The following is a 115343-nucleotide window of genomic DNA, read 5'->3' on the forward strand; positions in this document are numbered from 1 at the left end:
GCGAAGATCACGCAGTCGGTCATCAGGTACAGCCAGAAACCGAACACCGAATGCGACGGCGGATGGTCGTCGTGCTCGAGCAGGGTTGCGCTCAAGGTTTTCTGCAACATCAGTTGGCCTCCAGTTCCACGTCGTCGACGCGCGCGGCCACGCGCTGCGTCGGCTGCTTGTCTTCGATCTTCCGCACCGTCGACGCGGGGATGTAATAGCCGTCGTTATCGCGCGAGCTGTAGATCACGAGCGTCGCGATGATCCCGACGAGCCCGCCGATCGCCATCCACCAGATGTGCCACACCAGCGCGAAGCCGAGCACCAGGCTGAAGATCGCGATCACGAGGCCCGCGCAGGTATTCGACGGCATGTGGATATCGCGGATCGTCGCCGGGTTCGGCCGGCCTTCGCCGCGCGCCTTCATGTCGGCGTACGCGTCGAGCGTGCGCACCTGCGGAATCACCGCAAAGTTGTAGTCGGCCGGCGGCGACGACGTCGCCCACTCCAGCGTGCGGCCGCCCCACGGATCGCCCGTCGTGTCGCGGTACTCGGGCAGGTGGCGGTTGCGGATGCTGACCACCAGCTGCAGCAGCTGGCATGCAATGCCGACCGCGATCAGCACGGCGCCGAACGCGGCGACCAGCAGCCACGGATGCCATGCCGGGTTGTCGTAGTGGTTCAGGCGGCGCGTCATGCCCATGAAGCCGAGCACGTAGAGCGGCACGAACGCGACATAGAAACCGATCTGCCAGAACCAGAACGCGGCCTTGCCGAGCTTCTCGTTCAGCTTGAAGCCGAACGCCTTCGGGAACCAGTAGTTGAAGCCCGCGAGATAGCCGAACAGCACGCCACCGATGATCACGTTGTGGAAGTGCGCGATCAGGAACAGGCTGTTGTGCAGCACGAAGTCGGCGCCGGGAATCGCCATCATCACGCCGGTCATGCCGCCGAGCGTGAACGTGACCATGAAGCCGATCGTCCACAGCACGGGCGTCGTGAATTCGATCCGGCCGCGATACATCGTGAACAGCCAGTTGAACACCTTCACGCCGGTCGGAATCGCGATGATCATCGTCATGATCCCGAAGAACGCGTTCACGTTCGCACCCGAGCCCATCGTGAAGAAGTGATGCAGCCACACGAGGAACGACAGCACCATGATCGCGCAGGTCGCGTACACCATCGTCTTGTAGCCGAACAGCGGCTTCTTCGCGAACGTCGCGATGACTTCCGAGAAGATCCCGAACGCCGGCAGGATCAGGATGTACACCTCCGGATGGCCCCACGCCCAGATCAGGTTCAGGTACAGCATCGCGTTGCCGCCGGCATCGTTCGTGAAGAAGTGCATGCCGAGGTAACGGTCGAGGCCGAGCAGCGCGAGCGTCGCGGTCAGGATCGGGAACGACGCCATGATCAGCACGTTCGTGCACAGCGCGGTCCACGTGAACACCGGCATCTTCATCAGCGTCATGCCCGGCGCGCGCATCTTGATGATCGTCACGAAGAAGTTCACGCCGGTCAGCAGCGTGCCGACGCCCGAGATCTGCAGCGCCCACAGATAGTAGTCGACCCCTACCCCCGGACTGAACTGCAGCTCCGACAGCGGCGGGTATGCGAGCCAGCCCGTCTGCGCGAATTCGCCGATCACGAGCGACACGTTGATCAGGATCGCGCTGGCGGCCGTCATCCAGAACGAGAGCGAGTTGATGAACGGGAACGCGACGTCGCGCGCGCCGATCTGCAGCGGCACGATCAGGTTCATCAGGCCGACCATGAACACCATCGCCATGAAGAAGATCATGATCACGCCGTGCGCCGTGAAGACCTGGTCATAGTGATGCGGCGGCAGGTAGCCGGGCCCGTTGTACGCGAGCGCGAGCTGCATGCGCATCATGATCGCGTCGGCGAAGCCGCGCAGCAGCATGATCAGCGCGACGATGATGTACATCACGCCGAGTCTCTTGTGGTCGACCGTGGTCAGCCATTCCGTCCACAGCCATTTCCACCGGCCGGTGATCGTCAGCGCGGCGAGAATGCCCAGCACGACCAGCCCCATGAAGGCGCCTGCCCCCATGATGATGGGCTGATCGAACGGGATCGCCGAGAGTGTGAGTTTGCCGAACATGCGTTACCCCTTCGTGCCGCAGGCGGCGTCCTTCAGGTCGAGGACGTGGCCATCGTTGTATTTCGCGATGATGTTGTGGAAGAGCCGCGGATCGACCGACGAGAAGTAGCGCACCGGCGCCTTCTCGCTCGGCTGCGCGACGTTGCCGTACACGGTCGCGTCGAGCCGGTCCGGCGACGCCTTCACCTTCTGCACCCATGCATCGAACTGTTCGCGCGGCTCGGCGAGCGTGCGGAATTTCATGTCGGAGAAGCCGCGGCCGCTGAAGTTGGCGGACGTGCCCGCGTAGTTGCCGGGTTCGTCGGCGATCAGGTGCAGGCGCGTCTGCATGCCGGCCATCGCGTAGACCTGGCCGCCGAGCTGCGGGATGAAGAACGAGTTCATCACCGAATCCGACGTGATGTGGAAGTTCACCGGCGTGCCCACCGGGATCGCGAGCTGGTTCACCGACGCGATGCCGAGTTCCGGATAGATGAACAGCCACTTCCAGTCGAGTGCGACCACCTCGACGTCGATCGGCTTCACCGACGACTCGAGCGGCTTGTACGGGTCGAGCTCGTGCGTGGTCTTCCACGTGAGCACGCCGAGGAACAGGATGATCAGCGTCGGCACCGTCCAGATCACGACCTCGATCGCGGTCGAGTGCGACCAGTTCGGCGCGTAGGTGGCGTTGCGGTTCGATGCGCGGTAACGCCACGCAAACCACAGCGTCAGCAGGATCACCGGCACGACGACGATCAGCATCGCCCAGGTGGACGTCGCGATCAGCGCCTTTTCGGCGGCACCCACGCTACCTTTCGGATTTAGTACATCTAAATTACAGCCTGACAGGCTCAAAGCCGCGCCGATTGACATCAGCGCCGACCAGCCTCTTGAAGCTCTTCTTTTCATCACACAGCCCGAGGGTCATTGAATCCGTTTGCGTATGCCCGATGCGCATTCGATCCACGAAAGTGGCCGAATCATACGTCGCGCGAGTGCGATGAAAAACCGGTGGATGCGGCAAATCATCATTGCAAAATCTGCCGTGAGTCACATTGTCGCGGGGCAATTTCACGCAGCCGGAAGCGGGCCCGGCACGCGCCGTGCCGGACCTCGATCGATGCGTGCGCAACGGGCCGCATCGCCGTGCGATGCAGCCCGCTTGCGCGGACCGGCGTGCCGCGATCAGTCGTGCGTCGACGCCATGTACGACGGCACCGGCCCGGCACCATCCCCTGCCGGCACCTTCGAATGGCTCGCTTCCTCGATCAGCTTGCCGACGGTCGGATCGATCGCGTCGGTGAACGGTTTCGGATCGATGCCGATTGCCAGCACGATCAGCGCAAGCGACGCGAACATCACGATCTCGCGACGATTCAGGTCGGCGAGCTTTGCGATCCGCTGGCTCGCGACCTTGCCGAACACGACGCGCTTGAGCATCCACAGCGTGTACGACGCGCTGAGGATCAGCGTGAGCGCCGCGATCGCGCCGATCCAGAAGTTGAAGCGGATCGCGCCCATGATGACCATGAACTCGCCGACGAAGCCCGACGTGCCCGGCAGGCCGACGTTGGCCATCGCGAACAGCACCGTGAAGGTCGCGAAGCGCGGCATCACGCCCGCCACACCGCCGTATGCGGCGATCTCGCGCTGCTTCGTGCGATCCGCGAGCACGTTTACGCACAGCAGCATCGCGCCCGCGACGAAGCCGTACGACACGAGCTGCACGATCGCGCCTTCGACGCCGATCCGGTTGAACAGGAACAGCCCGAGCGTGACGATCCCCATGTGCGCGACCGTCGAGTACGCGAGCAGCTTGCCGAGATCGGTCTGCGCGAGCGCGATCAGGCTCGCATAGACGATCGCGAACAGCGACAGCGCGATCACCGCCGGCGCGAAGAAGTGGCTTGCATCGGGCGTGACCGGCAGCGCGAAGCGCAGGAACCCGTAGCCGCCGAGCTTGAGCATCGCGAGCATCAGCGCGGCACCGGTCGGGCCGTCGGTGTAGACGTCGCTCAACCACGTATGGACCGGCCACATCGGCACCTTGACCGCGAACGCGGCGAAGAACCCGAGGAACACCAGCAGCTGCGGCGCGAAACCGAGCTGCAGCGTGCGCCACACGGCCATGTCGAACGTATGCGACTGCGCGTACAGGTACAGCATTGCCATCAGCAGCAACAGCGAGCCGGCGAACGAGATGAAAAAGAACTTCACGGCCGCATAAACGCGACGCTCGCGCCCCCACGTGCCGATCAGCAAGTACAGCGGGATCAGCGTCGCCTCGAAGAAGATGAAGAACAGCAGCCCGTCCTGCGCGACGAACACGCCGACCATCAGCCCCGACAGGATCAGGAACGACGCGTAGTACTGCGCGACGCGCACCGTGACCGACTCCCACGACGCGATCACCACCACGAGCGTCGTGAAGGCGGTCAGCACGACGAGCCACAGCGACGCACCGTCGATGCCGACCCGCCATCCGGAATTGAACGCCGCCAGCCAGTCGCGGCTTTCGACGAACTGCATCGCCGCCGAATGCGTGTCGAAGCCCGCAACCAGCGGAACGACGGCCGCGAGCCCCACGATCGCGCCCGCGAGCGCGATCAGCCGCGTCCGGCGCGGGTGATGGTCGGAACCGGCACGCAGCAGGCACGCGCCGAACAGGATCGGAGCCCAGATGGCCAGGCTCAGGAAGGGGAAATCATGCATGTCAACAAGGCCTTGAGGAGGTCGCGCACTGCATCGGTGACAGGCGAGACGAAAGGAACGAAATCAAATCGACAGGTAGATTTCGTGAATCGCCAGTGTTGGCAAAATGTAAAGCGACATCACGGAAAAACTTGATGCCGCTCAAACGCGATCGGGTTAACCAGCATAAGGCGATTGATTATTTTCTGCAGCGCAGCAGAGCGTCAATTTTCCACACCGACGCACAACACTGATTTTATTGAGTAATTTTTTGTATTGCGCGTCATGGCAAATCGCGAAAAACGACGCAATGCCGCATTTTTGGCGTCAACGCGTCATTCCGAAGGGCCGGAACAGGATTATCTGGATCGCGCAGGGCGTTGATCCTGCACCTCAGTTTTCCTTACAACAATACTTACATTTGTATTTCACATCGCCGATGCGATACAGGCCGGGTGAATGCCCCCTACCCGCCCGGCGTCGTAGCGGGCATCGCATCCTTCACGCTCCCGGCCGTCAGCGCTGATGACTCAGCCGGTCCCAGACGCGCATCGTCACCGCACGATAGTGATCGTGTTGGGCGGGGAAATGAACGAAGCGGCTGTCGCGCGTTGCATAAACCGGCGATGACGCGAGCGTCGTCGCATCGACGATATGGCGCGCATCGATCATGCCGGACTCGAGCAGCTCCACATAGATCGCCTGCTGGTCGCCGCCGCTCGCGTAGACCGACGAACGATCGTCGAAACGCTCGATGCGTGCGCAGATGCGCTCGACCAGTTCGCGCATCGGCGCCACGTTGCGCACGCCGATCATGCACGAGTTGATCGCCCAGGCCGTGTGATCGGTGCCGATCACGAAGTCGCGGCCGTCGATCGTACTGTCGACGGTCTGGCTCTGGTCGATTGCCAGGATGTCCGCATCGACCCAGAACACGAACGCATGATGCGGCAGATGTTCGCGAATCAGATGCAGCTTCGCCCAGTTCGCACCGATGCCGTCCGGCAGGAATGCAGGCGCCTCGCGATACGTGTGATACGCATAGCCATGCCGTGTGCAGTAGCGCACGAAGTTCTCTTCGTGCAGGTCGCCGTAGCCGGCAATATGCGGCGTATGCAGGCTCACGAACGCAATACGCGCCTGCGGATTCACATGCCGCTCCGGTTCGCGTGTTCGCTGCTGCGCGGCGCGCCACTCGTCCATGGCGTGCGGATGGTCGCCGCGCTGGTACCGTCCGGCATCGTCGACGAGCGCTGCCACGTAACGGAAGTCGTAATCGGCCGCCGGCGCCCAGGCCCCGTTCACCTCGCGCCACTCGGGCGCCTGGTGCGCGACGAGCGGCCGCGCACCGGCAATCGAATCGATCGAGATACCGTCGCTCCAGACCGTCTGGGCCGACGCGAAATGACCGTTCGCAAGCGGCGCATCGAACGGCAGCGGCGGAAAGAACGCCGCAAGCAGCGTCGCCTCGCACGCATGCTGCCGCTCCGGAAGGTGCATCGCCCACTTGCCCAGTTCGACCGCCAGCCTCCGCAAGCGCTCGCGCACGTCGGGCACGTTGCGGAAGATCATTCCGCTTGCGGCGGGCAGTGCCGATTTCGTCGCCTGCGTCGTGACGATGGCATCGTATCCGTGCGCGACATCCGGCAGCACGTGCGGATCGAACACGACGGAGAACGGATCGAGCACGAGCAGCAATGCCCCCTGCTCCATCGCGACGAGCTGCGCGATGATCGCGTGGTACTTGTACAGGATCTGCTGGCGCTCGCCGTACACGTGCATGCCGTCGACGATCGCGTGCCGATAGCCGTGCAGCTGTGCGTAACGCGCGTGGTTGTCGACGAGTCCGTCGACAGGCCGATGGGAGAGGAAGGTCAGAACGGCATGCGGGCTTGCCAAGAGCATCACCTTGAGTTGCGCCAGACGATACGCGATATGTAGCGCATGACAGGTGCTCAAGTCGAGCATTCATTGCCCGAGGGGGCACGACGAAGGCCGCACGAGGATGCGATCCGGCAGCATCGAACCTGTCGCGCGCGACACGGCGCGAAATGGGCCCGCAAAAGAAAAAGCCCCGCAAGTCCGAGAACTTGCGGGGCTTTGTCACCGCTTTTGGCGGAGACGGAGGGATTCGAACCCTCGATCCAGGTTTTGGCCCAGATGCTCCCTTAGCAGGGGAGTGCCTTCGACCTCTCGGCCACGTCTCCCAAACCTTCGCTCGCACCAGGGAGGCAGTGCGACGAGAACAAGATCATATAGGGTTTGGAGCCGTTGGTCAATTTCCTTGATGCATTTTCTTCAATGCATCACGAAAAATTCACGATGCCTGGTCGAGTTCGAATGCCTTGTGCAGCGCGCGGACGGCCAGCTCCATGTATTTCTCGTCGATCAGCACCGAAATCTTGATTTCGGACGTCGAGATCATCTGGATGTTGATGCCCTCTTCCGACAGCGTGCGGAACATCTTGCTCGCGACGCCCACGTGCGAACGCATGCCGACGCCGACGACCGATACCTTCGACACCTTCGGGTCGCCCTGCACGCGCTCGGCGCTCACATGGCCCTGCACCTGGTTCGTGAGGATGTCCATCGCACGCTGGTAGTCGCCGCGGCCGACCGTGAACGTGAAGTCGGTTTTGCCTTCGACGCTCTGGTTCTGGATGATCATGTCGACGTCGACGTTCGCGTCGGCGACCGGACCGAGGATCTGATATGCGATGCCCGGCTTGTCGGGCACGCCCATCACCGCAATGCGTGCTTCGTCGCGCTGGAACGCGATGCCGGAAATGACTGCCTTTTCCATGGTCTCGTCTTCTTCAAAAGTAATCAGGGTGCCCGAGCGCATTTCTTCGTCGAGCGGAATCAGCGGATCGGTCAGGCTCGACAGCACACGCGTCTTCACCTGGTATTTGCCGGCGAATTCGACCGAGCGGATCTGCAGGACCTTCGAGCCGAGGCTGGCCATTTCCAGCATCTCTTCGAACGTCACGCGATCGAGGCGGCGGGCCTCTTCGACGACGCGCGGATCGGTCGTGTAGACGCCGTCGACGTCCGTGTAGATCAGGCACTCTTCGGCATCCAGCGCAGCCGCGACCGCCACCGCCGACGTATCGGAGCCGCCACGGCCCAGCGTCGTGATGTGGCCATCCGGATCGACGCCCTGGAAGCCCGTGATGATCACGACCTTGCCGGCATCCAGATCGGCCTTCACGCGCTCGTCGTCGATCGAGTGAATGCGCGCCTTCGTGAAAGCGCTGTCGGTCTTGATCGGCACTTGCCAGCCGGCATAGCTCACGGCCTCGACGCCGATTTCCTGCAACGCGATCGACAGCAGGCCGACGCTGACCTGCTCGCCGGTCGACGCGATCATGTCGAGCTCACGCGGGCTCGGCTGGCTCGAAATCTCTTTCGCGAGACCGAGCAGACGGTTGGTTTCGCCGGACATCGCCGAAGGCACGACCACCATCTGGTGCCCGGCCTGATGCCATTTTGCGACGCGTTTCGCGACGTTCTTGATGCGCTCGACCGAGCCCATCGAAGTGCCGCCGTATTTGTGTACGATGAGTGCCATTGTCGTTCTGAACTGAAGGAGAAACCGCACGGGCGCGCTGGGCAGGCCGGGTAGCCGTTCGGTCACGCGGCTTGTGGCTGTGGACGGACGACGAGGGGGACGGCTGGGACGCAACACGCAAGCGTGACGGATTTTGCCCGGAAGGCCGATCAGGCCGCGCAAACCGGGTACGTCACGCGGAAAACCTGCACAAAACGCTCAAAAATCGAGCCGAGCAAACGACCGAGCGTACCCGATAGAAGCCCGCTTGACAAGCCGCTCGCCGTGTTGGCAGCCGTTCCGGCGCTGTTTACCAAATGGTGAAAATGGGCGCGCCATCGCGCCGCCGGAAGCCAGTCCGCCGCTATGCGATCAGCAGGTCGGGACGCCATTCGATCCGGCGCCATCCGGTGTCGCCCGGCGCGTCACTGTCCAGCGGGCCGACATCGCAATTGATGCCGAGCCGCGGCACGTAGATCAGCCGGTCGCCCGCGAACAAGAGCGGCACGTCGCGCTGCCAGGCCGGCACGCCGCGTTCCTGGAACAGATTCTTCAGCGTCCGGCCCGGCCCGCCCGGCGACGTACGCATCCGTTCGCCGCCGGCACGGGTGCGCGCCGCGAGCCGCGCCCCGCGCAGCAACGCCTCCGGCACCGCATCGGCGCCGTGCGCGTCGGCTGGCGCGAACACGAACGTGCCGCGCCAGCCCGGCAGGTGCCAGACTTCCTGTCCGCCCCACGCGAGCACCGCTTCCGGGTGCGGCGCGCCCGTGCCGTCGTCGGCCGGTTCGCTGCTGTCGCCCGCTTCCCAGTAGACGACATCGCGATAGAGCCGCAGGCACTGCCCCGCATGATCGACGCGCAGCGCGTGTGCGTCATGCGCGGCACGCAGCTGTCGCATCATATTGGCGAGCCGGGCGGCCGACGCGCCCGGCAAGCCCAGCCGGCGCATCCAGAAACGCAGCAGGTTCGCACCGCGCGTGTCGTCGAACGCGACCAGCGCGTCGCGCGACAGCGCATGCCCGTCATCGCGCGCGGCGGCGGCGAAATCCAGTTCGGCCAGATCGTCGAGCAGCCGCTGTGCGGCGGCCGCATGCTGGGCCGCGCGGCCGAGCGCGTCGCGAAAACCCGGGAAATGCACGGCCAGCGCGGGCAGCACGTCGATCCGCAGCGCATTGCGCGCATAACGCGTATCGCCGTTCGATTCGTCGTCGATCCACACGAGCGCGTGCTGCTCCGCATAGCGCTCAAGTTGTGCGCGCAACAATCGCAGCAACGGACGGACGCGCTCGACGCTCACGCCGTCGGGGCGATAGCGTGGCGCCATCGCGGCGAGTCCGGCGATGCCCGCCCCGCGCAGCAATTGAAGCAGCACGGTCTCGGCCTGATCGTCCGCGTGCTGCGCGAGCCACAGCGTGTTCGCGCCATGGCGTTCGCACATCGCATCGAGCGCCGCATAACGACGCTCGCGCGCGGTTGCCTCGATACCGAGACCGCTGTCGCGCGGCACGTCGACGCGCCTCGATTCGAATGCGACACCGAGCCGCGCCGCTTCCGCTTCGGCATGCGCGAGCCACGCGTCGGCGTTCGCGCTCAGGCCGTGATGCACGTGCAGCGCGACGCAACGCGCAGCGCCCGCGACACGCACGGCCGCATCGAGCAGCACCGTCGAATCGAGGCCGCCGCTGTAGGCAATCGCAATGCACGCATCCGGCGGCAGGCCGGAAAGCGCAACGCCGACCGCGTCGAGGACGACGCGGTCGGCGGAGAATTCGGTCGGCGGGATCACGAGAGGCACGCGCGCGCAGCGGCGCGCGAATTGAATACGCAGCCGGTCATGCGCCGGGCGTGGTTTCCTTGAACTTGCCGTAGGCCATCAAGCGCTCGAAGCGGCGCTCACGCACGGCATCGATGCTCATGCCCTGGAACTGGCGCAGCGAATCGGCGAGCGCACGGCGCAGCAGCGCGGCCATGCCCTTCGGATCGCGATGCGCGCCGCCGAGCGGCTCGTTGATGATCTTGTCGATCAGGCCGAGCGCCTTCAGGCGGTGCGCGGTCAGGCCCAGCGCTTCCGCGGCTTCCGGCGCCTTCGCCGCGCTCTTCCACAGGATCGACGCGCAGCCTTCCGGCGAGATCACCGAATAGGTCGAGAACTGCAGCATCATCACGGTGTCGGCCACGGCGATCGCCAGCGCGCCGCCCGAACCGCCCTCGCCGATCACGGTCGTGATGATCGGCGTCTTCAGCTCGGCCATCACGTACAGGTTGCGGCCGATCGCTTCCGACTGGCCGCGCTCTTCCGCGCCGATGCCCGGGTACGCGCCCGGCGTGTCGACGAACGTGAAGATCGGCAGCCCGAACTTCTCGGCGAGACGCATCAGGCGCTCGGCCTTGCGATAGCCTTCCGGACGCGGCATCCCGAAGTTGCGCGCGGCGCGCTCCTTCGTGTCGCGGCCCTTCTGGTGACCGATCACCATGCACGGATGACCGCCGAAGCGCGCGAGGCCGCCGACGATCGACAGGTCGTCCGCGAACGCGCGGTCGCCGTGCAGCTCGTGAAAATCGGTAAACAGTTCCGCGACGTAATCGAGCGTGTACGGACGCTGCGGGTGCCGCGCGATCTGCGAAACCTGCCACGGCGACAGGTTCGCGTAGAGGTCTTTCGTCAGTTGCTGGCTTTTCTTCGACAGCCGCTCGATTTCTTCCGAAATATCGACAGCCGAGTCGTCCTGCACGAATCGCAGCTCTTCGATCTTGGCCTCGAGTTCGGCGATCGGCTGTTCGAAATCCAGAAACGTGGTCTTCATGTGTTCGAATCCTTGGGTCTTGCGGCAGCGCGTATTCTACCCGCGCGAGCGACGCTCAAAACCAGCTCTCAACTATTGATGTTTAAAACCCGATAGCCGACGCTCAGGCGCCGGTGTCAGGCGCGTCGAGGCTGCGCCACATGTACCAGGTCGCGACGGTGCGCCACGGCTCCCAGTTGGCTGCGACTTCCCGCGCCTCGCTGCGCGTGACGGGTTCCCCGCTGAAATAATTGACGCTGATCGCGCGGATCAGGCCCGGATCGTCGAGCGGCAGCACGTCCGGCCGCGACAGGTTGAAGATCAGGAACATCTCGGCCGTCCAGCGGCTGATGCCGCGGATCTGCGTGAGTTCCGCGATCACGTCCTCGTCGTCCATCGACGTCCATTTGTCGACGTGCAGCGCCCCCGATACGAAATGCTGCGCAAGATCGAGGATGTATTCCGTCTTGCGTTTCGACAGCCCGCACGCGATCAGCTTGTCCGCGCCGAGCCGGATCACCGGCTGCGGTGCGAGCTTCGGACAGGCGTCCTCGATGCGCGCCCACAGCGACTGGGCGGACGGCACCGAAATCTGCTGGCCGACGACCGAGCGTGCCAGCGTGACGAACGGGTCGCCGCGCTTCACGAGATGCGCGGGACCGAACTTCGGAATCAGTTTCTTCAGGATGCGGTCGCGCTTGACGAGGTCGGCGCATGCCTTGTCCCAGTATGCAGGACGCACGACGACCTCCTCGCCGTCCGCTTCGGACGCACGTGTCTTGCGGGCCGCGTCGGCGGCCGGCAACGCAGCCGCCGGCTGCGCATGACCGTTCAGCGCGCCGTTCGGCACGGCGCGCGTCGCGTCCGCCTTCGCCGCCGGCACGCGCTTGGCTGCCGGACGCGCGGCGACCGGGGTCGCGCGCCTGACCGGCGCTTTTCTGGCCGTTGCCATCTTGCCTCCTACCTGACGGATCGGTCAGTGGAACGCACCGCGCTCATACGCGACGCCATTCGGTCGATCCGCCCGGTTTGTCTTCAAGTGCGATGCCGGCTTCGAGCAGTTCCGCCCGGATCCGGTCCGCTTCGGCATAGTCCTTCGCTTGCTTCGCCGCGACGCGCGCGGCGATCTTCGCTTCGATCTCGTCGGCAGCGAGCCCGCCCGCCTGCGCGGCGCCGGACGCCTGCTGCAGGAACGCGCGCGGTTCGCGGCCCAGCAGGCCGAGCAGGCCCGCCAGCTGTTTCAGCTGCCGTGCGAGCGACGCGTCGCGCGTGCGATTCACCTCGCCCGCGAGTTCGAACAGCGTCGCCACTGCAACCGGCGTGTTGAAGTCGTCGTTCATCGCGGCCGCGAAACGCTGCGCGTGCGGCTCGTTCCAGTCGAGCGCGAGCGTATCGGCTTCGACATCCTTCAGCGCCGTGTACAGACGCGTGAGCGAGGCACGTGCATCGTCGAGATGCACGTCGCTGTAATTGAGCGGCGACCGGTAGTGCGTGCGCACGATGAAGAAACGCATGACTTCCGCGTCGTAGCGCTCCAGCACTTCGCGGATCGTGAAGAAGTTGCCGAGCGATTTCGACATCTTCTCGTTGTCGACCTGCACGAAGCCGTTGTGCATCCAGTAATTGACGAACGTCTCGCCGGTCGCGCCTTCGCTCTGCGCGATCTCGTTCTCGTGGTGCGGGAATTGCAGATCCTGCCCGCCGCCGTGGATGTCGAAATGATTGCCGAGCAGCGAGCAGCCCATCGCCGAGCACTCGATGTGCCAGCCCGGGCGGCCCGTCCCGTACTTCGACGCCCACGACGCGCCCTCAGGATCTTCCGGCTTCGCACGCTTCCACAGCACGAAATCGAGCGGATCTTCCTTCGCGTCGTTCGCGGCGACGCGCTCGCCCGCGCGGAGATCGTCGAGCGACTTGCCCGACAGCTTCCCGTAGTTCGTGAACTTGCGCACCGAGTAATTGACGTCGCCGTCGGTCGCCTGGTACGCGTAGCCGTTCGTCTCGAGCGTCTCGATCATGCCGAGCATCTGCGGGATGAACTGTGTCGCGCGCGGCTCGATGTCGGGCCGCTGGATGCCGAGCGCACTTTCGTCCTCGTGCATCGCGCCGATGAACCGGTCGGTCAGCGACCGGATCGTCTCGCCGTTCTCGACCGCGCGGCGGATGATCTTGTCGTCGATGTCGGTGATGTTGCGCACATACGTGACCCGGTAGCCGATCGCACGCAACCAGCGCTGGACGAGGTCGAACACGACCAGCATGCGCGCGTGGCCCACGTGACAATAGTCGTAGACGGTGATCCCGCATACGTACATCCGCACTTCGCCGGACTGGCGCGGCACGAAAACTTGCTTGTCACGCGCGAGCGTGTTGTAGATGCGCAGTGATTCCATAGAGATGAACCGTGAGCCGAAGGAAACCGCCCTGGCGAAGCTCGCCCAGCATGCGACACGGACGGACCATCTGCTGCGGCGCCAGGCCGAGCGTCCTCGTATCACATGGGGCGGTCAGGCTGCAAGCACAGCGGTGACGGCCACAGAGGCTAAGAAAGACTGTCTGACGCTCGCCGGAACGCGCAGACGTTTTGTTAGAATGGCTCGGAGTATAACATTCCGATTTAGGCCTATGAAACCTCATCGCGGCCGCGCGCAGAGCGCTGCGACCCTCGTTGCGACCACCGTCATGGGCGTCGCGCTGACGCTTTTCGCGGCCCCCGCGGCGCATGCGCAGAAGGCCCCGCCCGTGGCCGACGGCACCCCCGAGGTCGATGCGTCGATCGCCGGCAAGCAGTGGAAACAGGCACTTGCGCAGCTCGACGCGCGCATCGCGTCGAACCCGCACGACGTGCAGGCGCAGTTCAAGCGCGGCACCGTGCTGGCCCGCCTGAACCGCGACGACGACGCGATCCAGCAGTTCGTCGCGATCACGCAGGCCTACCCCGAGCTGCCCGAGCCGTACAACAACCTTGCGGCGCTTTACGCGAAGCACGGCCGCTACGACGAAGCGCGCGCCGCGCTCGTCACCGCGACGCAATCGAACCCGGGCTACTCGCTCGCGTACGAGAACCTCGGCGATCTTTACCTCCGGCTCGCGGCCGAATCGTACAAGCGCGCGCAATCGCTCGGCCGCACGAGCGGCGCGACCGCGCAGCGTCTCGCCGATCTCCAGAAGATCGTGTCGCCGGCAAAGGCCGCGCCGAGCGCCCGCGCGGTGACGCCGGCCACGCGCGCCTACACCGACCGCGCAGCCGCGAACGTGGGCACCACCACGCTGCCGATGTCGCCGACGTTCCAGTTCAACGGTCCGTCGGGCGCACTGGCTGCGCCATACGTCGCGCCGTCGCAATAAGCGGCGCGGCCTTTCTTCCCTCCCAACCTGAGGATCGCAATGAAACGTCTGTTGCTGGCGCTTGGCGGCGCCGCCCTTCTCGCGACCGCGCCCGCATTCGCGCAATCGGCTACCGCGCACCCCGTCGTGCAGCTGAAGACCTCGCAGGGCGACATCCGCGTCGAGCTCTACCCGGAGAAGGCGCCGAAGTCGGTCGCCAACTTCCTCGATTACGTGAAGGCCGGCCAGTACAACGGCACGATCTTCCATCGCGTGATCAAGGGCTTCATGATCCAGGGCGGCGGCTACAAGACCAACTTCGAGGAGAAGCCGACCCGCGCGCCGATCCCGCTGGAGAGCCGCAATGGTCTGAAGAACCTGACGGGCACGATCGCGATGGCGCGCACGAGCGATCCGAATTCGGCCACCGCGCAGTTCTTCATCAACACGGTCGACAACGGCGGCCTCGACTACCCGAACCCGGACGGCAACGGCTATGCGGTGTTCGGCAAGGTCGTGTCGGGCCTCGACGTCGTGAAGAAGATCGAAGGCGTGGCGACGACCTCGCGCGGCCCGATGCAGGACGTGCCGGCGCAACCGATCGTGATCGAATCGGCCAGCATCGTCTCGAAGTAAGAACCTGCCGGCACGTCCGGCGCCACACGCGGCCGCGTCGCACGACCGGCCGCGTGCCATTTAAACCGCCTCACCGAAGGAATTCATCATGGTTGAACTGCATACGAACCACGGCGTGATCAAGCTCGAGCTCGACGCCGCGAAGGCACCGAAGACGGTCGAGAACTTCCTGAACTACGTGAAGAAGGGCCACTACGACGGCACCGTGTTCCACCGCGTGATCAACGGCTTCATGATCCAGGGCGGCGGCTTCGAGCCGGGCCTGAAGCAAAAGCCGACCGACGCGCCGATCGACAACGAGGCGAACAACGGCCTGAAGAACGACAACTACACGGTTGCGATGGCGCGCACGAACGATCCGCACTCGGCCACCGCCCAGTTCTTCATCAACGTGAACGACAACGACTTCCTGAACCACTCGTCGCCGACGCCGCAGGGCTGGGGCTACGCTGTGTTCGGCAAGGTCGTCGAAGGTCAGGACGTGGTCGACAAGATCAAGGGCGTCAAGACGGGCAACGCCGGCTTCCACCAGGACGTGCCGGCCGACGACGTCGTGATCGAAAAGGCCGTCGTGGTCTGACGCACGGTTACGGAGACACTTCGATGTTGCAGGAGAGTCCGCCGCGAAGCGTCTCCGCGGGCGTGCCCGGCGAGCGCGAGTACGCGCAAGCCGCACGCCCGTTCCTGTTTCTCTCCGATCTGCATCTGAGCGAAGCGATTCCGAAGACGGTCGCCGCGTTCGAGCATTTCGTGAAATACACCGCCGACAGCGCCGACTCGGTGTTCATTCTCGGCGACCTGTTCGAATACTGGATCGGCGACGACATCCTCGACGACGATCCGTTCGCCGCACGCATGGCCGCGTTGATGCACACGTTCTCCGAGCGCGGGATCGCGCTCTACGTGATGCACGGCAATCGCGATTTCCTGCTCGGCCGGCGCTTCATGAAGGCAGCCGGCGCGATGCTGCTGCACGACCCGTCGCTGATCATGGCGTTCGGCCAGCGCATCGTGCTCGCGCACGGCGACGCGCAATGCACGGCCGACCGCGGCTACCAGGTGTTCCGCCGCTTCGCGCGCAACCGGGTCGCGCAATGGCTGTTCCTCGCGTGGCCATTCCGCTGGCGCCGCGCGCTCGCGCAGCGCATGCGCTCGAACAGCGAAGCAGGCCGGATGCGCCCTGCTTCGGCCATCTACGATGTCACGCGTGAAGGTGTGGCCGCACTGTTCCGGAAGAGCCGGGCGAGCGTGATCATTCACGGCCATACGCACCGCCCCGCCCGCCACACGGAACCCGGCGGCATTCGCTGGGTGCTGCCCGACTGGGATCTCGATCACGGCACGCCGCGCGGCGGCTACCTGCGCGTCGACGCGGAAGGCATCCACCCGATGCCGCTCGACTGACGCCGCCGCGGCTGCCGCCGTACTTCGCACAACCGCCAGCCATCGGCGCCCGTCGCGTTACACCTGACGTTCGACCGTCTTTCCTTCCAGCACCGCCGACAGCCTGCGCAGGTCGAGACGCGCCGCATCGGCGCCCTGCAGCGTTTCCAGATGCGTGCCGAGCCGCTCGAGCGCGGCGACGATTTCGTCGACACGGCGGCTTTCCTTCGCCGCGTGATCGATCAGCCCGTGGATCGCGAGCGACATCGGATCGTCGGCGTTCGGCGTGATCCCGTACGCGCAGAATGCCGCGCGCTCGGGCTGCGGCTTCGGCTGCGCCGGCATCACGACGCGCGCCGGATTGCCGACCGCCGTGCCGCCTGCCGGCACCGGCTTCACGACCACCGCGTTCGAGCCGATCTTCGCCCCCGCCCCGACCGTGAAACCGCCAAGCACCTTCGCGCCCGCGCCGACGATCACGCCGGCTTCGAGCGTCGGGTGGCGCTTCGCGCCGCGCGTGAGCGACGTGCCGCCCAGCGTCACGCCCTGATAGATCGTGCAGTCGTCGCCGATGATCGCCGTCTCGCCGATCACGACACCCATGCCGTGATCGATGAACACGCGCCGGCCGATCGTCGCGCCGGGATGGATCTCGATACCCGTCATGAACCGGCCGGCCTGCGACGCGAACCGCGCGAGCCAGTAACGCTTCGCGCGCCAGCATGCGTGCGCGAAACGGTGCAGCACGAGCGCATGCAGCCCCGGATAACAGGTCAGCACTTCCCACGCACTGCGAGCGGCGGGATCCCGCTCGCGAATCGTTGCAACGTCTTCGCGCAGTCTCGTGAACATGATGTGGTCTGGGAAAAAGCCGGCGCGCATCGCCGGCAATGACCGGCCGTTATCGCGCCGGGTAATTTGCTTATGACGTCCGGCGATTGTAGGGCCAGTCGCGCACGGCCGCACGCGGTCGCATGTTCACCCCGCCGCCGGCACGGGTATTCGGGCGGGAGGCTGGCTGGAGCGGGCTTCCGGGGAGGATCGGCCGGGCGGATGAGCCGGCCCCGGCGGCTCCGGCCGGCCGTCGCCGGACCCGCCCGGCCCGAAGCGGCACGCGGGCTGCGACCGAACGCCCGGCAGCCGGTACGCCGGCCGCTTACGCGTCGCCGTCGGGCTTGCCCGACTTCAGCAGGATGTGCTTCGCGACGCCGCGCAGGATGTTGACCTCCTCGCGCTCGAGGCCCGTGCGCGCGAACAGGCGCCGCAGCCGCGGCATCAGCTTCTTCGGATTGCGTGGATCGAGGAAATCGAGCGCGATCAGCGCGTTCTCGAGGTGCACATACATCCGCTCGATCTCGTCGCTCTGCGCGAGCGTGCCGGCTTCGGCCGACGGTTGCGCCAACGGCCCGCTCGCCTGCTCGAGAAACGCGACGCGCAGCTCGTACGCGAGCACCTGCACGGCCTGCGCGAGATTCAGCGAACTGTAGGCCGGGTTCGCCGGGATGTGCGCGAGCGCGCTGCACTGCTCGACATGCTCGTTCGCGAGACCGGTACGCTCGTTGCCGAACACGAGTGCGATGTCGCCCGTGCCGACCTGCGCACACGCTTGCGTGGCAGCCGCGCGCGGCGCGAGGCGCGGCGGCCCGTACTCGCGCGTGCGCGCGGTCAGCGCGATCGACCAGTGGACGCCGGACAGCGCGTCGCCGAGCGTCGGCACGACATGCGCGGATGCGAGGACGTCGTCCGCGCCGCTGGCCATCGCGATCGCCTCGGGATCGCTCTGCACGTGCGGCACGCGCGGCGCGACCAGCACGAGACGCGAAAAGCCCATCGTCTTCAGCGCGCGGGCGGCCGCCCCGACATTGCCGGGATGGCTCGGCTCGACGAGCACGAAGCGGGTGGACGTGAAGCCGCCGGACGGCGGCCGGGACGAGGCCGCGCCCGGCTCGGACGGCGCGGCGGTGTTCTGCGGGGTTTCCACTACGTGACGACTCGGTTCATCAGAATGGCAGTATGGTATCGCCATCGCCGCGGCAAACCCACTCGTCCGGACGGACAGTGGGGGTTTCCCCGTATTCCGGCTGCCTGAAACTGCCGAAAATCGGGTAAAATCATGCCTTTACGCGTCGTGCACCTTGTACGGCGCGGGTCGTACCCCGCTCTTTGTCAATTCGCGTCTCATCTCGCCCGGCATGCTTGCGCCGTTCCGGGCGGTTGTTCCACTTCGTGGCGGCCCGTGCCGCCGGCTACAGGATCCAGGCTCATGCATCCCATGCTCAACATTGCTGTCAAGGCTGCGCGCCGCGCCGGACAGATCATCAATCGCGCGTCCCTCGATCTCGACCTGATCGAGATCCGCAAGAAGCAGCAGAACGACTTCGTCACCGAAGTGGACAAGGCCGCAGAAGACGCGATCATCGAGACGCTGAAGACCGCCTACCCCGACCACGCGATCCTCGCGGAAGAATCGGGCGAATCCGACAACGAATCCGAATTCAAGTGGATCATCGATCCGCTCGACGGCACGACCAACTTCATCCACGGCTTCCCGTACTACTGCGTGTCGATCGCGCTCGAGCACAAGGGTGTCGTCACGCAGGCCGTCGTCTACGATCCGAACAAGAACGACCTGTTCACGGCCACCCGCGGCCGCGGCGCGTACCTGAACGACCGCCGCATCCGCGTCGGCCGCCGCGACCGCCTGGCGGACGCACTGGTCGGCACGGGTTTCCCGTTCCGTGAAAAGGACGGCCTCGACGCGTACGCACGCCTCTTCACCGAAATGACGCAGGCCTGCACGGGCCTGCGCCGCCCGGGCGCGGCGGCACTCGACCTCGCGAACGTCGCGGCCGGCCGCCTCGACGCGTTCTTCGAGCAAGGCATCAACGTGTGGGACATGGCCGCGGGCAGCCTGCTGATCACCGAAGCCGGCGGCCTCGTCGGCAACTACACGGGCGACGCCGATTTCCTGCATCGCCATGAGATCGTCGCCGCGAACCCGAAGATCTACGCGCAGATGATCCCGATTCTGAACCGCTACAGCCGAGTGCACCCGGCAGCGGAGTAAGCCCGGGCCGCGCCCGCATGGCGCGGCTTTCGCGCAAACCGCTCGCAGGCATCGTCGTGACCGCGCGCCGCCCGTCGCCCGGGAGGCCGGAAATCTTCCGTGCGCAAGGGGCGCTTCGTGCGCCTATCCTGAAGGTGCCTGAGTCGTTCGGGCGGGTCGGCATATTGCCGCCGCCCATACCGGTTGGCCGGCAACGACAATGAATGGCTTGCGTCCGGCATGCCCGCGCGGCGAACGACGCCGCCCGTCTGCCGGCCCCCGCACGTATCAACACCGCCACGACGCCGTGGCAATCGCATCCGAGTCCCCATGTTACGGCTAAGCGAAATTAAACTCCCCCTCGACCACCCCGAAAGCGCGCTCGAGGCCGCGATTCGCGCGCGCCTCGACGAGCTTGGCGTGGCGGCGGACGAGCTCCTCCGTTACACCGTGTTCCGCCGCGCGCACGATGCGCGCAAGCGTTCGGACATCAAGCTCACGTATATCGTCGATCTCGAGATCAAGGACGAAGCGGCCGCGCTCAAGCGCATCGCCGGCAAGCCGCATTGCGGCGTGACGCCCGACATGGCGTACCACTTCGTCACGAAGGCGCCCGAGCACGCCGATTTCCTGCGGCCGGTCGTCATCGGCATGGGGCCGTGCGGCCTGTTTGCCGGGCTGATCCTTGCGCAGATGGGGTTCCGCCCCATCATCCTCGAGCGCGGCAAGGCCGTGCGCGAGCGCACCAAGGACACCTTCGGCCTGTGGCGCAAGAGCGTGCTCAACCCCGAATCCAACGTGCAGTTCGGCGAAGGCGGCGCCGGGACGTTTTCCGACGGCAAGCTGTACAGCCAGATCAAGGATCCCAACCACTATGGCCGCAAGGTGCTGGACGAATTCGTCAAGGCCGGCGCGCCCGAGGACATCCTGTATCTGAGCCGGCCGCACATCGGCACGTTCCGCCTCGTCAGCATGGTGGAGAAAATGCGCGCGTCGATTCACGAACTGGGTGGCGAAGTGCGCTTCGAAACCCGCGTCGACGACATCGAAATCGATCAGGGCAAGGTGCGCGCGCTCAAGCTGTCGAACGGGGAAACGCTGCGGTGCGACCGCGTGGTGCTGGCCGTCGGCCACAGCGCGCGCGACACGTTCCAGATGCTGCACGATCGCGGCGTCTTTATCGAAGCCAAGCCGTTCTCGCTGGGTTTCCGGATCGAACATCCGCAGGGGCTGATCGACCGCAGCCGCTTCGGCAAGTTTGCGGGCCACAAGCAGCTCGGCGCGGCCGACTACAAGGTGGTTCACCACAGCAGTAACGGACGGGCCGTCTACAGCTTCTGCATGTGCCCGGGCGGCACGGTGGTCGCGGCGACCTCCGAGCCCGGCCGCGTGGTCACCAACGGGATGAGCCAGTATTCGCGCGCCGAGCGCAATGCGAATGCGGGCATCGTGGTCGGCATCACGCCGGACGACTACCCCGGCGGCCCGCTCGCGGGCATCGCGTTCCAGCGCAAATGGGAAGAGCGTGCGTTCGAACTCGGCGGCGGCGATTACCGCGCGCCGGGCCAGCTGGTCGGCGACTTCATCGCAGGCCGGCCGTCGACGTCGCTCGGCTCCGTGGAGCCGTCGTACAAGCCCGGCGTGAACCCGACCGACCTCAGCACCGCGCTGCCGGACTACGTGATCGAAGCCATCCGCGAAGCCCTGCCCGAGATCGACAAGAAGATCTCCGGCTTCGCGATGCACGATGCGGTGCTGACCGGCGTGGAGACGCGCACGTCGTCGCCGATCCGGATTCGGCGCAAGGACGATTACCAGAGCATGAACGTCGAAGGGCTTTATCCCGCCGGCGAAGGTGCCGGTTATGCGGGCGGTATCTATTCGGCAGCCATTGACGGTATCGAGGTCGCGCAGGCGGTGGCGCTCAGCATGACGCCGGCGCACGCGTCCTGACGTGTTGTACGGAGCCGGCGCGTGCAGGTCCGTGACCTGAGCGACGCCGGCTTTCGTATGGTCACCCGGGAACGCGATCGGGCAACGGCATGAGGACGGCCGCTGCCCGATCGCGCAAGCTCCGGCAACCTGGCCAAACGGCGAACTTCGCACGTGCACGGCGTAGCCACTGGCAAACTCGGGTCTCGTCCCGCAGGGGCGCCATATGCGGATGCGGTGCCTGGCGATCTCCGAACCTTGATCAGACTTCCGAACGCTCCACCACCACTTCGCTGATTTGCAGCACGGGTTGGATATCCGTGTAATTGGCGATGTCGGCCATGATCTCCTGCGCGTGCGGGTCGCGCGCCGCCTGGAAAGCTTCGACGGAAGTGCAGACGAAGTCGCACTTGGCCACGTAAACAGGATCAACGCCCGGAGCACCGCCTGCGATGCCCTTGTCCACCGTGTAATACAGACATGCAGCGCCGAGCCGCTGTTTCACCATTGGCATATGCCTCTCGCGGTAGTACGCATGATCGAATCGCGCACCTGCGGCGTACGGGTACATGACACTGACTTTGATCATCGGGTTCTCCTGTTGCTGTACGGTAATCGGGGCGGCGCCGCCCGCGAGACGACGTCGAGGTCGCCGATATAGGGCGTGGCCAGGGCTTCTTCCAGAATCGGGATACTCATTCTTCCGATTGTAAGCACCGGTGACCCCGTCTTGCCAGTTTGGCGGCGCTGGGAGTCCAACGACGCGGGAGCCGTTCGGCGACATCGGACGCTTTGTGGGTCGGCAGTGGGATGAGTACGCCCCTCAGATAGCGGCAGATCGCCATCACCCACACCCGGCCAAACGGCCCACTTCGCGCGCCTGCATCGAAGCCATTGGCAAACCCGGGCAACCCAAGCAACAACTTCATGCCCGACCTGTGACCACGCTGTCGCCCGAAGCCATCGCCGGCCACCCCCAACGATGCAGCAGTCCCTGCGCCAAGCCAGACACGGCATGACAGCCGCATAAGTCAAACACACTCATGGCGTACGAATTGGCCATGAATCGACTGGAAACGTGGTGGATATAGGCGAATTTGCCCGACTGCCGGCGAGCATACTTGAAACCCCAATGCCCCTGCCGGACACATCCATGGCTTCCTCAAACCTGCAAGCGATCGTGTGCGGCAAGACTATCCAGGTTGTCTTGATGGCTGATGCTGGAACGGCCAGTATTTTTGTCGTGGACAATGATGACGGTTCCCATCAGTCAAAAATCATGAACGTCCGCCAGTACTTTGATGCCGGCATGGCTGATGAGGGTGTTGCCCGTCACGTACTCAATGTTGTCGTGGCGGCGATCGAGCGGCGTGGTCAGCGCTGGGCGCACTGAACTTCAGCTTGCTCGTTCGTCGGACCGTACAAGACTCACCCGCGCGTTGACGTCAGAGGGTCGTCAACAATCGCAACTGGTGCTCGGTTTCGGTTCCCTTAACCAGCGCATAGCACCGCGTCTCCCGTCGCTCGACGACAGAAAGGCCCTCCGCATCGGAGAAGGTGTTCCATACGACGCCGTCAATACTTGCAAATTCGCCGCGCGTTCGCGCAAAGGCACGCAACAGCGGACTTGCCTCACGACGAAGAACGACACGGTCCGCATTGAGCACATAGGTCGACCAGCCACCGCGGAGGATCAGGTAATAGGGTATCGAGCGGTGGTCAATTTTCATGAGCGGATCTGATTCTTTCATTGTCATCGCTACGCGGTCTGACCGTTCGCCTTGCCGATGACGTTACTGACTCGAGCAGTGCGCGACCGCGGCCGGATGGTGAAACTGGCCAGATCGCGGCGCTTCTCGATGGCGGACGCTTCTGCTTGCGCTGCCCCAACGGCCTCTGCGCTCGTGACAACCAAACAGGGAGGAGCAAATGCGCTTCAATACACCCCGATTCCGCATCGACCCGACGCCCCGCAGGGCCGACGGAGAGTACATCGCACACGCCGACACTGCTGGACGGAGGTGAGAGCGAAGTGCATTCCAGCGGCGATCTGGCGGGTAGCGACGCGCGCGACGATGCGATTGCGTACGCGACGCAATGGGCGCAAGGATGGCTGGCCGCTCAGCCCGGCTGAAGACACAAGGGAGATAGCGCAACTGCGGCTTGAGCTTCGGGCATCGTGGATGCGTTACCGCCTGGGGTGCTTCATTTCCTCGGCTTCCATCGCGGCGAGTCGCTCTTCACTTGCGGATACGGATTCCATGGCTTCGTTGATCGAAGCCAATGCATATTCGCAGGCCAGCTTCGCTTCTTCGACGGTAGCCTCCGGCTTGTCATCGTCGCTTGGCGGAGGGGAAAGCATGTCTCCGAGCATCATCGCCAACTCGAAGGTGTCCCATTGCTCACCCTTCTGCTCTTTCTTCTTTATGTAGTGCCGGATTTCCGCGTCTTGCTCGGGCGAGAGTGGAAGGTGTCGAAACGTGTTGCTTGGGTTAGCGTCAATCATGATGTTGCTCCGACGATCGAATGCGACTCCCTTGAACTGCGGCCTTCAATGCGAGCGCACCCGATAAAAAGATGAGCGTGATGGCGCAGGTTCCTATTTTCGGCCGCGCGAATGGTGAATGCGGTCGAGGCGACCCCAAAGCTCGTCCACTTGGAGTGCGAGGACCTTGTTTCGCACGGATTGTGTGCGGAGCCTGATGAGCTTGACTCGCCAATACGCTGGATCGCTCACGGACGATCTGTTGACGAACGCGTGTTGCGCTTGCTCAAGCATCCCGATCGATCGTCTGATATGGGCCAACTCGCGTTCCATGTCGCAGTACCAGCTCATGTTTGTCGCCTTCTGATTACGATCTTCATCTTGACGTGCCGCACGTCGAGCGCACATGCGCTCACTCGAAAGGCGATGCGCGAGTCAATTTCGAGCAGTGTCACTGCCGCACGGCGCGACGGGCGCGCCAATCATTCATCTTGCCGCTGCGAGGTGGCCGGCCGGCATGCCACCTGCGTCGTCCAGCCGCCTTACCTCAAGCTGGGGATCGAGATGGCGACGTGAGAAGGCCCCTCGGCCGGCACGTCGTGCACGATGTTCGTCTAGAACATCTTGCGGGGCGGCAGCATGCGCTTCGCCCGTAAGCGCTGCCTGGCAACGGCACTGGCTTTTTTCCGCTTGCGTTCCGTCGTGGGCTTTTCATAGCTCGTGCGACTGCGCAACTCCCGAATCAACCCGGTCTTCTCAATACCGCGCCGGAATCGCCGCAGCGCGACATCGATTGGTTCATTGACCTTCAGTGTGACGGTTGTCATGTAGCTCCTGTTTGAAAACGTTTGACTGGAAAACTAGCCGAGTCGTGTCATGACGGTGCTGGCTATCTCGTCAGATTCGAACTCCGAATACCCGGCTCCAATTGAAAATGCACGCACAGCCGCAAACATCTGCAGCTCTTGTTGATGGCACAGCGCAGAATGCGTCACTCCGGCGGGCAGTACAGCGCCGCTCCGAGCGACCTTGCACCGGCTGATCAGATCAAGAAGTTCGTCGACAATCATTTCGTCCTCCAAATTGCTCGCAGGTCACGTTGCCATAGCGAGTCGCGTTAGAGGGCGCTCGAAAAAAAGCCCTGTTTCTCGCGATTGTCGTCAATGACGCTCTCGGCATAGCGCAGCGACGCACGACGTGCGTCACCGGCGGTATCGAACGGGCCGTCGTCGAGAAGCCTGAACGTCTGGCTCTGCGTCAGCGTGTCGGTGGTGCCGCGAAGACAGATCTTGACCGCTGCATCGAAGCCGGCATCGTAGTTATGCGGGCAGCCATCCAACGCAGGCACGTGCGGGTAAATCAGTGGATAGATCTCGAATCCACGGTAGATATGCATGCTCACAATGAACTCCCAGCGATCGATTGCGGCGACTCGCAAGGACGAGCGTATGCAGCCAGCATCGCCTGATGCATGGCGCGACGGGTCGGGGTGAAAGGGACAAACGTTGCGAGCGAGGAAATGCGCGACGCAACACGGTGGCAGGTGGAGGGCGAGCGGTCAAACGGCAAACGGGTGCTCGAACGAAACCATCATACGCGCATCGTCGATTGGGCGTCCATCTTATTTCGACGGCGACCCGGCGGATGACGAAGTGCCTTGCCGCACCGCGCCAATGGGACACCACATGCCGTCGCGCCCTCGTTCACCGAGGCGCTTACGCCGTGGCCTGTTGACCGGATGAAGGCCACGCCGAGTGCAGCCGACGCGCTGAACATGTCGATCACTGTCGTCGATGAGGCTTGAGCCCGCGCTCGCCCTGCTCAACCCCGGGTTGCGGGCAATCCGTGCGGCCACCGCCAACGGTCGGTCGCAATCGCCTACAACTGACCGGGCGTCGAACTTCGAGCAGTGCCGTACGGGCCACTGATCAACTTGGGCAGCCCAAGCAACTTTTCGCGGTCACATGAGCACGCCTCTGCCGCAGTACCCGCTACCGCCACTCCCATGATGCAGCAGTACCTGCGCCTTATCTGATAAGGCCCTATCGCAAAAGCTACGCTTCAACCTACGCCGGGTCGTTCGATCTAACGGCATTCATTCGACCACCGCGTGCCGGTCGGGCATACCAAGGACATCGCGCTTCCCTTTCCAGGCGACCAACACGAACATGGCAGCCCCCCTGACCCGGTATCACGACTTCATCAGCTACGTTTTGTTGTCTGCCCCAGACGACTTCCCCGCAGAAGACTATTTGTCAGCGGACGAGCAAATGACGCTTGAGAAGGCTTTTGTCGAGTTGCAAAGCGCCCTGCCTGTTGTCGTGCCCAAGGTTTCCTCAGATTGCCTCCCTCTTCTGAGAACAATGCTTGAGATGTCGCTGGAGGCGTACCAATGCGGCGACCCCATCCGCGGCGCTCACATCCTCCAGGAATTCGAGGGGCTAATTTGGCCCAGCCGCGTACTTCCCGAGCGGTTCGCCATTGAAGCAAAAAACCGACTGAGTCGGTAGCCAACTGTCCCTCATCTTCGGGCATCAATCCTATTCTTGCGGCCTCGGTGGCTCCGGCGGATGTGGCGGATCGTGCGGACCATTTGATGCACCACCGTGATCCGGATCGGGTGTCGGCGTTTGAGGCCCACCAAGGCGTTCGCCATTGAGCAACCCCTTCTGCTGCGCGTGCATTTTTTTTGGCTTGACCACCGGATGGCCCAAAATTGGTCCGTGCCCCGAAGGTTGAGGCAGATCGACCAGGCCCGCTGACCACGCGAACGGCAATGCGACGACTAGCATTGCTCCAACGGCTAAACGTTTCGTCGCAGAACGACCCATATCGCCTCCTTACGTCTTCTATGCGATCAGCTTCAGGGGCATGCGCACGCGCGATAACGCGTCCATACAGACACAATCTAGACCGTCGACCGCAACCCGCCCCTCGGTGTTAGCACTACGTTGCGGGTTGCATTCGCGCTATGAAACGTGGGGCAGGGGTTCTGAAATTTGGGCGGAGGCACTGGAACATTCCGGCGCGCAAAGCAACTTTTTCCCGTCAAATGAGCACCAACCCTATCGCAGTCGCTGCAAACGTCACTCCAATGATGCAGCAGTACCTGCGGCTTATCTGACAAGACCATCTGCGCAAACCTACGCTAGATATTCAGACGGCAGGTCCTTGTCTCACGCGATCGCTTCTTCGCAAAAGTCTCCACTCAACATTCCGCACTGCTGTTGGATTGCGCCTGACTCGGCGCCGACTCATTTTTCTCCGGCACGTGCATCCAATCACCGACCTTGAACGTACATGAGCTGACTGGCTCGGAGCGGTCCTGGGATCGCGATACGATGGCAGGTGCAGACCATTGCTATCGTTCCCGACTTCGTGACACCTCAAAGGCCGCTACGGATTCAGACCACCCGGTGGAGCATACAGTGCACATGAGAAGCAATCTCGCGTCTGAAGGTGATAGGTCGACCGGCGATTCCGAGAATCGCCGGCGCGAAGAACTCAACCGGCTTCTCCTCGACGTGGGTACCGGCGATCAAGATGCGTTCAGCATCCTCTACCGCCGCACCTCTGCAAAAATGTTCGGAGTGTGCGTGACGATGCTGCGAGATCGCGGTGAAGCCGAGGAGGTGTTGCAGGAGGTCTATGTCACGGTATGGCATCGGGCCGGGACGTTCGATCCGGCACTGGCCAGCGCAATTACATGGCTGGGGGCCATCGCGCGCAATCGGGCGATCGACTGCCTTCGACGTCACCGCGAGGTGCGCGTCGACGAGTCGACGATGGAAGAAGCGGTCGACGAACGACCGTCACCCGTCACAGTGGCTGAAAGCAGCGAGGAACGGCGACGGCTGGAGCATTGCCTGGAAAATCTGCCGGTCACGCAGCGGAGCGTCGTGCGAGAGGCATTCTTTTCGGGCGCAACGTATGCGGAACTGGCTGACCGCCTTCGTGTTCCGCTCGGTACGTTGAAAAGCTGGATTAGGCGCAGTTTGCTCCAACTCAAAGCTTGCCTCGAACGATGAACACCCCACTTTCCGGCCCGAATGACATTCGTTGTGCCGAATACGTGTTGGGCGTGCTCGACGGGACGGAGCGCTGGCAGTTCGAACAGGCCATGCAGCGCGATCCCCAACTGGCCACGAGTGTTGTCAACTGGCAAAACTATTTGATGCCGCTAAACGACGATATTGTCGACATCGAGCCTCCGTCGTACGTGTGGGTACGCGTCCAGAAAGACTTGGGATTGGCACCCGCCAACCGGCCCCGACCACGAGCCGGTTTCTGGAACAATCTGCGTGGCTGGCGCTGGATCGGTATCGGTTCAAGCATCGCGGCTGTTGCACTAGCCGTCCTGCTCGTTCTACCGCCCCGCGCACCCACCGTTACGGAAACCGGTCACGATGGCTACAGGATTGCAAGCCTCATCCGTGAAGGTGGCACCGCCGGCTGGACCGCGATCGTCGATGTGGAGCACGCGCGCATGCTCGTTGCGCCAGCTGGCAATATCCCCTTCGTGGCCAATCGCTCTACCGAACTGTGGTTGATTGCACCAGGTGGGCAACCCGCTTCCCTCGGCTTGATCGCCGCAGACCGTCCGACCGTCGTGGCGATTTCGAAAGCGACGCTCGCCTCGCTTGATGCCCACGCAGTGCTGGCCGTGTCGCTTGAACCGCGCGGCGGCTCGTCGACCGGGCAACCGACTGGCCCAGTGCTCGCACAAGGTGCCATCGGCGGCGTATAGGCCAGGCACACGGGCCGTCCATCGCAGTCGCGGATTAGCAAGGACGCATGCATCCGTCTCCGGGTTCGTCTCGTATCTTCGATTGCTTCCAGCCGGAAGCATCGATCTTTCGGGAGAACCCAGATGGAATCCTGCAGCAAACTGAGAATGACCGCCATGATGCTCACGCTGGCGATCGCCCTGGGCGCTACACATGCCTCTAACGCGGGTTCGATGTCCATGGAAAAAACCGTGGAGGTGGGCGGCGCAGCGATGTATCCGTCGAAGAATATCGTCGAGAACGCTGTGAACTCGAACGACCACACGACGCTGGTTGCAGCCGTGAAGGCCGGCGGACTGGTCGATACCTTGTCGAGCAAGGGCCCGTTCACGGTTTTCGCGCCAACTAACGAGGCATTCGCCGCGCTACCGACCGGAACGGTGCAGACATTACTTAAGCCGGAAAACAAGGCGACGCTGGTCAAGATACTCACGTATCACGTCGTACCCGGACGCCTCACCGCACATGATCTGGCCGTGGCGGTTGACCAAGGCGGCGGAAAGGCAATGCTGAAGACGGTCGAGGGTGACTCGCTGATCGTCAGCCATGACGCAAAGGGATGGGCTATCACTGACGACAAGGGCAATGTCGCACATGTGACGATCGGCGACGTCATGCAGTCCAACGGAGTGATTCACGTGGTCGATACTGTACTGTTGCCGTGATACCCGTAAAGTGCCAAGGGAACGGGCCGCGATCGACTGATCTCCAATATGTCGCCCCGTTCCCGATACGAGCGTGCCCGACCCCATTAGCCGCTGGCAAACAGAAGCAGCCAAAGCAACTTTTCCCGGTCACATGAGCATGCAACCCACCGCAGCACATGCACCCGTCACCCCAATGATGCAGCAGTACCTGCGCCTTAACTGACAAGGCTCAACGCGCAAACCTACGCCAAGACCCACGCTGAAGTTTTTCCGAATCGGCGCTTATCGCACCCGGTAAATCTCGGCTTTCCAGTCGAGCAGGAATTCGGCAACTCGCGTGGAATGTCCCGGATTCCCGTTCAGACCCATCCTCTCAGTGGCAACGTTATCCAAGTATGCCGCGATGGATGAGACGTCCGCTCCCCCCTGCAACATTGAGAACACTTCCGGCAAATAACTTTGGTATTCGTCACGTGTAACAGCATTTGGTGCAACACCGATAGGGTCCCATACGTAGTACAGAACCTCATCGACTCGTCGGTAAAGCTCCAACTCAGTACCGCCCAGCTTCTGTCCCATACCGCCTCAATTCGCTTTCCGCGATCGCCCCTCAGCGAAGGGGCACGCCAATTGTCAACGATCTAGACCTCGATGCCGGCTGACCGCTCCTGGCTGGTAGCGGCGTCGGCCGACGGGAAGTGAGTGGGTTGCATCTCATGGCCAACCTCGTTCACTCGGAAGCCCCCTCGATAGCCTTTAAAATCATTTGTTGGTCGTCGATTACACTCTCATCTCCGGAAAAGCGGGACATCTCCATATGCCCATCGTCGAACACGTCGATCTCGATACGCTCACCTGGCACAGTTATCGAGATCAGAATGGTGTCCGGGCGATGTCGGCCCAATGTATAAAAGAGGCGGCGTTCGTCGAGGTTACTAAGCAATTCGTACAAGGGATGCGTCATATGTCCTCCGTCACGGTCAGCAGATCACGACAAAGCCGAAAATGACACAGTAGGTCGATTCGTTCACGTAGCGGTCTCCGGTCGACATATCGAGGAAATGGACAGAACGTCCGATGTTCGATCAGCGAATCCGTACAGTCACAATCTAGACTGCCGACCGCAACTGGTGTGCCGGGGTTAGCACTACGTGGCGGGTAGCGCCCGCAGCGCAAAGCCCACGAGCTGGGGCAGGAACACGGGTCGCTGCCGATTCCCAACGTCTGCAACTGGCCGAACGGCGAACTTCGCGCAGTCGTGTCCGGCCCGCTGGTAAACTCGGGCAACCAAAGCAACAACCTCATGCCTGACCTATGACCACGCTGTCGCCCGAAGCCTTCGCCGGCCACACCCCCATGATGCAGCAGTACCTGCGCATCAAGGCAGATCACCCCGACACGCTCGTCTTCTACCGGATGGGCGACTTCTACGAGCTGTTCTTCGAAGACGCGGAAAAGGCCTCGCGCCTGCTCGACCTGACCCTCACGCAGCGCGGTGCATCGGCCGGCACGCCGATCAAGATGGCCGGCGTGCCGCATCACGCGGTCGAACAGTATCTGGCGAAGCTCGTGAAGATGGGCGAATCGGTCGCGATCTGCGAGCAGATCGGCGATCCGGCCACGTCGAAGGGCCCCGTCGAGCGCAAGGTCGTGCGCGTCGTCACGCCCGGCACGCTGACCGATGCCGCGCTGCTGTCCGACAAGAACGACGTGTATCTGCTCGCGATGTGCACGGGCCACAACAAGCGCGGTGTCGCGGTCAATGTCGGCCTCGCGTGGCTGAACCTCGCCAGCGGCGCACTGCGGCTCGCCGAAATCGAACCTGAACAGCTCGCCGCCGCACTCGAGCGCATCCGGCCGGCCGAAATCCTGACGCCGGACGGCGCGACCGACGCCGTGCCCGCGGGCGCGGGCGCGAGCAAGCGCGTGCCGGCCTGGCATTTCGACATCGCATCCGGCACACAGCGCCTGTGCGACCAGCTCGATGTCGCGAGCCTCGACGGCTTCGGCGCACACTCGCTGACGAGCGCGTGCGGCGCGGCCGGCGCGCTGCTGCTCTATGCCGCGGCGACGCAAGGTCAACAACTGCGGCACGTGCGCAGCCTGAAGGTCGAGAACGAAACCGAGTACATCGGGCTCGACCCGGCCACGCGCCGCAACCTCGAACTGACCGAGACGCTGCGCGGCACCGAGTCGCCAACGCTGTATTCGCTGCTCGACACCTGCTGCACGACGATGGGCAGCCGCCTGCTGCGTCACTGGCTGCATCACCCGCCGCGCGCGTCGGTCGCCGCGCAGTCGCGCCAGCAAGCGATCGGCGCCCTGCTCGACGCGCCGGCAAACGCGAGCCTCGATGCGCTGCGCAGCGCGCTGCGCCAGATCGCCGACGTCGAACGGATCACCGGACGTCTCGCGCTGCTGTCCGCGCGGCCGCGCGACCTGTCGAGCCTGCGCGATACGTTCGCCGCGCTGCCAGCGCTGCGCGAGCGCATCAGCGCGATCGTCGCGAACGCGGATGCGCTCACGCGCGTCGACGCGGCGCTCGCACCGCCCGCCGAATGCCTCGACCTGCTCACCAGCGCGATTGCGCCCGAGCCGGCCGCGATGGTGCGCGACGGTGGCGTAATCGCACGCGGCTACGACGCCGAGCTCGACGAACTGCGCGACATTTCGGAGAACTGCGGGCAGTTCCTGATCGATCTCGAAGCGCGCGAGCGCACGCGCACCGGTATCGCGAACCTGCGCGTCGAATACAACAAGGTGCATGGCTTCTACATCGAGGTCACGCGCGGCCAGACGGACAAGGTGCCCGACGATTACCGCCGCCGCCAGACGCTGAAGAACGCCGAGCGCTACATCACGCCCGAGCTGAAGACCTTCGAGGACAAGGCACTGTCCGCGCAGGAGCGCGCGCTCGCGCGCGAGCGCGCGCTGTACGACTCGGTGCTGCAGGCGTTGCTGCCGTTCATCCCCGAGTGCCAGCGCGTCGCGTCCGCACTCGCCGAGCTCGACCTGCTCGCCGCCTTCGCCGAACGCGCACGCGCGCTCGACTGGGTGGCGCCGACTTTCACCGACGAGATCGGCATCGACATCGAACAGGGCCGCCACCCGGTCGTCGAAGCGCAGGTCGAGCAGTTCATCGCGAACGACTGCCGGTTCGGCACCGAGCGCAAGCTGCTGCTGATCACCGGTCCGAACATGGGCGGTAAGTCGACGTTCATGCGGCAGACCGCACTGATCGCGCTGATGGCGTACGTCGGCAGCTACGTGCCGGCGAAGTCGGCCTGCTTCGGGCCGATCGACCGGATCTTCACGCGCATCGGCGCAGCCGACGATCTCGCGGGCGGCCGCTCGACGTTCATGGTCGAAATGACCGAAGCCGCTGCGATCCTCAACGACGCGACGCCGCAAAGCCTGGTGCTGATGGACGAGATCGGCCGCGGCACGTCGACGTTCGACGGCCTCGCGCTCGCGTGGGCGATCGCGCGCCACCTGCTGGCGCACAACACGTGCTACACGCTGTTCGCAACGCACTACTTCGAGCTGACGCAACTGCCGGCCGAATTCCCGCAAGCGGCCAACGTCCACCTGTCGGCCGTCGAGCACGGCCATGGCATCGTGTTCCTGCACGCGGTCAACGAAGGCCCGGCGAACCAGAGCTACGGCCTCCAGGTCGCGCAGCTCGCGGGCGTCCCGGCGCCGGTGATCCGCGCCGCGCGCAAGCACCTCGCGTATCTCGAACAGCAGTCGGCGTCGCAGCACACGCCGCAACTCGACCTGTTCAGCGCGCCGCCGGCCGCTGTCGACGGTCTCGAATGCGCGGACGCGCCGGCCCTGCCCGACACGCCGCATCCGGCGCTCGAAAAACTGCGCGACATCGATCCCGACGATCTCAAGCCGCGCGAGGCGCTCGACCTGTTGTACGAACTGCGCACGCTGGTCCGGTCGCATGATGCCGACGGGCACGCGTAAGCGCATTGCGCGGGGCCTGCCGGCTCGCGCCGTCGCCGCGCTCGTCGCGGCGGTACTCGCGCTCGCGCAGGCCGGTGCGCAGGCTGCACCGCCGAAGCGCACCACCGCGCCCTACTCGTTCGCGGTCGTGTCGGGCGTCATCAACGCCCCGGCAGACGAGCCGTCGGCCCAGCGGCTGCTCGATTCGATCGCGCGCGAGCGCAACCTCGCTTTCGTCGTCTATGCGGGCGATCTCAAGGGTTCGAAGGAAGCGTGCCGCGATGCGCTGTATTCGCAGCGCGGCGCGATCCTGGATTCGGCGCGCGTGCCGCTCGTGTTCATTCCCGGCCACGACGACTGGCTGACGTGCAACACCGCGGCTGGCGGTGGCTACGATCCGGTCGAGCGGCTCGATTTCCTGCGGCAAACGCTGCTCGCCGATTCGGCGCTGCCCGACCCCGGTGCGCTGCAGATCACGCGAGAGAGCGAAGTCGCCCGGTTCCGGCCGTATCGCGAGAACGCGCGCTGGATGCGCGACGACATCGTCTACGTTGCACTCAACGCGCCGGCGCCGAACAACCACTACCTGACGGCCGGCGGCCGCAACGGCGAGTTCGAGGACCGCATCATCGCGAACGGCTTCTGGATCGACCACGCGGCCGAATATGCGAAGCGTCGCGAGGCGCGCGCGATGGTCGTGATTTTCGAGGGCGATCCGCAGTTCGAACGCTATGAACGCTCGGAGCGCTTCGCATGGCTGCGCTTCAACCGGCCGCGCGTGCGCGACGGCTTCCGGGAACTGAAACGAACGCTGGTGAAGGCGGCGGCGACGTTCCGCGGCCCGATACTGGTGATGCACGCGAGCGGCGAACCGCTGGCGAACGGCTTTCTGATCGACCGTCCGCTACACGCTGACGACGGTGAACTGGTCGGAAACCTGACGCGCGTCGCGATCGGACCGCGCCATCCGGCGAATCAGTGGGTGAAGGTGAGCGTGTCGCCGTCACGGCAGACGATCTTCAACGTGAGCCTGCAGGAGGTGCCGAAGAACCTGCCCGTGCCGCCCGCATTGCCGCTCGTGCCGCGTGACGACGTGCCGCTGCCGCAGATGCCGGAAATCCCCGCGTTGCCGGCGCTGCCCGACTCGTCGTCGGTCGCGCCGCCACTGCAGGGCGACGGCGCCGCCCCGGGCGGCGCGTCGTGGCCGTCGCCGCCCCCTGCATCGGGGCCGGCGCCCGGCCTGCCTGCAAGCTCAGTGCAGGGTACGCCCTGACGGTGCTTCGCCGTCTTCGTCGTCATCCTCGTCGACGATCTCGAGCCCTTCCGCACCATGCGCATGCTCATGCTCGATTTCGTCTTCGGTGGCTTCGCGAACGTCCTTCACGGTGAGCGCGAAACGCAGCGCCATGCCTGCCAGCGGGTGATTGCCGTCGAGCACGACCTTGTCTTCGGCGATGTCGGTGACCGTGTAGATCAGCGAATCGACTTCCTCGTCGCCGTCTTCCGGCGTGCCTTCGAACTGCATGCCCACTTCCAGCGGCTCGGGGAAACGATCACGCGGCTCGATCTTCACGAGTTCGGGATCGTAGTCGCCGAACGCGTCCTGCGGCTCGAGCTGAACCTCTGCCTCGTAGCCCGGCTCATGGCCGTCGAGTTGTTCCTCGATCTTGGGGAACGTGCCATCATAGCCGCCGTGCAGATAGACCATCGGCTCGTCACTTTCCTCGATCAGATTGCCCTGTGCATCCGACAGCTTGTAAGTGACCGACACGACGGTGTTTTTTGCGATTTTCATCCAATTCTCCCAAATACAACTGTCATTATACGATGCGCAACCGGTCTCAAGCCGAACCGCGGGATGCCGCTGCCGCCCCGCTCGGCGCGCCGCCTTCCGATCTTCCCACACCGCTGCTCGGCGGCCTTACGCCGGCGCAATTCATGCGCGGCTACTGGCAAAAGAAGCCGCTGCTGATCCGCCAGGCGATCCCCGGTGTCGCCTCGCCGGTTACGCGCGACGCCTTGTTCGAGCTGGCTGGCGACTATGACGCCGAATCGCGACTGATCACCCATTTTCGTAACAAGTGGCAACTGGCGCACGGTCCGTTCGAACCGGGCGCGCTGCCTGCCGTCACGCGCAAGTCCTGGACCCTGCTCGTGCAAGGGCTTGATCTGCACGTCGACGCGGCCCGCACGCTGCTCGACCGCTTCCGCTTCATCCCCGACGCGCGCCTGGACGACCTGATGATCTCGTATGCGACGGACGGCGGCGGCGTCGGCCCGCATTTCGATTCGTACGACGTCTTCCTGCTGCAGGTCGAAGGCCGGCGCCGCTGGCGCGTCGGTGCGCAGAAGGACCTGTCGCTGCAGCCGGACGTGCCGCTGAAGATCCTCGAAAACTTCGAACCGGGCGACGAATGGGTGCTGGAGCCCGGCGACATGCTGTACCTGCCGCCGCACATTGCGCACGACGGCGTCGCCGAAGGCGAGTGCATGACCTGCTCGATCGGCTTCCGGGCCCCGTCCGCCGGCGAACTGGGCGCCCAGTTCCTGTACTATCTCGCGGAGCGCGGCGGCCTGCGCGACGGGGGCGGCGACGATCTCTACCGCGACCCGAAGCAGCCGGCCGTCGACACGCCCGCGCAGTTGCCGCCGGCGATGGTCGAGCGTGTCGCCGAGATCGTCGACGCGATCCGCTGGCGCAAGCGCGACGTCGCAGAATTCCTCGGTTGCTACCTGAGCGAGCCCAAACCGAACGTCGTTTTCGACCCGCCCGAGCGACCGCTGTCAGAATCCGCGTTCGTCACGCAAGCGTCACGGCGTGGCGTGTGTCTCGACAGAAGGGCCGCATTGATGTATAACGCGCGCTCGTACTTCATTAATGGCGAGGAAGGACCGCTCGAGCAGGCCGGTGAATGGCTGCCCGAACTGGCCAATCAACGCCAGATGGAGGCGAAACGGTTTGTAACACTATCCCGGGTTCCCTCAATGACAGCCTTATTGCACGAGTGGTATCGTGCGGGCTGGATACGGGTCGGAAACCGGAATTAGTGTGAGTCGCCCCGTATGCCCGTACGGATCAAATTCTGTATGGGAAAGACAACGTATTGACCCCGCATTTGTCGACGGTCGATAGGAAAGTGCATATAATTTCCGCCCAAGCCGTAGGGAAGATTCACGCTCTAAGAAGTGCATCTCCACCAGCGGCCCAGGTCGGTGTTGGAGCACATTACCGGTATTGTTTCGCGCTGTTGCTTACCTTTAACCATAAAAGGACGTGATCATGAAGAAATCCCTCCTCGTAGCTTCCCTGTTGGCTGCTGTTGCACTGGCTGCTTGCAACAAGAGCGCTGATCAAGCTGCTTCGTCGGCTGCAAGCGACGCGGCTGCTGCTGCTTCGACGGCTGCTTCGGCAGTTGCTGGTGCAGCGAGCGACGCTGCTGCCGCTGCTTCGTCGGCAACGGCTGCTGCGAGCGACGCTGCTGCTGCAGTGGCGTCGGCTGCTTCGGCAGCGACGGCTGCTCCGGCTTCGGGCGCAAGCCAGTAAGCCTCAGCGTCAGCTGAAAAAAAACCGGCCCGAGGGCCGGTTTTTTTACGTCTGCCGTTTCCGTACACATCGCCCGGCCGCCGCAGCGGGCCGCCGTAACGGCCCCGTCCTGCTCACCCGAGCATCAGCCAGTCGAAGCCCGCGTCCTGCGAGGCCACGATCACGTCCTCCCCATCCGTCCCCAGTACGCCGCCGAACGCCCGGCGAGCCAGTTCCGGCAGGTTGTTCTGCTGGCTCAGGTGCGCCGCGACCAGGTGCTGGAGGCGGCTGCGTTCGAGCGACGCGAGGATGTCGGCCGCCGCGTCGTTGCTCAGGTGGCCGTGATTGCCGCCGATCCGCGCCTTCAGCGACTGCGGATAGCGGCTGCCGGCCAGCATCGCGGTATCGTGGTTGGATTCGAGCACCAGCGCGTCACAGCCGCTCAGGACGGCCGTAATGTGCGGCGTGGCCATCCCGACGTCCGTCAGCACGCCGAGCCGGCTGCAGCCGTCCATGAAGACGAACTGGAGCGGTTCTCGCGCATCGTGGGGGACCGTGTAGGGCATCACGGCCAGATCCTGTATCGCGGCCGTCTCGTCGCCCCACAGCACGTGGAGATCGACATCGGCCTCGTCCGCGCCGACCGCGCGCGCGGTACCCCAGCTCATATAGAGCGGCAGCGATGCGCGGCGGGCGAGCGTCAGCGCACTGCCGACGTGGTCGCTGTGTTCGTGGGTGATGAGGATCGCATCGAGATCATCGATGCCGAGATTCAGTCGGCCGAGCCGGCGCTCGACCTCCTTGGCGGAAAAACCGCAGTCGAGCAGCACGCGCGTGGTTGTCGTGCCGCTCGAGGCCTCGACAACCAGCGCGTTACCTTCGCTGCCGCTTCCGAGGCTGGCGAATCTCACGCGCTCAGTTCAGCTGAGCGTGCAGCAGCGAGATGATCCGCTGCGCGTCCGACGAGTTGTCGACCTGGCCGTTTGCGCCGACCACCGCGACCTGCGTGCCGCCGGTGCCTTGCGCGCGCACGTTGACGAGGTATTCCTTGCCCGGCTTCGCTGCCGACGGGCCGCCGTAGAACAGCTTGCCGAACAGGCCGTCACGCTTGAGCTCTTCCATCGTATTCGCATAGCGGACCGTGTACACACCCTTCTCGCGGTCGCGATTGTCGACCGTGAAGTTGGTGCGGTCGAGCGCCAGGCCCACGCGCAGCCACGCACGGTCGAACGACTCGGCCAACTGCAGCGTCGCCGCGCCGCCACTCGTGTCGCTAACCTGCGCGGGTGCCGTCGCAGGATGCGCATCGGTCAGCAGCTGTTTCGCCTGCGCGTCGGTCAGGCCGAACTTCTGCATCAGCTTCGACAGGAACACGGCTTCGAGCACCGGGTTGCGCGGACGCTCTTCCCAGCGCGACGACGTGCCGCCCTGCGGGCCGACCATCATTTCTTCCATCGCACTGTGCGTGATCGAGATGTCGGTGTTGCCGTCCGACGTGCGGTTCACGAGCGTGCGGAAGCGGTCGCGCGTGCCCGACGAGTACGCGAAATCGATGACCTTGCCGATCGTGCGGCGGAACCAGTCATCCGGAATGTTCGCGCGGTTTTCAGCCCAGTCGGTGGCCATGATGCCCGTCGACGGCGCATCGGTCTTCAGCGAGAAGCCGTTCTCCTGCCAGAATTCCTTCAGGATCGGCCACAGTTGCTCGGGCGTGCGGCCATCGACGACCAGCCAGCGGCGATCGCCGTCGCGCTCGATGTGCATGCCGAGCGGATCCTGCGCGCTCGGGATGCCGTCGGTCGCATTGCCGGCCTGCGTCGTGACCCGCGGCGGGAGCGTGCCGAGCCCCGCGTTGCTCGGCGGCGCGACGAACTGCTGCGTCGTCGGCACCGGCTTCAGGTCGCTCGGCACGGCCAGCGGCGGCGCCGAACCGGTGTTCTTGTAGTTGACCCGGTCGGGGGCCAGGTAGTCGTTCAGCGTATCGCAGCCAGCGAGCGCGCCCAGCGCCAGCACCATCACCGACAGCTGGATGGTGCGAGAGGAAATGGCGAAACGTTTCATGAAATCCTTCGTCTTGCTAGAACGCTCGTCAGGAGCGGCGCCGGACGGAGCCGGCCGGTGCGGGTTGATCAGGGGTCGAGCCGGCGGCCGCAGGACGCGGCCGCCTCGGCATCAGAGGACGCCGGCCTCGACGAGGGCCGAACGCACGGCATCGTGGCAGCGCTCGTCGAGCGCCGTGAGCGGCAACCGGATGCCGCCCTGCATCTTGCCCATCGCCTGCAGCGCCCACTTCACCGGGATCGGGTTCGCTTCGATGAACAGGTTCTTGTGCAGCGACAGCAGCTTCATGTGCAGCGCGCGTGCCGTCTGGACATCGCCAGCCAGCGCCGCGCGGCACAGGTCGCTCATCGCACGCGGTGCGACGTTCGCCGTCACCGAGATGTTGCCGTGGCCGCCGAGCAGCATCAGCGCGATCGCGGTCGGATCGTCGCCGCTGTAGATCGCGAAATGCTTCGGTGCGGCCTTGATCAGGTGCGCGGCGCGATCGATGTTGCCGGTCGCTTCCTTCACGCCGATGATGCCCGGCACTTCCGCGAGGCGCAGCGTCGTCTCGTTCGCCATGTCCGCGACCGTGCGGCCCGGCACGTTGTACAGGATCACCGGCAGGTCGACCGCTTCGGCGATCGTCCGGAAGTGGCGGTACATGCCTTCCTGTGTCGGCTTGTTGTAGTACGGCACGACCTGCAGCGTCGCGTCCGCGCCGACAGCCTTCGCGTGCTTCGTCAGCTCGATCGCCTCGGCGGTCGAATTGCCGCCCGCGCCCGCGATGATCGGGATGCGTTTTGCCGCATGCTCGACCGCCGTGCGGATCATCAGGATGTGCTCTTCGACGTTGAGCGTTGCCGACTCGCCGCTCGTACCGACCACGACCAGCGCATCGGTGCCTTCCGCGATGTGCCAGTCGATCAGTTTGCGAAACGCCGGCAGGTCGAGACTGCCGTCTTCGAGCATCGGGGTGACGATCGCGGGGATGCTGCCGCGGATTTGAATGCCGTCTTGGGTGCCGTTAGCCATGAAACGCGATTGAATGTGTACCGGTAAACGTTGAGATTGTAGCGGATTAGCCGGGCAGTTCGTAACGTGGAATTCCCGCCCCCGCCTTCGGGGTCGCGCCCTCGCGCACCGCGCAGAGACGCTGGACGAACGCCTCGCGCGGCGCGGCGACGAAACCGTCCTCGTACGCAACCACCCGCAGGCGGCCGTGTACGGCGTCCAGCAGCTCGCCCGGGGCGAGCAGGAACGCGGGGTTGGACGGTTTGCCGACCGTTTCGTTTCCTTGCGCGAAGGTTTCGTAGATCAGCACGCCGCCCGGCGCCACTGCATCGAGCAGATGGGGCCAGAGCGGACGATGCAGGTAATTCGTGACGATCACGGCCGCAAACTGCTCGCCGGCCGGCAGCGGCCACCGCGCGCCTTCGAGATCGGCCGCGCGGGCATCGACGCCGGGAATCGCGCGCAACGCGGCCAGCGCGGCCGGATCGCGGTCGAGCGCGACGACCGGATGCCCGTGCGACGCGAACCAGCGCGCATGGCGGCCACCGCCCGCGGCGACGTCGAGCGCCGCGCCGCCGGCCGGGACGAGCCGCGACCATTGGGCGACCCAGCGCGACGGCTCGGCCTGCGCGACGTGGCCGCCCGCGGCTGCGATGACGGATTCGCTCATGCGCCGGATCAGTTGTACGACAGGCCCATCGCGTCGCGCACGTCACGCATCGTTTCCGTCGCGTACTTGCGCGCCTTGTCGCAACCGTCCGCGACGATCGCGCGCAGCAGCGACGGATCGTCCATGTACTTCTGCGCGCGCTCGAGCATCGGCTGCTGTTCGCGCAGGATGCCTTCGACGACCGGCTGCTTGCAATCGAGGCAACCGATGCCCGCCGAGCGGCAACCCTTCTGCACCCACTCGTGCGTCGCTTCGTCCGTATAGACCTGGTGCAGCTGCCACACCGGGCACTTGTCCGGATCGCCCGGATCGGTGCGGCGCACGCGCGCGGGATCGGTCGGCATCGTGCGGACCTTCTTCGTGATCGTCTCCGCGTCTTCGCGCAGGCCGATCGTGTTGCCGTACGACTTGGACATCTTCTGCCCGTCGAGGCCCGGCATCCGCGATGCTTCGGTCAGCAGCGCCTGCGGCTCGACCAGGATGATCTTGCGCGCGCCTTCGAGATAGCCGAACAGGCGCTCGCGGTCGCTCATCGACAGGCTCTGCGATTCCTGCAGCATCGCGCGCGCCTGTTCGAGCGCCTCGTCGTCGCCCTCCTGCTGATAGGCGTTGCGCAGCTCGTGATAAAGCTTCGCGCGCTTGCCGCCGAGCTTCTTCGCGGCTTCGAGCGCCTTCTCCTCGAAGCCGGGCTCACGGCCATACAGGTAGTTGAAGCGGCGCGCGATCTCGCGCGTCATCTCGACGTGCGGCACCTGGTCTTCACCGACCGGCACGAGAGAGCCGCGATACAGCAGGATGTCGGCCGCCATCAGCACCGGGTAGCCGAGGAAGCCGTAGGTGGACAAGTCCTTGTCCTTCAGCTTCTCCATCTGCTCCTTGTAGGTCGGCACGCGTTCGAGCCAGCCGAGCGGCGTGCTCATGCCGAGCAGCAGCGCGAGTTCGGCATGCTCGGGCACCTTGCTCTGGATGAACAGCGTCGCCTGTGCCGGATCGATGCCGGACGCGAGCCAGTCGATCAGCACGTCCCACACGTTCTTCTCGATGACCTCGGGAGTCTCGTAGTGCGTCGTCAGCGCATGCCAGTCGACGACGCAGAAGAAGCACGGGTACTCGGACTGCAGCTTCACCCAGTTTTTCAGCACGCCGTGGTAATGACCGAGGTGCAGCGACCCGGTAGGTCGCATGCCGGAGAAAATACGTTCTGGGAACATGATTATCGTTAGAAAAGCGAGGCGAATGGGGACAGGATGGCGCTCAGGACGGCGTAGCCGACGTTGACGAGCGGACGCAGCCAGAAGTTCGTCAGCACGCCCGTCGCGACCAGCGCGAGGACGATGATGAAACCGTACGGCTCGATGCGCGACAGCGCGATCGATTGCTTCGGCGGCAGCAGCGCCGCCAGAATGCGGCCGCCGTCGAGCGGCGGCAGCGGAAACAGGTTCAGCACGCCGAGCACGAGGTTCGCGCTGACGCCGGCAAACGCCATCCGCGTGAAGAACGGCTCGTCGACGCCGACGGCGGGCAGCACGAGGGTCAGCAGGCCCCAGACCAGCGCCTGCACGAAGTTGCAGGCCGGGCCCGCGAGCGATACCCACAGGCTGCCCCAGCGCGGATTGCGCAGGTTGCCGAACGACACCGGCACCGGCTTCGCATAGCCGAACAGGAACGCGCCGCCCGTCAGGAAGTACATCACGAGCGGGATCGCGATCGTGCCGAGCGGATCGATGTGGCGCATCGGGTTGAACGACACGCGCCCCATCACGTAGGCGGTGTTGTCGCCGAGCAGGCGGGCGGCATAGCCGTGCGCGGCCTCGTGCAGCGTGATCGCGAAGATCACGGGCAGCGCGTAGACAGCGATGGTCTGTATCAGGGAAGCATCCATATCGCGTTATTGTAACAAGCGCACTCGCGCAAAATTGAACGGCTCGCTCATGCGGCCGAGAGGCCGAACGGTTCGAGCGCGCCGCGCCCCATCCGCACGAGTTCGGGCTCGTCGCCGGTCAGGTCGATCACCGTCGACGGTTCCCGCGGGCACGCGCCGCCGTCGATCACGAGATCGACCTGCTTCTCGAGCCGCGTGCGGATTTCTTCGGGATCGTTGAGCGGCTCGTCATCCGGCGGCAGGATCAGCGTCGTGCCGAGCAGCGGCTGGCCGAGCGACTCCAGCAACGCGAGCGTGATCGCATGGTCGGGCACGCGCAGCCCGATCGTCTTGCGCGACGGGTGCGACAGCCGGCGCGGCACTTCCTTGGTCGCCTGCAGGATGAACACGTACGGGCCCGGCGTCACCGACTTGATCTGCCGGTACTGGCGGTTGTCGACCATCGCGAAGTTGGCAAGCTCCGACAGGTCGCGCACGAGCAGCGACAGATGCTGCTTCTCGTCGAGGCCGCGGATCCGGCGCACGCGCTCGACCGCATCCTTGTCGTCGAGATGGCACGCGAGCGCATAGCTCGAATCGGTCGGCATCGCGATCACGCCGCCCTTGCTGACGATCTCCACCGCCTGCTTGATCAGGCGCGGCTGCGGATTATCCGGATGAATCCTGAAGAACTGGGACATGGGGGTACGTAAAGGGGGAGAAATCGGCAACGCACGGCGGCGGCACGGGCGGCGGTCAGCCGCCCGGCGTCAGAGCCAGCGCTCCCAGACCGGTGTGAGATCGGACGGCAACGGCGGCAGGCTGCCGAGCTCGACGCGGCCCTCGCCCGGCGCATGGAAATCCGAGCCGCGCGACACTTCGAAGCCGAAGCGGCGCGCAACGTCCGCGTATTCACGGTACTGGTCGGGCGTGTGGCTGCCCGTGATGACCTCGATCGCGCGGCCGCCCAGATCGATGAATTCGCCGAAGAACGCGTCGAATTCGACAGGCGTATAGCGGTAGCGGCCCGGATGCGCGACCACGGCTTCGCCGCCTGCCGTACGGATCCAGCCGACCGCGTCGGGCAGCGACGCCCAGCGATGCGGGACGAAGCCGGGCTTGCCGTCGCCGAGCAGGCGGTCGAACACGTCGGACGTCGATTCGGCGTGGCCGTTTTCGACGAGAAAGCGCGCGAAATGCGTGCGCGAGATCAGGTCGGGATTCGAGACGTACTTGAGCGCCCCTTCGTACGCGCCGGGGATGCCGAGCGTCGCGAGCTGCTCGCCGATCGCCACCGCGCGCGCCGCGCGGCCATGGCGCGTGCGGTACAGGCCGTCGACGAGCGCCGGGTTCGCGGGATCGATGTTCAACCCGACGATGTGCACGGTGCGCGACGCCCACGTGACCGAAATCTCGACGCCGCTCAGGTAGCGCATGCCGAGTGCTTCCGCCTCGCTGCGCGCTGCCGCCTGGCCGCCGATCTCGTCGTGGTCGGTCAGCGCCCACAGGGTCACGCCGCCGGCATGCGCACGGCGCGCGACGTCGGCAGGCGACAGCAACCCGTCGGATACATTGGAATGGCAGTGGAGATCAGCGTTCATTGTCGGCATGGCAGGTAAGGCTTCATTCTACTGCAACGCGGCAATCGCGCCGCCCGCCTGCCCCGCCGCCGATGTCGCGCCTACGCGCAGAACGCCTCGATCAGCGCCGCGACCTGCTCGGGCTGGTCGTGATGCACCATGTGACCGGCATCGTCGATGAGCTTTTCGCGCCAGTCCGGAAACGCGTCGAAGCGCGCCTTGAATTCCGGCAGCGGGATGTCGCCGGCGATGTACGCAAGCGTCGGCGAATTGACGGCCTCGACGTGCAGCACCTTCGCACGCACCTGCTTCCAGGTGGCCATCACCTCGTCGAGCCGGTACAGCTGCGGGCCCGGCATCTTGTGCGCGGGGTCGGCCAGCAGGTGGTACGAGCCGTCGTCGCCGCGCTTCGACCAGTGCTCGGCGAGGAACGCGGCCCGACGCGGGGCGAGCCGCGGGTTGGTCTTGATCAGGCGCGCAGCCACGTCGTCGAGGGACGCATAAGGCCGCAGCGCCGGCGGCGCGCGCAGTTCGTCCAGCCAGCCGCGCAGCCGGCGCGGCGCCTGTTCCGCCCGAGACGGCGCAAGCCCGAAACCCTCGATGTCGACCACGCGCCGCACGCGCTCCGGCCGTGCGCCGGCGTACAGACAGACGACGTTCGCGCCCATGCTGTGCCCGACCAGGTTGACTTCGCCGGCCGGCGCGTAGTGGTCGACGAGCGCATCGAGGTCGCTCAGGTATTCATGGAACCAGTAGTGGCCGCCGCCCTGCCGCGCGACCGGCCAGTCGGACAGCCCGAAGCCGCGCGCATCGGGTGCGATCACCTGCCAGTCGCCCGCCAGTGCATCGACGACGAACTGGAACGACGCCGCGACATCCATCCAGCCGTGCAGCATGAACAGCATCGGCGCATCGGGCCGGCCCCAGCGCCGCACATGCAGCTTGACGCCGCGCACCGTGACGAAATCGGAAACAGAACTCGAGGCACTCATTGCAGCCGCCAAAAAAAGAATGGTCGTTCGATTATAGCGACGACGCCCCCGTTCGGGCGGCCGGCAATCGAGGCTCCGCTCTAGCGGCGACGTGCGCAGGCCAGCAGGAAACCCGCTCGGCCGGGTGCGCGGGCCGGTGGCCGGCGAGAAGCGGCCGACCGCGATCCGGCTATGGCGCGGCGGTGCCGTCCGCCGCGTCCTGCGCGGCCAGCGCGTCGAGTTCGGCCTGCTCGAAGCCGGCGTCGCGCCGCGCATCGAAGTTGAACGGGCCGCGCAGCCGCGGCGCCTGATATTGCTCGGCGAGCTGCCGGTAGGTCGGCACCGGATCGCGGCCGGCGTCATCGCACAAATGCCGGAACCAGCGGTTGCCGATCGCGACATGGCCGATTTCGTCGCGCAGGATCACGTCGAGGATCGCGGCCGACGCGTCGTCGCCCGCCTGAAGGAGCCGCGTGCGGATCGGCGGCGACGCGTCGAGCCCGCGGGCCTCGAGCGTGCGCGGCACGAGCGCCATGCGCGCCAGCACATCGCGCCGGGTCCGCTCGCACATCTCCCACAATCCGTTGTGCGCGGGGAAATCGCCGTACGCGTGCCCGAATGCCGCGAGACGGTCCGACAGCAGCGTGAAGTGATAGGCCTCCTCGGCCGCGACCTTCAGCCAGTCCGCATAGAACGCGTCGGGCAGGCCCGCGAAACGCCAGACCGCGTCGAGCGCCAGGTTGATCGCGTTGAACTCGATATGGGCGAGCGCGTGCAGCAGCACGGCGCGCCCTTCGGGCGAACGCATGCTGCGCCGCTGGAGCTGGCGCGGCTCGACGAGCGGCGGGCGCGCCGGGTGCCCGGGCAGATCGGCCGGTTCGGGCAGCTCGCGCGACGCCGCGATCTCGGCGCGCCCGGCCCGCCATGCCTCGTGCAGCGCGCGCACCTGCGCGGCCTTGGCCGCGGGTTCGGACACGCGCAGCGCGTCGAGCGCCGCGCCGCGCACACAAACCGGCGCGTTGCCGAAGGAAGAAGACGCCATGCTCATAAACGGGGACACCCTGCGTACGCGTCGCGGGAGCAGTTGCACGCGACGGTTTACAATATGCGATTGTTCCGCGGCGCCATGCGCCGGGCAAACCGGACGCGCCATTCTACCGGCGCCCATCATCGAAGAGACAAGGAGACTCCGTGACGATCTACAAGCTGGGCGATACGGCCCCGACGATCCACGAAAGCGTATTCGTCGCCGATACGGCGGCCATCATCGGCAAGGTCGTGCTCGAGGAGAACGCGAGCGTGTGGTTCGGCGCGACGATTCGCGGCGACAACGAGACGATTACGGTCGGCCCGGGCAGCAACGTCCAGGAAGGCGCGGTCCTGCATACGGACCCGGGCTTTCCGCTGACGATTGCCGAAAACGTGACGATCGGGCACCAGGCCATGCTGCACGGCTGCACGATCGGCGAAGGTTCGCTGATCGGGATTCAGGCGGTGGTCTTGAATGGAGCGGTCATCGGCCGCAACTGTCTGGTTGGTGCCGGCGCGGTCGTGACGGAATGCAAGACGTTCCCGGACAACTCGCTGATTCTCGGCGCGCCGGCGAAGGTCGTGCGCGAGCTGTCGGCGGAAGACATCGCGCGGCTGCGCGCAAACGCGAAGACGTATGTCGAGCGGCGCGCGCATTTCAAGGAGCAACTCGTGCGGATCGGGTGATTCGCACGGATTTCAAGGAAGAAGAGTGAGCGACCAGTTACAGAAGTTCATGTTCAATGCGGCGCCCGTGCGCGGCGAGATCGTTTCGCTGCGCAATACGTGGCAGGAAGTGCTCGCCCGCCGCGACTACCCTGCCCCGGTGCGCACGGTGCTCGGCGAGATGATGGCCGCGTGCGCGCTGCTGTCCGCGAACCTGAAATTTCACGGCACCCTGATCATGCAGATCTTCGGCGACGGGCCGGTCCAGATGCTGGTCGTCCAGTGCGGTTCGGATCTGTCGATGCGGGCCACCGCGAAATTCGCCGGCGACGCGGCGCAGACGATCGGCGACGACACGAGCTTCGCGTCGCTTGTCAACGCAAGCGGCCACGGCCGTTGCGTGATCACGCTCGACCCGGCCGACAAGCTGCCGGGCCAGCAGCCGTACCAGGGCATCGTGCCGCTGAACGGCGTCGACGGCCCGCTCGAATCGGTGTCGCAGGTGCTCGAGCACTACATGCACCACTCGGAGCAGCTCGACACGCGGCTGTGGCTCGCGGCCGATCGCGACCGCGCGGTCGGCATGCTGCTGCAGAAGCTGCCGGGCGACGGCGGCATCGTGCCGCGCAACGCCGAAACCGATATCGACACGTGGGAGCGCGTCTGCACGCTCGGCGGCACGCTGTCCGCGAAGGAACTGCTCGAGGTCGAACCGGAAGTCGTGTTCCGCCGGCTGTTCTGGCAGGAAAACGTGCAGCACTTCGAACCGGCCGGCACGCGCTTCCAGTGCTCGTGCTCGCGCGAGAAGGTCGGCGCGATGCTGCGCATGCTCGGCCGCGAGGAAGTCGACAGCGTGATCGTCGAGCGCGGCCACGTCGAGATCCACTGCGAGTTCTGCAATCAGCGCTACGAATTCGATCCCGTGGACGTCGCGCAGTTGTTCGCGGCGCCCGGCGTCGAAACCGGCATTGCGCCGGCCACCGACCAGCGTCACTGAGCGGCGCGCCCGCCGCCCGCGATCCGGGCACGGGCGCATAATGACGCACGAGCGCCGTACGCATGGCTTCGGCGCCGGAGGCTCGGCCTCCGGCGCAAGCCGCTTCCCGCCACCGGCGCGCTGCTGGAGAAACCCATGAATCGCCTCCGCCCGTTTCGCACCCTCATCCTGACGAACGTTGCCGCCGGTACGCTCGCGCTCGCCGGCTGCGCGATGCCGCCGCCGACGTCCACGCTCCTGAGCCGCCTGCCCGAGCCGGGCGCGTCGAACGGCCAGCCGCCCGCGCTGTCGAGCGCCGAACGCAAGCGCTACGACGAGATCGACCGGCAGGTCCTGCGCGAGCAGAACAGCGCGATGGCCGCCGAAGCGGCCGCGCGCGCGTGGGCCTATTACTCGCCGCCGCCCGTGACGGTCTACGGCGGGTACTACGGCGGATGGGGAAATCGCTGGGGAACGGGTGTCGGCTACGGCTACCCGGGCTGGTGGTGGTAAGCAGTCGCCCGGCCGATTAACGACTGGCAGGAAATAAAAAAGCGCGGCATTTCCCGCGCTTTTTCAATGGATACGGCGTATCGCGATCAGTGATGCGCCGTCTTGCCCTTGTCGCCGCCATGATGCCGCGACGGCTTCGCGATCGACTGCGGATTCGGCACGACACGCACCGGCGCCGCGGAGACGGTACCGCGCGTGGACGTGTCCGCCGGCGTGGTGTTCAGCGGTCCTGCAGGTGCATTGGGCGACACGAACTGCACGAAGACTTCGCCGTCCTTCACCATGCCCATCTCGTAGCGCGCACGCTCCTCGATGGCCGCGGTGCCGCTCTGCAGATCCTGCACTTCGCCCGCAGTACGCTCGTTGCGCAGCTTCTCGTCCGCATTCTTCTGGAGCTGGTCGTCGAGCTGCTGACGCAATTCATGCACCCGCAGCCAGCCGCCGTGTCCCCACCATAGGGGGTACTGAATGAGCGCCAGCAAGGCAATCAGGACGACAGTGACAAGCCGCATGTAAGAGACGCAGATATAAGAAGCGCCGCTCCGCGCACATGCGCAGAGCGGCGTCGATATGACGAACCCGATAGTAGCGCGTTAGCGCAGGTTATAGAAAGCCGATTTACCCGGGTAGCTAGCGATGTCGCCGAGGTCTTCCTCGATGCGCAGCAGCTGGTTGTACTTCGAGATGCGGTCGCTGCGCGACAGCGAACCCGTCTTGATCTGACCGGCGTTCAGGCCGACCGCGATATCGGCGATCGTCGAATCTTCCGTTTCGCCCGAGCGGTGCGAGATCACGGCCGTGTAGCCCGCGCGCTTCGCCATCTCGATCGCCGCGAACGTTTCGGTCAGCGTACCAATCTGGTTGATCTTGATGAGGATCGAGTTCGCGATGCCCTTCTCGATGCCTTCCTTCAGGATGCGCGTGTTCGTGACGAACAGGTCGTCGCCGACCAGCTGCACCTTCTTGCCGAGGCGGTCGGTCAGCAGCTTCCAGCCTTCCCAGTCGCTTTCGTGCATGCCGTCCTCGATCGACACGATCGGGAACTTGTCGGCGAGCGTCGCGAGGTAGTCGGTGAATTCGGCCGACGACAGTTGCAGGCCTTCGCCCGCGAGCTGGTACTTGCCGTCGTGGTAGAACTCGGATGCCGCGCAGTCGAGCGCGAGCAGCACGTCTTCGCCCGCGCGGTAGCCGGCCTTCTCGATCGCTTGCAGGATCGTCGACAGGCACTCGTCGTTGCTGCCGAAGTTCGGTGCGAAACCGCCTTCGTCGCCGACTGCCGTGCTCATGCCGCGGTCGCTCAGGATCTTCTTCAGTGCGTGGAACACTTCCGCGCCGCAACGCAGGGCTTCACGGAACGTCGGCTGGCTCACCGGGACGATCATGAATTCCTGGATGTCGAGGCTGTTGTTCGCGTGCGCGCCGCCGTTGACGATGTTCATCATCGGCACCGGCAGTTGCATCGCGCCCGAGCCGCCGAAATAGCGGTACAGCGGCAGGCCGGCTTCTTCAGCGGCTGCCTTCGCGACGGCCATCGACACGGCCAGCATCGCGTTCGCGCCGAGGCGCGACTTGTTGTCGGTGCCGTCCAGCTCGAGCAGCGTCTTGTCGAGGAACGCCTGTTCCGACGCGTCGAGGCCCATGATGGCTTCGGAGATTTCGGTGTTGATGTGCTCGACTGCCTTCAGCACGCCCTTGCCGTTGTAGCGGCCGGCTTCGCCGTCGCGCAGTTCGATCGCTTCACGCGAGCCGGTGGACGCGCCCGACGGCACCGCCGCGCGGCCCATCGTGCCCGATTCGAGCAGCACGTCGCATTCGACGGTGGGGTTGCCGCGCGAATCCAGAATCTCGCGGCCGATGATATCTACGATGGCACTCATGGGTTTCCTCTGAGAATGACGATGGATTCTTCAAACTGCGACGGCGTGCGCGCCGGAACCGCTTTCGCTACAGACGCGCGAAGCCGCCGCAAGGTTCATTCGATCTTTAATTGAAATCGTTTTCCAGGAACGGATTGCGCTTCACCGCCTGGTCGAGCGTGACGAGGGTCTCCAGCAGCGCACCCATCCGGTTCAGCGGCACCGCGTTCGGGCCGTCCGACTTCGCTTCGGCCGGATTCGGGTGGGTTTCCATGAAGAGGCCGGCGACGCCCGTCGCGACCGCTGCACGCGCGAGCACCGGCACGAATTCGCGCTGGCCGCCCGAGCTCGTGCCCTGCCCGCCCGGCAACTGCACCGAGTGGGTCGCATCGAACACGACCGGCGCGTTCGTCTCGCGCATGATCGCGAGCGAACGCATGTCCGACACGAGATTGTTGTAGCCGAACGAGACGCCGCGTTCGCATGCCATGAAACGGTCTTCCGACAGCCCCGCCTCACGTGCCGCGTCGCGCGCCTTGTCGATCACGTTCTTCATGTCGTGCGGCGCGAGGAACTGGCCCTTCTTGATGTTGACCGGCTTGCCCGAACGCGCGCACGCGTGGATGAAGTCGGTCTGGCGGCACAGGAACGCCGGCGTCTGCAGCACGTCGACGACCGACGCGACCTGTTCGATCTCGTCGATCGAATGCACGTCGGTCAGCACCGGCAGGCCGAGCTGGCGCTTCACCTCGGACAGGATCCGCAGGCCTTCGTCCATTCCGAGGCCGCGGAACGACTTGCCCGAGCTGCGGTTCGCCTTGTCGTAGGACGACTTGTAGATGAACGGAACGTTCAGCTTCTCGCAGATCTCCTTCAGGCGGCCCGCCGTGTCGATCGTCATTTGCTCCGATTCGACGACGCAGGTACCCGCGATCAGGAAGAAAGGCTTGTCGAGTCCGACCTCGAAATCGCACAGCTTCATGCTTTACACTCCGCGCGCTTGCTTGTTGGCGAGCGCGGCTTCGACGAACGACTTGAAGAGGGGATGACCGTCACGCGGCGTGGACGTGAATTCCGGGTGGAACTGGACGCCGACGAACCACGGGTGCATCGAACGCGGCAGTTCCATCATTTCCGGCAGATCCTCGCTCGGGGTACGGGCGCTGATGATAAGGCCGCCGGCTTCGAGCTGGGGCACGAAGCGGTTATTGACTTCATAACGGTGGCGATGGCGTTCGTTCACGTCCTTGCCATAGATTTCTTCCGCCATCGTGCCCGGCTTGATCGGGCAACGCTGCGAACCCAGGCGCATCGTGCCGCCGAGATCGGATTCCTCGGTGCGCGTCTCGACCTTGCCGTCGCGGTCGTACCACTCGGTGATCAGCGCGACCACGCGTTCCGGCGTGTCCGGCTCGAATTCCGTGCTGTTCGCCTGCTTCAGGCCGACGACGTCGCGCGCGAATTCGATCACCGCGAGCTGCATGCCGAGGCAGATGCCGAGATACGGCACCTTGGCTTCGCGCGCATAGCGGATCGCCGCAATCTTGCCTTCCGTGCCGCGACGGCCGAAACCGCCCGGCACCAGCACGGCGTCGAGATGCTTCAGGCTGTCGACACCGTTCGCCTCGATCTCTTCCGAGTCGATGTACTCGATGTTGACCTTGGTCGACGTGTGCAGCGATGCGTGGCGCAGCGCCTCGATCAGCGACTTGTACGACTCGGTCAGGTCGACGTACTTGCCGACCATGCCGATCGTCACTTCGTGCTTCGGGTTCTCGAGCTTCTCGACGAGCGCCGACCACATGCTCAGGTCGGCATCCTTCGGCGACAGCTTCAGTTCCTCGCAGATGATCCGGTCAAGGCCCTGGTCGTGCAGCATCTGCGGAATCTTGTAGATGCTGTCGGCGTCCCACACCGAGATCACGGCGTCTTCCGGCACGTTCGAGAACATCGAGATCTTCTTCGATTCGTCGTCCGGGATGCGGCGGTCCGCACGGCACAGCAGCACGTGCGGCAGGATGCCGATCTCGCGCAGCTTCTGCACGCTGTGCTGGGTCGGCTTCGTCTTCAGCTCGCCGGCCGTCGCAACGTACGGCACCAGCGTCAGGTGCACGAAGCACGCGCTGTTGCGGCCGAGGCGCAGGCTCATCTGGCGCGCAGCCTCGAGGAACGGCAGCGACTCGATGTCGCCGACCGTGCCGCCGATCTCGACGATCGCGACATCCGGCTCGCCGCAGGTCGCCGACGCGGCCCCGCGCTCGATGAACGCCTGGATTTCGTTCGTGATGTGCGGAATGACCTGCACAGTCTTGCCGAGATAGTCGCCGCGGCGTTCCTTGCGGATCACCGATTCGTAGATCTGGCCGGTCGTGAAGTTGTTGGCCTTGCGCATCTTCGTGCTGATGAAGCGCTCATAGTGGCCGAGGTCGAGGTCCGTCTCCGCCCCGTCTTCCGTCACGAACACTTCCCCGTGCTGGAACGGGCTCATCGTGCCGGGGTCGACGTTGATGTACGGATCGAGTTTGAGGAGGGTGACTTTCAGACCGCGCGATTCAAGGATCGCGGCGAGGGAAGCGGCGGCAATACCCTTGCCAAGGGAAGAAACTACGCCGCCGGTGACGAAAACATATTTGGTCATCGCTGGATGCTCGCGGGAAAAACGGATTATACCGTAAAGCCCGCCCTTCTCTCAGCAATTGGCGTGATGATCGCGCCCTTTCGCGCCGACCCGCGCCAGCCGTGCGCGCCTGGACGAACCGGCCGGCCGGTCTGCGTGCGGCGCCCGCGCCGGGGCGCAGCCCGGCGGCCCGTGCGACGCGTCAGGCGCGCTTTGCGAGCGGGGCGCTGCCCTGTGAAACGCCGCCCTCCTCCGCCTTCAGCGAATTCAGCATCCGCTGCAATGCGCGCGCGGTCTCGAGCGGCCGCTCCATCGGGAACAGGTGACTGCCTTCCAGCCATTCGACGCGGCCGCGCGCCGCACGTCGCGTCGCATCGAGCCCGACCTGCCGCACCTCGCGCGATCGCGTGCCGGCGAGGAAACCGAGCGGCACCGGCGCGCCGTGCGCGAGCCGCGGGCCGAGCGTGTGCGGCAGCGTCCGGTAGATCAGGTATTCGACCTGCCGGTCGAACGCGAGCGCCCGCTCGCCATCGGCGCCCGCCTGCGGAATCCCGTAATCGATGTAGTCGGCCAGCATCCGTTCGTCCCAGCGCGCGAACGCCGGCTTCTCGCGGAAGTGGCGCCAGACTTCGTCGCGGCTCACCCAGCGCGTGCGCCGGTTGCGCGTCGCGGCGGCCGGCGACAGCCGCTCGTCGAGCCCCGCCCACTGGCTCGCGCGCAGTGCGCCGGCACGCCAGCCCGCGATGATCGGCGAATCGATCATCACGACGCCGCGCACCCATTGCGGCTTCCTCAGCGCGGCCATCAGCGACAGGTAGCCGCCGAGCGAATGGCCGACGAGCCACACCGGGCGCTCGTAGCGGCGGCCGATGTCGTCGAGCAGCTGCTCGACGAGGTGCGGCCAGTCGCGCGTCACCGGGTAACGGCGGTCGTGGCCGATCCGTTCGATGTAGCGCAGCTCGTAGTCGTCGGCCAGTTCGGCGAAGATCGTCCGGTACGTCGACGCCGGGAAGCCGTTCGCATGCGAGAAGTGGAGGATGTCCTTCAAACGCCGATGTCTCCTTTGTCGGCTGGCGTTAGCGCTTCAGCGCTGACGCCGGCCCCATGCTTCGCGGTCGACGGGAGTGATGCTTGAGCACCGACTCCCGCCCCATGCTTCGTTTTCTGCCGGGGCCGTGCTTCGGTACTTCACGCCGGCCCCGCGTCTTTTTTCCGATACGCCGGCCTTCGCCGCGTTCACCGGTCCATCCAGTACCGGCGCTGCTCGTCGCGATAACGCACGAATGCGAACCCGCCATCGGCCGGTGCGACGTCGAACCGTATGGCGCCGTCGCGATCGGTGCGCGGCAGCGGAATCCCGCGCGCCTCGTAGCGGGCGAGAACGCTCCGGTGCGGATGCCCGAAACGATTGCGATAGCCTACAGGAAATACCGCAACGCGCGGCCCGACCGAATCGAGGAAAGGCTCGACCGACGACGTGCGGCTGCCGTGGTGCGGCACGACCAGGATCTGCGCGGCCAGCGCGTCGCGCGCGGTGCCCACGAGCTGACGCTCGCCGCGTGCATCGACGTCGCCCGTCAGCAGCGCGGAAGTGCCGCCCGCGTCGATGCGCAGCACGCACGATTGCCCGTTCGACGAGCCCGTGCTTCGACCGCCCGGCGGCCACAGCATCGTGAAGACGACGCCGTCCCAGCGCCAGCGCTGCCCGGCCGCGCATGGCAGACGGTCGGCGACGCCCGCGGCTGCCGCGTCGCGCCACAGCCGGCTGTTCGACGGAATGCCGGCCAACAGCTGGCGCACGTCGGCCGCCGCATAGACGGCCGGTGCGCCGCCCGCATGATCGGCATCCGCGTGGCTGAGCACGAGCGAATCGATCGTCGCGATGCCGCGTGCACGTAACATCGGCGCGACGATTCGCGTACCGGCATGGGTCGATTCCGCGCCCGGCCCCGCGTCGAACAGCAAGGTTCGCCGTGCGGTTTCGACCAGCACCGACGCACCCTGCCCGACATCGAGCACGGTCAACCGGAAACCGCCCGGCGGCGGCGTGTCAGGTGCGGGCGCAACGAGCGGCAGCCACGTGAGCGGCGCCGCCCAGCGCAACGGCCAGCCGCGCGGCATCAGCGCCCAGACGACACCCACGCAAGCCAGCGCGAGCACCGGCCAGTCGGGCATGCGCACCCGGAACACGCCGGCCGGCCAGCCGGCGAGGTATCCGAGCAACGTCATCATCGGTTCGAGCGCCACATGGGCGAGCCGGAACGCATAGGCATCGAATGGTGCGGGCATGGCGATGCCGGCCAGCACGACCGGCGTCACGACCGAACTGACCCACGGAATCGCGAATGCATTGCCGAACGGGCCCGACAGGGAAATCTGCGCGAACCATGCGGCCGTGAGCGGTGCGAGACCGATCGTCACCGCGTACTGCACGCGCGTCGCCTCGACGATGCGGCGTCCGGCGTGCATGCCCCGCGCGCGCAACCGGCTCGACAGACGAGCCGCGCCGCTGCCCTCGTCGCCTTCCGCGCCCGCCTCACGCACCGCTCGCCAGCCGGCGACGGCCAGCAGGATCACGGCGACTGCACCGAACGACAGCCAGAACCCGGCCGACAGCACGGCCCACGGATCGGCGAGCAGCACGCCGCCGAGCGCGGCGCACAGCACCGCGGACGTCGGCACGCTGCGTCCGGCCAGATACGCGATGCCGCCGCCCGCGATCATCCACCACGCGCGCTGCGCCGGCACGTTGAAACCGGCGAGCGCCGCATAACCGGCCGCAGCCGTCAGCGCGGCAAGTGCGGCCGCGTAAGGCGCAGGCAACGCGAGCGTCGCGGCCCGCGCGCGCCAGCGCAGCCGGCGCCAGACCATCGACACGAGCCCGCCCGCCATCGCGCCGACCAGCCCGACATGAAGACCGGAAATCGCGACCAGGTGGCTCGTGCCCGTGTTGCGCAGGACGCGCCAGTCGTCGTCGCCGATACCCGACTGGTCGCCGATCGCCAGCGCGGCGACGATGCCGCGATGCGCTGCATCGCTACCGAGCGTTTCGCCGATGCGCGTCCGCAACGTATCGCGCACCCGGTCGATCGTCGCCCGCCATCCCGAGGCGCGCGCATCGAGCAATGCCGCCCGGCGCGGCGCGCTGACATGGCCGATTGCCCGAATGCCCGCGGCGAGCCACGCCGCCTCGCCGTCGCGCACGCCGGGATTGGCCTCGGCATGCGGGCGTTTCAGGCGCACGACGAAACGCCAGCGCTGTGCGGCACGCAGGTCGGGACGTGCTTCGCGTGTCACGGCCGCGCCATACGCGCGCCACGACAGCCGGATCAACGGCGGAAAACGGGCCAGCCCCGCATCGTTCGACTCGACCGCGAACAGCAGCCGCGCACCGGTCTCGTCGACGACGGGCAGCCCCCGGATCACGCCGGTCACGACGATGTCGCGCCCTTCCCATTCCGCAGGCAAGCGGTCGCTCAACCGCCATTCGGCCCGAGCAGCTGCATAACCGAACCCCGCGATGCAGGCCGCGAACGCGCACAGCATCCAGCCGAGTGCGGCAGTCGTACGCGTGCGCCGGCGACGCATGCACCACGCCCCCAGCACCGTGCAACCCGCGAACAGGATTGCCCCGATCGTCCATGCGATCGCCCCCGGCAACGCCGCCTGCCGCTGCAGCACGACGACGCCGAGCGCGAACGCGACCCACCCCACGCGCATTCCGCCTCCTCGTCGACCTGGCGCCGCTCCACAAAACGCAGCGCCTTCCGGCAACGATTATGCGGACGAAAGTGCGAGTCGCGGCAGCGCGGCGAGCGCGTTAGCCGAAGTGCATACGGACATTTCGCCCGTATCGAGCCCGCGCAGTTCGGCGAGCACAGCACCGATGCGCGGCACCTGGTCGGGCGTGTTGCGGGACTTGTACGCCCATTCGGGCGCGATGTCGGGGGCGTCGGTCTCGACCACGAGCGCGTCGAGCGGCAACTCCGTCGCGAGCCGGCGGATCTGCAGCGCACGCGTGAACGTCACGTTGCCGCCGAAGCCGAGATGCAGCCCTTGCGCGAGATACGCTTCGGCCTGCTGGAAACTGCCGTTGAACGCATGCGCGATGCCGCGCCGCACGCCGAAACGGCGCAGGCCGGCGAGCACGCGGTCCTGCGACTTGCGCACGTGGCACAGCACGGGCAAATCGAATTCGCGCGCCAGCTTGAGCTGCCCCTGATAGAAGAATTGCTGCCGGTCTTCGTCGAGCCCCGGCACGAAGTAGTCGAGGCCGATTTCGCCGATCGCGACGAAGCGCGGATCGTCGAGGCTCGCCTCGATCTCCATGCGCAGGCGGTCGAGATCCTCGTCGCGCGCCTGCGGCGTATACATCGGATGGATGCCAAGCGCATAAACGGCACCCGGCGTGCGCTGCGCGAGTTCGCGCACCGTCGTGAAGTTGTCGCGCCCGATGCTCGGAATCACGATGCGCGACACGCCGGCCGTGTGCGCAGCCTGCGCGACCGCGGCGCGGTCGGCGTCGAACTCGGCGGCATCGAGATGGCAATGCGTGTCGATCCACATGGCGGCAGTCCTGCACCCTTGCGCCGCGCCGGGGCGACCCCGGCAGCAGGCCAAAGGCGTTCGCTTCTTACACCGGCAGCGCCGGCTCCTCGTGCAACACACCGTCGCGCAGCCGCATGATACGGTCGCAGCGCGCGGCAAGATCGGGATCGTGCGTGACGATCACGAAGCTCGTTTCGAGCGTCTCGGACAGTTCGAGCATCAGGTTGAACACCGTGTCGGCCGTCGTGCCGTCGAGGTTGCCGGTCGGCTCGTCGGCGAGCACGCACGCGGGCTTCGTGACCAGCGCGCGCGCGATCGCGACACGCTGGCGCTCGCCGCCCGACAGCTCGCCCGGCCGGTGCTTCGCGCGCGGACCGAGACCGACGCGTTCGAGCATCGCCTGGGCCTGCTCGCGCGCGTCCTCGGTCGTCATCCGGCGGATGCGCAGCGGCATCGCGACGTTGTCGAGCGCGGTGAATTCGGGCAGCAGGTGATGGAACTGGTAGACGAAACCGAGCGCGCGGTTGCGCAGCTCGTTGCGCTCGCGCTCGGCGAGTTGCGTAAACGGCTTGCCGAGCAGCGACACTTCGCCCGCGCTCGGCTCGTCGAGCCCGCCGAGCACGTGCAGCAGCGTGCTCTTGCCCGAACCCGACGCGCCGACGACCGCGAGCTTCTCGCCGCGCCGCACCGTCAGCTCGGTATTGTTGAGCACCTGCACGTTGAAGCCGCCCTGCACGAACGCCTTCGTGACCCCGCGCGCCTGAAGCACGTATTCCTGCATACTGGCCGAATCCTGTCTGTTGTGTTGTCGTGAATCCGCGAATGCGGTCGCGCGATCATTCATAGCGGAGCGCCTCGGCCGGCTTCACCTTCGCGCCGCGCCAGCTCGGATAGAGCGTCGCGATGGCCGACAGCGCGAACGCGATCAGCCCGATCCGGATCACGTCGCTCGCGACGAGTTCGGACGGCAGCTCGCTGATGAAGTACACGGACGGCGGCAGGAACTGCACACCGAACAGGTGCTCGATCATCGGGATCAGCCACGGGATGCTCCACGCGATCAGGCAGCCGAGCGCGACGCCGGACGCGGTGCCGACGAAGCCGATCGTCACGCCCTGCACGACGAAGATCTTCATGATCGACCCCGGCTGCGCGCCGAGCGTGCGCAGGATCGCGATGTCGGCCTGCTTGTTGGTCACCGTCATCACGAGCGACGACACGAGGTTGAACGCGGCCACCGCGATGATCAGCGTGAGGATGATGAACATCATCCGCTTCTCGATCTGCACGGCCGAGAACCACGTCTTGTTCTGCTGGGTCCAGTCGCGAATGTACAGGCTGCCCGACAGCGTGTGCGACAGCTCGACCGCGACTTCCGGCGCCTTCTGCATGTCCTTCAGCCGCAGCCGCACGCCGGTCGGCGCAGACATCCGGAACAGCGCCTCGGCGTCGCGGATGTTGATCATCGCGAGCGTGCTGTCGTATTCGTAGTGACCCGATTCGAACACGCCGACGACCGTGAACTGCTTCAGGCGCGGCATCATGCCGGCCGGCGTGATCGATCCTTCGGGCGCGACGAGCGTGACCTTGTCGCCGACCGTCACGCCGAGGTTGCCGGCGAGCGCATCGCCGAGCACGATGCCGAACTGGCCCGGCACGAGCGCGGCGAGCTGGCCGGCCTTCATGTCCTTGCCGATGTCGGACACTTGCGGCTCGAGCGTCGGCTCGACGCCGCGCAGCATCACGCCGCTCACCGCGTCCTGGCGCGTAAGCAGCGCCTGCGCGTCGACGTACGGCGCCGCGCCGATCACCGACTGGTTGCGGCGCGCCTCTTGCGCGGTCAATTGCCAGTCGGGCATCGAGCCCGTCGGCGAAAACACCTCGACGTGCGCGAGCACCGACAGCATGCGGTCGCGCACTTCCTTCTGGAAGCCGTTCATCACCGACAGCACGACGATCAGCGCCGCGACGCCGAGCGCGATCCCGAGCATCGACACGAGCGCGATGAAGGAAATGAAGCCGTTGCCGGTCGTGCGTTTGCCGGCGCGCGTGTAGCGCCAGCCGATCTGCCATTCGTACGGAAGTTTCAAGCGAATCCTTTCTGCTGGTTACGGCGGGGAGGCGCCCCGCGGCCGGACCGCCGCCCGGCGGCGGCCACCGGCCCGGGCACGGTCGAAAAACGGCCGCCGGACGCAAACGGGCCGTCAGCCGGCCCGATCACGCGCGCAGTTTGCCATACAATGCGCACCATCATGCACGACCGACGCCTCCATTTTCTCGTTCCGTTCGCGCTGCCGTCGGCGGCCGATGCGGCCTCGTCCCTGCATACGCTGGACAGCCCCGCGCTCGAAAAGTTGCTCGCCCGCGCCAGCCTCGTCGAGCGCGTGGCCGGCGAGGACTTCCAGCGCACACTGCCGCACGAGCGCTGGCTGGCCCGCCAGTTCGGCGCGACCCAGGGTAACGCCGCAGACGAGGCGCCGCTCGCGCCCTACATGCTGCTGGCGGACGGCGGCGAACCCGGCGCGCACGCGTGGGCGTGCGTCGAGCCCGTGCACGTCGAAATCGCGCACGATCACCTGGTGCTCGTCGATCCGGCCGCCCTCGCGCTCGACGACGGCGACGCGGCCGCCCTGCTCGCAGTCGCACGCCCGCTGATCGAGGAGCTCGGCGTGCGGCTCGAAGCGCCGAACCCGGCACGCTGGTACCTGTCGAGCGACCAGCTCGCCCGGCTGGCCGGCGCCGCGCCGCTGCGCGCCAGCGGCCGCAACATCGAGATCTGGCTGCCGCACGAGGCCCACACCGGCGAACGCTCGCGGATGTGGATGAAGCTGCAGAACGAAGTGCAGATGGCGTGGTTCCAGCACCCGGTCAACGAAGCCCGCGAAGCGCGCGGGCTGCCGGCCGTCAATTCGATCTGGTTCCATGCGCAGGGCACGCTGAAGCCGGTCGGCAAGCCGTTCGCGCGCGTGCTGTCCGCGTCGCCCGCCGCGCTCGGACTCGCGCGTGCCGCGCAAACCGGCACCGGCAACGCACCCGCGACGTTCGGCGCGCTGCCGGCCGCCAACGGCGCAACGCTCGTCGAATTGCCGACGCTGACCACCCCGTTCATCGAGCAGGACTGGACGCGCTGGCACGACGGGCTCGCCGCGCTCGAGCGCGACTGGTTCGCGCCGGCCCTCGCCGCGCTGCAGAACGGCGAACTGGCGAGCATCGATTTCACGCTGTGCGGCGACACGAGCTCCGTGACGCTGCACGCGACGCGCGGCGACCTGCGCAAGTTCTGGCGCCGCCGCGCGCTCGCCTCCCTGTTCGAATAACCTGCCCACCGCGTATGACCCGGATCGTTACCCGCCCCGTCGCGCCCGCCGACGCCGAAGTGCTCGCGCGCCACGGCCTGCACCCCGTTCTCGCGCGCCTGTACGCGTCGCGCGGCGTGCAGTCGCCCACCGACATCGAGACCGCGCTTGCGCGTCTCGTTCCACCCACCGAGCTGAAGGGTTGCGCCGATGCGGCGTCGCTGCTCGCCGACGCGATCGCCGACAAGCGGCGCCTGCTCGTCGTCGCCGACTACGACTGCGACGGCGCAACGGCATGCGCGGTCGCGGTGCGCGGCCTGCGGATGTTCGGCGCGCAGATCGACTACCTGGTACCGAACCGCTTCGAGTACGGCTACGGCCTCACGCCCGAGATCGTCGAGCTCGCGGCCGCGCGCAAGCCCGACCTGCTGATCACCGTCGACAACGGGATCGCGAGCGTCGCGGGCGTCGAAGCCGCGAACGCGCGCGGCATCGACGTGCTCGTGACCGATCACCACCTGCCCGGCGACGCGCTGCCCGCCGCCCGCGCGATCGTCAACCCGAACCAGCCCGGCTGCGCGTTCCCGAGCAAGCACCTCGCCGGCGTCGGCGTGATGTTCTACGTGCTGCTCGCGCTGCGCGCCGAGCTGCGCCGCCGCGGCGCGTTCGCGAGCAAGGAAGCCGAGCCGCGCCTCGACGGCCTGCTCGACCTCGTTGCGCTCGGCACCGTCGCCGACGTCGTGCGGCTCGACGGCAACAACCGCGTGCTCGTCGCGCAGGGGCTGCAGCGCATCCGCAACGGCCGCATGCAGCCGGGCATCGCCGCGCTGTTCCGCGCCGCCGCGCGCGAAGCGCGCACCGCGTCGGGCTTCGACCTCGGCTTCGGCCTCGGCCCGCGCCTGAACGCCGCGGGGCGATTGTCCGACATGTCGCTCGGCATCGAGTGCCTGATCACCGACGACATCGGCCGCGCGTGGGATCTCGCGCAGCAGCTCGACGTGATGAACCGCGAGCGCCGCGAGATCGAGGCCGGCATGCAGCAGCAGGCGCTCGCCGATCTCGCCGACGTCGACCCGGCCGACGCGTGCACGATCACGCTGTTCAACCCCGAGTGGCACCAGGGGGTGATCGGCATCGTCGCCGGCCGGCTCAAGGAAAAATTCCACCGGCCGTCGTTCACGTTCGCGCACGCCGATGAAGAAGGCAAGCGGGTCAAGGGTTCCGGCCGGTCGATCGCCGGCTTCCACCTGCGCGACGCGCTCGACCTCGTGTCGAAGCGCGAGCCCGACCTGATCGTTGCATTCGGCGGCCACGCGATGGCGGCCGGCCTCACGCTGGACACCGCGAACGTGCCGCGCTTCGCGGCCGCGTTCGAGGCCGTCGCGCGCGAATGGCTGTCGGACGACGCGCTCGCCCGCGTGATCGAGACCGACGGCGAACTCGAGGACGCGTACTTCACGCCGCAGTTCGTCGGCCTGCTCGACGAAGCCGTGTGGGGACAAGGGTTTCCGGCCCCGCTTTTCTCGGGCGAATTCGACGTCGTGTCGCAATCGCTCGTGAAGGAAAAGCACCTGAAGCTGCAGCTGGCACGCGGCCGCCAGCGCTTCAACGCGATCTGGTTCAACCACACCGAGCCGCTGCCCGCGAGCGCCCTGGTCGCGTACCGGCTCGTCGCCGATACGTGGAACGGCGTCACGCGCGTCCAGCTGATCGTCGAGCACGCGGCCGGCTGAGCGCGGGCCGCCCGGCCCGCTGTAGCGCCCTCCCCCGCACGCACGCCGCGCCGGACGGGGCCGCGGCGCGCGCGTGCACACCGTTTGCGTCACCGGGCAAGCCTGCCGATCGGCTATAATTCCGCTTTTTTACGAAGCAAGAATAGCGAACGATCATGGAAGCGGAACGTCTCAACGCGATCGAAAGCTCCCTGCTTGACCTGCGCACCCGCGCGGGCGAGCTTCGGGGGTATCTTTGACTACGACGCCAAAGCTGCGCGTCTGACCGAAGTCAACAAGGAACTCGAAGACCCGAACGTCTGGAACGATTCGAAGAACGCCCAGGCGCTCGGTCGCGAGAAGAAGCTGCTCGATGGCGTCGTCACGACGCTCACCGTACTCGATAGCGACCTGCGCGACGCGCTCGACCTGTTCGAGCTGGCTCGCGAGGAAGGCGACGAGGACACGCTGCTCGCGTCGGAAGACGACGCCGCGAAGCTCGAGGCGCGCGTCGGCGACATCGAGTTCCGCCGGATGTTCTCGAACCCGGCCGACCCGAACAACTGCTTCATCGACATCCAGGCCGGCGCCGGCGGCACCGAGGCGTGCGACTGGGCATCGATGCTGCTGCGCCAGTACCTGCGCTACTGCGAACGCAAGGGCTTCAAGGCCGAAGTGCTCGAAGAGTCCGACGGCGACGTCGCCGGCATCAAGAACGCGACGGTCAAGGTCACGGGCGAATACGCATACGGCTTCCTGCGCACCGAAACGGGCATCCACCGCCTCGTGCGCAAGTCGCCGTTCGACTCGTCGGGCGGCCGTCACACGTCGTTCTCGTCGGTGTTCGTCTATCCGGAAATCGACGACTCGATCGAAGTCGAGATCAATCCGGCCGACCTGCGCATCGATACGTACCGCGCATCGGGCGCGGGCGGCCAGCACATCAACAAGACCGACTCCGCGGTGCGGATCACGCACATGCCGACCGGTATCGTCGTGCAGTGCCAGAACGACCGCTCGCAGCACCGCAACCGTGCCGAAGCAATGGCGATGCTGAAGTCGCGCCTGTACGAAGTCGAAATGCGCAAGCGCCAGGCCGAACAGGACAAGCTCGAATCGAGCAAGACCGATGTGGGCTGGGGCCACCAGATCCGCTCGTACGTGCTCGACCAGAGCCGCGTGAAGGACCTGCGTACGAACGTCGAAATGAGCAACACGCGTGCGGTACTCGACGGCGATCTCGACGACTTCATCAGCGCGAGCCTCAAACAGGGCGTGTAAGCGCCGCGGCGCGGCCTGGTCCGCGCCGCCCTTCCCGTTTGCGTTGCCGCACCCACTCCGAATTCCGACCATCATGACCGAACCGACCCAAACGCAGCCCGCCGTCACGGCGGACGAAAACCAGATCATCGCCGAGCGCCGCGAGAAGCTGCGCGCCCTGCGCGAGCAAGGCGTCGCCTACCCGAACGACTTCCGGCCCGAGCACCACGCAGCCGACCTGCAGGCGAAATTCGCCGATTCGGACAAGGCCGCGCTCGAAGCGAACCCGGTCGAGGTGTCGGTGGCCGGCCGCATGATGCTCAAGCGCGTGATGGGCAAGGCAAGCTTCGCGACGGTGCAGGACGGTTCGGGCCAGATCCAGTTCTTCGTGACGCCGAACGACGTCGGCGCCGACACCTACGACGCATTCAAGAAGTGGGACCTCGGCGACATCGTCGCCGCGCGCGGCGTGCTGTTCCGCACCAACAAGGGCGAGCTGTCGGTCCAGTGCAAGGAGCTGCGCCTGCTGTCGAAGGCGCTGCGGCCGCTGCCGGACAAGTTCCACGGCCTGTCCGACCAGGAAATGCGCTACCGCCAGCGCTACGTCGACCTGATCGTCACGCCGGAAACGCGCGACACGTTCCGCGCCCGCACGAAGACGATCGCGTCGATCCGCAAGTTCATGGACAACGCCGAGTTCATGGAAGTCGAGACGCCGATGCTGCACCCGATCCCGGGCGGCGCAGCGGCCAAGCCGTTCGTCACGCATCACAATGCGCTCGACATGCAGATGTTCCTGCGCATCGCGCCGGAGCTGTACCTGAAGCGCCTGATCGTCGGCGGCTTCGAGCGCGTGTTCGAGATCAACCGTAACTTCCGGAACGAAGGCGTGTCGCCGCGTCACAACCCGGAATTCACGATGATGGAGTTCTACGCCGCGTACACCGACTACCGCTGGCTGATGGACTTCACCGAGCAACTGATCCGCCAGGCGGCGATCGATGCGCTCGGCACCGCGACGATCCAGTATCAGGGCCGCGAGCTCGACCTCGCAAAGCCGTTCCATCGCCTGACGATCACGCAGGCGATCCAGAAGTACGCACCGGGCTACACCGACGGCCAGCTGTCGGACGATGCGTTCCTGCGCACCGAACTGAAGCGCTTCGGCGTCGACGTGTCGCAGCCGGCATTCCTGAACGCAGGCATCGGCGCGCTGCAGCTCGCGCTGTTCGAGGAAACGGCCGAAGCGCAGCTGTGGGAACCGACGTTCATCATCGACTACCCGGTCGAGGTGTCGCCGCTCGCACGCGCATCGGATACGGTGCCGGGCATCACCGAGCGTTTCGAGCTGTTCATGACCGGCCGCGAAATCGCGAACGGCTTCTCGGAGCTGAACGATCCGGAAGACCAGGCCGCACGCTTCAAGAAGCAGGTCGAGCAGAAGGATGCCGGCGACGAGGAAGCGATGTTCTTCGACGCCGATTACATCCGCGCGCTCGAATACGGGATGCCTCCGACGGGCGGCTGCGGGATCGGCATCGACCGTCTCGTGATGCTGCTGACCGACAGCCCGACGATCCGCGACGTGCTGCTGTTCCCGCACCTGCGCCGCGAAGACTGATCCGCCGCACCCGCGTGTGCGCCGCGCCCTGCGGCGCGCACGCGACAGCTTTGTAACGACGCGTAAGTCCCGCCAGCCGGCGTTCGCCGGCTTTCGATCCTCCCCCGTTTTATTCCCTCGTCGCGACGACCTTCTCCGGGTTTTCCCTGGAACGACCGCCGGCGCCTCGCTGCAATTCGTTACACCTTGATACGGCGCGCCGCTTGCCGGTAGACGACACTCCTTTTGCGTCACCACGCATGACCACGGGACCAGAACCAGGCGCAGGAACGCCCGGTCTGCTCGCTCCCGAGCGTGGGATCCGGCCGGGCACCGAAGTGCCGCCCCGGATCGACATCGGAGAAAAAAATGGACAACCAGAATCAGACCACGCCGCAAAAACAACGCCTCCACCCGCTCATCGCCACTGCCGCCGGCGCCGTCATCGTCGCCAGCCTCGCGGCGACGGCAGCCATCACGGGCATCTTTCCGAAGGCCAGCAGCAGCAACGCACAGAACGGCCAGACCCAGGCCGCGCTGATCGCGTCGCAACCGGCCGTCGATACGGCTGCCGCCGCCAGCGCCGCGCTCGCCGCGCAAGCGCAGCAGCAGGCAGCGGAACAGGCCGCCGCGCAACAGAAGGCTGCCGCCGTCGCGCAGGCCGAGCCGAAGCCCGCGCCGCGCCCGGCAGCGCCGCCGCACCGCCGTCATACGACGGCACCGCAGCCGCCGCAATACGCGCAGCAGCCGTCGGCGCCGGCCCAGGCCTACTGCCAGAGCTGCGGCACGGTCGTCGCGATTTCGCAGACGCGCACGCCGGGCCAGAGCTCGGGGATCGGCGCCGTGGGCGGCGCTGCAGCCGGCGGCCTGCTCGGCAACCAGTTCGGTCACGGTAACGGCCGCACCGCGATGACGATCATCGGCGCGCTGGGCGGCGGTCTCGCCGGCAACCAGGTCGAGAAGCAGGTGCGCGCGGAAACCGACTATCAGGTGCAAGTGCAGATGGAAAGCGGTGCGACGCGTACGTTCACGTACCACAACCCGCCGCCGTTCGGCCAGGGCCAGCGCGTGCGGATCGAGAACGGCACGCTGGTCGGCGCGTAATCGCCCGATCGCATCGGTGCCCCCTGCCCGCGTGTCGTGCGCGGGCCAGCGGCCTGAAAAACGAAAACGGCTCGAGAGCAATTGCCCTCGAGCCGTTTTTTCATTGGCGCCATGCGTGCCGATGCGGCACGCGCGGTGCCCGGTCCGTCAGTCCTCGTCGTCGAAATCCGACTCGTCGATCCAGTGTGCCTGGATCGCCTCGAGGATCTTCTCGCCCGAGTGTTTCGGATCGTCGTCGAAGCCGTCGAGTTCGAGCACCCACTGGCGCAGGTCGACGAAGTTGATCCGCTGCGGGTCGATGTCCGGGTGCTTGTCCGCCAGCGCAATGGCTATTTCACGCGAATCGGTCCATTTCATCGCCTGCCTCCGGTTTGGGTCAGTGGTTTTCCTTCGCGTGGTTGATCGAGTACTTCGGAATCTCGACCACCAGGTCCGAATCTTCCTTCACGATCGCCTGGCACGACAGGCGCGACGTCGGCTCGAGGCCCCACGCCTTGTCCAGCAGATCGTCCTCGTCCTCTTCGGACGGCGTCAGATCGTTGAAGCCCTCGCGGATCACCACGTGGCACGTCGTGCATGCGCACGACTTCTCGCATGCATGCTCGATCTCGATCCCGTGATCGAGCAGGTTGTCGCAGATACTCTTGCCGGGCGTCGCGTCGATCACTGCGCCATCCGGGCACAGTTCGACGTGAGGCAGCACCACCAGTTGAGGCATGTCCGTTCCGTCAGTCAGGGTGCGGCGCGAGGCGCCGCACGGTTCATTATCGCGCGCAGGCCGTCGCCGGCCGATGCGCGGTTCGCAAGTTCAGATCTCGTCGAGCCGGCGGCCCGACAGCGCGCGCTTGATGCTCTTGTCCATCCGGCGCGCCGCGAATTCATCGGTGCCGTCGGCCAGCGTCTTGGTCGCCGCTTCGATCGCATTCGTATCGTCGCCCTGTGCGACCGCGCGCAGCGCCGCGGCCAACGTGTCGACCTGCGCGCGCTCGTCCGCGTCGAGCAGTTCGCCATCGGTCGCCAGCGCGGCCTGCGTCGCCTCGAGCATCCGCTCGGCCTCGACCTGTGCTTCGCGCAACGCGCGGGCACGCATGTCGATTTCGGCGGTCTTGAAGCTGTCCTCGAGCATCTTCGCGATGTCGTCGTCGGCGAGGCCGTACGACGGCTTCACGACGACCGACGCCTCGACGCCCGACAGCTGTTCACGTGCGAACACCGACAGCAAGCCGTCCGCGTCGACCTGATAGGTCACGCGAATGCGTGCGGCGCCGGCCGTCATCGGCGGAATGCCGCGCAGCTCGAAGCGCGCGAGCGACCGGCAGTCGGCGACGAGCTCGCGCTCGCCCTGCACGACGTGGATTGCCATCGCGGTCTGGCCGTCCTTGAAGGTCGTGAATTCCTGCGCACGCGCGATCGGAATCGTCGAGTTGCGCGGAATGATCTTCTCGACGAGGCCGCCCATCGTCTCGACACCGAGCGACAGCGGAATCACGTCGAGCAGCAGCCAGTCGTCGCCGGTGCCGCGATTGCCCGCGAGCAGGTCGGCCTGGATCGCCGCGCCGAGCGCGACGACCTGGTCCGGATCGAGGTTCACGAGCGGCGGCTGGCCGAAATATTTCGCAACGGCGTCGCGAATCACCGGCATGCGCGTCGCGCCGCCGACGAGCACGACACCCTTGATGTCGCCCGGCGTGACCTGCGCGTCGCGCAGCGCCTTGCGGGTCGGCGTGAGCGTACGCTGCACGAGCGGCTCGACGAGCGACGCGAACGTATCGTGCGAGATCGTCTGCACGAGGTGCGCACCGCCCGACAGCGTGACGTCCAGCGACGCCTGCGGCGCGGCGGACAGCGCTTCCTTCAGCACGCGCACGCGGTCGAGCAGCAGGCGCACGTCTTCGGGCGCGAGCGTCTTCGCGTCGATGCCGGCCTGCGCGAGCACGTGACCGAACAGCGCATGGTCGAAATCGTCGCCGCCGAGCGCGGAATCGCCGCCTGCGGCCAGCACTTCGAACACGCCCTTCGTCAGCTTCAGGATCGACAGGTCGAACGTGCCGCCGCCCAGGTCGTACACCGCGTAGAGGCCTTCGGCGCCGTTGTCGAGGCCGTAGGCAATCGCCGCGGCGGTCGGTTCGTTCAGCAGGCGCAGCACGTTGAGGCCCGCGAGGCGCGCCGCATCCTTGGTCGCCTGGCGCTGCGCGTCGTCGAAATACGCGGGCACCGTGATCACCGCGCCAACCAGATCGTCGCCGAGCGAATCCTCGGCGCGATAGCGCAGCGTCGCGAGAATCTCGGCCGACACTTCGACCGGGCTCTTCACGCCGTCGATCGTACGGATCTGCACCATGCCCGGCGCATCGACGAATTCATACGGCGCGTTCGCCGCGCCTTCGACCTCGGCCTTGCCTCGGCCCATGAAGCGCTTGACCGACACGATCGTGTTGCGCGGATCGGTGGCGGCCTGCTCTTTCGCTTCGTGACCGATACGGCGGCCGCCCTTCTCGAGGTAACGGACCACCGACGGCAGCAGCATGCGGCCCGCTTCGTCCGGCAGCACTTCCGGCACGCTGTTGCGCACGGCCGCGACGAGCGAGTTCGTCGTGCCGAGATCGATCCCGACGGCGAGTCGCCGCTGGTGCGGCGCCGGCGCCATGCCCGGTTCGGAAATTTGCAGTAAAGCCATCTTGGTTCGTTCGGGCGCTCGGCCCGTTTGCTGCGCGTGCCGCGAGGCACGCGGTTAAGTTTCGAGGCGCTCGATCTGCGCGCCCACTTCCGACGCGACGCGTTCGATGAACATCAGCTGGCGCACGGCTTCCGCGGCGGCCTGGTCGGCGCCGCTGTCGAGCAACGTGCCGAGGCGCTCGACACGCACGCGCTTCTCGTCGCGCAACTCGGCAAGCAGCGCATCGAGCGCGTCGACGTTGCGGGCGGCGGCGGCATCCTCGATGCCTTCGCGCCACTCCATCTGCTGCATCAGGAACGCAGGTTCCATCGCCGTGTTGTTTTCCGCGCCGATGTCGACGCCGCGCAGCGACAGCAGATAGGACGCGCGCTTCAGGGGATCGCGCAGCGTGCGGTATGCCTCGTTCGCGCGGGTTGCCCATTGCATCGCGATGCGCTTTTGCGCGTCGCCGGCCGCCGCGAAGCGGTCCGGATGCACCTGCGTCTGCACCGTCCGGTAGGCGGTGTCGAGCGCCGCTTCGTCGAGCGCGAATTGCGCCGGCAGGTGAAACAGGTCGAAGTGGCTGTCTTTCAGCGAGACCATCGTCGCGTTCAATTCCGGTTCGTCGCGCGGCAAACGCCGCACATTAAAAAGGCGGCCCGTGCCGCCTCTTGCCCGCATCGCGCGGAGGTCCGCGTCACACGCGGAACGATTCGCCGCAACCGCACTCGTCCTTCACGTTCGGGTTGTTGAACTTGAACCCTTCGTTCAGGCCTTCGCGGGCGAAGTCGAGCTCGGTACCGTCGATGTACGCGAGGCTCTTCGGATCGACGATCACCTTCACGCCATGGCTCTCGAACACCTGATCCTCGGGAGCCAGCTCGTCGACATACTCGAGCTTGTACGCGAGCCCCGAGCACCCGGTCGTGCGAACGCCAAGCCGCAGGCCCACACCCTTGCCGCGACGGACGAGGTATTTCTGGACGTGCTGTGCTGCTTTTTCGGTCAGTGTAATTGCCATGATGTCCTTGCCGCGGCGCGCCACCGGGGCCCGCCGCGTTTCCTTCTCTAGCCGCTCGATGCCGCTCAGGCTGCTGCCTGATCGCCTTCCGTGGTGTCGTGGCGCTTCTTGTAGTCGGCCACGGCTGCCTTGATCGCGTCTTCCGCGAGGATCGAGCAGTGAATCTTCACCGGCGGCAGCGCGAGTTCTTCGGCGATCTGCGTGTTCTTGATCGACAGTGCCTCGTCGAGCGTCTTGCCCTTCACCCACTCGGTGACGAGCGAGCTCGACGCGATCGCGGAACCGCAACCGTAGGTCTTGAACTTCGCGTCTTCGATCACGCCGTCCGCGCCGACGCGGATCTGCAGCTTCATCACGTCGCCGCAAGCCGGCGCGCCGACCATGCCCGTGCCGACCGTGTCGTCGTCCTTCGCGAACGAACCGACGTTGCGCGGGTTTTCGTAGTGATCCAGAACCTTGTTGCTGTAAGACATGACTCAGACTCCTTGACTCGTTACGTCTGCGTGCGTCATCCGCCCGCGGGTGTATTCAATGCGCTATTAGTGTGCGGCCCATTCGATCGTCGACAGATCGATGCCTTCCTGGTGCATTTCCCAGAGCGGCGACAGTTCGCGCAGCTTCGCGATCTTGCTGTTCAGCAGGTCGATCACGAAGTCGACTTCCTGCTCCGTCGTGAAGCGGCCGACCGTGAAGCGGATCGAGCTGTGCGCGAGTTCGTCGTTGCGGCCGAGCGCACGCAGCACGTACGACGGCTCCAGCGACGCCGACGTGCACGCGGAGCCCGACGACACCGCGACGTCCTTGATCGCCATGATCAGCGACTCGCCTTCGACGAAGTTGAAGCTGATGTTCAGGTTGTGCGGGACACGGTGTTCCATGTCGCCGTTCACGTAGGTTTCCTCGATCTGCGACAGGCCGCGCAGCAGCTTGTCGCGCAGCATGCGGACGCGCTCGTTCTCGGTCGCCATTTCTTCGCGGGCGATGCGGAACGCTTCGCCCATGCCGACGATCTGGTGCGTCGGCAGCGTGCCCGAACGCATGCCGCGCTCGTGGCCACCGCCGTGCATCTGCGCTTCGATCCGCACGCGCGGCTTGCGGCGCACGTACAGCGCGCCGATGCCCTTCGGGCCGTAGGTCTTGTGCGCCGAGAACGACATCAGGTCGACCTTCAGCTTCGCGAGATCGATCCCGACCTTGCCGGTCGACTGCGCGGCGTCGACGTGGAACACGATGCCCTTCTCGCGGCAGATCTCACCGATCGTCTCGATGTCCTGGATCACGCCGATCTCGTTGTTCACGTGCATCACCGACACGAGGATCGTGTCCGGGCGCAGCGCGGCCTTGAACACGTCGAGGTCGATCAGGCCGTCATCCTTCACGTCGAGGTAGGTGACTTCGAAACCGTCACGCTCGAGCTCGCGGCAGGTATCGAGCACGGCCTTGTGCTCGGTCTTCACCGTGATGATGTGCTTGCCCTTGCCCTTGTAGAAGTTCGCGGCACCCTTGATCGCCAGGTTGTCCGACTCCGTTGCGCCGGACGTCCAGATGATCTCGCGCGGATCCGCGTTCACGAGTGCGGCAACCTGTTCACGCGCTTCCTCGACTGCACGCTCAGCGTCCCAGCCGTAAGCGTGGCTGCGCGACGCCGGGTTGCCGAACTGCTCGCGCAGGTACGGCACCATCTTGTCGACCACGCGCGGATCGACGGGCGTCGTCGCGCTGTAATCCATGTAGATGGGCAGGTGGAGAGTCTCTTGGGTCATCTGTCGCTCCGGGTATTCTGTGCAGGGACTATGTGCGTTATGGGGTATGGCGGGCGCCTTCGCGCTCACGAACTCGCGATGTTGAACACCGAATTGGGGCCGAGCGGCATCGTGCGCACGGGCTCGGCCGGTGCGGCGACGGGCTCCGGTGTGCGACGATCGCGCAGCACCGCAGGGGCGCCCTCGCGTGCACGCTGCTGATCGACAAGATCCTGCAGCGACACGGAATCGAGGTATTCGACCATCTTCTGGTTCAGGGTCGACCACAGCTCGTGCGTCATGCAATGGCCGTCGGGCTGCTTCGAGCCGTCGCACGTGCCTTTGCCGCCGCACTGCGTGGCGTCGAGCGGTTCATCGACCGCGATGATGATGTCGGCAACGGTGACGTCCTGCGCGCGACGCGCGAGGTTGTAGCCGCCGCCCGGGCCGCGCACGGATTCGACGATTTCATGCCTGCGCAGCTTGCCGAACAGCTGTTCGAGATACGAGAGCGAAATCCGCTGGCGCTGGCTGATGCCTGCAAGCGTCACCGGGCCCTGCTCCTGGCGCAGTGCCAAGTCAATCATCGCCGTGACGGCGAAACGGCCTTTGGTGGTGAGTCTCATAGTGTCTAGGGGACTGCAATCTTGACGATTTTGGTCAAGTATAAATATTTGACGATTTTAGTCAAGTATCCATGCCTTTGGTAGGGTATTCGCAGACCGCTGAATACCGTGCGATCAGCGCGCCGTACGGGCCCGCAGCGTCTCCAGCAGGCCCGCGCACGCGCGTTCGACCTGGTCGAGCACCTGTTCGAAACCCTGCGCACCGCCGAAATACGGATCGGCCACTTCGGTTTCGGCCGAATCCGGCGCGAATTCCATCAGCAGGCGCACCTTGTCGCGATGCTGCGGCGGGCAGCGGCGCTGCAATTCCGCGAGATTCGCCTCGTCCATCGCGAGCAGCAGGTCGAAGCGCTCGAAATCCGCCGCACTCACCTGCCGCGCGCGCAGCGCCGACAGGTCGTAGCCGCGGCCGAGCGCGGCCGCCTGCGCCCGCGTATCGGGCGGCTCGCCCACGTGCCAGTCGCCGGTGCCGGCCGAATCGATCGCGATCCTGTCCGCCAGCGCGGCCGCATCGACCTGGTGGCGCATCACGCCTTCGGCGGTGGGCGAACGGCAGATGTTGCCGAGACAGACGAAACAGATCGCAACGCGGGTCATCGCACTATCGCAAAGTTGCGGCGGACCGCGTGGGAGAAGAGCACGCCATTATACAAAGACGGCCGAAACCGCGCCGCCGCGCAAAGCGACGGCGCCGTGCATTACAGCGCCTTCGGCGCGGCGAGCACGACATCGCCGGATGCGGCCGGCAGCGGCTTCGCCGCGTCGCCGACCAGCCCGAACGACACCGCGCGCGCCAGCTCGGCAGACGCCTGGTGCACTGCCAGCGGGCCACGCGACGGCGCATCGGCCATCGCATGCAGATAGGCTGCCGCTGCAAGCGGGACGACGATTGCCAGCGGCCAGTACATCGATATTGTCTTTCTCATGATGCGGACCTCCTTGACCGGGTACCCCGAAACCCAATTCCGGGGACTACAGACAGGATTCTATAGACCGCACCTATCGAGATAAATATGCAAATAGCGAACGCACTGTTGCCGCCCGATGAACAGTCGTCAGCCGAGGTGGCTTTGAGACGCCGCGTACAGCTCGCGGAACGTGCGCCCGGTCGGCGTCGGCATGTCGCGCGTATCCATCCAGCCGCCCATCATCGGCAGACGGCGCAGCGTGCCGCCGCTGCCGCCCAGCCGCTCGAGGACGCGCACCGCGAGCTTGGTCGTCAGCGCATACAGCATCGGCCGCCGCGCGAAGAAGCCCCAAGTGGCGAGCGCCGCCCGCTCGCGCCACGGCCGCAGATGGCGCTCGACCTGCTTCTCGCGCAGCGTGCGCAACAGGTGCGACAACGGAATCCCGGCCGGGCACACGCTGTCGCATTCGCCGCATAGCGTCGCGGCCTGCGGCAGGTCGAGCGTGCGGTCGAGTCCGACGTAGCTCGGCGTCAGCACCGACCCCATCGGCCCCGGATAGACCCAGCCATACGCATGGCCGCCGACCTTCTGGTACACCGGGCAGTGGTTCATGCACGCGCCGCAGCGAATGCAGCGCAGCATCTCCTGGAATTCGCCGCCGATCAGGCCCGTGCGTCCGCCGTCGACCAGCACCACGTAGTTGTGCTCGGGGCCGTCCTCGTCGCCGGGCCCGCGCGGCCCGGTCAGCAGCGAGAAATAATTCGACGTCTTCTGCCCGGTCGCGGAACGCGGCAGCAGGCGCATCGCGGTCGCGAGATCCTCGAGCGTCGGCAGCACCTTCTCGATGCCCGTCACCGCGACGTGCACGCGCGGCATCACCGTGCACATGCCCTCGTTCCCTTCGTTCGTCACGATCGCGACCGAGCCGGTCTCGGCGATCACGAAGTTGCCGCCCGTCACGCCCATGTCGGCCGACATGAAATGCGGGCGCAGCACCTCGCGTGCCTCGCGCGTCATGTCCGGAATCTCGGTGAGCCGCTCGCGGTGGTGCGTGCGCGCGAACAGGTCGGCGATCTCGTCCTTGTCCTTGTGCACGACGGGCGCGATGATGTGGCTCGGCGGCTCGTTGTCGTTGATCTGCAGGATGTATTCGCCGAGGTCCGTCTCGATCGACTGCACGCCCATCTCCGCGAGCACCGCGTTCAGGCGCATTTCCTCGGACACCATCGACTTGGTCTTGATGACCTTCTTCACGTCGTGCCGGCGCGCGATGTCGGCCACGAGCCGCGCGGCATCCGCGGTCGTTTCGGCGAACAGTACCGTCGTGCCGCGCCGCGTCGCTTCGCGCTCGAATGCTTCGAGCCACACGTCGAGGTTCTCCAGCGCGCGGTTGCGGCGCGCCTTCAGCGCGGCGCGCGTGGCCGGGAAGTCGATCGCGGTCATCGCGTCGGCGCGTGCCGACACGAACTTCGTCGACAGCTTCTTCAGGTTCTGCTGCAGGCGCTGGTCGGCCAGCTTCTGGCCGGCGCGCGCCTTGAAATGCATCGATTGGACTTGCATCGCGGTATCGGGGAATAAGTGAGCGGAACCGGGCGTCAGACGTCGCCCGCCAGCACCTGCGCGACGTGCAGCACGCGCGTGTCGCGGTCGCCGGTGCGGCGCAACCGCCCTTCGATGTTCAGCATGCAGCCGAGATCGCCGAGCACGACGGTGCCCGCGCCCGACGCGCGCACGTTCGCGCATTTCTCGTCCGCGATGGCCGCCGAGATGTCGCCGTACTTGACCGCGAACGTGCCGCCGAAGCCGCAGCAGTGCTCGCAGTCCTTCATCTCGGTAACCGCGACGCCGCGCTGCGCGAGCAGCGCGCGCGGCTGTGCCTTCACGCCGAGTTCGCGCAGGCCCGAGCACGCGTCGTGATAGGTGACGGGGCCCGTGAATTCGCCCGGCGCGAGCGACACCTTCGCGACGTTCGCGAGGAAATCGGTCAGCTCATGGACTTTCTGCTGGAACCGCGTGTAGCGTCCCATCAGTTCGGGGTCGTCGCGGAACAGGTCGCCGTAGTGCGCGCGGATCATCCCGCCGCACGAACCCGACGGGGCAACGACGTAATCGAACTGCTCGAATTCGCGCAGCGTCTTTTCCGCGAGGTCGCGCGCGAGCGCGCGGTCGCCCGAGTTGTAGGCCGGCTGGCCGCAGCAGGTCTGCGCGGGCGGCACGATCACCTCGTAGCCGGCGTCGCGAATCAGCTTGAGCGCCGAGAAACCGATTTCGGGGCGCATCAGATCGACCAGGCAGGTCACGAACAAACCGACTCGCATACGTGCTCCTTCGAGAAAACGGCACTCATTATCCGCCGTTTGGCCGGCAAGACCAACGCCGGTTCGCGCGCAAGCCCGCCGTGCGCGAAACGAGGACTTCCTCGAACGGCGTTCGCTTTTTTCACAATACGAGATACAATCGTTGCAACACCGCTTGACGCGTCAACCGATTTCTCCCCCGACATGAGCCAACCCACCCCGGATTCAAAAACGTCGATCCAGGTGATCGAACGCATGATGCGGCTGCTGGACGCGCTCGCCGCGCACAGTGATCCTGTCAGCCTGAAGGAACTGGCGCAGCGCACGGAGCTGCACCCGTCGACCGCGCACCGCATCCTCAACGACATGGTGACCTGTCGCCTCGTCGACCGCTCCGATCCCGGCACCTATCGCCTCGGCATGCGGCTGCTGGAGCTCGGCAACCTCGTGAAGGCGCGCCTGTCGGTGCGCGACGCGGCGCTGATGCCGATGCGCGAGCTGCACCGTCTCACCGGGCAGACCGTGAACCTGTCGGTGCGTCAGGGCGACGAGATCGTCTACATCGAGCGCGCGTATTCGGAGCGCTCGGGGATGCAGGTCGTCCGCGCGATCGGCGGCCGTGCGCCGCTGCACCTGACGTCGGTCGGCAAGCTGTTCCTCGCGGCCGACGAAACATCGCGCGTGCGCGCCTATGCCACGCGCACGGGGCTGTCCGGCCATACGCAGAACAGCATCACCGACATCGCAAAGCTTGAGCGCGAGCTGACGATCGTCCGCCAGCAATCGTGCGCGCGCGACAACGAGGAGCTGGAGCTCGGCGTACGCTGTATCGCGGCCGGCATCTACGACGATTCGGGCAAGCTCGTCGCGGGCCTGTCGCTGTCGGCACCGGCCGACCGCCTGCAGGACGCGTGGCTCGGCCAGCTGAGCCGCACCGCGCTCACCATCTCGGAATCGCTCGGCTACCGGCCGGCGCCCTCGAAGGACGTGGACGGGCTGCAACGGCAGGCGTAAGGCTGCCCTCGCCGCTCCGGTTCCGCTTCCGATCCCGGTTCTGCCGGACGAAAAAAAGCCCCGCGATTGCGGGGCTTTTTCGTTGCAGCCTGCGAAGCGGCCGTGAAACACCGCGGCGCGATCAGGTCCCGCCGTTCGGCGTGTTGGCTGCCGTCAGGCGCTCGCCGCCGCCGGCGTCGAGCCAGTTGCGCAGGCGCGATGCGTCGGCGAAGCGCGAGTACTTGCCGAACGAATCGAGCAGCACCATCACCATCGGCCGGCCGTGGATCGTCGCCTGCATCACGAGGCATTCGCCCGCTTCGTTGATGAAGCCCGTCTTCTGCAGGCCGATGTCCCACGAGCCGTTGCCGCGGATCAGCGCATTGGTGCTGTTGTAGACCAGGTTGCGCTTGCCCGTGTACACCTCGTAGGTGCGATCGGTCGAGAACTGACGAATCATCGGGTACTGGTACGCCGCATTGACCATCTTCACGAGATCACGTGCGCTCGACACGTTCGAGCTCGACAGGCCCGTCGAATTCTCGAAGTGCGTATCGGTCATGCCGAGCGCCTTCGCCTTCGCGTTCATCGCAGCGATGAACGCCGGACGGCCACCCGGGTAGTAGCGCGACAGCGACGCGGCCGCGCGGTTTTCCGACGCCATCAGCGCGATGTGCAGCATGTCCTCGCGCGACAGCACCGAGCCGACCGACAGGCGCGAGCCCGTGCCCTTCTCGTAGTCGCGGTCTTCGTCGGTGACTTCGATCTGGTCGGTCATCGGCGACTTCGAGTCGAGCACGACCATCGCCGTCATCAGCTTCGAGATCGACGCGATCGGCACGACGGCGTGCGAATTCTTGTCGAACAGCGGCTCGCCGGAATTCTGGTCGACGACGTACGCGACGCTCGAACGCAGCGCGAGCGCGTCGGGCGTGTCGTGCAGGCCGAACGCCTGGCCGACCGTCGGCCGGCGCGGCTGGAACGCGACCTTGCGGACCGCGCCGCGATGGCCGCCATGCAGGTTGTTCGCCGTGAGCGTCACGCGCTTTCGCGACGCTTTCGCGCGCGGCGCATCGGCCGCAGCGACCTTGGCGGATTTGTCGGACGTCGCCTTGGCCGACTTCTTCTTCGCTGACGAAGCAGGAGCGACGGCCTTTTTCTTGGCGGCTTGTTGGGTCTTCGCAGTGGCGGCAAAGGCGTCAGCAGGCACGACGGACGCGGTGGTCGCCAGCAAGGCGACTGCGACCGACACAGCCGTGCCGAGCGTCATGCTCTGCAACAATCTGCGGGGTGAAAACGATTCGGCTTTCATTGGGGTCTGGACAAAGCGGGCGGGAGGTTCCCGCAAGTGTAGTTAAAGCTGAAAAAAAGAGCAATATTAGGCACTTACCGATCGTCGTTAAACCGGAATGTAAGGGTCGGTCAACCTCAGACCAATGAACCCTCCCGCCCCCATCGAAAAAACTCATGGGTGCACTGCCCGACAGCGCCCGTCTCCCGATTACCACACGGTTAATTGAGATAACGTCACTTTGGAGGCGATTTAAAGCGGGGAAACTACGTATCCGGTGCCCGGCGTGCCAAAGGCGCCGGTCTCGACCGTGGCGGCGGCACGTCGCAACGGCACGCGCATCAAAAACAGCGCGTTTTTCGACAAGGACAGAAGGATAACGTTCCATGGGCCTGTCAGGTTTACCTGTGCATGATCATGGTGCGCCGCGCTTGCCCCGCGGTCGTGCGCACCATCTGGGATCACGCGTGAAACCGATTCCGGACGACCACGATAACTCGTTGTTTTATCGATAATTTGTCGCGATTGTGCAACGCACAAATAATACTTGACATCCGTTTTCTCTGCCCTAAAATACGCCTCATTGCTGCGTTGCACAAAGCACGCACATCCGAGGTTCCCCTGCGTAGTGCCCTTTACCCTGCGATCGACGTGATCGCTTTTCAGGAGCTTGACATGTCCTTGCTGACCCCCGAGCAAATCGCCGCTGCACAAAAAGCCAACCTCGAAAGCCTGTTCGGTCTGACGACCAAGGCGTTCGAAGGCGTCGAAAAGCTGATCGAACTCAACCTGCAGGTCGTGAAGTCGACGCTGGCCGAGAGCCAGGAAAACGCACAGCGTCTGCTGTCGGTGAAGGACGCTCAGGAACTGATCGCACTGCAAGCCAGCCTGTCGCAGCCGGTCGCTGAAAAGGTGCTGTCGTACGGCCGTCACCTGTACGAAATCGCATCGTCGACGCAAGCCGAGTTCACGAAGGTTGCCGAAGCGCAATTCGAAGAGCAGAACAAGAAGGTCCAGGCACTCGTCGACAACGTCGCGAAGAACGCCCCGGCCGGTTCGGAAACGGCTGTCGCCGCGCTGAAGTCGGCACTGAACGCTGCGAACACCACGTACGAAACGGTTCAGAAGGCCACGAAGCAAGCCGTCGAAATCGCTGAAACGAACTTCAACGCTGCTGCTGCCGTCGCAACGAAGGCTGCTACCGCCGCTGCTGCACGTCGTTCGAGCAAGCCGGCCGCGTAAGCGTCCCCTGCTCCTGAAAAAGCCGCGCCCAGCGCGGCTTTTTCGTTTCTGACGCCGGAACGTGTGCGAACCGGCAGCCGCCAGCCGGCTTCGAACGGCCGCTTGACCCTCGCGCCAGCTGCGTACAAAAGAAAACGCCGCCGCCCGGATTGCCCGGGCGGCGGCGTTTTTTCGCGGCCGGCGCATGGCCGGCCGTGCCGGCCGCGTTACTTCTTGCGTTGCGGCGGCAGGTCCGTACAGACGCCTTCGTACAGTTCGGCGGCCATGCCGACCGATTCGCCGAGCGTCGGGTGCGGATGGATCGTCTTGCCGATGTCTTCCGCGTCCGCACCCATCTCGACGGCGAGGCACACTTCGCTGATCAGGTCGCCCGCGTTCAGGCCGACGATGGCGCCACCGATCACGCGATGGGTTTCCTCGTCGAAGATCAGCTTCGTGAAGCCTTCGTCACGGCCGTTCGCGATCGCGCGGCCCGAAGCGGCCCACGGGAACACGGCCTTGCCGTACTTGATGCCTTCGGCCTTGCACTGGTCTTCCGTCTTGCCGGCCCACGCCACCTCCGGATCGGTGTAGGCCACCGACGGGATCTGCAGTGCGTCGAAATACGCCTTCTCGCCGTGCGCGGCTTCCGCTGCGACGTGGCCTTCGTGCACGGCCTTGTGCGCGAGCATCGGCTGGCCGACGATATCGCCGATTGCGAAGATGTGCGGCACGTTCGTGCGCATCTGCTTGTCGACGTCGATGAAGCCGCGGTCCGTGACTGCGACACCGGCCTTGTCGGCACCGATCTTCTTGCCGTTCGGGCTGCGGCCCACTGCGACGAGCACGAGGTCGTAGCGCTGCGCTTCCGCCGGCGCCTTCTCGCCCTCGAACTTCACGTAGATGCCGTCTTCCTTCGCTTCCGCGCCGACCGTCTTGGTCTTCAGCATGACGTTGCCGAAGCGCTTCGCGTTGTACTTTTCCCAGACCTTCACGAGATCGCGGTCGGCGCCCATCATCAGGCCGTCCATCATTTCGACGACGTCGATCTCGGCGCCGAGCGTCGAGTACACCGTGGCCATTTCGAGGCCGATGATGCCGCCGCCGATCACGAGCATGCGCTTCGGCAGCTGGCGCAGTTCGAGAGCGCCCGTCGAATCGACGACGCGCGGGTCTTCCGGCATGAACGGCAGCTTCACGGCTTGCGAGCCCGCGGCGATGATCGCCTGCTTGAACTTGACGACCTTCTTGCCGTTTTCGCCCTGCACTTCCATGTGGAACGGATCCACGAATGCGCCGACGCCGGTGACCACTTCGACCTTGCGTGCCTTGGCCATGCCGGCGAGGCCCGTCGTCAGTTTCTTGACGACGCCGCCCTTGAAGTCGCGCAGCTTGTCGAGGTCGACTTCCGGCTTGCCGAACGTGATGCCGTGCGACGCGAGCGCCGCGGCTTCCTCGACGACGAGCGACGTATGCAGCAGCGCCTTCGACGGGATGCAGCCTACGTTCAGGCACACGCCGCCGAGCGTCGAGTAGCGTTCGACGAGCACGGTCTTCATGCCGAGATCGGCCGCGCGGAACGCGGCCGAGTAGCCGCCGGGGCCGGCGCCGAGCACGAGCATGTCGCACTCGATGTCGGCTGCGCCGGCGTAGCTGCCGGCTTGCGGCGCGGGCGCCGGAGCGGCTGCGGCCGGTGCCGGTGCAGCGGCTGCGGGCTTCGCTGCCTCGGGTGCCTTCGCGGGCGCCGCGGCGCCTGCCGAGGCTTCGACGATGGCGATGACGGTGCCTTGCGAGACTTTCTCGCCGGCTTTGACCTTGATTTCCTTGACGGTGCCGGCGACGTCGCTGGGCACTTCCATGGAGGCCTTGTCGGATTCGAGCGTGATGAGCGTTTGCTCTTTTTCGATCACGTCGCCGGGTTTGACGTTGACTTCGATGACATCGACGCCGCTGAAATCGCCGATATCCGGAACCTTGACTTCGATGAGACTCATTACTGTCCCCTTCTTGATTAGCTGCAGACAGAGGAGGAGAAACCCGCGAAAAACCCGCTACTACGGCCTGACAGAAGGACGGGAACCTGGGCAGGACCACCTTTGCCGTCCGCCCAAGGACGCGCCTTTCTTTTGGTTACTTTTCTTTGGAAGACAAAGAAAAGTGACCGCCGCCCCGCGCAGGGGCGACGCCAATAGACCGTTAGCGAAACAGGTTCAATGACAAAGGCGTGGAGAACCTACACAAAACCACGCCCCCGCGAGCCATCCCCCCGCTCATCAAAGAGCGATGCGACGGAAATCGCCGAGCAACGCGCCGAGATACGCATTGAACCGCGCGGCTTCCGCGCCATCGATCACGCGATGGTCATACGACAGCGACAGCGGCAGCATGAGACGCGGCACGAACTGCTTGCCGTCCCACACCGGCTTCGTCTGCCCGCGCGACAACCCGAGGATCGCCACTTCCGGCGCGTTGATGATCGGCGTGAAGTTCGTGCCGCCGATCCCGCCGAGCGACGAGATCGAGAAGCAGCCGCCCTGCATCTGGTCCGGCTTCAGCTTGCCTTCGCGCGCGGCCTTCGACAGGTCGCTCATTTCCTTCGCGATGTCAACGAGGCCCTTCTTGTCCGCATCGCGGATCACCGGCACGACCAGGCCGTTCGGCGTATCGGCCGCGAAACCGACGTGGAAGTACTGCTTGAACACGAGGTTGTCGCCGTCGAGGCTCGCGTTGAAGGTCGGGAACTTCTTCAGTGCGGCGACGACTGCCTTGATCACGAACGCGAGCATCGTGAACTTCACGCCCGCCTTTTCGTGCTCCTTGTTCAGCTGGACACGCAGCGCTTCGAGCTCGGTGATGTCCGCTTCGTCGTTGTTCGTGACGTGCGGGATCATCACCCAGTTGCGATGCAGGTTCGCGCCCGAGATCTTCTTGATGCGCGACAGCGGCTTCGCCTCGAACGGGCCGAACTTCGAGAAGTCGACCTTCGGCCACGGCAGCAGGTTCAGCTCGCCGCCGCCTGCCGGCGCGGCTGCCGCGCTCGGTGCCGCGCGCTGGCCCGTCATCACGCCCTTCACGAAGCCCGTGACGTCTTCCTTCGTGATACGGCCCTTCGGACCGGAACCCTGCACGCGAGCGACTTCGACGCCGAGTTCGCGCGCGAACTTGCGCACCGACGGCGACGCGTGGCTGGCGCGGTATTCACCCGACGGCGCGGCGGCCGGTGCGGCAGCAGCCGGTGCCGGCGCAGCCTTCGCGGGTGCCGGTGCGGCAGCCGGTGCCGGCGCGGCAGCGGCCGGAGCCGGTGCGCTCGCCTGCGGGGCGGCGGCCGGTGCGCCTGCGGCTTCGAGCAGCACGATCAGCGTGCCTTCCGATACCGAATCGCCCACCTTGACCTTGATGTCCTTCACGATGCCGGCGGCCGGGCTCGGCACGTCCATCGTCGCCTTGTCCGACTCGAGCGTGACGAGCGACTGTTCCTTCTCGACCGTGTCGCCGATCTTCACGCCGATCTCGATCACCGGCACGTCCTTGTAGTCGCCGATGTCGGGCACCTTCACTTCGAGCGTGCCGCCGGCTGCGGCCGGTGCGGCCGCCGGGGCTGCTGCGGCCGGTGCCGGCGCTGCTGCCGGAGCCGGTGCTGCGGCCGGCGCAGCCGCGCCATTGGCCTGCGCCGCGGCGCCCCCTTCGAGCAGGATGATCAGCGAGCCTTCCGAAACGGAATCGCCCACCTTGACCTTGATTTCCTTCACGACGCCGCCTACCGGGCTCGGGACGTCCATCGTCGCCTTGTCCGACTCGAGCGTGACGAGCGACTGCTCGGGCTCGACCGTATCGCCGACCTTCACGCCGATCTCGATCACCGGCACGTCCTTGTAATCGCCGATATCCGGCACCTTCACTTCGATCGCTTGACTCATCTGTTTCTGTCTCCATGGCTGCGCGCGCTCCCTCGCGGGAGCGGCGCGCGGCATCACACGGCGTGTGCGTTAAACGGTCATCGGGTTGGGCTTGGACGGATCGAGGTTGTACTTGGCAATCGCGTCCGCGACCACCTTGCGCTCGATCGTGCCTTCGTCGGCCAGCGCGTTGAGCGCGGCGACGGTGACCCAGTGACGGTCGACTTCGAAGAAGTGACGCAGCTTCTCGCGGGTATCCGAGCGGCCGAAGCCGTCCGTGCCCAGCACGACGAAGCGGCGATCGATCTGGCCGCGGATCTGGTCGACCAGCGCGCGAACGTAGTCGGTCGACGCGATGACCGGGCCCTGCGTGTCCTTCAGGCACTTCTGCACGTGCGACAGGCGACGCTCTTCGGTCGGATGGAGCAGGTTCCAGCGTTCGACCTGGTGGCCTTCACGCGCGAGCTCGGTGAAGCTCGGCACGCTCCACAGATCGGCGGCAACGCCCCAGTCGTTCTTCAGCAGGTCGGCGGCAGCGATCACTTCGTTGAAGATCGTGCCCGCGCCGAGCAGCTGGACGCGCGGCGCCTTCTTGTCGGCGTCGGCCTTCTTGAACGCGTACATGCCCTTGATGATGTCGGCCGCCACGTGCTCGCCCTGCGGAATCGCCGGGTGCTCGTAGTTCTCGTTCATCACCGTGACGTAGTAGTACACGTCTTCCTGGTCCTGCACCATGCGGCGCAGGCCGTCCTGGATGATCACCGCGAGTTCATAGCCGAACGTCGGGTCGTAGCTCACGCAGTTCGGCACCGATGCCGCCCACAGGAGCGAGTGGCCGTCTTCGTGCTGCAGGCCTTCGCCGTTCAGCGTCGTGCGGCCCGCGGTACCGCCGAGCAGGAAGCCGCGCGAACGCATGTCGCCTGCGGCCCAGGCGAGGTCGCCGATCCGCTGGAAGCCGAACATCGAATAGAAGATGTAGAACGGCACCATGATCTCGCCGTGCGTCGAGTACGACGTCGCCGCCGCGATCCAGTCGCACATGCCGCCCGCTTCGTTGATGCCTTCCTGCAGGATCTGGCCGGTTTGCGATTCCTTGTAGAACATCAGCTGGTCGGAATCTTCCGGCACGTACTTCTGGCCTTCCTGGTTCCAGATACCGATCTGGCGGAACAGGCCTTCCATGCCGAACGTACGCGATTCGTCCGGGACGATCGGCACGACGCGCTTGCCCAGCGCCTTGTCCTTCAGCAGGATGTTCAGGATCCGCACGAACGCCATCGTCGTCGAGATCTCGCGGCCTTCGCCCGTGCCCTTCAGCAGCGGCTCGAACGCGTCGAGCGCCGGCACCGGCAGCGACGTCGCCTTCTCGCGGCGATGCGGCAGGTAGCCGCCGAGGTCCATGCGCTTCTGGCGCATGTATTCGAGTTCCTTCGAGCCTTCCTCGAACTTGAGGTACGGCACGTCGGCGATCTGCTCGTCGGTGATCGGCAGGCGGAACTGGTCACGGAACTTCTTCAGTTGCTCGACCGGCAGCTTCTTCTGCTGGTGCGTGATGTTCATCGCCTGGCCCGACTCGCCCATCCCGTAGCCCTTGATGGTCTTCGCGAGGATGACGGTCGGTGCGCCCTTCGTGTTCGTGGCTTCGTGGAACGCTGCGTAGATCTTGTGCGGATCGTGGCCGCCGCGGTTCAGCGCCCAGATGTCGTCGTCCGACCAGTCGGCAACCAGTGCCTTCAGTTCAGGCGTGTTGAAGAAGTGCTCGCGAACGAACGCGCCCGACTCCGACTTGTACGTCTGGTATTCGCCGTCGACGGCTTCCATCATGCGGCGCATCAGCGCGCCCGACTTGTCGCGGGCGAACAGCGCATCCCAGCGGCTGCCCCAGATGACCTTGATCACGTTCCAGCCGGCACCGCGGAATTCCGATTCGAGTTCCTGGATGATCTTGCCGTTGCCGCGCACCGGGCCGTCGAGACGCTGCAGGTTGCAGTTGATCACGAACACGAGGTTGTCGAGCTTCTCGCGGCTCGCCATCCCGATCGCGCCGAGCGATTCCGGTTCGTCCGTCTCGCCGTCGCCGAGGAATGCCCACACCTTGCGGCCTTCCGTCTTCGCGATGCCGCGTGCTTCCAGGTACTTCATGAAGCGCGCCTGGTAGATCGCCATGATCGGGCCGAGACCCATCGACACGGTCGGGAACTGCCAGAAGTCCGGCATCAACCACGGGTGCGGATACGACGAGATGCCCTGGCCGTCGACTTCCTGGCGGAAGTTGTCGAGCTGCTCTTCCTTCAGGCGGCCGAGCAGGAACGCGCGCGAATATACGCCCGGCGACGAGTGGCCCTGCACGAACACGAGATCGCCGCCGTGCTGGTCGGACGCTGCGTGCCAGAAGTGGTTGTAGCCGACGTCATAGAGCGTCGCGGCCGATGCGAACGACGCGATGTGGCCGCCGACGTTCGTGTCCTTGCCTGCGCGCAGCACCATCGCCAGCGCGTTCCAGCGCGTGTACGAACGGATGCGGTGCTCGATGTCCTGGTCGCCCGGGATCTTCGCCTGGCCGGCGACCGGAATCGTGTTGATGTACGGGGTGTTGGCGGAGAACGGCAGGTGTTCGCCGTGCATGCGGGCGAACTCGATCTGCTTTTCGATCAGGTAATGCGCACGGCCGGTGCCCACGGAGGAGATCACGCCATCGAGCGACTCCAGCCACTCGACGGTTTCTTGCGGGTCGTCGTCACGTTCGGCGGCGACATATTTCATCACTTCGTTCGGTACAGCGGACATTCTCGTCTCCTGGGTCCTGGAATGTGAGGATCGCTCTCGTGCAGACGACGCGACACGGCCGGCTGCGGGCAAGCTCCAGCGGATTGTAATGAGCGTGCACGGGCCTGCGCAACAAAATTTTCGAATTGTGAGATCTTTTCTCGCAATGCGAAATATTGCTGCGCTGCACCCATATTTCGGGGCTCTCCGGCACGTGTCGTCGGAACAAAACCGTTTCCGTTCAACATATCCGGTATAGGTTTTCCATGTATTGCGCTGCGCTACAATCCTGCCATGTTGACCGATCGGCTTTTCGCACGCTCGGCGCGACCGCCGGGCCCGCCGGCGGAGTCGCAGCCGTCCCGTTGGCACCACGGACCGTGGTGGTCCAACTCCTATTTGTTGACGCCGCTGCTGTCGATCCTGGTGTTCCTCGTGGTGATGAGCCTCATCCTGTGGAGCCTGAATCGCCGCGAACAGCAGCAGCAGGAAGACACCCTGTTCCGTAACGTCGCGTGGGCGCAGCAGCAGATCCGCCTGTCGATGACGGGTGCGCAGGAACAGCTGCAGGCGCTGTCGCGCGATCTCGCATCGGGCCGCCTCGACCAGAACGCATTCCAGATGGCCGTCGCGGACGTGATGCAGACGCATCCGGAAATCCTCTACCTGAACTGGTACACCGCGCCCGGCGTGCAGCGCTGGCCGACCGTGCACCCGCCGTTGCTCGGCCAGCGGCTCGCGAAGCCCGGCGACGCACAGATGCAGGACGCCGTGCGCGGCGCGTACGACGAGGCGCGCAGCACGCGCCGCCAGGCCTATTCGCCGCTGATCTACGACGACTTCGGCAACGGCTTCATCACGCTGCAGACGCCGGTGATGCGCGGCGACCGCGAATATCTCGGCTCGATCGCCGCCGTGTTCTCGGTCGAGGGCATCCTGAAGCACGACATCCCGCAGGAACTGTCGTCGAAGTACAAGATCTCGATCACCGACGCGAACAACCGCGAGCTGTCGTCCACGTCGACGCGCCCGCGCCTGCCGCGCGATTCGCACTACGACCTGCCGCTCGACCCGCCCGGCCAGGGGCTGACGGTGCGCGTGTACGCATTCCCGCAGCTCACGAACCTGACCAACAACACGCTCGTGTGGCTCGTCGCCGGCCTGTCGTGCTTCGTGCTGTGGAGCCTCTGGAGCCTGTGGAAGCACACGCGCCAGCGCTTCGAGGCGCAGCAGGCGCTGTACGCCGAGGCGTTCTTCCGCCGGGCGATGGAGAACTCGGTGCTGATCGGCATGCGCGTGCTCGACATGCACGGCCGCATCACGCACGTGAACCCCGCGTTCTGCCGGATGACCGGCTGGGACGAAACCGACCTGGTCGGCAAGGTCGCACCGTTCCCGTACTGGCCGCGCGACGCCTACCCGGAAATGCAGCGCCAGCTCGACATGACGCTGCGCGGCAAGGCGCCGAGCTCGGGCTTCGAGCTGCGCGTGCGGCGCAAGAACGGCACGCTGTTCCACGCGCGCCTGTACGTGTCGCCGCTGATCGACAGCTCGGGCCGCCAGACCGGCTGGATGTCGTCGATGACCGACATCACCGAGCCGAAGCGCGCACGCGAGGAACTCGCGGCCGCGCACGAGCGCTTCACGACGGTGCTCGAAAGCCTCGACGCCGCGGTGTCGGTGCTGGCCGCCGACGAAGCCGAGCTGCTGTTCGCGAACCGCTACTACCGCCACCTGTTCGGCATCCGCCCGGACGGCCATCTCGAGCTGTCGGGCGGCGGCTTCGACCGCGCGCAGGCCTCGTCCGACTCGATCGACATGGTCGACGCGTTCGCGGGCCTGCCGGCCGCCGCGCTGACGAGCAGCACCGCCGATGCGCAGGAGGTGTACGTCGAGAGCATCCAGAAATGGTTCGAAGTGCGCCGCCAGTACATCCAGTGGGTCGACGGCCACCTCGCGCAGATGCAGATCGCCACCGACATCACCACCCGCAAGAAGGCGCAGGAACTCGCGCACCAGCAGGAAGAGAAGCTGCAGTTCACGAGCCGATTGATGACGATGGGTGAAATGGCGTCGTCGATTGCTCACGAATTGAATCAGCCGCTCGCCGCGATCAACAACTACTGCTCCGGCACGCTCGCGCTCGTCAAGAGCGGCCGCGGCACGCCCGAGACGCTGCAGCCCGCGCTGGAAAAGACCGCGCAGCAAGCGCTGCGCGCCGGGATGATCGTCAAGCGGATTCGCGAATTCGTGAAGCGCAGCGAGCCGAAACGCCAGCCGGCAAGGGTCGCGGACATCGTCGCCGACGCGGTCGGGCTTGCCGAAATCGAGGCCAGAAAGCGCAGGATCCGGATCGTCACGGAAATCCTCGCAAGAATGCCTATTATTTATGTCGACCCCGTGCTGATCGAGCAGGTGTTGATGAACCTGATGAAGAACGCGGCCGAGGCGATGGCCGACGTGAAGCCGGCGGCGGCGGACGGCGTGATCCGCGTCGTCGCCGACATCGATGCGGGCTTCGTCGACATCCGCGTGATCGACCAGGGTCCGGGCGTCGACGAAGCGACCGCCGAGCGCCTGTTTGAACCGTTTTACAGCACCAAGTCCGATGGCATGGGCATGGGGCTGAACATCTGCCGTTCGATCATCGAATCGCATCGGGGGCGTCTGTGGGTGGTCAACAACGTCGAGCCGGATGGCCGCATTTCCGGCGCGACGTTCCACTGCAGCCTGCCCATTGGGGAACCCGCTGATCTCGGCCAAGGGGGGCGCGAGGCATCGGCATCACATACCGTTACGGGAGAACTATGAATAGCCCTGTCACCACCACTCAGGAAACCGTCTTTGTCGTTGACGACGACGAGGCCGTACGGGACTCGCTGCGCTGGCTGCTGGAGGCGAACGGCTATCGCGTGCAATGCTTCTCGAGCGCGGAGCAGTTCCTCGATGCATACCAGCCGGCGCAGCAGGCCGGCCAGATCGCATGCCTGATCCTCGACGTGCGGATGTCGGGCATGAGCGGTCTCGAGCTGCAGGAACGCCTGATCGCCGACAATGCCGCGCTGCCGATCATCTTCGTCACGGGTCACGGCGACGTGCCGATGGCCGTGTCGACGATGAAAAAGGGTGCGATGGACTTTATCGAGAAACCGTTCGACGAAGCCGAGTTGCGCAAGCTCGTCGAGCGGATGCTCGACAAGGCCCGAAGCGAAAGCAAGAGCGTCCAGGAACAGCGTGCCGCGAGCGAACGCCTGTCGAAGCTGACCGCGCGCGAGCAGCAGGTGCTCGAACGCATCATCGCGGGCCGCCTGAACAAGCAGATCGCCGACGATCTCGGCATCAGCATCAAGACGGTCGAAGCGCACCGCGCGAACATCATGGAAAAGCTCAACGTCAACACGGTGGCCGACCTGCTGCGCCTCGCGCTGTCGAAGAAGCAGGCCTGAGCGTCGACGCCGGCCGCGGCGGCGCTGCCCGCCCGGCCCGCAACCGGTGTTTGCCGCCCCGCGCGATGCGGCCCACTCGCGCGGCGGCGGCCTTTCCTCCCGGCGCACGCGCCGCGGTCATGACGCTTCCCGTTGATTCCCTGTCGGACGGCAGCAGGCGAACGGTATAATTGCGTGCTTTGCTACGGCGCTTCGGGTGCCGTACGCCCGCATTCCAACTTCCCGGCAGGACCACCACCATGACAGCCCTCCTCATCGACGGCAACGCCCTTTCGAAGACCCTGCGCGCGCAGGCTGGCGAACGCGCCGCCGCCCTGACCGCTCGCGGCCACCAGCCCGGTCTCGCGGTGATCCTCGTCGGCGAAAACCCGGCGAGCGAAGTCTATGTGCGCAACAAGATCAAGGCGTGCGAGGACAACGGTTTCTTCTCGCTGAAGGATGCGTACCCGGCCACGCTGTCGGAAGCCGGCCTGCTCGCGCGCATCGACGAACTGAACCGCGACCCGAAGATCCACGGCATCCTCGTCCAGCTGCCGCTGCCCGCGCATATCGACAGCCACAAGGTGATCGAGGCGATCGCGCCGGAGAAGGACGTCGACGGCTTTCACGTTGCGAACGCCGGCGCGCTGATGACCGGCAAGCCGCTGTTCCGTCCGTGCACGCCGTACGGCGTGATGAAGATGTTCGAGGCGCATGACATCGCGCTGCAGGGCGCGAACGCGGTCGTGATCGGCCGTTCGAACATCGTCGGCAAGCCGATGGCGATGATGCTGCTCGACGCCGGCGCAACCGTGACGATCTGCCACAGCAAGACGCGCGACCTCGCCGCGCACACGCGGCAGGCCGACATCGTGGTCGCCGCGGTCGGCAAGCGCAACATCCTGACCGCCGACATGGTGAAGCCGGGCGCGACGGTGATCGACGTCGGCATGAACCGCGACGACGCGGGCAAGCTGTGCGGCGACGTCGATTTCGCGGGCGTGAAGGAAGTTGCCGGCCACATCACGCCGGTGCCGGGCGGCGTCGGCCCGATGACCATCACGATGCTGCTGATCAACACGATCGAAGCGGCCGAGCGCGCCGCTGCTGCCGCAGCCTGACACCCCGCCCGTTCAGCCGGCGCGCAGTTCCGTGCGCCGGCGTCTCGCCAGCCGCATCGCCGCGGCTGCGCCGCACCGGTCGCCAGCGGGCGGCCTCCTCCGCCGGCCGCCCGTCGCCGGAAGCCCGTCGCCCCGCATCCGACCTTGCGTCAATCGCGTCATTAGAAACTAACGATTGGAAAGCGCACGATGCGCCCCAATAATGTCGGTATCGGGCGCCATCGCGCCTAGCCGCCGTTACCCTTTTCATCCCGGTTCATCCGGCAACAGACAGGGAGTCTTATGTCCGCCAGCGCCACTACCAATCCGCTCCTCGACTTCTCCGGCCTGCCCCGTTTCGGCGAAATCCGCCCGGAACACGTGACGCCCGCGCTCGACACGCTGCTCGATGCCGCCAGCCGCGCGGTCGAAGCCGCGAGCGCGAACGCGACGCCGCCGACCTGGGCCGCCGTCGTCGAGACGGTCGAGCACGCGACGGAGCCGCTCGGCCGCGCATGGGGCATCGTCGGCCACCTGAACGCGGTCGCCGACACGCCCGAACTGCGCGCCGCCTACGGTGAAAACCTGCCGCGCGTGACCGAATTCTGGTCGAGCGTCGGCCAGAATCTCGCGCTGTACGAGAAGTACAAGGCGATCGCCGCGAGCGCCGAATACGCGACGCTGTCCGCCGAGCGCAAGAAGATCCTCGACAACGCGCTGCGCGATTTCCGCCTGTCGGGCGCCGAGCTGCCCGAGGACCAGAAACCGCGCTTCGCGGAACTGCAGGAACAACAGGCCGCCCTGTCGAAGGCGTTCTCCGACCACGTCCTCGACGCAACCAACGCGTACGCGCACTTCGTCGAGGACGAGGCCGACCTGGCCGGCCTGCCCGGCGACGCGATCGAAGCCGCCCGCGAAGCCGCGCAGAAGGACGCCAAGGACGGCTGGAAATTCACGCTGCACTTCCCGTCGTACTTCCCGGTGCTGCAGTACGCGGACAACCGCGCGCTGCGCGAGACGCTCTACCGCGCGTATGCAACGCGCGCGTCGGAGCTCGGGCCGCAGTACGGCGACGGCAAGGCCGAATGGGACAACACCGCAATCGTCGCCGACGAGCTGATGCTGCGCCACGAAGAGGCGCAGATGCTCGGCTACCGCAACTTCGCCGAAGTGTCGCTCGCGCCGAAGATGGCCGAATCGCCGCAACAGGTGATCGCATTCCTCGAGGATCTCGCGACGCGCGCGCGCCCGCACGCAGACAAGGACTGGGACGAGCTGCGCGCATTCGCCGCGAAGGAACTCGGCCTGACCGAACTCGCGCCGTGGGACGTCGCATACGCAGCCGAAAAGCTGCGCCAGCAGCGCTACGCGTTCTCGGAAAACGAGGTCAAGCAGTACTTCCCTGAGCCGGCCGTGCTGAAGGGCCTGTTCAACGTCACCGAGACGCTGTTCGGCGTGCGGATCAAGGCGGACGATGCGCCGGTATGGCACAAGGACGTGCGCTTCTTCCGCGTCGAAAACCGCGACGGCTCGCTCGTCGCGCAGTTCTATCTCGACCTGTACGCACGCGAAGGCAAGCGCGGCGGCGCATGGATGGACGACGCACGCTCGCGTGCGAAGCGCGGCGGCGACGTGCAGACGCCGGTCGCCTACCTCACCTGCAACTTCTCGGCACCGATCGGCGGCAAGCCCGCGTGCTTCACGCACGACGAAGTCATCACGCTGTTCCACGAGTTCGGCCACGGGCTGCACCACATGCTCACGCGCGTCGACGAGCTCGGCGTGTCGGGCATCAACGGTGTCGAATGGGACGCGGTCGAGCTGCCGTCGCAGTTCATGGAAAACTTCTGCTGGGAATGGGACGTGCTGTCGTCGATGTCGTCGCACGTCGATACGGGCGCCACGCTGCCGCGTGAGCTGTTCGACAAGATGATCGCCGCGAAGAACTTCCAGAGCGGGCTCGGCACGCTGCGCCAGATCGTGTTCTCGATGTTCGACATGCTGCTGCACGTCGACTTCGACCCGGCCGGCGCCACCGGCGTGACCGCGTTCGCGCGCGAGATCAACGAGCGCTATCACGTGATCCCGCAGGCAGCATTCTCGCGCTGGCCGAACACGTTCAGCCACATCTTCGCGGGCGGCTACGCGGCCGGCTACTACAGCTACAAGTGGGCCGAGGTGCTGTCGGCCGACGCATACGCGGCGTTCGAGGAAGCGGCCGCCCAGAGCGGCAGCGTGCTCGACGCGGCCACCGGCACGCGCTATCGCCGCGAGATCCTCGAGGTCGGCGGCAGCCGCCCGGCGATGGATTCGTTCAAGGCGTTCCGCGGCCGCGAGCCGGAAATCGATGCGCTGCTGCGCCACAACGGGATGGCCACGCCCGCGCACTGAGCGCGCCGCCCGGCCGTTCCGGCCACATCGACAGGCACCGCTTCGGCGGTGCCTTTTTTCATGGTGCGGGCGGGTCGTCGTCGAACAGCGAGTATTGCCCGTGGCGCTCGGCCGTGTCCTCGTCGATGCGCACGCCGACGCCGAGCAGACGCACGGCCTGCGCGCGGCGCTGCAACCCCTTCGCGAGCAGCGTGACGGCCGTCTCCGTATTCGTCGCATCGGCCACGCACTCGACCGTCGTGCGCTGGAAATCGGCGAAACGGATCTTCACGTACAGCTTGCGGATCGACCGCGCGGCGCCCGCGCGCGCAATCCGCGCGTCGAGCTGCACGACGAGGCGGCGGATTTCGTCCGCGCATTGTTCGAGCGTCGTCAGGTCGGTCACGTAGGTCGTCTCGACGCTGACCGACTTGCGCTCCTGGTCGGCCTGCACGGGCCGTTCGTCGATCCCGCGCGACAGTTCGTACAGCCGCCGCCCGAATGCGCCGAACTCGCGGTGCAGGTCGATCAACGGCCAGTCGCGCAACTGCGCGCAGGTCTGAATGCCGAGCCGGTCGAGCCGCGTGGCCGTCACCTTGCCGACGCCGTGCAGCTTGCGCACCGGCAGCGCCGCGACGAACGCGTCGATCTCGTGCGGCCGCACGACGAACAGGCCGTCCGGCTTGTTCCAGTCGGACGCGATTTTCGCGATGAACTTGTTCGGCGCGACGCCGGCCGATACGGTCACGCCGACCGTGTCGAACACGCGCTGGCGGATCTCGCGCGCGATCAGCGTCGCACTGCCCTGGCACCGGTCCGACCCGCTGACGTCGAGGTACGCCTCGTCGAGCGACAGCGGCTCGACGTCCGGCGTGTAGTCGCGATAGATCGCCATGATCTGCCGCGACGCCGCGCGGTACTTGTCCATCGCGGACGGCAGGATCAACAGGTCCGGACACTTGCGCATCGCGAGCGCCGACGACATCGCCGAATGCACGCCGTAGCGCCGCGCCTCGTAATTGCAGGTCGCGATCACGCCGCGCTGGTCGGGCCGGCCGCCGACCGCGAGCGGCCGGTTGCGCAGCGACGGGTCGTCGCGCATCTCGACCGACGCGTAGAAGCAATCGCAGTCGCAGTGAATGATCTTGCGCATGCGCGGCAGCGCGTCGCCCGGCGGTGGCACGTGCGGATCGGCAGGCGGAATGGTGGACGGGTTCACGGTGCCGATACTGTACAAAAACACAGTGCCGGTTTCAACTGCCGCGTACGCCCGGCGCCGGCCGGCCGCAGCCGGCTGCGCCGTACCGGCCCGCTTGGTGGGGATCGTACCGGTCGGGCGCGGCCAGCGGCGCCTATACTCGTCTGCCGCGACACACGAAACGAAAAGGTGACGGATGAAGACGATCGGACTGATCGGCGGCATGAGCTGGGAATCGTCGGCCGAGTACTACCGGATGATCAACCGGCACTCGAAGGCGCTGCACGGCGGGCATCACAACGCGAAGAGCGTGCTCGTCACGGTCGATTTCGCGGAAATCGAAGCGCTGCAGCGCACGCACGACTGGGTGGCGCTCGGCGAACGGATGGCCGACGCCGCACGCCAGCTCGAAGCGGCCGGCGCCGATCTCGTCGTACTGACGACCAATACGATGCATCGCGTGCACGACGCGATCGAAGCCGCGGTGGCGCTGCCGTTCCTGCATATCGCCGATCCGACCGGCAGCGCGCTGCGCGACGCGGGCGTCGAGCGCGTCGCCCTGCTCGGCACGCGCTACACGATGGAATTGCCGTTCTATGCGGAGCGGCTGCACGCAAGATTCGGCATGGAAGTGCTCGTGCCGGACGAACGCGGGCGTGACGACGTGCACCGGATCATCTACGACGAGCTGTGTCACGGCGTCATCTCGGCGGAATCGCGCGCGACGTATGTGTCGATCATCGAGGCACTGGCGAAGCGCGGCGCGCAGGCCGTGATCCTCGGCTGCACGGAAATCACGCTGCTGATCGGCGCGGACGATTCGCCGCTGCCGGTGTTCGACACGACCGCGCTGCATGCGAAGGCAGCCGTGGCGTGGGCTGCGCGATAACCGCGATCGCGATCGGCGCGCAGAAAACAAAAAACCCGGCACGGAGCCGGGTTCTTGTCGACGAAGCGCGCATCGGTCACTTGCGCGGCACATCGTCTGGTGTGCTTGGTTGCGGGGGTAGGATTTGAACCTACGACCTTCGGGTTATGAGCCCGACGAGCTGCCAGACTGCTCCACCCCGCGTCAGAGAAATAAATTATAGGGTGAGGAAGTACTCACGTCAATACTTTTGTCACAATTTCTTCTCCCCTCTGCCAGACGGCGTTGCATGCCCCCTGCTCCGCGTCGCGCATTGCACGCGTTCGCACCGCATGCTCGCGGTAAGATGGCGGCCTTCGCATTCACGCCGCACGCACACTCCCGTTCATGAAAATCGCCACCTGGAACGTCAACTCGCTCAACGTCCGCAAACAGCACGTGCTCGACTGGCTCGCGCAAAGCGGCACCGACGTGCTGTGCCTGCAGGAACTGAAGCTGCCGGACGAGAAATTCCCGCGCGCCGATCTCGAGGCAGCCGGCTACCGCAGCTGGTTCACGGGCCAGAAGACCTACAACGGCGTCGCGATCCTCGCGCGCGCGTCGCTGAACGTCGACGAATCGGACGTCGTGCGCAACATCCCCGGCTTCGACGATCCGCAGCAGCGCGTGATCGCCGCGACGGTCGACGGCGTGCGCATCGTGTCCGCGTACTTCCCGAACGGCCAGGCCCCCGACTCCGACAAGTTCGTCTACAAGATGCAGTGGCTCGACGCGCTGCAGGCATGGCTGCGCACCGAACTGCAGCGCTACCCGAAGCTCGCGCTGCTCGGCGACTACAACATCGCGCCGGAAGACCGCGACGTGCACGACCCCGCGAAATGGGAAGGCCAGAACCTCGTGTCGCCGCAGGAGCGCGCGCACTTCACGCAATTGATCGAGCTCGGCTTCGTCGATGCGTTCCGCCGCTTCGAGCAGCCCGAGAAAACCTTCACGTGGTGGGACTACCGGATGATGGCGTTCCGCCGCAACGCGGGGCTGCGCATCGACCACATCCTGCTGTCGCCGGCGCTCGCGGAAACCTGCACGTCGTGCGAGGTCGACCGCACGCCGCGTACGTGGGAACAGCCGTCCGACCACACGCCCGTCGTCGCGATCGTCGGCTGATCGTCCCATCCGCCCGCGCGCGTTCAGCGCCGCGCGGGCGCCGGCCCGAGATGGGCCCACAGGAAGCCGAACTCGGCCGCATCGGCTTCCGCGCGTTCCAGGTCGTCGGCACTGCCGTGGCCGCCGTCGGTGTTCTCCCAGTACCACACCCGTTCATGACCGAGCGCATGCATGCGTGCGGCCATCTTGCGCGCGTGCGCGGGATGCACGCGGTCGTCGCGCGTCGACGTCGTCAACAATAACGGCGGATACACGACACCTTCGCGCACGCGGTGATACGGCGAATACGCGGCCAGCGCCGCGCCTTCGCGCGGATCGTCCGGATCACCGTATTCGTCGAGCCACGCGGCGCCCGCGTGCAGCTTCGGATAGCGCCGCATGTCGAGCAGCGGCACGCGGCACAGCACCGCACCGAACAGCTCCGGCCGCTGCGCCATGCACGCGGCGACCAGCAGCCCGCCGTTGCTGCCGCCCTCGATCCCGAGCCGGGTGGCGGTCGTCACGCCGGTCGCGGCCAGATCCTCGGCCACCGCGATGAAATCGTCGAACGAACGCTGCCGGTGTTCGCGCTGCGCATCGACGTGCCAGCGCGGCCCGAACTCGCCGCCGCCGCGGATATGCGCGAACGCCATCACGCCGCCGCGCTCGAGCCACGCGATGCCGAACGCGTCGCTGTAGCCCGGCAGGTTCGGGATCGCAAAGCCGCCATAGCCCGACAGCAGACACGGCCGCGCGACGCGCGCGGCGCCGTCGGCCGCATCGAGTGCATCGCGCGGCCCGATCAGCGTGTACGGCACCATCGTGCCATCCTGCGAGCGCGCGCTCGCGCGGCGCACGACGAGTCCGGCCGCATCGAACTGCACCGGCGGCCGGTCGAGCAGCACACGGCGCGACGGCGCATCGTCCGCGCGATCGGCAAGATCGGCCAGCCAGCACTCCGGCGGGTCGAGATAGGTGTCGACGTCGACGTACACCTCGTCGTTCAGCGTCGCCTCGACGGGCTCGACGTCGATCTGCGCGTCGCCCGGCCACTCGAACGGCCGCGCATCCCACGTCCACGTACCGTCGCCGGCCTGCCGCGGCTGCCACAGCATCGTGCGGTTGTGCACGTCGTCGAGCCAGCTCGCGATCAGCGTCGTGCGCGTGTGCGTCCACGTGCACGCGGACGTCGTCGGCTGGGGCGCGAACAGCGTCGTGAATTCGCGCGCTCCGGCGAGGAACGCCTGCTCGCGGATCGCGAGCAGCGAGCCGCCCGCATGGCGCACGCCGTCGCAGTCCCAGTCGAGGCGTGGCTCCAGCACGAGCCAGCCCTCCCAGAACCCGACTTCGACATGCGTCGGCACGTCGTAGCGCGCCCACTCGCCCGCGTCGGTCAGCCAGTACGCATGCGCGTCGAAGAAGTCGACGCTGCGCCACGCGACGTGGCGGTTGTCGATCGGGTCGAACCACGCGCCCGCACTGATGTCGTCGGGTTCGCCGCTGAAGACGACGGGCGCATCGGCAAGCGCCGTGCCGCGCACCCAGCGTCGCGCTTCATACGGATAACCGGCCGCGGTCGCATGCGCTTCGCCGCGATCCCAGCTCACGTAGACGGTGTCGCGGTCGATCCAGCCGACCGTGTGATGGCCCGGCTCGTCGATCGTGAACCCGCCGTCGACGAAACGGCGTTCGACGAGATCGAACTCGCGCACGACGACCGCATCGGCGCCGCCCGGCGACAGCGACAGCAGCGCGCGATCGCCGTCCGGATACAGGATCGCGTCCTGCTCGAACACCCACGACTCGCCCTCTTCGGCACCGAGCGCGTCGACGTCGAGCAGCGTTTCCCACGCAGGTTGACCGGCACGCCAGTCGTCCCAGCGCGTGCGGCGCCACAGCCCCTTCGGATGGAGATCGTCCTGCCACAGGTCGTACGCCCAGTCGCGCCAGCGGGTCGGAATCACCGGGCGTTCGCGCGGCAGATAGGCCTTGGCGAGACGCGCGGTCAGCGCGCGATACGCGTCGTCGTCGCGCAGCACGGCGCGCGTACGCGCATTCTGCTCGTCGACCCACGTGCGGGCGCGTTTGCTGTCAAGCGCTTCGAGAAAACGGAACGGGTCGGCCCCGGCGGGCCAGCGGAAGGAATCGGACATTGAAGATCGGCGGAATGGCAAACGGCGTGCAAACCGCGATTATGTCCGATCGCGGCATGCGCGACGCCGCGCATGCCGCAAATCGTGCTCAGGGCTCCAGGTGGAGTTCCTGGATCTTGCGCGTGATCGTGTTGCGGCCGATGCCGAGCCGCTCCGCGGCCTCGACCTTGCGGCCGCGCGTGAAGTCGAGCGCCTCGCGAATCACGGCCGCCTCGAAGCGGCGCGCGAGCTCGTCCATCACATCGGCCGAATTCTCGCGCAACAGCCGCGCGACTTCGGTACGAAGGCCATGCTCCCACACCGGGTAGCCGGCCGGCGCGCTGCCGTTCGGCGCGGCCGCGACGGGCACGGCCGCCGCCGGCGTCGCGCCGATCGCGGGCGGTACGCCCGCGGCGTTGCCGCCGTTGCCAAGCGCATCCGCGCCATCGCCCGTTGCGACGACCGGCGCACCGGACGCACCGGCCGGCACGAGGTCCGGCGGCAGGTCCTTGATCTCGACCGTCTGCGCGGGCGCCATCACGGTCAGCCAGTTCGCGAGGTTCTCGAGCTGCCGTACGTTGCCGGGAAACGCGAGCGACGTCAGATACACGAGCGCTTCATCGGACACGCGCTTCGGCTCGACGCCGAGATCGCGTGCGCTCTTCTGCAGGAAGTGGCGCGTCAGCAGCGCGATGTCCTCGCTACGCTCGCGCAGCGGCGGCAGGCGCAGCCGGATCACGTTGAGCCGGTGGTAAAGGTCCTCGCGGAACAGCCCCTGCCGCACGCGCGACTCGAGATTCTGGTGGGTCGCGGCGATCACGCGCACGTTCGCGCGCAGCGGGTTGTGCCCGCCGACCCGATAGAACTGCCCGTCCGACAGCACGCGCAACAGGCGCGTCTGCAGGTCGAACGGCATGTCGCCGATTTCGTCGAGGAACAGCGTGCCGTTCTCGGCTTGCTCGAAGCGGCCCTGCCGCGTCGTCTGCGCGCCGGTGAACGCGCCGCGCTCATGGCCGAACAGCTCGGATTCGAGCAGGTCCTTCGGAATCGCCGCGGTGTTCAGCGCAATGAACGGCCCGTTCGCGCGCGGGCTGTGGCGATGCAGCGCCCGGGCGACGAGTTCCTTGCCGGTGCCCGACTCGCCGGTGATCAGCACGGTCGCGGCCGAATGCGACAGGCGGCCGATCGCGCGGAACATGTCCTGCATCGCGGGCGCCTGGCCGAGCATCTCGGGCGCCTCGGCCACGCGCTCGTCCTGCGGCGCGCCGCCGCGCAGGCTTTCCTCCACCGCACGGCGGATCAGCTCGACGGCCTTGTCGACGTCGAACGGCTTCGCGAGATACTCGAACGCGCCGCCCTGGAACGCCGCAACGGCGCTATCAAGGTCGGAGAACGCCGTCATGATGATGACGGGCAGGCCCGGCAGGCGCTCGTGCATCGCCTGCAGCAACTCGAGGCCCGAGCCGCCCGGCATCCGGATGTCGGACACGAGTACCTGCGGCGTCTCGTGGTCGAGCGCGGCCAGCGCATCGCGCACGTTCGCGAAGCTCTTCGTCGCGAAGCTGTCCCGGGCGAGTGCCTTTTCAAGCACCCAGCGGATCGATTGGTCGTCGTCTACTATCCAGATCGGCTTCATAGGTCGGTCAGATTTGGGTGAATCCGGTGAATCGCAAGTCGCCGCTCAATGATCGAGCGGCAGCAGAATCTGAAATTCGGTACGTCCGGGCCGGCTTTCGACCTCGATCATCCCGTCGTGCTGCTGCACGAAAGTCTGCGCAAGCGTGAGGCCGAGCCCGCTGCCGTCTTCGCGCCCGGACACGAGCGGATAGAAGATCCGGTCGCGGATCTCTTCCGGAATGCCGGGCCCGTTGTCGATCACGTGCAAGTCCAGTGCCAGCCGGTACAGGCGCTTCGCGATCGTCACCTTGCGCGCGATACGCGTGCGCAGCTCGATCTTCGCGTCGCCCTGCGCGATCCGTTCGCGCAGCGCCTGCGCCGCATTGCGCACGATGTTGAGCAGCGCCTGGATCAGTTGCTCCTTGTCGCCGCGCAGGTCCGGCACGCTCACGTCGTAGTCGCGCTCGATCGTGAGCCCGCGCGGAAATTCCGCGAGCATCACCGCGCGCACGCGTTCGCACACTTCATGAATGTTCACGTCGCCGACGATGTGCGGATGCCGGTGCGGCTCCAGCAACCGGTCGACGAGCGTCTGCAGGCGATCGGATTCCTTGATGATCACCTGCGTGTATTCGCGCAACTCGCCGCGCTCGCGCTCGCCCAGTTCGAATTCGAGCAGCTGGGCTGCGCCGCGAATGCCGCCGAGCGGGTTCTTGATCTCGTGCGCGAGGTTGCGGATCAGCTGCTTGTTGACCGCGGTCAGGTCGTGGATCCGCTCTTCCCGGTCGGTGCGCGACTGGCGTTCGTTCTCGAACAGCTCGACCAGCACGAAATCGGGCGCGGTCTCGAGGAAGCCGACGATCGCATGCACGTGCAGCGGTTCGCGGCCGGGCCGGTCGAGCACGGTATCGAGGTGCGTCGCGTGAAAGCGCTCCTCGCCGATCGCGGTGATCGTCGAAGCCAGCTCGTTCGCGTTCGGAAAAATCTCGCCCCACGGCCGCTGCGCGAGCTGCCGGCGCGAGATGTCGAGCATCGCCTCCGCCGACGGGTTCGCAAACGCGATCCGCAGCGTCTTGCGGTCGAGCACGATCACGACCGTCGGCAGCGCTTCCAGCCCCGCCAGCAGGCCCGAGCGTGAGAGCCGCTCGTCGTCCGTCAGTCGCTCGGGCTGCCCCGTTTTCGCCTTGATCAGATTCTTCAGAACCATCTGCGTGCTTGTCGCGCCTCACCGGGCCAGAAAAATGAAAATCGTCGGAACAAAAAAGGGACGGCTGGACGCCGTCCCCTTTCAGACTCCGCCGTTCCCGCCGCAGCCCGCGCGACGGGAACGAACCGGCATGACGGCGCTGAATCGAAGCGCCATCGCCGATTAGAGCGAGTAGTACATCTCGAACTCGATCGGGTGCGTCGTCATGCGGAACTTCGCCAGCTCCTGCTCCTTCAGCGCGAGGTAGGCATCGAGCATGCCGTCCGTGAACACGCCGCCGCGCGTCAGGAACTCGCGATCCTTGTCGAGCGCTTCGAGAGCCTGGTCGAGGCCCGCGCAGACGGTCGGGATCTTTGCATCTTCTTCCGGCGGCAGGTCGTACAGGTTCTTGTCCGCTGCTTCGCCCGGATGGATCTTGTTCTGGATCCCGTCGAGGCCGGCCATCATCAGCGCCGTGAAGCACAGGTACGGGTTCGCCATCGGATCCGGGAAGCGCGTTTCGATACGGCGGCCCTTCGGGTTCGACACGTGCGGAATGCGGATCGAAGCCGAACGGTTGCGTGCCGAGTAAGCGAGCTTGACCGGTGCTTCGAAGTGCGGGACCAGACGCTTGTACGAGTTCGTCGTCGGGTTCGTGATCGCGTTCAGTGCACGGGCGTGCTTGATGATGCCGCCGATGTAGAACAGCGCCAGTTCCGACAGGCCTGCGTAGCCGTTGCCTGCGAACAGGTTCTGGCCGTCCTTCCAGATCGACTGGTGAACGTGCATGCCCGAACCGTTGTCGCCGACGACCGGCTTCGGCATGAACGTCGCCGTCTTGCCGTACGAGTGCGCGACGTTATGGATGATGTACTTCGACCATTGCGTCCAGTCGGCGCGCTCGACCAGCGTCGAGAACTTCGTGCCGATTTCGTTCTGGCCCTGGCCCGCCACTTCGTGGTGGTGCACTTCGACCGGGATGCCGAGCTGTTCGAGCAGCAGGCACATTTCCGAACGCATGTCCTGGAACGTGTCGACCGGTGCGACCGGGAAGTAGCCGCCCTTCGTGCCCGGACGGTGGCCCGTGTTGCCGCCTTCGAATTCCTTGGCCGAAGACCACGGTGCTTCTTCCGAGTTGATCTTCACGAAGCAGCCCGACATGTCCGTGTTCCACTGGACCGAGTCGAAAATGAAGAATTCCGGTTCCGGACCGAAGTAGGCCGTGTCACCGATGCCCGTGCTCTTCAGGTACGCTTCGCCGCGCTTCGCGAGCGAACGCGGATCGCGCTCGTAGCCCTTGCCGTCGGCCGGCTCGACCACGTCGCAGGTCAGCACGAGGGTCGACTCTTCATAGAACGGGTCGACGAAGGCTGCGTTCGGGTCCGGCATGAGCAGCATGTCCGACGCCTCGATGCCCTTCCAGCCCGCGATCGACGAACCGTCGAATGCATGACCGCTTTCGAACTTGTCTTCGTCGAACGCCGAAACCGGCACCGACACGTGCTGTTCCTTGCCGCGCGTGTCCGTGAAGCGGAAATCGACAAACTTGCAGTCCTCGTCCTTCACGAGTTGCATGACGTCGGCGACGGTTTTACTCATAACCTCTTCTCCTGATTAGAACAATTCCGGCGGACTGGGAACCGCCTCGTTTATCGAGCTGACCGGGGTCTTGCTTTGGCGCAGCGCGCCCCGATTCGACCGAATTCTATATAGCAGCTTCCGTGCCATCTTTGCGAGCGACCGGAACAAATCGCGCCGGGGCTCGCCACGACAGGGCTGTGCTGCGCGATTCCGGGGCTTCGCGCTGCACCGGCCGTTTGCCGCAAGCACTGCAATGGTGCAATCGCTGCGGCCCACCGCGACCGCAGAATCATTCTGGTGCATGCGCGCCATTTTGCACTCTTTTGGTGAACGCGTGGCCATGCGCGCACCGTCCTGCATGCGGGCGTCCGTGCCGCGACGCCGCGCTAGAATGTTCGTTTGACCGATACGGAGACTCCCTGCCATGAGTACGCTCGACCAGCTTTACGCGAAGGCCGACGAACGCCGCGCACAAGACGCGCTCAACTACGCCGGCGCGCTGCTGCCGGCCGAGGCATTCGAACTGCTGCAGCTCGACCCGTCCGCGCGCCTCGTCGACGTGCGCACGCGCGCCGAGCTCGACTGGATCGGCCGCCCGCTCGTCGGCGACGGCCAATACCTGCACCTCGAATGGACGCGCTACCCGGGCGGCGTGCCGAACGCCGAATTCGTCAACGAACTGAAGGCGGCCCTCCCGGCCGATACGCCGCTCCTGTTCCTGTGCCGCAGCGCCGCGCGCTCGAAACTCGCCGCGGTCGCATCCACGCAGGCCGGCTTCACGAAGGCGTTCGACCTGCTCGAAGGCTTCGAGGGCGCGAAGGACGCCGAAGGCCACCGCAAGACGGTCGACGGCTGGTGCTTCCGCAAACTGCCGTGGATCGGCGCCTGACGGCGCACTGCGCCGACCGGCTGCGACAACCCCATCGTCGAGCCGGGCGATGACATGCCGATGACGGGCCGCATTGCGCGGCCCGTAGCGTTGGTGCGGTCGCCTGGCGGGCCGCTCAGGCGCGCGGCGTGCCGGGCTCGACGACGTCGCCGCCGAGCAGGTGCACGCCTTCGCGCAGCTTCACGAACGCGGCCGCGACGGCTTCCGGCTCGCCCTTCACGCCGAGGTCGATGTGACGGCGCGCGTAGATCCCGCCGCGCTCCGCGTCGCCGACGCTCGGCAGGCTGAACACGCGCACGCCCGGGAAATCGCGCTCGATGCGCTCCATCAGCGGCGTGAGCGTCGATTCCGGCAGCTCGAACACGTACAGCGAACGCTCTGCATGCGGCGTCGCGTGATGCAGATGCGCGTACTTCGTGTCGAGCACCCATTCGATCATCGGCCACGCCATCACCGGGAAACCCGGCACGAAGTGCAGGTCGCCGGCCGAGAAGCCCGGAATCCGGTTATAGCCGTTCGGGATGATCGTCGCGCCCACCGGGAACACGCCCATGTTGAAGCGGTGCTGGTTCTCCGGCGACTCGAAGTCGACCGGCGTGGCCGCATCGGTGTGCGTTTCGCGGATCCGTTCCGAAATCAGCGCCTTCGCTTCCGGATGCAGTTCGAGCGGCACGCCGAGCGCAGCGGCCGCGCACTGGCGCGTATGGTCGTCCGGCGTCGCGCCGATCCCGCCGGTCGAGAACACGATGTCGCCCGACGCGATCGCACGCGCGAGCGTCGCGGTGATGCGCGCCGGATCGTCGCCGACGTATTCGGCCCAGTCGAGCGCGAGGCCGCGCGCGCCGAGCAGCTCGATGACCTTCGCCAGATGCTTGTCCTGCCGGCGGCCCGAAAGGATTTCGTCGCCGATGATGATGATGCCGATGCTCATGCCTGCCCCATGTCGATTGCGGTGGCGCGCGAGCGCGCGCGCAGGTCCTCCAGCGCGCGCAGGCAGTAGTGCCCGAACCACAGCGCCGAGAAGACGAGGATGAAAGCGTATACCCAGATCATGGCGGCCGCGACGAACGGAAACAGCACCATCATCCAGATCGACGAGACCCACACGAAGGTCGGTACGGTGCCGAGCAGCCCGGTCGCGACGCCGATGCCGATCAGCGGCCAGCGGTGCTGCCGCACGAGCGCGCGGCGCTCGTCGCGGCTCGCGTGCAGCGCGAGCGCGTCGTAGGTCATCACGCGGTACGTGAGCCAGCCCCAGATCACCGGCGGCAGCAGCGCGAAGAACGGCGGGATCAGCCACAGCGGGATCGTGACGACCAGCAGCACGACGCCGACGAGCGCCGCGCCGAGCGAATTGACCGCGCTGCCAAAGAAGGTGCCGCCCCGCTTCGATTCGAGCGCCGCGAACTGCCGGTTCGACAGGTGCTTGATCACGACCGGCATCGAGATCGTCGCGATCAGCAGCAGCACCGTCAGCACGATCAGCGGGATCGCGAGCGACACGACCACGAACGGCGCGACGACCGCATGCAGCTGCGACATGCCGATCGCATCGAACGCGCGATACAGCATCGCCGTCAGCACGAAACCGTCGAGCGCGCCGCGCGCGAGATCCAGCAGCGTCTGCCACGAGAACCACAGCACGGCGCCCCACAGCAGCGCCGAGACGACGAACGGCATCAGGGTGAGCCACAGCATGCGCGGGTGCAGCGCGCTGGCGAGCGCCCGGACGAAAGAGCGCAGCAAGTCGTTCATGCGAGCCTGTATCGACGGAGAAAAACGGAGAAAGGATAAACCACACGGCCCGCATGCGCCGAAGCGCATGCGGGCCGTGTGGGAATGCCGTTCAACGGGAGCGGGATCGCGTCAGGCGGACGCCGCACCGCGCTTGGCGGGGAACAGGCGCCGGAAGATCCGCACGAACGCGAGGCCGTGCTGCGACCAGAAGCCGTCGCCGTAGGACACGCCCTCGACCTGCTCGCGGATGCCGGTCGGCTCGACCGTGCGGCTCCACGACGCGGTGCCGAACATCATGTCCCACCACGGGAACAGCACGCCGAAGTTGCAGCCGTACTTGGTGCCTTCGTGACCGTAGCCGACCGCGTGGTGGCGCCGGTGGAAGATCGGGCTGACGAGCAGGCGCTCGCCGAGCCAGCCGAACGACAGGCGCGCATTCGTATGCTGGATGCTCTGCATGAAGTTCGTGAACGCGGTCAGCACGACGAACTGCGACGGCGTCACGCCGATCACGAGCGCGATCGCCGCGAAGAAGCACGACTGGAGCACGTCGTCGAGCAGGTGGTTGCGGTCGTCGCACCACAGCGACATCTGCCGCTGGCTGTGATGGACCGCGTGCAGCTCCCACCAGATGCCGAACTTGTGCTGCCAGCGGTGATACCAGTAGCCGGCGAAATCGAGCACGACGAGGTAGATCGCGAACGCGATGATCGGCTTCGAGGTCACACCCGGCCACAGATAGTCGAGGTTGACGTTCGCGACGCCGTGCAGGCGCAGCCACGCCTGGAAGTTGTCGAACACCGGCTGCAGCGCGAAGAAGAAGAACAGCGTGTAGATGCCGAGCTTCGAGATCGCCGTGTAGATCACGTCGACCCGCACCGCGCGGCGGTTCTTCCAGCGTTCGACCGGCAGCAGCGCCTCGAGCGGGCGCAGCAACGCGAACATCAGCACCATCTGCAGCGCGCCGATGATCACCCAGTACAGCGCGTCGTAGGTGTCCTCGTCATAGTCCATCAGGTTGAACTTGAAGAGGAGCGGCTGCACGACGTCGACGTACAGCCAGGTCTGGATGTCCGACACGAACGCATCGATCAGGTGCAGCATCGTTCGCCTCCGCCCGTCACGCGCCGTTCGCCGCCTTCCACGGCGCGCGGTCGTAGAAGTAGATGCCGTGCGGCGAGCGGCCGACGGCGATCGTCTGCACCAGCTTGCGCGAAGCCAGGTCGATGATCCCGACCTTCTTCGCGAAGCGGAACGTCACCCACAGCGTCTTCTTGTCGGCGGACAGCTCCATGTCGTCCGGGCCCGGCAGCAGGCCGGTGATGTCGCCGACGTTGGTGAGCGTGTTCTCGTCGATGATGCTGATCGTGTTCGCGACCCGGTTCGTCACCGCGACGTGCGTACCGTCGGCGAGCGAGCGGAAGTTGTGCGCGCCCTTGCCCGTGTAGATCTGCTTGACGACCTTCTGGTTGCGCCAGTCGACGACCGCGACGTAATCCGCGCCCGTCATCCCGACGAGCAGGAATTTGTCGTCCGGCGTGAGCCACAGGCCGGCCGGCACCTTGCCGACCTTCATCTTCCACTTGACCGTCTGCGTCGGCAGATCGATCGCCGCGATCTCGCCGGACACCTGCAGCGACACGAGCAGCGTCTTGCTGTCCTTCGTGAACGCAAGGTGGCTCGGCATCACGGCGAGCGGCACGCGCTTCACGAGGCGCAGGTCGCGGCCGTCGTAACCGTAGATGTCGACGCGGTCGAGCCGCAGGCCGGCCGCCGCGAACCATTTGCGGTCCGGCGAAAAGCCGAGCTGGTAGGGATCGTCGATCCCTTCGACGGTGCGCTGCAGCTTGCCCGTCTTCGGATCGAGGAACATCAGGCTGTTCGAGACCGAATTTGCGACGATCAGCGACGCATTGTCGGGCGTCGCCATCAGGTGATGCGGCTCCTTGCCGGTCGGCATCGTGCTGACGACCTCGCGGGTCTGCTGGTCGATCAGGGAAAGCGTCGCTTCGGCCGAATTGAGGACGATCACGTTATTCGCGTGTGCGGCGGGCGCCAGTACGGCGGCGGCCAGCGCGAGCGTGCGGCCGAGGGAAAGGAAAGTGCGCATGAAGACTCACGTCGAGGAACAACCGTCATTGTAAAACGTTCAACCGGCCGCACCGGTTGACGGCGGCCGGCATTGCGCCACTTCGACGCACGCCACGGCGGCCGGATGAGCCGCCGCGGCAGGCGCCGCGCGGCCGGCCGGGGCCGGCCGCCGGGGCGTGCCCGGGAAACCGATGTTGCGCTAGCGCTGCATCGACTCCCAGACCTTGTGCAGACGCTTGACAGAGACAGGCATCGGCGTGCGCAGTTCCTGCGCGAACAGCGAAATCCGCAGTTCCTCGAGCAGCCAGCGGAATTCCGCGAGCCGCGGGTCGGCGACGCCGCCGCGCTGCGACACCGCGCGCTGATACTGCTGGGCGAGCGGCAGCAGGTCGGCCGACTGCTTCGCGTCGCGCGCCGGATCGGCCTTCAGCTTGTCGATCCGCAACGCGATGCCCTTCAGGTAGCGCGGGAAGTGCGCCAGTTGCGTGTAAGGCGTGTCGATCACGAAGCGCTTGCCGACCAGCGCGGCGAGCTGCTGCTGCAGGTCTGCGTGCGCCTGCGCGAACGGCTTCGCCTGCGCGAGCTTCTTCACGAGCCCCGCGTATTCGGCCAGGACCTGGCCGACCAGCCGCGCGATTTCCTGCGCGAGCAGGTTCAGGCGGCTCCGGCCCTCGTCGCGGCGCGCGTGGAAGCTCGCGTCGTCGTCGGGCAGCGGGTCCTGCAGGCACGCGCGGTCGAGCGCCGTGTCGATCAGCTGGTCGCGCAGCTCGTCCTGAGTGCCGAGCGACATGTACTGCATCGCCATCTCGCGCAGGCCCGGCAGGTTCTTCTCGAGGAACTTGATCGGCTCCTTCAACTGCAGCGCGAACAGCCGCCGCAGGCCGGCCCGGTGGATGCGCGCGGCCTCCTCCGGCGAATCGAACACCTCGACGTCGCAATGCGTGCCGCGGTCGACGAGCGCCGGATAGCCGTACAGCGTCTGGCCGCGCCGGCGGATTTCCAGCAGCTCGGGCAGCTTGCCGAAATTCCACGTCGTCAGGTTCTCGTACAGCGCCGTTGCGCCGCCTTCCGACGGAGCGGCCGTCTGCGGCGCCGCGCCCTTGCCCGCCTTCGCGTGGCGGCCAGCAGCGCCGGCAGCGCCTGCCGGGGCAGCCACCGCCGGCGCCTGGCCGGCCGGCTGGCCTGCGTCGGCCTCGCCGCCGGTCGCGATCGTCGACGCCGCCGCGATCTTCTGGAACTGCTGCTGCGCCTGCGCGCCGAGTTCCTGGCGCAGTTGCGCGAGATTGCGCCCCATCGCCAGCTGGCGGCCGTGCTCGTCGACCACCTTGAAGTTCATGAACAGGTGCGCGGGCAGCGTCTCGAGCTTGAAGTCGGCCGTCTTCATCGCGATCTGCGTCTCGCCGCGCACGTCGGCGATCAGCGCCTCGACGAGCCCGCCCGCGCCGAAGCGCTCGCGCCCCATCCGCTCGACGAAGCCGGCCGCGTATTCGGGCAGCGGCACGCAGTGCCGGCGCAGCTTCTGCGGCAGCGACTTCAGCAGCAACTGTACCTTTTCCTTCAACATCCCCGGCACGAGCCACTCGCAGCGGCCCGCGTCGACCTGGTTCAGCGCATACAACGGCACCGCGAGCGTCACGCCGTCGCGCGGCGTGCCGGGCTCGAAGTGGTACGTGAGCGCCATCTCGACGCCGGCCATCGTCGCGCGTTTCGGGAACAGCTCGGTCGTCACGCCGGCCGCCTCGTGACGCATCAGGTCGTCGCGCGACAGGTACAGCAGCCGTTGCTTGTCCTCCGCGTGGCCGCCCTTCTTCGCTTCGTCGCGATACCAGCGCTCGAACGCGACGCCCGTGTGGATCCCTTCCGGGATCGCCTGGTCGTAGTACGCGTAGATCAGCTCGTCGTCGACCAGCACGTCCTGGCGGCGCGACTTGTGCTCGAGCTGCTCGATGTCGGCGAGCAGCTTGCGGTTGTGCGCGAAGAACGGCAATTTCGTGTCGAACTCGCCCTCGACCAGCGCGCCGCGGATGAACAGTTCGCGCGCCCGCGCCGGATCCTGCTTGCCGAACGCGACGCGCCGGCGGTGGTAGATCGGCAGCCCGTACAGCGTCGCGCGCTCGTATGCGCTGACCTGCGCCGGACGCTTTTCCCAGTGCGGCTCGGACAGCGATTTCTTCAGCAGGTGCGCGCCGATCTTCTCGACCCATTCGGGCTCGATCTTCGCGAGGCAGCGCGCGTACAGCCGGCTCGTCTCGACGAGTTCGGCCGCCATCACCCAGCGGCCGGCCTTCTTCGCGAGCACGGAGCCCGGCCACAGGTAGAACTTGATCCCGCGCGCGCCAAGATAGTGCGGATCGTCGTCGGCTTTCAGGCCAAGGTTGCCGAGCAGGCCCGTCAACAGGGCCAGATGGACCTGTTCATAAGTCGCCTCGACTTCGTTCAGGCGCCAGCCGTGCTCGCGCACGACGGTCAGCAGCTGCGAGTGGACGTCGCGCCACTCGCGCAGCCGCAGGTGCGACAGGAAGTTCTGCCGGCACGCGTCAATGAGCTGTCGATTCGACTTCTTGTGCGCGACGGCCTCTTCGAACCACGCCCAGATCTTCAGCCACTGCAGGAATTCGGAACGCTCGTCGGCAAACCGGCGGTGCGCCTGGTCAGCCTGCTCCTGCGCCTCGATCGGGCGGTCGCGCGGGTCCTGCACGGACAGCGCGCTCGCGATGATCAGCACTTCGCGCAGCGACTGCTGGTCGCGCGCGGCGAGAATCATCCGGCCGACGCGCGGATCGAGCGGCAGCCGCGCGAGTTCGCGGCCGAGCGGCGTCAGCGCGTTGTCGTCGTCGACCGCGCCGAGTTCATTGAGCAGTTGATAGCCGTCCGCGATCGCGCGGCCGGGCGGCGGCTCGAGGAACGGGAACGATTCGATCGCCGTCAGGTGCAGCGACTTCATCCGCAGGATCACCGACGCAAGCGACGAGCGCAGGATTTCCGGATCGGTGAAGCGCGCCCGCGCCTGGTAGTCGCTTTCCTCGTACAAGCGGATGCAGACGCCGTCGGCCACGCGGCCGCAACGGCCCGCGCGCTGGTTCGCGGCGGCCTGCGAGATCGACTCGACCTGCAGTTGCTCGACCTTGTTCCGGTACGAATAGCGCTTCACGCGCGCCAGGCCCGTGTCGACCACATAGCGGATGCCCGGCACCGTCAGCGACGTTTCGGCCACGTTGGTCGCGAGCACGATCCGGCGCGCATTCGACGCCTTGAATACCTTGTCCTGGTCGGCCGCCGAGAGCCGCGCGAACAGCGGCAGGATCTCGGTGTGCGGCGGATGGTGCTTGCGCAGCGCCTCGGCCGCCTCGCGAATCTCGCGCTCGCCGGGCAGGAACACCAGCACGTCGCCGGAGCCTTCGCGGCACAGCTCGTCGACCGCGTCGACGATCGCGTCCATCAGGTCGCGCTCGGCCTCGCGCGCGGTCTTCACGCGGTCGCGGCCCGCCGTGCCTTCGGCGTTCTTCACGGCCGGGCGATCCTCGGCCACCGGGCGGTAGCGCATCTCGACCGGATACAGCCGCCCGCTCACCTCGATCACGGGCGCCGGGCGCTCGTCGGTGCCGAAATGGCGCGCGAAGCGATCGGCGTCGATCGTCGCGGACGTGACGATCAGCTTCAGGTCCGGCCGCCGTGGCAGGATTTCCTTCAGGTAGCCGAGCAGGAAGTCGATGTTCAGGCTGCGTTCGTGCGCCTCGTCGATGATCAACGTGTCGTACGCCTTCAGCAGCGGGTCGGCCTGCGTCTCGGCGAGCAGGATGCCGTCCGTCATCAGCTTCACGGACGCGCCCGGTGCGAGATTGTCGGTAAAACGCACCTTGTAGCCGACCACCTCGCCGAACGGCGTGCCGAGCTCCTCGGCGATCCGGCGGCCGGTCGACGACGCGGCGAGCCGGCGCGGCTGCGTATGGCCGATCAGGCCGGTGCCGCCGGCGCCGAGGCCGCGGCCGAGGTCCAGACAGATCTTCGGCAACTGGGTGGTCTTGCCCGAGCCGGTCTCGCCGCAGACGATGACAACCTGATGACCGGCGATCGCGCGCGCGATTTCGTCGCGCTTGCCCGACACGGGCAGGCTTTCGGGGTACGTGATCGGCGGAACGGGATTCGGCGCGACGACGGCGCGCGGCGGACGCTCGCGGCGTGGCGGGCGCTCGCCCGTTGGCTCGGATGCGCCCTTCGCGGCAGGCGGGCGCGCATCGCCGCGCCGTTCGTCGCTGCGCGGCCCGCGCGGCGCGTGTGCCGGCGTGCCCGCCGGCTTTTCGTGCTGCTGGCGCGGCGGCTGGCCCTGCTGCTCGCGTGCATCGGCCGCACCCTCCGGGTGCCGGGCCGACGGCGTATTGGCCCGCGTCGGCGCGGGACTTTTAGAAACATTCGACATGGGGGCGCATTATAATCCCGCCCATGAATTCCCAAACCGACCTCCCCCCCGCCCAGACCGGCGCCGCGACGCCGCCGGCCGCCGACGATTCGGCCGCCAGTCACGCGCAGTTCGTCGACTGGATGCGCTCCGTCGCGCCCTATATCCACAAGTTCCGCAACAGCACGTTCGTCGTGGGGTTTGGCGGCGAGGTGGTGCAGCAGGGGCTGCTGAACGCGCTCGTGTCCGACATCGCGCTGCTGCAGGCGATGGGCATCCAGATCGTGCTGGTGCACGGCTCGCGCCCGCAGGTCGAGGAGCAGCTGAGCCTGCATGGTGTCGAATCCGAGTTTTCGCACGGCCTGCGCATCACCGATGCGCGCGCGCTCGAATCCGCGAAGGAAGCGGCGGGCGAAGTGCGTCTCGACATCGAGGCCGCGATCAGCCAGGGTCTGCCGAACTCGCCGATGGCGCACGCGCACATCAGCGTCGTGTCGGGCAACTTCGTGACCGCACGGCCGGTGGGGATTCTCGACGGGGTCGATTTCGCGCATACGGGCATCGTGCGCAAGATCGACGCCGAATCGATCCGTCATTCGCTCGCGAGCCGCAAGCTCGTGCTGCTGTCGCCGCTCGGCTTCTCGCCGACCGGTGAAGCATTCAACCTGTCGATGGAAGACGTCGCGTCGGCGGCCGCGATCGCGCTGCGCGCCGACAAGATCATCTTCCTGACCGAGGCGCCCGGCATCGTCGACGACGAAGGCGAGCTGGTGCGCGAAATGTCGCTCGACGCGGCCGCCGAGCTGCTCGATTCCGGCAACGTCCAGGGCGACGACGCATTCTTCCTCAAGCACTCGATTCGCGCGTGCCGCGGCGGCGTGACCCGGGCGCACCTGATCCCGCAGTCGCTCGACGGCAGCATGCTGCTCGAACTGTTCCTGCACGACGGCGTCGGCACGATGATCTCGTACGAGAACCTCGAAAGCCTGCGCGAAGCGACGCCGGACGACGTCGGCGGCATCCTGTCGCTGATCGAGCCGCTCGAGTCGGACGGCACGCTGGTACGCCGCGGCCGCCACCAGATCGAACGCGACATCGACCACTTCTCGGTGATCGAGCACGATGGCGTGCTGTTCGGCTGCGCGGCGCTGTATCCGTACCAGCAGGAGAAGATCGGCGAGATGGCGTGCCTGACGGTCGCGCCGGAAGCGCAAGGCTCGGGCGACGGCGAACGCCTGCTCAAGCGCATCGAGCAGCGCGCCCGCGCGCGCGGCCTCACGCACATCTTCGTGCTCACGACGCGCACCGAGCACTGGTTCCTCAAGCGCGGCTTCGTCAAGGTCAGCGTCGACGACCTGCCGGAAGACCGCCGCAAACTCTATAACTGGCAGCGCAAGTCGCTCGTGCTGATGAAGCAGCTCTGAGCACAGGCACGACTGCCCTCCCCCCAGACCGATTACAGGAGAAGTACACGATGGCTCGAATGATCCAATGCGCGAAGCTCGGCAAGGAAGCCGAAGGCCTCGATTTCCCGCCGCTGCCGGGCGAACTCGGCAAGCGCATTTACGAGAGCGTCTCGAAGGAAGCGTGGCAGGGCTGGCTCAAGCAGCAGACGATGCTGATCAACGAAAACCGCCTGAACATGGCCGACCCGCGTGCGCGGCAGTACCTGATGAAGCAGACGGAAAAGTACTTCTTCGGCGACGGCGCGGACCAGGCGTCCGGCTACGTGCCGCCGACGGAAGGCTGACGACGTGACGCGCGGCGCCGGCAGGCTGCCACGCGATCCGACGAAAAACGGCACCGTGTCACGCACGGTGCCGTTTTTCTTTTCGGGGTGAGCGATCGGCGCGAGTCAGCCCGCCGGCTTCAGCGCGCCGCCTTCGCCCGGCTGTTGCGGGCTCCCGCTCGCGTTTTCGGCGCCTCCGCCTTCGGTGCCCCATTCGGCCGCATCGCTGCGCTCGGCCGTCGACAATTCGTCGGCGCGATACCCGGTGCGATTCAGCAGCGCCAGCATGCAGACGAGCGACACGAGCGCATAAAGCCCCGATGCGACCGCGACGCCGACGATGCTGCCCGTCGCGTTGAGGATCGCCTGCGCGAGCACCGGCGTGCCGCCGCCGACGACCAGCGCACTCAGCTGGTACGCGAGCGACAGGCCGGTGTAACGGATGTTCGCCGGGAACACGCGCGCGAGCACGCCGCCGACCGCGCCGTAGAACATCGCCGACGGAATCGTCGAGATGCACATGCCCGCGACGGCCACCCCGTACGAACGCGTCGCAAGCGCATGAAACATCACGGGCATCAGCACGATTTCCGGAATCAGGATCCAGCACATCGCGCGCCGCATGTCGACCTTCGACACGAACCACGCGCCGACCGGCTGCATCAGGAACTGCACGACCAGCGAGATCGACAGGATGCCGAGGAACGTGCCCTGCGCGTAGCCGAGTTCCTTCGTCGCCCACGACAGCGCGAACGTGCTGCGGAAGTACGTGACGTTGATCACCGGCAGCGTGCCGGCCGCGAGCAGCACGACCACCCAGTGATCGCGCACGACCTCGCGCAGCGGCAGCTTCACCGTGCGCTTGCGCGCGAGCACGCGCTGCATGTCGGCCGACTCCTCGAGTTTCAGCCGGATCACCATGCCGATGATCACGAGCACGGCCGACAGCAGGAACGGAATGCGCCAGCCCCACATCAGGAACGACGGCGTCGGCAGCGCGCTCAGCGCGAAGAACGCGGCCGTGGCCAGCAGGTTGCCGGTGGGCGAGCCCTGCTGCGCGAACGCCGCATACAGGATGCTGCGATGCTTCGGCGCGTTCTCGCTCGCGATCAGCACCGCGCCGCCCCACTCGCCGCCCACCGCGATGCCCTGCAGCACGCGCAGCACGACGAGACCGGCCGGCGCCCAGACGCCGATCTGCGCATAGCCGGGCAGCAGGCCGATGCCGGTCGTCGCGAGCCCCATCATCACCAGCGTGATCACGAGCGCGGTCTTGCGGCCGACGCGATCGCCGAGATGCCCGAACACGATGCCGCCGAGCGGCCGCGCGGCGAAGCCGGCCCAGAACGTGACGAACGCGAGCAGCGTCGCGACGCCCGGGTCCATCGTGCTCGCAAAGAACACCTTGCCGAACACGAGCGCCGCGGCCGTGCCGTAGATGTAGAAGTCGTACCACTCGATCGTGGTGCCGACGAACGCCGCGAAAGCGGCGCGACCGGGCCGCGGCTGCGCGGCGCTAGGGGATTGCGGACGGCTCATCGATGTCTCCGTGTTGTTGATCGGGGGCGCGACTCGCGCGCGCCTTTCCCGGGTGGCCGGCATCGCGCCGCCGGCCGGCGGCGTCGTGTCAGTCGGGTGCCGGGTCCGTTGCCGTTTTCAGCACGCCGGCGTCGAGCAACTGCTGCTGAAGCGCGCGATCGATACCGAGCCGGTCGAGCACTGCACGCGTGTCGCGGCCGAGCGCGGGCGGCGGCGACCGATAGGTCGCCGGCGTGCGCGACAGCTTCACCGGCGACGCGGTACCGCGATACGCGCCGATCTCGACGAACAGGTTCCGGTGCAGCGCATGCGGATCGTGCGCGACGTCGGCCACCGTGCGCACCGGCCCGCACGGCACGCCGGCCGCCATCAGGTCGCGCGCGAGTGGCTCGCACGCGTGCGCGGCGAGCCGCGTTTCCAGCTCTGCCTTCAGCTCGGGCCGGTGCGCGCAGCGGCTGCGGTTGTCGGCGAAGCGCGGATCGCTTGCGAGCGCCGGCGCACCGAGATGCGCGACGAGCCGCGCGAACTGCCGGTCGTTACCGACCGCAAGGAAGATCGGCACGGTCGCCGTGAGGTAGCTGTCGTAGGGCGCGATGTTCGGATGCGCGTTGCCGCTGCGTTCCGGCACGCGCCCCGAACCGAAGAAGTTCGGCAGGTGCGGATGCAGCAGCGACACGCCGCAGTCGTACAGTGCGATGTCGATCGACTGCCCCTGCCCGCTCCGCTCGCGCTCGGCCAGCGCCAGCAGGATGCCGGCGAGCGCGTTGAGCCCC

The 115343-nt window shown here is 66.1% G+C and carries 103 protein-coding genes, 2 tRNA genes and 3 pseudogenes (2 of these 108 running past the window's edge); 36 read left to right on the top strand and 72 right to left on the bottom strand.

The genetic code is table 11. The features are described from left to right. From cyoC to OHZ10_RS11195, 7 genes are all read right to left on the bottom strand, one after another. On the bottom strand, positions 1–110 hold the 5' portion of the coding sequence (gene cyoC, locus OHZ10_RS11165) for a cytochrome o ubiquinol oxidase subunit III (protein WP_342702460.1). It extends 499 nt beyond the left edge of the window; the window shows 110 of its 609 coding nt (coding positions 1–110); its start codon is at positions 108–110; the stop codon falls past the left edge of the window. Next, the gene (cyoB, locus tag OHZ10_RS11170) at positions 110–2116 is read right to left on the bottom strand and encodes a cytochrome o ubiquinol oxidase subunit I (RefSeq protein WP_342702461.1); all 2007 of its coding nucleotides are present in this window, start codon (positions 2114–2116) and stop codon (positions 110–112) included. The genes cyoC and cyoB overlap by 1 nt, the downstream gene beginning before the upstream one ends. A 3-nt stretch (positions 2117–2119) precedes the next feature. Then, on the bottom strand, positions 2120–3007 hold the full coding sequence (gene cyoA / locus OHZ10_RS11175) for a ubiquinol oxidase subunit II (protein ID WP_059233805.1): 888 nt from the start codon (positions 3005–3007) through the stop codon (positions 2120–2122). A gap of 276 nt (positions 3008–3283) precedes the next feature. Then, positions 3284–4810 carry a complex I subunit 4 family protein gene (locus OHZ10_RS11180; RefSeq protein WP_059233803.1) on the bottom strand — a complete coding sequence of 509 codons (1527 nt, stop codon included), beginning with the start codon at positions 4808–4810 and terminating at the stop codon, positions 3284–3286. Between the two features lie 495 nt (positions 4811–5305). Continuing rightward, complete coding sequence (locus tag OHZ10_RS11185) at positions 5306–6694, bottom strand: hypothetical protein (RefSeq protein WP_342704405.1); 1389 nt, start codon at positions 6692–6694, stop codon at positions 5306–5308. Between the two features lie 208 nt (positions 6695–6902). Further along, positions 6903–6996 (bottom strand) — tRNA-Ser (locus OHZ10_RS11190). Positions 6997–7106: 110 nt separating this feature from the next. Continuing rightward, positions 7107–8360 (bottom strand): aspartate kinase, encoded by a 1254-nt coding sequence (locus tag OHZ10_RS11195; protein WP_059233802.1) that lies wholly within the window; start codon positions 8358–8360, stop codon positions 7107–7109. Between OHZ10_RS11195 and OHZ10_RS38625 the strand changes: the two are divergent. Beyond that, positions 8343–8580: pseudogene (locus OHZ10_RS38625) on the top strand (hypothetical protein); the annotation flags it as partial. The gene OHZ10_RS11195 and the pseudogene OHZ10_RS38625 sit on opposite strands and share 18 nt — an antisense overlap. Positions 8581–8703: 123 nt before the next feature. On the opposite strand, the gene tilS reads toward OHZ10_RS38625, so the two are convergent. From tilS to cysS, 4 genes are all read right to left on the bottom strand, one after another. Continuing rightward, positions 8704–10125: a tRNA lysidine(34) synthetase TilS gene (tilS, locus tag OHZ10_RS11200; RefSeq protein ID WP_342704406.1), complete on the bottom strand. Its 1422-nt coding sequence runs from the start codon at positions 10123–10125 to the stop codon at positions 8704–8706. Between the two features lie 46 nt (positions 10126–10171). Further along, positions 10172–11143 carry an acetyl-CoA carboxylase carboxyltransferase subunit alpha gene (locus tag OHZ10_RS11205; protein WP_048248707.1) on the bottom strand — a complete coding sequence of 324 codons (972 nt, stop codon included), beginning with the start codon at positions 11141–11143 and terminating at the stop codon, positions 10172–10174. Between the two features lie 103 nt (positions 11144–11246). Next, a complete protein-coding gene (locus OHZ10_RS11210) occupies positions 11247–12074 on the bottom strand; it encodes a DNA-3-methyladenine glycosylase family protein (protein ID WP_059233800.1) in 828 nt (275 codons plus the stop codon). A gap of 43 nt (positions 12075–12117) precedes the next feature. Continuing rightward, positions 12118–13515 carry a cysteine--tRNA ligase gene (gene cysS, locus OHZ10_RS11215; RefSeq protein ID WP_059233799.1) on the bottom strand — a complete coding sequence of 466 codons (1398 nt, stop codon included), beginning with the start codon at positions 13513–13515 and terminating at the stop codon, positions 12118–12120. A 232-nt stretch (positions 13516–13747) separates the two neighbouring features. Between cysS and OHZ10_RS11220 the strand changes: the two genes are divergently transcribed. The 4 genes from OHZ10_RS11220 (at position 13748) to OHZ10_RS11235 (ending at position 16489) form a co-directional block, all read left to right on the top strand. Next, positions 13748–14470, top strand: coding sequence for a tetratricopeptide repeat protein (locus tag OHZ10_RS11220; RefSeq protein ID WP_342702463.1), 723 nt, complete (start codon positions 13748–13750; stop codon positions 14468–14470). Between the two features lie 39 nt (positions 14471–14509). Next, the gene (locus OHZ10_RS11225; protein WP_059233797.1) at positions 14510–15085 is read left to right on the top strand and encodes a peptidylprolyl isomerase; all 576 of its coding nucleotides are present in this window, start codon (positions 14510–14512) and stop codon (positions 15083–15085) included. A gap of 88 nt (positions 15086–15173) precedes the next feature. Beyond that, positions 15174–15665, top strand: coding sequence for a peptidylprolyl isomerase (locus OHZ10_RS11230; protein ID WP_011352518.1), 492 nt, complete (start codon positions 15174–15176; stop codon positions 15663–15665). Positions 15666–15688: 23 nt separating this feature from the next. Then, on the top strand, positions 15689–16489 hold the full coding sequence (locus OHZ10_RS11235) for a UDP-2,3-diacylglucosamine diphosphatase (RefSeq protein ID WP_059233796.1): 801 nt from the start codon (positions 15689–15691) through the stop codon (positions 16487–16489). 57 nt (positions 16490–16546) lie between these two features. Here the strand turns inward: OHZ10_RS11235 and cysE are convergent, their stop codons facing one another. Together cysE and OHZ10_RS11245 are read right to left on the bottom strand one after the other, a co-directional pair. Further along, positions 16547–17350: a serine O-acetyltransferase gene (gene cysE / locus OHZ10_RS11240; protein WP_059233795.1), complete on the bottom strand. Its 804-nt coding sequence runs from the start codon at positions 17348–17350 to the stop codon at positions 16547–16549. Between the two features lie 274 nt (positions 17351–17624). Beyond that, positions 17625–18449, bottom strand: a complete 825-nt coding sequence (locus OHZ10_RS11245) for an RNA methyltransferase (RefSeq protein ID WP_059233794.1) — start codon at positions 18447–18449, stop codon at positions 17625–17627. A gap of 282 nt (positions 18450–18731) precedes the next feature. Between OHZ10_RS11245 and OHZ10_RS11250 the strand changes: the two genes are divergently transcribed. Together OHZ10_RS11250 and OHZ10_RS11255 are read left to right on the top strand one after the other, a co-directional pair. Then, on the top strand, positions 18732–19535 hold the full coding sequence (locus OHZ10_RS11250; protein WP_006493635.1) for an inositol monophosphatase family protein: 804 nt from the start codon (positions 18732–18734) through the stop codon (positions 19533–19535). 309 nt (positions 19536–19844) lie between these two features. Continuing rightward, positions 19845–21467: an NAD(P)/FAD-dependent oxidoreductase gene (locus OHZ10_RS11255; RefSeq protein WP_342702466.1), complete on the top strand. Its 1623-nt coding sequence runs from the start codon at positions 19845–19847 to the stop codon at positions 21465–21467. 241 nt (positions 21468–21708) lie between these two features. On the opposite strand, the gene OHZ10_RS11260 is transcribed toward OHZ10_RS11255, so the two are convergent. Then, entirely contained in the window at positions 21709–22035 is a 327-nt protein-coding gene (locus OHZ10_RS11260) for an EthD family reductase (RefSeq protein ID WP_256085046.1), read from the bottom strand. Between the two features lie 564 nt (positions 22036–22599). On the opposite strand from OHZ10_RS11260, the gene OHZ10_RS11265 reads away from it, so the two are divergent. After that, entirely contained in the window at positions 22600–22839 is a 240-nt protein-coding gene (locus OHZ10_RS11265; RefSeq protein ID WP_059236703.1) for a hypothetical protein, read from the top strand. A gap of 52 nt (positions 22840–22891) precedes the next feature. On the opposite strand, the gene OHZ10_RS11270 is transcribed toward OHZ10_RS11265, so the two are convergent. Beyond that, a complete protein-coding gene (locus tag OHZ10_RS11270) occupies positions 22892–23176 on the bottom strand; it encodes a hypothetical protein (protein ID WP_174993546.1) in 285 nt (94 codons plus the stop codon). Positions 23177–23375: 199 nt separating this feature from the next. Between OHZ10_RS11270 and OHZ10_RS11275 the strand changes: the two are divergent. Continuing rightward, positions 23376–23580 (top strand): annotated as a pseudogene (locus OHZ10_RS11275) (hypothetical protein). Positions 23581–23634: 54 nt separating this feature from the next. Here the strand turns inward: OHZ10_RS11275 and OHZ10_RS11280 are convergent. From OHZ10_RS11280 to OHZ10_RS11295, 4 genes are all read right to left on the bottom strand, one after another. Beyond that, positions 23635–23952, bottom strand: coding sequence for a hypothetical protein (locus OHZ10_RS11280; RefSeq protein ID WP_256085047.1), 318 nt, complete (start codon positions 23950–23952; stop codon positions 23635–23637). 593 nt (positions 23953–24545) lie between these two features. Further along, a complete protein-coding gene (gene rpsU, locus OHZ10_RS11285; RefSeq protein ID WP_059233790.1) occupies positions 24546–24758 on the bottom strand; it encodes a 30S ribosomal protein S21 in 213 nt (70 codons plus the stop codon). 33 nt (positions 24759–24791) lie between these two features. Beyond that, a complete protein-coding gene (locus tag OHZ10_RS11290; RefSeq protein ID WP_081051811.1) occupies positions 24792–25001 on the bottom strand; it encodes a hypothetical protein in 210 nt (69 codons plus the stop codon). Between the two features lie 47 nt (positions 25002–25048). Continuing rightward, positions 25049–25333 carry a hypothetical protein gene (locus OHZ10_RS11295; protein ID WP_059233789.1) on the bottom strand — a complete coding sequence of 95 codons (285 nt, stop codon included), beginning with the start codon at positions 25331–25333 and terminating at the stop codon, positions 25049–25051. A gap of 766 nt (positions 25334–26099) precedes the next feature. Here OHZ10_RS11295 and OHZ10_RS11300 point away from each other — a divergent pair. From OHZ10_RS11300 to OHZ10_RS11315, 4 genes are all read left to right on the top strand, one after another. Continuing rightward, positions 26100–26441 carry a hypothetical protein gene (locus tag OHZ10_RS11300; protein ID WP_256085049.1) on the top strand — a complete coding sequence of 114 codons (342 nt, stop codon included), beginning with the start codon at positions 26100–26102 and terminating at the stop codon, positions 26439–26441. Between the two features lie 924 nt (positions 26442–27365). Next, positions 27366–27959 (top strand): sigma-70 family RNA polymerase sigma factor, encoded by a 594-nt coding sequence (locus OHZ10_RS11305; RefSeq protein WP_059233787.1) that lies wholly within the window; start codon positions 27366–27368, stop codon positions 27957–27959. Continuing rightward, entirely contained in the window at positions 27956–28678 is a 723-nt protein-coding gene (locus OHZ10_RS11310; protein ID WP_174993514.1) for an anti-sigma factor, read from the top strand. The genes OHZ10_RS11305 and OHZ10_RS11310 overlap by 4 nt, the downstream gene beginning before the upstream one ends. A gap of 123 nt (positions 28679–28801) precedes the next feature. Then, positions 28802–29383, top strand: coding sequence for a fasciclin domain-containing protein (locus OHZ10_RS11315; protein ID WP_059233785.1), 582 nt, complete (start codon positions 28802–28804; stop codon positions 29381–29383). 264 nt (positions 29384–29647) lie between these two features. Here OHZ10_RS11315 and OHZ10_RS11320 read toward each other — a convergent pair whose 3' ends face one another. Together OHZ10_RS11320 and OHZ10_RS11325 are read right to left on the bottom strand one after the other, a co-directional pair. Next, positions 29648–29944, bottom strand: a complete 297-nt coding sequence (locus OHZ10_RS11320; RefSeq protein ID WP_059233784.1) for a hypothetical protein — start codon at positions 29942–29944, stop codon at positions 29648–29650. A gap of 151 nt (positions 29945–30095) precedes the next feature. After that, positions 30096–30329: a hypothetical protein gene (locus OHZ10_RS11325; protein WP_059233783.1), complete on the bottom strand. Its 234-nt coding sequence runs from the start codon at positions 30327–30329 to the stop codon at positions 30096–30098. Positions 30330–30679: 350 nt separating this feature from the next. On the opposite strand from OHZ10_RS11325, the gene mutS reads away from it, so the two are divergent. Continuing rightward, positions 30680–33337 carry a DNA mismatch repair protein MutS gene (gene mutS / locus OHZ10_RS11330; protein WP_174993516.1) on the top strand — a complete coding sequence of 886 codons (2658 nt, stop codon included), beginning with the start codon at positions 30680–30682 and terminating at the stop codon, positions 33335–33337. Continuing rightward, on the top strand, positions 33318–34589 hold the full coding sequence (locus tag OHZ10_RS11335) for a hypothetical protein (RefSeq protein ID WP_342704407.1): 1272 nt from the start codon (positions 33318–33320) through the stop codon (positions 34587–34589). The genes mutS and OHZ10_RS11335 overlap by 20 nt, the downstream gene beginning before the upstream one ends. On the opposite strand, the gene OHZ10_RS11340 is transcribed toward OHZ10_RS11335, so the two are convergent. Next, on the bottom strand, positions 34569–35111 hold the full coding sequence (locus OHZ10_RS11340; RefSeq protein WP_059233742.1) for an FKBP-type peptidyl-prolyl cis-trans isomerase: 543 nt from the start codon (positions 35109–35111) through the stop codon (positions 34569–34571). The genes OHZ10_RS11335 and OHZ10_RS11340 overlap by 21 nt on opposite strands. A gap of 32 nt (positions 35112–35143) precedes the next feature. Here OHZ10_RS11340 and OHZ10_RS11345 point away from each other — a divergent pair, with 32 nt between their 5' ends. Next, entirely contained in the window at positions 35144–36364 is a 1221-nt protein-coding gene (locus OHZ10_RS11345) for a cupin domain-containing protein (RefSeq protein ID WP_059233741.1), read from the top strand. 56 nt (positions 36365–36420) lie between these two features. Continuing rightward, a pseudogene (locus OHZ10_RS11350) lies at positions 36421–36667 on the top strand (hypothetical protein). Here the strand turns inward: OHZ10_RS11350 and OHZ10_RS11355 are convergent. The 11 genes from OHZ10_RS11355 to OHZ10_RS11405 all read right to left on the bottom strand — a co-directional run bounded on the left by OHZ10_RS11355 (position 36595) and on the right by OHZ10_RS11405 (position 46023). After that, positions 36595–36930 carry a hypothetical protein gene (locus tag OHZ10_RS11355; protein ID WP_081051808.1) on the bottom strand — a complete coding sequence of 112 codons (336 nt, stop codon included), beginning with the start codon at positions 36928–36930 and terminating at the stop codon, positions 36595–36597. The pseudogene OHZ10_RS11350 and the gene OHZ10_RS11355 sit on opposite strands and share 73 nt — an antisense overlap. 43 nt (positions 36931–36973) lie before the next feature. Further along, positions 36974–37750: an MBL fold metallo-hydrolase gene (locus OHZ10_RS11360; protein WP_059233740.1), complete on the bottom strand. Its 777-nt coding sequence runs from the start codon at positions 37748–37750 to the stop codon at positions 36974–36976. 4 nt (positions 37751–37754) lie between these two features. Further along, the gene (gene bamC / locus OHZ10_RS11365; RefSeq protein WP_256085051.1) at positions 37755–38900 is read right to left on the bottom strand and encodes an outer membrane protein assembly factor BamC; all 1146 of its coding nucleotides are present in this window, start codon (positions 38898–38900) and stop codon (positions 37755–37757) included. Positions 38901–39011: 111 nt separating this feature from the next. Continuing rightward, the gene (dapA, locus tag OHZ10_RS11370; protein WP_059233738.1) at positions 39012–39914 is read right to left on the bottom strand and encodes a 4-hydroxy-tetrahydrodipicolinate synthase; all 903 of its coding nucleotides are present in this window, start codon (positions 39912–39914) and stop codon (positions 39012–39014) included. A gap of 46 nt (positions 39915–39960) precedes the next feature. Beyond that, complete coding sequence (locus tag OHZ10_RS11375; RefSeq protein ID WP_174993517.1) at positions 39961–40563, bottom strand: class I SAM-dependent methyltransferase; 603 nt, start codon at positions 40561–40563, stop codon at positions 39961–39963. An 8-nt stretch (positions 40564–40571) separates the two neighbouring features. Then, positions 40572–41774 (bottom strand): tryptophan--tRNA ligase, encoded by a 1203-nt coding sequence (locus tag OHZ10_RS11380; protein ID WP_006487046.1) that lies wholly within the window; start codon positions 41772–41774, stop codon positions 40572–40574. Positions 41775–41782: 8 nt separating this feature from the next. Further along, a complete protein-coding gene (locus OHZ10_RS11385) occupies positions 41783–42445 on the bottom strand; it encodes a site-2 protease family protein (protein ID WP_059233736.1) in 663 nt (220 codons plus the stop codon). A 47-nt stretch (positions 42446–42492) separates the two neighbouring features. Further along, complete coding sequence (locus tag OHZ10_RS11390) at positions 42493–43125, bottom strand: L-threonylcarbamoyladenylate synthase (RefSeq protein ID WP_059233735.1); 633 nt, start codon at positions 43123–43125, stop codon at positions 42493–42495. Positions 43126–43194: 69 nt separating this feature from the next. After that, entirely contained in the window at positions 43195–44025 is an 831-nt protein-coding gene (locus OHZ10_RS11395) for a 3',5'-nucleoside bisphosphate phosphatase (protein ID WP_059236689.1), read from the bottom strand. 80 nt (positions 44026–44105) lie between these two features. Next, on the bottom strand, positions 44106–44996 hold the full coding sequence (locus tag OHZ10_RS11400) for an alpha/beta hydrolase (protein WP_342702473.1): 891 nt from the start codon (positions 44994–44996) through the stop codon (positions 44106–44108). Positions 44997–45165: 169 nt separating this feature from the next. After that, positions 45166–46023, bottom strand: coding sequence for a ferritin-like domain-containing protein (locus OHZ10_RS11405; RefSeq protein WP_425394772.1), 858 nt, complete (start codon positions 46021–46023; stop codon positions 45166–45168). Between the two features lie 143 nt (positions 46024–46166). Between OHZ10_RS11405 and OHZ10_RS11410 the strand changes: the two genes are divergently transcribed. The 3 genes from OHZ10_RS11410 to OHZ10_RS11420 all read left to right on the top strand — a co-directional run bounded on the left by OHZ10_RS11410 (position 46167) and on the right by OHZ10_RS11420 (position 48159). Further along, complete coding sequence (locus tag OHZ10_RS11410) at positions 46167–46691, top strand: gamma carbonic anhydrase family protein (protein ID WP_342702477.1); 525 nt, start codon at positions 46167–46169, stop codon at positions 46689–46691. A gap of 25 nt (positions 46692–46716) precedes the next feature. Continuing rightward, a complete protein-coding gene (gene hslO, locus OHZ10_RS11415) occupies positions 46717–47667 on the top strand; it encodes an Hsp33 family molecular chaperone HslO (protein WP_034188925.1) in 951 nt (316 codons plus the stop codon). A 135-nt stretch (positions 47668–47802) separates the two neighbouring features. Next, a complete protein-coding gene (locus OHZ10_RS11420; protein WP_342702479.1) occupies positions 47803–48159 on the top strand; it encodes a hypothetical protein in 357 nt (118 codons plus the stop codon). 86 nt (positions 48160–48245) lie between these two features. Here OHZ10_RS11420 and ftsB read toward each other — a convergent pair whose 3' ends face one another. From ftsB to OHZ10_RS11465, 9 genes are all read right to left on the bottom strand, one after another. After that, on the bottom strand, positions 48246–48671 hold the full coding sequence (ftsB, locus tag OHZ10_RS11425; RefSeq protein ID WP_059233730.1) for a cell division protein FtsB: 426 nt from the start codon (positions 48669–48671) through the stop codon (positions 48246–48248). 81 nt (positions 48672–48752) lie between these two features. Continuing rightward, positions 48753–50036, bottom strand: coding sequence for a phosphopyruvate hydratase (gene eno / locus OHZ10_RS11430; protein WP_011352544.1), 1284 nt, complete (start codon positions 50034–50036; stop codon positions 48753–48755). A 106-nt stretch (positions 50037–50142) separates the two neighbouring features. Further along, positions 50143–50997, bottom strand: coding sequence for a 3-deoxy-8-phosphooctulonate synthase (gene kdsA / locus OHZ10_RS11435; RefSeq protein ID WP_047898480.1), 855 nt, complete (start codon positions 50995–50997; stop codon positions 50143–50145). A 3-nt stretch (positions 50998–51000) separates the two neighbouring features. Continuing rightward, complete coding sequence (locus tag OHZ10_RS11440; RefSeq protein WP_059233729.1) at positions 51001–52653, bottom strand: CTP synthase; 1653 nt, start codon at positions 52651–52653, stop codon at positions 51001–51003. A gap of 181 nt (positions 52654–52834) precedes the next feature. After that, positions 52835–53680: an alpha/beta fold hydrolase gene (locus OHZ10_RS11445; RefSeq protein WP_059233728.1), complete on the bottom strand. Its 846-nt coding sequence runs from the start codon at positions 53678–53680 to the stop codon at positions 52835–52837. 188 nt (positions 53681–53868) lie between these two features. After that, complete coding sequence (locus tag OHZ10_RS11450; protein WP_342702484.1) at positions 53869–56352, bottom strand: DNA internalization-related competence protein ComEC/Rec2; 2484 nt, start codon at positions 56350–56352, stop codon at positions 53869–53871. A 57-nt stretch (positions 56353–56409) separates the two neighbouring features. After that, complete coding sequence (locus OHZ10_RS11455; protein WP_059233726.1) at positions 56410–57198, bottom strand: TatD family hydrolase; 789 nt, start codon at positions 57196–57198, stop codon at positions 56410–56412. A gap of 67 nt (positions 57199–57265) precedes the next feature. Continuing rightward, entirely contained in the window at positions 57266–58024 is a 759-nt protein-coding gene (gene lolD / locus OHZ10_RS11460) for a lipoprotein-releasing ABC transporter ATP-binding protein LolD (RefSeq protein WP_392387930.1), read from the bottom strand. After that, positions 58017–59270, bottom strand: a complete 1254-nt coding sequence (locus tag OHZ10_RS11465; RefSeq protein ID WP_059233724.1) for a lipoprotein-releasing ABC transporter permease subunit — start codon at positions 59268–59270, stop codon at positions 58017–58019. The genes lolD and OHZ10_RS11465 overlap by 8 nt, the downstream gene beginning before the upstream one ends. 150 nt (positions 59271–59420) lie before the next feature. On the opposite strand from OHZ10_RS11465, the gene OHZ10_RS11470 reads away from it, so the two are divergent. From OHZ10_RS11470 to OHZ10_RS11490, 5 genes are all read left to right on the top strand, one after another. Then, positions 59421–60497 (top strand): regulator, encoded by a 1077-nt coding sequence (locus tag OHZ10_RS11470; RefSeq protein WP_342702487.1) that lies wholly within the window; start codon positions 59421–59423, stop codon positions 60495–60497. Between the two features lie 14 nt (positions 60498–60511). Continuing rightward, complete coding sequence (gene recJ / locus OHZ10_RS11475) at positions 60512–62209, top strand: single-stranded-DNA-specific exonuclease RecJ (RefSeq protein ID WP_059233722.1); 1698 nt, start codon at positions 60512–60514, stop codon at positions 62207–62209. A 155-nt stretch (positions 62210–62364) separates the two neighbouring features. Next, a protein-coding gene (prfB, locus tag OHZ10_RS11480; protein WP_155627123.1) for a peptide chain release factor 2 occupies positions 62365–63469 on the top strand; the annotation gives its coding sequence in 2 pieces (ribosomal slippage) (positions 62365–62445 and positions 62447–63469; 1104 coding nt in all). A 73-nt stretch (positions 63470–63542) separates the two neighbouring features. Continuing rightward, entirely contained in the window at positions 63543–65069 is a 1527-nt protein-coding gene (lysS, locus tag OHZ10_RS11485; protein WP_342702490.1) for a lysine--tRNA ligase, read from the top strand. Positions 65070–65417: 348 nt separating this feature from the next. Next, a complete protein-coding gene (locus tag OHZ10_RS11490) occupies positions 65418–66152 on the top strand; it encodes a glycine zipper 2TM domain-containing protein (RefSeq protein ID WP_059233720.1) in 735 nt (244 codons plus the stop codon). 147 nt (positions 66153–66299) lie between these two features. On the opposite strand, the gene iscX is transcribed toward OHZ10_RS11490, so the two are convergent. The 12 genes from iscX to OHZ10_RS11550 all read right to left on the bottom strand — a co-directional run bounded on the left by iscX (position 66300) and on the right by OHZ10_RS11550 (position 75423). Continuing rightward, positions 66300–66509: a Fe-S cluster assembly protein IscX gene (gene iscX / locus OHZ10_RS11495; RefSeq protein WP_021157676.1), complete on the bottom strand. Its 210-nt coding sequence runs from the start codon at positions 66507–66509 to the stop codon at positions 66300–66302. Positions 66510–66528: 19 nt separating this feature from the next. Continuing rightward, entirely contained in the window at positions 66529–66870 is a 342-nt protein-coding gene (gene fdx / locus OHZ10_RS11500) for an ISC system 2Fe-2S type ferredoxin (protein ID WP_006478392.1), read from the bottom strand. 90 nt (positions 66871–66960) lie between these two features. Further along, positions 66961–68829, bottom strand: coding sequence for a Fe-S protein assembly chaperone HscA (hscA, locus tag OHZ10_RS11505; protein WP_342702498.1), 1869 nt, complete (start codon positions 68827–68829; stop codon positions 66961–66963). 54 nt (positions 68830–68883) lie between these two features. Continuing rightward, complete coding sequence (gene hscB / locus OHZ10_RS11510) at positions 68884–69411, bottom strand: Fe-S protein assembly co-chaperone HscB (protein WP_059236685.1); 528 nt, start codon at positions 69409–69411, stop codon at positions 68884–68886. A 94-nt stretch (positions 69412–69505) separates the two neighbouring features. After that, entirely contained in the window at positions 69506–69829 is a 324-nt protein-coding gene (gene iscA / locus OHZ10_RS11515; RefSeq protein ID WP_014896627.1) for an iron-sulfur cluster assembly protein IscA, read from the bottom strand. Between the two features lie 65 nt (positions 69830–69894). After that, a complete protein-coding gene (gene iscU, locus OHZ10_RS11520) occupies positions 69895–70302 on the bottom strand; it encodes a Fe-S cluster assembly scaffold IscU (RefSeq protein WP_011352562.1) in 408 nt (135 codons plus the stop codon). A gap of 66 nt (positions 70303–70368) precedes the next feature. Next, the gene (locus OHZ10_RS11525; protein WP_059233718.1) at positions 70369–71592 is read right to left on the bottom strand and encodes an IscS subfamily cysteine desulfurase; all 1224 of its coding nucleotides are present in this window, start codon (positions 71590–71592) and stop codon (positions 70369–70371) included. Positions 71593–71657: 65 nt separating this feature from the next. Further along, positions 71658–72197 (bottom strand): Fe-S cluster assembly transcriptional regulator IscR, encoded by a 540-nt coding sequence (gene iscR / locus OHZ10_RS11530; protein ID WP_009691731.1) that lies wholly within the window; start codon positions 72195–72197, stop codon positions 71658–71660. A gap of 114 nt (positions 72198–72311) precedes the next feature. Then, a complete protein-coding gene (locus OHZ10_RS11535; RefSeq protein ID WP_059233717.1) occupies positions 72312–72794 on the bottom strand; it encodes a low molecular weight protein-tyrosine-phosphatase in 483 nt (160 codons plus the stop codon). Positions 72795–72895: 101 nt separating this feature from the next. Further along, entirely contained in the window at positions 72896–73123 is a 228-nt protein-coding gene (locus tag OHZ10_RS11540; RefSeq protein WP_043190346.1) for a hypothetical protein, read from the bottom strand. Positions 73124–73252: 129 nt separating this feature from the next. After that, positions 73253–74665, bottom strand: coding sequence for a lactate utilization protein B (locus OHZ10_RS11545; protein WP_059233715.1), 1413 nt, complete (start codon positions 74663–74665; stop codon positions 73253–73255). A gap of 35 nt (positions 74666–74700) precedes the next feature. Then, positions 74701–75423 carry a (Fe-S)-binding protein gene (locus OHZ10_RS11550; protein WP_174993526.1) on the bottom strand — a complete coding sequence of 241 codons (723 nt, stop codon included), beginning with the start codon at positions 75421–75423 and terminating at the stop codon, positions 74701–74703. Between the two features lie 183 nt (positions 75424–75606). Between OHZ10_RS11550 and OHZ10_RS11555 the strand changes: the two genes are divergently transcribed. Continuing rightward, a complete protein-coding gene (locus OHZ10_RS11555) occupies positions 75607–76416 on the top strand; it encodes an IclR family transcriptional regulator (RefSeq protein ID WP_059233713.1) in 810 nt (269 codons plus the stop codon). Between the two features lie 121 nt (positions 76417–76537). Here the strand turns inward: OHZ10_RS11555 and pbpG are convergent, their stop codons facing one another. Together pbpG and OHZ10_RS11565 are read right to left on the bottom strand one after the other, a co-directional pair. Next, positions 76538–77707, bottom strand: a complete 1170-nt coding sequence (gene pbpG, locus OHZ10_RS11560) for a D-alanyl-D-alanine endopeptidase (RefSeq protein ID WP_059233712.1) — start codon at positions 77705–77707, stop codon at positions 76538–76540. Between the two features lie 231 nt (positions 77708–77938). After that, entirely contained in the window at positions 77939–78283 is a 345-nt protein-coding gene (locus OHZ10_RS11565; RefSeq protein ID WP_174993498.1) for a hypothetical protein, read from the bottom strand. A 78-nt stretch (positions 78284–78361) separates the two neighbouring features. Between OHZ10_RS11565 and OHZ10_RS11570 the strand changes: the two genes are divergently transcribed. Beyond that, positions 78362–78928 (top strand): phasin family protein, encoded by a 567-nt coding sequence (locus tag OHZ10_RS11570; RefSeq protein WP_059233711.1) that lies wholly within the window; start codon positions 78362–78364, stop codon positions 78926–78928. Positions 78929–79134: 206 nt separating this feature from the next. Here the strand turns inward: OHZ10_RS11570 and lpdA are convergent, their stop codons facing one another. The 3 genes from lpdA to aceE all read right to left on the bottom strand — a co-directional run bounded on the left by lpdA (position 79135) and on the right by aceE (position 85590). Further along, positions 79135–80901: a dihydrolipoyl dehydrogenase gene (lpdA, locus tag OHZ10_RS11575; protein WP_059233710.1), complete on the bottom strand. Its 1767-nt coding sequence runs from the start codon at positions 80899–80901 to the stop codon at positions 79135–79137. A gap of 279 nt (positions 80902–81180) precedes the next feature. Then, entirely contained in the window at positions 81181–82824 is a 1644-nt protein-coding gene (gene aceF, locus OHZ10_RS11580) for a dihydrolipoyllysine-residue acetyltransferase (RefSeq protein ID WP_256085060.1), read from the bottom strand. Positions 82825–82893: 69 nt separating this feature from the next. Next, on the bottom strand, positions 82894–85590 hold the full coding sequence (gene aceE / locus OHZ10_RS11585) for a pyruvate dehydrogenase (acetyl-transferring), homodimeric type (RefSeq protein WP_174993529.1): 2697 nt from the start codon (positions 85588–85590) through the stop codon (positions 82894–82896). Between the two features lie 273 nt (positions 85591–85863). On the opposite strand from aceE, the gene fixL reads away from it, so the two are divergent. The 4 genes from fixL to OHZ10_RS11605 all read left to right on the top strand — a co-directional run bounded on the left by fixL (position 85864) and on the right by OHZ10_RS11605 (position 92485). Next, on the top strand, positions 85864–88380 hold the full coding sequence (fixL, locus tag OHZ10_RS11590) for an oxygen sensor histidine kinase FixL (protein ID WP_059233707.1): 2517 nt from the start codon (positions 85864–85866) through the stop codon (positions 88378–88380). Next, entirely contained in the window at positions 88377–89015 is a 639-nt protein-coding gene (fixJ, locus tag OHZ10_RS11595) for an oxygen response regulator transcription factor FixJ (RefSeq protein WP_006493245.1), read from the top strand. The genes fixL and fixJ overlap by 4 nt, the downstream gene beginning before the upstream one ends. 239 nt (positions 89016–89254) lie before the next feature. Beyond that, positions 89255–90115 (top strand): bifunctional methylenetetrahydrofolate dehydrogenase/methenyltetrahydrofolate cyclohydrolase FolD, encoded by an 861-nt coding sequence (folD, locus tag OHZ10_RS11600; RefSeq protein WP_059233706.1) that lies wholly within the window; start codon positions 89255–89257, stop codon positions 90113–90115. Positions 90116–90397: 282 nt separating this feature from the next. Beyond that, the gene (locus OHZ10_RS11605; protein WP_342702505.1) at positions 90398–92485 is read left to right on the top strand and encodes a M3 family metallopeptidase; all 2088 of its coding nucleotides are present in this window, start codon (positions 90398–90400) and stop codon (positions 92483–92485) included. A 58-nt stretch (positions 92486–92543) separates the two neighbouring features. Here OHZ10_RS11605 and dinB read toward each other — a convergent pair whose 3' ends face one another. After that, positions 92544–93707, bottom strand: coding sequence for a DNA polymerase IV (dinB, locus tag OHZ10_RS11610; protein WP_342702507.1), 1164 nt, complete (start codon positions 93705–93707; stop codon positions 92544–92546). A gap of 151 nt (positions 93708–93858) precedes the next feature. Here dinB and OHZ10_RS11615 point away from each other — a divergent pair, with 151 nt between their 5' ends. Beyond that, positions 93859–94551: an aspartate/glutamate racemase family protein gene (locus OHZ10_RS11615; protein ID WP_256085062.1), complete on the top strand. Its 693-nt coding sequence runs from the start codon at positions 93859–93861 to the stop codon at positions 94549–94551. A 106-nt stretch (positions 94552–94657) separates the two neighbouring features. On the opposite strand, the gene OHZ10_RS11620 is transcribed toward OHZ10_RS11615, so the two are convergent. Beyond that, positions 94658–94734: transfer RNA gene (locus OHZ10_RS11620), tRNA-Met, on the bottom strand. Between the two features lie 183 nt (positions 94735–94917). Between OHZ10_RS11620 and xth the strand changes: the two genes are divergently transcribed. Further along, a complete protein-coding gene (gene xth, locus OHZ10_RS11625; protein ID WP_342702509.1) occupies positions 94918–95694 on the top strand; it encodes an exodeoxyribonuclease III in 777 nt (258 codons plus the stop codon). A 23-nt stretch (positions 95695–95717) separates the two neighbouring features. Here xth and OHZ10_RS11630 read toward each other — a convergent pair whose 3' ends face one another. The 4 genes from OHZ10_RS11630 to glnA all read right to left on the bottom strand — a co-directional run bounded on the left by OHZ10_RS11630 (position 95718) and on the right by glnA (position 102207). Beyond that, the gene (locus OHZ10_RS11630; RefSeq protein ID WP_059233701.1) at positions 95718–97826 is read right to left on the bottom strand and encodes a prolyl oligopeptidase family serine peptidase; all 2109 of its coding nucleotides are present in this window, start codon (positions 97824–97826) and stop codon (positions 95718–95720) included. 88 nt (positions 97827–97914) lie between these two features. Next, on the bottom strand, positions 97915–99441 hold the full coding sequence (ntrC, locus tag OHZ10_RS11635) for a nitrogen regulation protein NR(I) (protein ID WP_059233700.1): 1527 nt from the start codon (positions 99439–99441) through the stop codon (positions 97915–97917). Between the two features lie 45 nt (positions 99442–99486). Continuing rightward, the gene (gene glnL / locus OHZ10_RS11640; RefSeq protein ID WP_059233699.1) at positions 99487–100629 is read right to left on the bottom strand and encodes a nitrogen regulation protein NR(II); all 1143 of its coding nucleotides are present in this window, start codon (positions 100627–100629) and stop codon (positions 99487–99489) included. Positions 100630–100791: 162 nt separating this feature from the next. Next, positions 100792–102207 carry a type I glutamate--ammonia ligase gene (gene glnA, locus OHZ10_RS11645; protein WP_059233698.1) on the bottom strand — a complete coding sequence of 472 codons (1416 nt, stop codon included), beginning with the start codon at positions 102205–102207 and terminating at the stop codon, positions 100792–100794. Between the two features lie 406 nt (positions 102208–102613). On the opposite strand from glnA, the gene OHZ10_RS11650 reads away from it, so the two are divergent. Beyond that, the gene (locus OHZ10_RS11650) at positions 102614–103078 is read left to right on the top strand and encodes a rhodanese-like domain-containing protein (RefSeq protein WP_174993535.1); all 465 of its coding nucleotides are present in this window, start codon (positions 102614–102616) and stop codon (positions 103076–103078) included. A 115-nt stretch (positions 103079–103193) separates the two neighbouring features. Here OHZ10_RS11650 and OHZ10_RS11655 read toward each other — a convergent pair whose 3' ends face one another. The 5 genes from OHZ10_RS11655 to hrpA all read right to left on the bottom strand — a co-directional run bounded on the left by OHZ10_RS11655 (position 103194) and on the right by hrpA (position 111323). Then, entirely contained in the window at positions 103194–104009 is an 816-nt protein-coding gene (locus tag OHZ10_RS11655; RefSeq protein ID WP_059233696.1) for a competence/damage-inducible protein A, read from the bottom strand. Then, positions 104006–104833 (bottom strand): EI24 domain-containing protein, encoded by an 828-nt coding sequence (locus OHZ10_RS11660; RefSeq protein WP_342702512.1) that lies wholly within the window; start codon positions 104831–104833, stop codon positions 104006–104008. Before OHZ10_RS11660 ends, OHZ10_RS11655 begins: the two co-directional genes overlap by 4 nt. A gap of 111 nt (positions 104834–104944) precedes the next feature. Continuing rightward, positions 104945–105919 carry a sterol desaturase family protein gene (locus tag OHZ10_RS11665; RefSeq protein WP_059233694.1) on the bottom strand — a complete coding sequence of 325 codons (975 nt, stop codon included), beginning with the start codon at positions 105917–105919 and terminating at the stop codon, positions 104945–104947. Positions 105920–105935: 16 nt separating this feature from the next. Continuing rightward, positions 105936–106925, bottom strand: a complete 990-nt coding sequence (locus tag OHZ10_RS11670; protein ID WP_059233693.1) for a beta-propeller fold lactonase family protein — start codon at positions 106923–106925, stop codon at positions 105936–105938. A 180-nt stretch (positions 106926–107105) separates the two neighbouring features. Further along, on the bottom strand, positions 107106–111323 hold the full coding sequence (gene hrpA / locus OHZ10_RS11675) for an ATP-dependent RNA helicase HrpA (RefSeq protein ID WP_342702513.1): 4218 nt from the start codon (positions 111321–111323) through the stop codon (positions 107106–107108). 23 nt (positions 111324–111346) lie between these two features. On the opposite strand from hrpA, the gene argA reads away from it, so the two are divergent. Both argA and OHZ10_RS11685 read left to right on the top strand, forming a co-directional pair. Then, a complete protein-coding gene (gene argA, locus OHZ10_RS11680; RefSeq protein ID WP_014896599.1) occupies positions 111347–112726 on the top strand; it encodes an amino-acid N-acetyltransferase in 1380 nt (459 codons plus the stop codon). Between the two features lie 50 nt (positions 112727–112776). Further along, on the top strand, positions 112777–113052 hold the full coding sequence (locus OHZ10_RS11685) for an oxidative damage protection protein (protein ID WP_006478357.1): 276 nt from the start codon (positions 112777–112779) through the stop codon (positions 113050–113052). 105 nt (positions 113053–113157) lie between these two features. Here the strand turns inward: OHZ10_RS11685 and OHZ10_RS11690 are convergent, their stop codons facing one another. Then, positions 113158–114570, bottom strand: coding sequence for an MFS transporter (locus OHZ10_RS11690; protein ID WP_342702520.1), 1413 nt, complete (start codon positions 114568–114570; stop codon positions 113158–113160). An 88-nt stretch (positions 114571–114658) separates the two neighbouring features. Continuing rightward, on the bottom strand, positions 114659–115343 hold the 3' portion of the coding sequence (locus OHZ10_RS11695; RefSeq protein WP_256085067.1) for a CaiB/BaiF CoA transferase family protein. 533 nt of this gene lie beyond the right edge of the window; the window shows 685 of its 1218 coding nt (coding positions 534–1218); its start codon lies beyond the right edge, outside the window; its stop codon occupies positions 114659–114661.

This window comes from Burkholderia arboris (assembly GCF_038723655.1).
GTDB lineage: Bacteria > Pseudomonadota > Gammaproteobacteria > Burkholderiales > Burkholderiaceae > Burkholderia > Burkholderia arboris.

Coding starts and splice junctions, on each gene's coding strand:
- cyoB (WP_342702461.1), bottom strand. CDS start 2,116: ATGTTCGGCAAACTCACACTCTCGGCGATCCCGTTCGATCAGCCCATC.
- cyoA (WP_059233805.1), bottom strand. CDS start 3,007: ATGAAAAGAAGAGCTTCAAGAGGCTGGTCGGCGCTGATGTCAATCGGC.
- OHZ10_RS11180 (WP_059233803.1), bottom strand. CDS start 4,810: ATGCATGATTTCCCCTTCCTGAGCCTGGCCATCTGGGCTCCGATCCTG.
- OHZ10_RS11185 (WP_342704405.1), bottom strand. CDS start 6,694: ATGCTCTTGGCAAGCCCGCATGCCGTTCTGACCTTCCTCTCCCATCGG.
- OHZ10_RS11195 (WP_059233802.1), bottom strand. CDS start 8,360: ATGGCACTCATCGTACACAAATACGGCGGCACTTCGATGGGCTCGGTC.
- OHZ10_RS11205 (WP_048248707.1), bottom strand. CDS start 11,143: ATGAAGACCACGTTTCTGGATTTCGAACAGCCGATCGCCGAACTCGAG.
- OHZ10_RS11210 (WP_059233800.1), bottom strand. CDS start 12,074: ATGGCAACGGCCAGAAAAGCGCCGGTCAGGCGCGCGACCCCGGTCGCC.
- cysS (WP_059233799.1), bottom strand. CDS start 13,515: ATGGAATCACTGCGCATCTACAACACGCTCGCGCGTGACAAGCAAGTT.
- OHZ10_RS11220 (WP_342702463.1), top strand. CDS start 13,748: ATGAAACCTCATCGCGGCCGCGCGCAGAGCGCTGCGACCCTCGTTGCG.
- OHZ10_RS11225 (WP_059233797.1), top strand. CDS start 14,510: ATGAAACGTCTGTTGCTGGCGCTTGGCGGCGCCGCCCTTCTCGCGACC.
- OHZ10_RS11230 (WP_011352518.1), top strand. CDS start 15,174: ATGGTTGAACTGCATACGAACCACGGCGTGATCAAGCTCGAGCTCGAC.
- OHZ10_RS11235 (WP_059233796.1), top strand. CDS start 15,689: ATGTTGCAGGAGAGTCCGCCGCGAAGCGTCTCCGCGGGCGTGCCCGGC.
- cysE (WP_059233795.1), bottom strand. CDS start 17,350: ATGCGCGCCGGCTTTTTCCCAGACCACATCATGTTCACGAGACTGCGC.
- OHZ10_RS11250 (WP_006493635.1), top strand. CDS start 18,732: ATGCATCCCATGCTCAACATTGCTGTCAAGGCTGCGCGCCGCGCCGGA.
- OHZ10_RS11255 (WP_342702466.1), top strand. CDS start 19,845: ATGTTACGGCTAAGCGAAATTAAACTCCCCCTCGACCACCCCGAAAGC.
- OHZ10_RS11260 (WP_256085046.1), bottom strand. CDS start 22,035: ATGATCAAAGTCAGTGTCATGTACCCGTACGCCGCAGGTGCGCGATTC.
- OHZ10_RS11265 (WP_059236703.1), top strand. CDS start 22,600: ATGGCTTCCTCAAACCTGCAAGCGATCGTGTGCGGCAAGACTATCCAG.
- OHZ10_RS11270 (WP_174993546.1), bottom strand. CDS start 23,176: ATGAAAATTGACCACCGCTCGATACCCTATTACCTGATCCTCCGCGGT.
- OHZ10_RS11280 (WP_256085047.1), bottom strand. CDS start 23,952: ATGATTGACGCTAACCCAAGCAACACGTTTCGACACCTTCCACTCTCG.
- rpsU (WP_059233790.1), bottom strand. CDS start 24,758: ATGACAACCGTCACACTGAAGGTCAATGAACCAATCGATGTCGCGCTG.
- OHZ10_RS11290 (WP_081051811.1), bottom strand. CDS start 25,001: ATGATTGTCGACGAACTTCTTGATCTGATCAGCCGGTGCAAGGTCGCT.
- OHZ10_RS11300 (WP_256085049.1), top strand. CDS start 26,100: ATGGCAGCCCCCCTGACCCGGTATCACGACTTCATCAGCTACGTTTTG.
- OHZ10_RS11305 (WP_059233787.1), top strand. CDS start 27,366: ATGAGAAGCAATCTCGCGTCTGAAGGTGATAGGTCGACCGGCGATTCC.
- OHZ10_RS11310 (WP_174993514.1), top strand. CDS start 27,956: ATGAACACCCCACTTTCCGGCCCGAATGACATTCGTTGTGCCGAATAC.
- OHZ10_RS11315 (WP_059233785.1), top strand. CDS start 28,802: ATGGAATCCTGCAGCAAACTGAGAATGACCGCCATGATGCTCACGCTG.
- OHZ10_RS11320 (WP_059233784.1), bottom strand. CDS start 29,944: ATGGGACAGAAGCTGGGCGGTACTGAGTTGGAGCTTTACCGACGAGTC.
- OHZ10_RS11325 (WP_059233783.1), bottom strand. CDS start 30,329: ATGACGCATCCCTTGTACGAATTGCTTAGTAACCTCGACGAACGCCGC.
- mutS (WP_174993516.1), top strand. CDS start 30,680: ATGACCACGCTGTCGCCCGAAGCCTTCGCCGGCCACACCCCCATGATG.
- OHZ10_RS11335 (WP_342704407.1), top strand. CDS start 33,318: ATGCCGACGGGCACGCGTAAGCGCATTGCGCGGGGCCTGCCGGCTCGC.
- OHZ10_RS11340 (WP_059233742.1), bottom strand. CDS start 35,111: ATGAAAATCGCAAAAAACACCGTCGTGTCGGTCACTTACAAGCTGTCG.
- OHZ10_RS11345 (WP_059233741.1), top strand. CDS start 35,144: ATGCGCAACCGGTCTCAAGCCGAACCGCGGGATGCCGCTGCCGCCCCG.
- OHZ10_RS11355 (WP_081051808.1), bottom strand. CDS start 36,930: ATGTGTACGGAAACGGCAGACGTAAAAAAACCGGCCCTCGGGCCGGTT.
- bamC (WP_256085051.1), bottom strand. CDS start 38,900: ATGAAACGTTTCGCCATTTCCTCTCGCACCATCCAGCTGTCGGTGATG.
- dapA (WP_059233738.1), bottom strand. CDS start 39,914: ATGGCTAACGGCACCCAAGACGGCATTCAAATCCGCGGCAGCATCCCC.
- OHZ10_RS11375 (WP_174993517.1), bottom strand. CDS start 40,563: ATGAGCGAATCCGTCATCGCAGCCGCGGGCGGCCACGTCGCGCAGGCC.
- OHZ10_RS11380 (WP_006487046.1), bottom strand. CDS start 41,774: ATGTTCCCAGAACGTATTTTCTCCGGCATGCGACCTACCGGGTCGCTG.
- OHZ10_RS11385 (WP_059233736.1), bottom strand. CDS start 42,445: ATGGATGCTTCCCTGATACAGACCATCGCTGTCTACGCGCTGCCCGTG.
- OHZ10_RS11390 (WP_059233735.1), bottom strand. CDS start 43,125: ATGTCCCAGTTCTTCAGGATTCATCCGGATAATCCGCAGCCGCGCCTG.
- OHZ10_RS11395 (WP_059236689.1), bottom strand. CDS start 44,025: ATGAACGCTGATCTCCACTGCCATTCCAATGTATCCGACGGGTTGCTG.
- OHZ10_RS11400 (WP_342702473.1), bottom strand. CDS start 44,996: ATGAGTGCCTCGAGTTCTGTTTCCGATTTCGTCACGGTGCGCGGCGTC.
- OHZ10_RS11405 (WP_425394772.1), bottom strand. CDS start 46,023: ATGAGCATGGCGTCTTCTTCCTTCGGCAACGCGCCGGTTTGTGTGCGC.
- OHZ10_RS11420 (WP_342702479.1), top strand. CDS start 47,803: ATGAATCGCCTCCGCCCGTTTCGCACCCTCATCCTGACGAACGTTGCC.
- ftsB (WP_059233730.1), bottom strand. CDS start 48,671: ATGCGGCTTGTCACTGTCGTCCTGATTGCCTTGCTGGCGCTCATTCAG.
- eno (WP_011352544.1), bottom strand. CDS start 50,036: ATGAGTGCCATCGTAGATATCATCGGCCGCGAGATTCTGGATTCGCGC.
- kdsA (WP_047898480.1), bottom strand. CDS start 50,997: ATGAAGCTGTGCGATTTCGAGGTCGGACTCGACAAGCCTTTCTTCCTG.
- OHZ10_RS11440 (WP_059233729.1), bottom strand. CDS start 52,653: ATGACCAAATATGTTTTCGTCACCGGCGGCGTAGTTTCTTCCCTTGGC.
- OHZ10_RS11450 (WP_342702484.1), bottom strand. CDS start 56,352: ATGCGCGTGGGGTGGGTCGCGTTCGCGCTCGGCGTCGTCGTGCTGCAG.
- OHZ10_RS11455 (WP_059233726.1), bottom strand. CDS start 57,198: ATGTGGATCGACACGCATTGCCATCTCGATGCCGCCGAGTTCGACGCC.
- lolD (WP_392387930.1), bottom strand. CDS start 58,024: ATGAATGATCGCGCGACCGCATTCGCGGATTCACGACAACACAACAGA.
- OHZ10_RS11470 (WP_342702487.1), top strand. CDS start 59,421: ATGCGCACCATCATGCACGACCGACGCCTCCATTTTCTCGTTCCGTTC.
- recJ (WP_059233722.1), top strand. CDS start 60,512: ATGACCCGGATCGTTACCCGCCCCGTCGCGCCCGCCGACGCCGAAGTG.
- lysS (WP_342702490.1), top strand. CDS start 63,543: ATGACCGAACCGACCCAAACGCAGCCCGCCGTCACGGCGGACGAAAAC.
- OHZ10_RS11490 (WP_059233720.1), top strand. CDS start 65,418: ATGGACAACCAGAATCAGACCACGCCGCAAAAACAACGCCTCCACCCG.
- iscX (WP_021157676.1), bottom strand. CDS start 66,509: ATGAAATGGACCGATTCGCGTGAAATAGCCATTGCGCTGGCGGACAAG.
- fdx (WP_006478392.1), bottom strand. CDS start 66,870: ATGCCTCAACTGGTGGTGCTGCCTCACGTCGAACTGTGCCCGGATGGC.
- hscA (WP_342702498.1), bottom strand. CDS start 68,829: ATGGCTTTACTGCAAATTTCCGAACCGGGCATGGCGCCGGCGCCGCAC.
- hscB (WP_059236685.1), bottom strand. CDS start 69,411: ATGGTCTCGCTGAAAGACAGCCACTTCGACCTGTTTCACCTGCCGGCG.
- iscA (WP_014896627.1), bottom strand. CDS start 69,829: ATGGCAATTACACTGACCGAAAAAGCAGCACAGCACGTCCAGAAATAC.
- iscU (WP_011352562.1), bottom strand. CDS start 70,302: ATGTCTTACAGCAACAAGGTTCTGGATCACTACGAAAACCCGCGCAAC.
- OHZ10_RS11525 (WP_059233718.1), bottom strand. CDS start 71,592: ATGACCCAAGAGACTCTCCACCTGCCCATCTACATGGATTACAGCGCG.
- iscR (WP_009691731.1), bottom strand. CDS start 72,197: ATGAGACTCACCACCAAAGGCCGTTTCGCCGTCACGGCGATGATTGAC.
- OHZ10_RS11535 (WP_059233717.1), bottom strand. CDS start 72,794: ATGACCCGCGTTGCGATCTGTTTCGTCTGTCTCGGCAACATCTGCCGT.
- OHZ10_RS11540 (WP_043190346.1), bottom strand. CDS start 73,123: ATGAGAAAGACAATATCGATGTACTGGCCGCTGGCAATCGTCGTCCCG.
- OHZ10_RS11545 (WP_059233715.1), bottom strand. CDS start 74,665: ATGCAAGTCCAATCGATGCATTTCAAGGCGCGCGCCGGCCAGAAGCTG.
- OHZ10_RS11550 (WP_174993526.1), bottom strand. CDS start 75,423: ATGCGAGTCGGTTTGTTCGTGACCTGCCTGGTCGATCTGATGCGCCCC.
- OHZ10_RS11555 (WP_059233713.1), top strand. CDS start 75,607: ATGAGCCAACCCACCCCGGATTCAAAAACGTCGATCCAGGTGATCGAA.
- pbpG (WP_059233712.1), bottom strand. CDS start 77,707: ATGAAAGCCGAATCGTTTTCACCCCGCAGATTGTTGCAGAGCATGACG.
- OHZ10_RS11570 (WP_059233711.1), top strand. CDS start 78,362: ATGTCCTTGCTGACCCCCGAGCAAATCGCCGCTGCACAAAAAGCCAAC.
- lpdA (WP_059233710.1), bottom strand. CDS start 80,901: ATGAGTCTCATCGAAGTCAAGGTTCCGGATATCGGCGATTTCAGCGGC.
- aceF (WP_256085060.1), bottom strand. CDS start 82,824: ATGAGTCAAGCGATCGAAGTGAAGGTGCCGGATATCGGCGATTACAAG.
- aceE (WP_174993529.1), bottom strand. CDS start 85,590: ATGTCCGCTGTACCGAACGAAGTGATGAAATATGTCGCCGCCGAACGT.
- fixL (WP_059233707.1), top strand. CDS start 85,864: ATGTTGACCGATCGGCTTTTCGCACGCTCGGCGCGACCGCCGGGCCCG.
- fixJ (WP_006493245.1), top strand. CDS start 88,377: ATGAATAGCCCTGTCACCACCACTCAGGAAACCGTCTTTGTCGTTGAC.
- folD (WP_059233706.1), top strand. CDS start 89,255: ATGACAGCCCTCCTCATCGACGGCAACGCCCTTTCGAAGACCCTGCGC.
- OHZ10_RS11605 (WP_342702505.1), top strand. CDS start 90,398: ATGTCCGCCAGCGCCACTACCAATCCGCTCCTCGACTTCTCCGGCCTG.
- OHZ10_RS11615 (WP_256085062.1), top strand. CDS start 93,859: ATGAAGACGATCGGACTGATCGGCGGCATGAGCTGGGAATCGTCGGCC.
- xth (WP_342702509.1), top strand. CDS start 94,918: ATGAAAATCGCCACCTGGAACGTCAACTCGCTCAACGTCCGCAAACAG.
- OHZ10_RS11630 (WP_059233701.1), bottom strand. CDS start 97,826: ATGTCCGATTCCTTCCGCTGGCCCGCCGGGGCCGACCCGTTCCGTTTT.
- ntrC (WP_059233700.1), bottom strand. CDS start 99,441: ATGAAGCCGATCTGGATAGTAGACGACGACCAATCGATCCGCTGGGTG.
- glnL (WP_059233699.1), bottom strand. CDS start 100,629: ATGGTTCTGAAGAATCTGATCAAGGCGAAAACGGGGCAGCCCGAGCGA.
- glnA (WP_059233698.1), bottom strand. CDS start 102,207: ATGAGTAAAACCGTCGCCGACGTCATGCAACTCGTGAAGGACGAGGAC.
- OHZ10_RS11650 (WP_174993535.1), top strand. CDS start 102,614: ATGAGTACGCTCGACCAGCTTTACGCGAAGGCCGACGAACGCCGCGCA.
- OHZ10_RS11655 (WP_059233696.1), bottom strand. CDS start 104,009: ATGAGCATCGGCATCATCATCATCGGCGACGAAATCCTTTCGGGCCGC.
- OHZ10_RS11660 (WP_342702512.1), bottom strand. CDS start 104,833: ATGAACGACTTGCTGCGCTCTTTCGTCCGGGCGCTCGCCAGCGCGCTG.
- OHZ10_RS11665 (WP_059233694.1), bottom strand. CDS start 105,919: ATGCTGCACCTGATCGATGCGTTCGTGTCGGACATCCAGACCTGGCTG.
- OHZ10_RS11670 (WP_059233693.1), bottom strand. CDS start 106,925: ATGCGCACTTTCCTTTCCCTCGGCCGCACGCTCGCGCTGGCCGCCGCC.
- hrpA (WP_342702513.1), bottom strand. CDS start 111,323: ATGTCGAATGTTTCTAAAAGTCCCGCGCCGACGCGGGCCAATACGCCG.
- argA (WP_014896599.1), top strand. CDS start 111,347: ATGAATTCCCAAACCGACCTCCCCCCCGCCCAGACCGGCGCCGCGACG.
- OHZ10_RS11685 (WP_006478357.1), top strand. CDS start 112,777: ATGGCTCGAATGATCCAATGCGCGAAGCTCGGCAAGGAAGCCGAAGGC.
- OHZ10_RS11690 (WP_342702520.1), bottom strand. CDS start 114,570: ATGAGCCGTCCGCAATCCCCTAGCGCCGCGCAGCCGCGGCCCGGTCGC.